102 protein-coding genes, 1 tRNA gene, 1 pseudogene and 1 riboswitch (2 of these 105 running past the window's edge) are annotated in these 115,343 nt (G+C 31.4%); of the genes and pseudogenes, 48 read left to right on the top strand and 56 right to left on the bottom strand.

Going from position 1 to position 115,343, the window contains the following annotated elements:
- From ACY2IJ_RS07060 to ACY2IJ_RS07080, 5 genes are all read right to left on the bottom strand, one after another.
- Positions 1-540 carry the 5' portion of a DUF3800 domain-containing protein gene (locus ACY2IJ_RS07060; RefSeq protein WP_476726447.1) on the bottom strand. It extends 135 nt beyond the left edge of the window, so only the first 540 of its 675 coding nucleotides appear in the window; its start codon is at positions 538-540; its stop codon lies beyond the left edge, outside the window.
- A 12-nt stretch (positions 541-552) separates the two neighbouring features.
- On the bottom strand, positions 553-1,797 hold the full coding sequence (locus ACY2IJ_RS07065) for a restriction endonuclease subunit S (protein ID WP_476726448.1): 1,245 nt from the start codon (positions 1,795-1,797) through the stop codon (positions 553-555).
- A gap of 1 nt (position 1,798) precedes the next feature.
- Positions 1,799-3,361 carry a type I restriction-modification system subunit M gene (locus ACY2IJ_RS07070; RefSeq protein ID WP_476726449.1) on the bottom strand — a complete coding sequence of 521 codons (1,563 nt, stop codon included), beginning with the start codon at positions 3,359-3,361 and terminating at the stop codon, positions 1,799-1,801.
- A 268-nt stretch (positions 3,362-3,629) separates the two neighbouring features.
- Positions 3,630-3,703, bottom strand: a tRNA-Ile gene (locus tag ACY2IJ_RS07075).
- 61 nt (positions 3,704-3,764) lie between these two features.
- Complete coding sequence (locus tag ACY2IJ_RS07080) at positions 3,765-4,736, bottom strand: polyprenyl synthetase family protein (protein WP_476726450.1); 972 nt, start codon at positions 4,734-4,736, stop codon at positions 3,765-3,767.
- 137 nt (positions 4,737-4,873) lie between these two features.
- Between ACY2IJ_RS07080 and ACY2IJ_RS07085 the strand changes: the two genes are divergently transcribed.
- The 6 genes from ACY2IJ_RS07085 (at position 4,874) to ACY2IJ_RS07110 (ending at position 12,822) form a co-directional block, all read left to right on the top strand.
- Complete coding sequence (locus tag ACY2IJ_RS07085; RefSeq protein WP_476726451.1) at positions 4,874-5,473, top strand: TetR/AcrR family transcriptional regulator; 600 nt, start codon at positions 4,874-4,876, stop codon at positions 5,471-5,473.
- Between the two features lie 32 nt (positions 5,474-5,505).
- A complete protein-coding gene (locus ACY2IJ_RS07090) occupies positions 5,506-6,819 on the top strand; it encodes a TolC family protein (protein WP_476726452.1) in 1,314 nt (437 codons plus the stop codon).
- An 18-nt stretch (positions 6,820-6,837) separates the two neighbouring features.
- Positions 6,838-7,971 (top strand): efflux RND transporter periplasmic adaptor subunit, encoded by a 1,134-nt coding sequence (locus tag ACY2IJ_RS07095; protein WP_476726453.1) that lies wholly within the window; start codon positions 6,838-6,840, stop codon positions 7,969-7,971.
- Positions 7,972-7,975: 4 nt separating this feature from the next.
- Positions 7,976-11,428: an efflux RND transporter permease subunit gene (locus ACY2IJ_RS07100; protein WP_476726454.1), complete on the top strand. Its 3,453-nt coding sequence runs from the start codon at positions 7,976-7,978 to the stop codon at positions 11,426-11,428.
- A 109-nt stretch (positions 11,429-11,537) separates the two neighbouring features.
- Positions 11,538-12,116 carry an outer membrane beta-barrel protein gene (locus ACY2IJ_RS07105; protein WP_476726455.1) on the top strand — a complete coding sequence of 193 codons (579 nt, stop codon included), beginning with the start codon at positions 11,538-11,540 and terminating at the stop codon, positions 12,114-12,116.
- Positions 12,117-12,336: 220 nt separating this feature from the next.
- Positions 12,337-12,822, top strand: coding sequence for a regulatory protein RecX (locus tag ACY2IJ_RS07110; RefSeq protein ID WP_476726456.1), 486 nt, complete (start codon positions 12,337-12,339; stop codon positions 12,820-12,822).
- Between the two features lie 3 nt (positions 12,823-12,825).
- Here the strand turns inward: ACY2IJ_RS07110 and ACY2IJ_RS07115 are convergent, their stop codons facing one another.
- Positions 12,826-13,380 carry a hypothetical protein gene (locus ACY2IJ_RS07115; protein WP_476726457.1) on the bottom strand — a complete coding sequence of 185 codons (555 nt, stop codon included), beginning with the start codon at positions 13,378-13,380 and terminating at the stop codon, positions 12,826-12,828.
- A gap of 81 nt (positions 13,381-13,461) precedes the next feature.
- On the opposite strand from ACY2IJ_RS07115, the gene ACY2IJ_RS07120 reads away from it, so the two are divergent.
- Both ACY2IJ_RS07120 and ACY2IJ_RS07125 read left to right on the top strand, forming a co-directional pair.
- Positions 13,462-14,085, top strand: a complete 624-nt coding sequence (locus ACY2IJ_RS07120; protein ID WP_476726458.1) for a thioredoxin family protein — start codon at positions 13,462-13,464, stop codon at positions 14,083-14,085.
- Positions 14,086-14,152: 67 nt separating this feature from the next.
- Positions 14,153-14,629 carry an ABC transporter ATPase gene (locus ACY2IJ_RS07125; RefSeq protein WP_476726459.1) on the top strand — a complete coding sequence of 159 codons (477 nt, stop codon included), beginning with the start codon at positions 14,153-14,155 and terminating at the stop codon, positions 14,627-14,629.
- Between the two features lie 14 nt (positions 14,630-14,643).
- Here ACY2IJ_RS07125 and ACY2IJ_RS07130 read toward each other — a convergent pair whose 3' ends face one another.
- Positions 14,644-15,684, bottom strand: coding sequence for a GMP reductase (locus tag ACY2IJ_RS07130; protein WP_476726460.1), 1,041 nt, complete (start codon positions 15,682-15,684; stop codon positions 14,644-14,646).
- A gap of 169 nt (positions 15,685-15,853) precedes the next feature.
- On the bottom strand, positions 15,854-18,337 hold the full coding sequence (locus tag ACY2IJ_RS07135) for a hypothetical protein (protein ID WP_476726461.1): 2,484 nt from the start codon (positions 18,335-18,337) through the stop codon (positions 15,854-15,856).
- A gap of 284 nt (positions 18,338-18,621) precedes the next feature.
- Here ACY2IJ_RS07135 and ACY2IJ_RS07140 point away from each other — a divergent pair, with 284 nt between their 5' ends.
- Positions 18,622-19,209 carry a uracil-DNA glycosylase family protein gene (locus ACY2IJ_RS07140; protein WP_476726462.1) on the top strand — a complete coding sequence of 196 codons (588 nt, stop codon included), beginning with the start codon at positions 18,622-18,624 and terminating at the stop codon, positions 19,207-19,209.
- A gap of 24 nt (positions 19,210-19,233) precedes the next feature.
- Positions 19,234-19,644 (top strand): DoxX family protein, encoded by a 411-nt coding sequence (locus ACY2IJ_RS07145; RefSeq protein WP_476726463.1) that lies wholly within the window; start codon positions 19,234-19,236, stop codon positions 19,642-19,644.
- A gap of 31 nt (positions 19,645-19,675) precedes the next feature.
- On the opposite strand, the gene ACY2IJ_RS07150 is transcribed toward ACY2IJ_RS07145, so the two are convergent.
- Positions 19,676-20,632, bottom strand: a complete 957-nt coding sequence (locus ACY2IJ_RS07150) for an acetyl-CoA carboxylase carboxyltransferase subunit alpha (RefSeq protein WP_476726464.1) — start codon at positions 20,630-20,632, stop codon at positions 19,676-19,678.
- Positions 20,633-20,781: 149 nt separating this feature from the next.
- Here ACY2IJ_RS07150 and ACY2IJ_RS07155 point away from each other — a divergent pair, with 149 nt between their 5' ends.
- The gene (locus ACY2IJ_RS07155) at positions 20,782-21,522 is read left to right on the top strand and encodes a tyrosine-protein phosphatase (protein WP_476726465.1); all 741 of its coding nucleotides are present in this window, start codon (positions 20,782-20,784) and stop codon (positions 21,520-21,522) included.
- Between the two features lie 39 nt (positions 21,523-21,561).
- On the opposite strand, the gene ACY2IJ_RS07160 is transcribed toward ACY2IJ_RS07155, so the two are convergent.
- Genes ACY2IJ_RS07160 through ACY2IJ_RS07175 form a run of 4 tightly spaced genes read right to left on the bottom strand, consistent with a single transcriptional unit; the run spans position 21,562 to position 25,540 of the window.
- Complete coding sequence (locus ACY2IJ_RS07160) at positions 21,562-22,512, bottom strand: pseudouridine synthase (protein WP_476726466.1); 951 nt, start codon at positions 22,510-22,512, stop codon at positions 21,562-21,564.
- Positions 22,513-22,560: 48 nt separating this feature from the next.
- Positions 22,561-23,475 carry a geranylgeranylglycerol-phosphate geranylgeranyltransferase gene (locus tag ACY2IJ_RS07165; RefSeq protein WP_476726467.1) on the bottom strand — a complete coding sequence of 305 codons (915 nt, stop codon included), beginning with the start codon at positions 23,473-23,475 and terminating at the stop codon, positions 22,561-22,563.
- A gap of 14 nt (positions 23,476-23,489) precedes the next feature.
- Positions 23,490-24,416, bottom strand: a complete 927-nt coding sequence (locus tag ACY2IJ_RS07170; RefSeq protein ID WP_476726468.1) for a mevalonate kinase family protein — start codon at positions 24,414-24,416, stop codon at positions 23,490-23,492.
- A gap of 41 nt (positions 24,417-24,457) precedes the next feature.
- On the bottom strand, positions 24,458-25,540 hold the full coding sequence (locus ACY2IJ_RS07175) for a diphosphomevalonate decarboxylase (RefSeq protein WP_476726469.1): 1,083 nt from the start codon (positions 25,538-25,540) through the stop codon (positions 24,458-24,460).
- A gap of 105 nt (positions 25,541-25,645) precedes the next feature.
- Here ACY2IJ_RS07175 and ACY2IJ_RS07180 point away from each other — a divergent pair, with 105 nt between their 5' ends.
- Positions 25,646-25,876 carry a hypothetical protein gene (locus tag ACY2IJ_RS07180; RefSeq protein WP_476726470.1) on the top strand — a complete coding sequence of 77 codons (231 nt, stop codon included), beginning with the start codon at positions 25,646-25,648 and terminating at the stop codon, positions 25,874-25,876.
- A 17-nt stretch (positions 25,877-25,893) separates the two neighbouring features.
- Here the strand turns inward: ACY2IJ_RS07180 and ACY2IJ_RS07185 are convergent, their stop codons facing one another.
- The 5 genes from ACY2IJ_RS07185 to ACY2IJ_RS07205 are packed head-to-tail and all read right to left on the bottom strand — an operon-like array spanning position 25,894 to position 30,146.
- Positions 25,894-26,463, bottom strand: a complete 570-nt coding sequence (locus ACY2IJ_RS07185; protein ID WP_476726471.1) for a pentapeptide repeat-containing protein — start codon at positions 26,461-26,463, stop codon at positions 25,894-25,896.
- A gap of 4 nt (positions 26,464-26,467) precedes the next feature.
- On the bottom strand, positions 26,468-27,694 hold the full coding sequence (locus tag ACY2IJ_RS07190) for a BaiN/RdsA family NAD(P)/FAD-dependent oxidoreductase (RefSeq protein WP_476726472.1): 1,227 nt from the start codon (positions 27,692-27,694) through the stop codon (positions 26,468-26,470).
- A gap of 7 nt (positions 27,695-27,701) precedes the next feature.
- Positions 27,702-28,364, bottom strand: coding sequence for an HAD family hydrolase (locus ACY2IJ_RS07195; RefSeq protein ID WP_476726473.1), 663 nt, complete (start codon positions 28,362-28,364; stop codon positions 27,702-27,704).
- Between the two features lie 48 nt (positions 28,365-28,412).
- Positions 28,413-29,726 carry a D-arabinono-1,4-lactone oxidase gene (locus tag ACY2IJ_RS07200; protein WP_476726474.1) on the bottom strand — a complete coding sequence of 438 codons (1,314 nt, stop codon included), beginning with the start codon at positions 29,724-29,726 and terminating at the stop codon, positions 28,413-28,415.
- Positions 29,727-29,759: 33 nt separating this feature from the next.
- Positions 29,760-30,146 (bottom strand): pyrophosphohydrolase domain-containing protein, encoded by a 387-nt coding sequence (locus ACY2IJ_RS07205; protein ID WP_476726475.1) that lies wholly within the window; start codon positions 30,144-30,146, stop codon positions 29,760-29,762.
- A 31-nt stretch (positions 30,147-30,177) separates the two neighbouring features.
- On the opposite strand from ACY2IJ_RS07205, the gene ACY2IJ_RS07210 reads away from it, so the two are divergent.
- A complete protein-coding gene (locus ACY2IJ_RS07210) occupies positions 30,178-30,366 on the top strand; it encodes a hypothetical protein (protein WP_476726476.1) in 189 nt (62 codons plus the stop codon).
- Here the strand turns inward: ACY2IJ_RS07210 and ACY2IJ_RS07215 are convergent, their stop codons facing one another.
- The 5 genes from ACY2IJ_RS07215 to ACY2IJ_RS07235 form a co-directional block, all read right to left on the bottom strand.
- Positions 30,367-31,281, bottom strand: coding sequence for an ion channel (locus tag ACY2IJ_RS07215; protein ID WP_476726477.1), 915 nt, complete (start codon positions 31,279-31,281; stop codon positions 30,367-30,369).
- 65 nt (positions 31,282-31,346) lie between these two features.
- The gene (locus ACY2IJ_RS07220; protein ID WP_476726478.1) at positions 31,347-32,699 is read right to left on the bottom strand and encodes a peptidylprolyl isomerase; all 1,353 of its coding nucleotides are present in this window, start codon (positions 32,697-32,699) and stop codon (positions 31,347-31,349) included.
- Positions 32,686-33,528 (bottom strand): hypothetical protein, encoded by an 843-nt coding sequence (locus tag ACY2IJ_RS07225; protein WP_476726479.1) that lies wholly within the window; start codon positions 33,526-33,528, stop codon positions 32,686-32,688. Before ACY2IJ_RS07225 ends, ACY2IJ_RS07220 begins: the two co-directional genes overlap by 14 nt.
- Positions 33,521-35,119 (bottom strand): peptidylprolyl isomerase, encoded by a 1,599-nt coding sequence (locus ACY2IJ_RS07230; protein ID WP_476726480.1) that lies wholly within the window; start codon positions 35,117-35,119, stop codon positions 33,521-33,523. Before ACY2IJ_RS07230 ends, ACY2IJ_RS07225 begins: the two co-directional genes overlap by 8 nt.
- A gap of 10 nt (positions 35,120-35,129) precedes the next feature.
- The gene (locus ACY2IJ_RS07235) at positions 35,130-35,411 is read right to left on the bottom strand and encodes a DUF493 family protein (RefSeq protein ID WP_476726481.1); all 282 of its coding nucleotides are present in this window, start codon (positions 35,409-35,411) and stop codon (positions 35,130-35,132) included.
- Positions 35,412-35,496: 85 nt separating this feature from the next.
- Here ACY2IJ_RS07235 and ACY2IJ_RS07240 point away from each other — a divergent pair, with 85 nt between their 5' ends.
- From ACY2IJ_RS07240 to ACY2IJ_RS07260, 5 genes are all read left to right on the top strand, one after another.
- Positions 35,497-36,033, top strand: a complete 537-nt coding sequence (locus ACY2IJ_RS07240; protein WP_476726482.1) for an AAA family ATPase — start codon at positions 35,497-35,499, stop codon at positions 36,031-36,033.
- A complete protein-coding gene (locus tag ACY2IJ_RS07245; protein ID WP_476726483.1) occupies positions 36,026-37,918 on the top strand; it encodes a RecQ family ATP-dependent DNA helicase in 1,893 nt (630 codons plus the stop codon). The genes ACY2IJ_RS07240 and ACY2IJ_RS07245 overlap by 8 nt, the downstream gene beginning before the upstream one ends.
- On the top strand, positions 37,915-38,859 hold the full coding sequence (fmt, locus tag ACY2IJ_RS07250) for a methionyl-tRNA formyltransferase (protein WP_476726484.1): 945 nt from the start codon (positions 37,915-37,917) through the stop codon (positions 38,857-38,859). Before ACY2IJ_RS07245 ends, fmt begins: the two co-directional genes overlap by 4 nt.
- 163 nt (positions 38,860-39,022) lie before the next feature.
- A complete protein-coding gene (locus tag ACY2IJ_RS07255; RefSeq protein WP_476726485.1) occupies positions 39,023-39,295 on the top strand; it encodes an HU family DNA-binding protein in 273 nt (90 codons plus the stop codon).
- A 94-nt stretch (positions 39,296-39,389) separates the two neighbouring features.
- Complete coding sequence (locus ACY2IJ_RS07260) at positions 39,390-39,947, top strand: YqgE/AlgH family protein (protein ID WP_476726486.1); 558 nt, start codon at positions 39,390-39,392, stop codon at positions 39,945-39,947.
- Here the strand turns inward: ACY2IJ_RS07260 and ACY2IJ_RS07265 are convergent.
- The 3 genes from ACY2IJ_RS07265 to ACY2IJ_RS07275 form a co-directional block, all read right to left on the bottom strand.
- A complete protein-coding gene (locus ACY2IJ_RS07265) occupies positions 39,934-40,752 on the bottom strand; it encodes an aminotransferase class IV (protein WP_476726544.1) in 819 nt (272 codons plus the stop codon). The genes ACY2IJ_RS07260 and ACY2IJ_RS07265 overlap by 14 nt on opposite strands.
- A gap of 86 nt (positions 40,753-40,838) precedes the next feature.
- Entirely contained in the window at positions 40,839-41,219 is a 381-nt protein-coding gene (locus ACY2IJ_RS07270) for an START-like domain-containing protein (protein ID WP_476726487.1), read from the bottom strand.
- A gap of 71 nt (positions 41,220-41,290) precedes the next feature.
- Positions 41,291-41,977 carry a DUF4294 domain-containing protein gene (locus ACY2IJ_RS07275; protein ID WP_476726488.1) on the bottom strand — a complete coding sequence of 229 codons (687 nt, stop codon included), beginning with the start codon at positions 41,975-41,977 and terminating at the stop codon, positions 41,291-41,293.
- 102 nt (positions 41,978-42,079) lie between these two features.
- Here ACY2IJ_RS07275 and ACY2IJ_RS07280 point away from each other — a divergent pair, with 102 nt between their 5' ends.
- Positions 42,080-43,189, top strand: a complete 1,110-nt coding sequence (locus ACY2IJ_RS07280) for a M42 family metallopeptidase (protein ID WP_476726489.1) — start codon at positions 42,080-42,082, stop codon at positions 43,187-43,189.
- A gap of 170 nt (positions 43,190-43,359) precedes the next feature.
- A complete protein-coding gene (fbp, locus tag ACY2IJ_RS07285; protein ID WP_476726490.1) occupies positions 43,360-44,367 on the top strand; it encodes a class 1 fructose-bisphosphatase in 1,008 nt (335 codons plus the stop codon).
- 86 nt (positions 44,368-44,453) lie between these two features.
- Here fbp and ACY2IJ_RS07290 read toward each other — a convergent pair whose 3' ends face one another.
- The 15 genes from ACY2IJ_RS07290 to ACY2IJ_RS07360 all read right to left on the bottom strand — a co-directional run bounded on the left by ACY2IJ_RS07290 (position 44,454) and on the right by ACY2IJ_RS07360 (position 65,201).
- A complete protein-coding gene (locus ACY2IJ_RS07290) occupies positions 44,454-45,206 on the bottom strand; it encodes an SDR family NAD(P)-dependent oxidoreductase (RefSeq protein WP_476726491.1) in 753 nt (250 codons plus the stop codon).
- A gap of 14 nt (positions 45,207-45,220) precedes the next feature.
- The gene (locus tag ACY2IJ_RS07295) at positions 45,221-45,982 is read right to left on the bottom strand and encodes an SDR family NAD(P)-dependent oxidoreductase (protein WP_476726492.1); all 762 of its coding nucleotides are present in this window, start codon (positions 45,980-45,982) and stop codon (positions 45,221-45,223) included.
- A 27-nt stretch (positions 45,983-46,009) separates the two neighbouring features.
- Positions 46,010-47,284 (bottom strand): MFS transporter, encoded by a 1,275-nt coding sequence (locus tag ACY2IJ_RS07300; RefSeq protein WP_476726493.1) that lies wholly within the window; start codon positions 47,282-47,284, stop codon positions 46,010-46,012.
- 207 nt (positions 47,285-47,491) lie between these two features.
- Positions 47,492-48,196 carry a FadR/GntR family transcriptional regulator gene (locus tag ACY2IJ_RS07305; protein WP_476726494.1) on the bottom strand — a complete coding sequence of 235 codons (705 nt, stop codon included), beginning with the start codon at positions 48,194-48,196 and terminating at the stop codon, positions 47,492-47,494.
- A 76-nt stretch (positions 48,197-48,272) separates the two neighbouring features.
- On the bottom strand, positions 48,273-49,187 hold the full coding sequence (locus tag ACY2IJ_RS07310) for a polysaccharide lyase family 7 protein (RefSeq protein WP_476726495.1): 915 nt from the start codon (positions 49,185-49,187) through the stop codon (positions 48,273-48,275).
- An 11-nt stretch (positions 49,188-49,198) separates the two neighbouring features.
- Positions 49,199-50,101: a polysaccharide lyase family 7 protein gene (locus ACY2IJ_RS07315; RefSeq protein ID WP_476726496.1), complete on the bottom strand. Its 903-nt coding sequence runs from the start codon at positions 50,099-50,101 to the stop codon at positions 49,199-49,201.
- 23 nt (positions 50,102-50,124) lie between these two features.
- A complete protein-coding gene (locus ACY2IJ_RS07320) occupies positions 50,125-51,006 on the bottom strand; it encodes a PKD domain-containing protein (RefSeq protein WP_476726497.1) in 882 nt (293 codons plus the stop codon).
- A gap of 63 nt (positions 51,007-51,069) precedes the next feature.
- On the bottom strand, positions 51,070-52,500 hold the full coding sequence (locus ACY2IJ_RS07325) for a RagB/SusD family nutrient uptake outer membrane protein (protein WP_476726498.1): 1,431 nt from the start codon (positions 52,498-52,500) through the stop codon (positions 51,070-51,072).
- Positions 52,501-52,519: 19 nt separating this feature from the next.
- Positions 52,520-55,690, bottom strand: a complete 3,171-nt coding sequence (locus ACY2IJ_RS07330) for a SusC/RagA family TonB-linked outer membrane protein (protein ID WP_476726499.1) — start codon at positions 55,688-55,690, stop codon at positions 52,520-52,522.
- Positions 55,691-56,203: 513 nt separating this feature from the next.
- On the bottom strand, positions 56,204-56,581 hold the full coding sequence (locus ACY2IJ_RS07335) for a cupin domain-containing protein (RefSeq protein ID WP_476726500.1): 378 nt from the start codon (positions 56,579-56,581) through the stop codon (positions 56,204-56,206).
- Positions 56,582-56,589: 8 nt separating this feature from the next.
- Positions 56,590-58,839 carry a heparinase II/III domain-containing protein gene (locus ACY2IJ_RS07340; RefSeq protein WP_476726501.1) on the bottom strand — a complete coding sequence of 750 codons (2,250 nt, stop codon included), beginning with the start codon at positions 58,837-58,839 and terminating at the stop codon, positions 56,590-56,592.
- Between the two features lie 21 nt (positions 58,840-58,860).
- The gene (locus ACY2IJ_RS07345; protein ID WP_476726502.1) at positions 58,861-61,185 is read right to left on the bottom strand and encodes a chondroitinase-B domain-containing protein; all 2,325 of its coding nucleotides are present in this window, start codon (positions 61,183-61,185) and stop codon (positions 58,861-58,863) included.
- 182 nt (positions 61,186-61,367) lie between these two features.
- The gene (locus ACY2IJ_RS07350) at positions 61,368-62,792 is read right to left on the bottom strand and encodes a CCA tRNA nucleotidyltransferase (RefSeq protein WP_476726503.1); all 1,425 of its coding nucleotides are present in this window, start codon (positions 62,790-62,792) and stop codon (positions 61,368-61,370) included.
- On the bottom strand, positions 62,792-63,325 hold the full coding sequence (locus ACY2IJ_RS07355; RefSeq protein ID WP_476726504.1) for an L-threonylcarbamoyladenylate synthase: 534 nt from the start codon (positions 63,323-63,325) through the stop codon (positions 62,792-62,794). Before ACY2IJ_RS07355 ends, ACY2IJ_RS07350 begins: the two co-directional genes overlap by 1 nt.
- A 37-nt stretch (positions 63,326-63,362) precedes the next feature.
- Positions 63,363-65,201 carry an ABC transporter ATP-binding protein gene (locus tag ACY2IJ_RS07360; RefSeq protein ID WP_476726505.1) on the bottom strand — a complete coding sequence of 613 codons (1,839 nt, stop codon included), beginning with the start codon at positions 65,199-65,201 and terminating at the stop codon, positions 63,363-63,365.
- A gap of 208 nt (positions 65,202-65,409) precedes the next feature.
- Here ACY2IJ_RS07360 and ACY2IJ_RS07365 point away from each other — a divergent pair, with 208 nt between their 5' ends.
- Positions 65,410-66,564, top strand: a complete 1,155-nt coding sequence (locus ACY2IJ_RS07365) for a hypothetical protein (protein WP_476726506.1) — start codon at positions 65,410-65,412, stop codon at positions 66,562-66,564.
- An 11-nt stretch (positions 66,565-66,575) separates the two neighbouring features.
- Here ACY2IJ_RS07365 and ACY2IJ_RS07370 read toward each other — a convergent pair whose 3' ends face one another.
- Positions 66,576-67,730 carry a glycosyltransferase gene (locus tag ACY2IJ_RS07370; RefSeq protein ID WP_476726507.1) on the bottom strand — a complete coding sequence of 385 codons (1,155 nt, stop codon included), beginning with the start codon at positions 67,728-67,730 and terminating at the stop codon, positions 66,576-66,578.
- Positions 67,731-67,830: 100 nt separating this feature from the next.
- Positions 67,831-68,922 (bottom strand): glycosyltransferase family 4 protein, encoded by a 1,092-nt coding sequence (locus ACY2IJ_RS07375; protein ID WP_476726508.1) that lies wholly within the window; start codon positions 68,920-68,922, stop codon positions 67,831-67,833.
- A 470-nt stretch (positions 68,923-69,392) separates the two neighbouring features.
- Between ACY2IJ_RS07375 and ACY2IJ_RS07380 the strand changes: the two are divergent.
- A pseudogene (locus ACY2IJ_RS07380) lies at positions 69,393-69,977 on the top strand (glycosyltransferase domain-containing protein); the annotation flags it as partial.
- On the opposite strand, the gene ACY2IJ_RS07385 reads toward ACY2IJ_RS07380, so the two are convergent.
- The 3 genes from ACY2IJ_RS07385 to ACY2IJ_RS07395 form a co-directional block, all read right to left on the bottom strand.
- Positions 69,974-71,050 (bottom strand): glycosyltransferase, encoded by a 1,077-nt coding sequence (locus ACY2IJ_RS07385; protein ID WP_476726509.1) that lies wholly within the window; start codon positions 71,048-71,050, stop codon positions 69,974-69,976. The pseudogene ACY2IJ_RS07380 and the gene ACY2IJ_RS07385 overlap by 4 nt on opposite strands.
- 1 nt (position 71,051) lies before the next feature.
- Positions 71,052-72,161 (bottom strand): glycosyltransferase family 4 protein, encoded by a 1,110-nt coding sequence (locus ACY2IJ_RS07390; protein WP_476726510.1) that lies wholly within the window; start codon positions 72,159-72,161, stop codon positions 71,052-71,054.
- Between the two features lie 174 nt (positions 72,162-72,335).
- Positions 72,336-73,367, bottom strand: coding sequence for a hypothetical protein (locus ACY2IJ_RS07395; RefSeq protein ID WP_476726511.1), 1,032 nt, complete (start codon positions 73,365-73,367; stop codon positions 72,336-72,338).
- A 225-nt stretch (positions 73,368-73,592) separates the two neighbouring features.
- Here ACY2IJ_RS07395 and ruvX point away from each other — a divergent pair, with 225 nt between their 5' ends.
- The 9 genes from ruvX to mazG all read left to right on the top strand — a co-directional run bounded on the left by ruvX (position 73,593) and on the right by mazG (position 80,503).
- Positions 73,593-74,000: a Holliday junction resolvase RuvX gene (ruvX, locus tag ACY2IJ_RS07400; protein ID WP_476726512.1), complete on the top strand. Its 408-nt coding sequence runs from the start codon at positions 73,593-73,595 to the stop codon at positions 73,998-74,000.
- 4 nt (positions 74,001-74,004) lie between these two features.
- Complete coding sequence (locus ACY2IJ_RS07405; RefSeq protein WP_476726513.1) at positions 74,005-75,099, top strand: glycosyltransferase family 4 protein; 1,095 nt, start codon at positions 74,005-74,007, stop codon at positions 75,097-75,099.
- A 12-nt stretch (positions 75,100-75,111) separates the two neighbouring features.
- Complete coding sequence (gene rfbA / locus ACY2IJ_RS07410) at positions 75,112-75,987, top strand: glucose-1-phosphate thymidylyltransferase RfbA (protein WP_476726514.1); 876 nt, start codon at positions 75,112-75,114, stop codon at positions 75,985-75,987.
- 1 nt (position 75,988) lies between these two features.
- The gene (gene rfbC / locus ACY2IJ_RS07415) at positions 75,989-76,561 is read left to right on the top strand and encodes a dTDP-4-dehydrorhamnose 3,5-epimerase (protein ID WP_476726515.1); all 573 of its coding nucleotides are present in this window, start codon (positions 75,989-75,991) and stop codon (positions 76,559-76,561) included.
- Positions 76,554-77,411 carry a dTDP-4-dehydrorhamnose reductase gene (gene rfbD / locus ACY2IJ_RS07420; protein WP_476726516.1) on the top strand — a complete coding sequence of 286 codons (858 nt, stop codon included), beginning with the start codon at positions 76,554-76,556 and terminating at the stop codon, positions 77,409-77,411. The genes rfbC and rfbD overlap by 8 nt, the downstream gene beginning before the upstream one ends.
- Positions 77,412-78,425: a dTDP-glucose 4,6-dehydratase gene (gene rfbB / locus ACY2IJ_RS07425; protein ID WP_476726517.1), complete on the top strand. Its 1,014-nt coding sequence runs from the start codon at positions 77,412-77,414 to the stop codon at positions 78,423-78,425.
- 107 nt (positions 78,426-78,532) lie between these two features.
- Positions 78,533-79,120 (top strand): peptide deformylase, encoded by a 588-nt coding sequence (gene def / locus ACY2IJ_RS07430; protein ID WP_476726518.1) that lies wholly within the window; start codon positions 78,533-78,535, stop codon positions 79,118-79,120.
- Between the two features lie 17 nt (positions 79,121-79,137).
- Complete coding sequence (locus tag ACY2IJ_RS07435) at positions 79,138-79,572, top strand: DUF5606 family protein (RefSeq protein ID WP_476726519.1); 435 nt, start codon at positions 79,138-79,140, stop codon at positions 79,570-79,572.
- Positions 79,573-79,720: 148 nt separating this feature from the next.
- Positions 79,721-80,503, top strand: a complete 783-nt coding sequence (mazG, locus tag ACY2IJ_RS07440) for a nucleoside triphosphate pyrophosphohydrolase (RefSeq protein ID WP_476726520.1) — start codon at positions 79,721-79,723, stop codon at positions 80,501-80,503.
- 51 nt (positions 80,504-80,554) lie between these two features.
- Here mazG and ACY2IJ_RS07445 read toward each other — a convergent pair whose 3' ends face one another.
- The 4 genes from ACY2IJ_RS07445 to ACY2IJ_RS07460 all read right to left on the bottom strand — a co-directional run bounded on the left by ACY2IJ_RS07445 (position 80,555) and on the right by ACY2IJ_RS07460 (position 86,492).
- Entirely contained in the window at positions 80,555-81,271 is a 717-nt protein-coding gene (locus ACY2IJ_RS07445; protein WP_476726521.1) for a 3-ketoacyl-ACP reductase, read from the bottom strand.
- Positions 81,272-81,558: 287 nt separating this feature from the next.
- A complete protein-coding gene (locus tag ACY2IJ_RS07450; RefSeq protein WP_476726522.1) occupies positions 81,559-82,731 on the bottom strand; it encodes a trans-sulfuration enzyme family protein in 1,173 nt (390 codons plus the stop codon).
- A gap of 162 nt (positions 82,732-82,893) precedes the next feature.
- Positions 82,894-85,320 carry a bifunctional aspartate kinase/homoserine dehydrogenase I gene (thrA, locus tag ACY2IJ_RS07455; protein WP_476726523.1) on the bottom strand — a complete coding sequence of 809 codons (2,427 nt, stop codon included), beginning with the start codon at positions 85,318-85,320 and terminating at the stop codon, positions 82,894-82,896.
- Positions 85,321-85,517: 197 nt separating this feature from the next.
- On the bottom strand, positions 85,518-86,492 hold the full coding sequence (locus tag ACY2IJ_RS07460) for an alpha/beta fold hydrolase (RefSeq protein WP_476726524.1): 975 nt from the start codon (positions 86,490-86,492) through the stop codon (positions 85,518-85,520).
- 109 nt (positions 86,493-86,601) lie between these two features.
- Positions 86,602-86,724, bottom strand: a riboswitch (SAM riboswitch).
- A gap of 151 nt (positions 86,725-86,875) precedes the next feature.
- On the opposite strand from ACY2IJ_RS07460, the gene ACY2IJ_RS07465 reads away from it, so the two are divergent.
- Positions 86,876-87,664 (top strand): DUF6503 family protein, encoded by a 789-nt coding sequence (locus ACY2IJ_RS07465; protein WP_476726525.1) that lies wholly within the window; start codon positions 86,876-86,878, stop codon positions 87,662-87,664.
- Positions 87,665-87,722: 58 nt separating this feature from the next.
- Here ACY2IJ_RS07465 and ACY2IJ_RS07470 read toward each other — a convergent pair whose 3' ends face one another.
- On the bottom strand, positions 87,723-88,997 hold the full coding sequence (locus ACY2IJ_RS07470) for an O-acetylhomoserine aminocarboxypropyltransferase/cysteine synthase family protein (protein WP_476723738.1): 1,275 nt from the start codon (positions 88,995-88,997) through the stop codon (positions 87,723-87,725).
- A 312-nt stretch (positions 88,998-89,309) separates the two neighbouring features.
- Between ACY2IJ_RS07470 and metK the strand changes: the two genes are divergently transcribed.
- From metK to ACY2IJ_RS07485, 3 genes are all read left to right on the top strand, one after another.
- Positions 89,310-90,563 (top strand): methionine adenosyltransferase, encoded by a 1,254-nt coding sequence (gene metK / locus ACY2IJ_RS07475; protein WP_476723739.1) that lies wholly within the window; start codon positions 89,310-89,312, stop codon positions 90,561-90,563.
- Positions 90,564-90,716: 153 nt separating this feature from the next.
- Positions 90,717-94,046 carry a proline dehydrogenase family protein gene (locus ACY2IJ_RS07480; protein ID WP_476723740.1) on the top strand — a complete coding sequence of 1,110 codons (3,330 nt, stop codon included), beginning with the start codon at positions 90,717-90,719 and terminating at the stop codon, positions 94,044-94,046.
- A gap of 70 nt (positions 94,047-94,116) precedes the next feature.
- Complete coding sequence (locus tag ACY2IJ_RS07485) at positions 94,117-94,767, top strand: hypothetical protein (RefSeq protein WP_476723741.1); 651 nt, start codon at positions 94,117-94,119, stop codon at positions 94,765-94,767.
- Positions 94,768-94,775: 8 nt separating this feature from the next.
- Here ACY2IJ_RS07485 and ACY2IJ_RS07490 read toward each other — a convergent pair whose 3' ends face one another.
- Positions 94,776-96,269, bottom strand: a complete 1,494-nt coding sequence (locus ACY2IJ_RS07490) for a hypothetical protein (RefSeq protein ID WP_476723742.1) — start codon at positions 96,267-96,269, stop codon at positions 94,776-94,778.
- Between the two features lie 166 nt (positions 96,270-96,435).
- On the opposite strand from ACY2IJ_RS07490, the gene ACY2IJ_RS07495 reads away from it, so the two are divergent.
- On the top strand, positions 96,436-97,050 hold the full coding sequence (locus ACY2IJ_RS07495) for a deoxynucleoside kinase (RefSeq protein ID WP_476723743.1): 615 nt from the start codon (positions 96,436-96,438) through the stop codon (positions 97,048-97,050).
- Positions 97,051-97,116: 66 nt separating this feature from the next.
- Here ACY2IJ_RS07495 and ACY2IJ_RS07500 read toward each other — a convergent pair whose 3' ends face one another.
- The 3 genes from ACY2IJ_RS07500 to ACY2IJ_RS07510 all read right to left on the bottom strand — a co-directional run bounded on the left by ACY2IJ_RS07500 (position 97,117) and on the right by ACY2IJ_RS07510 (position 101,664).
- Positions 97,117-98,031: a manganese-dependent inorganic pyrophosphatase gene (locus ACY2IJ_RS07500; protein WP_476723744.1), complete on the bottom strand. Its 915-nt coding sequence runs from the start codon at positions 98,029-98,031 to the stop codon at positions 97,117-97,119.
- A 63-nt stretch (positions 98,032-98,094) separates the two neighbouring features.
- Positions 98,095-100,614, bottom strand: a complete 2,520-nt coding sequence (locus ACY2IJ_RS07505; protein ID WP_476723745.1) for a DUF5686 family protein — start codon at positions 100,612-100,614, stop codon at positions 98,095-98,097.
- 69 nt (positions 100,615-100,683) lie between these two features.
- Complete coding sequence (locus tag ACY2IJ_RS07510) at positions 100,684-101,664, bottom strand: pyruvate dehydrogenase complex E1 component subunit beta (protein ID WP_476723746.1); 981 nt, start codon at positions 101,662-101,664, stop codon at positions 100,684-100,686.
- A 142-nt stretch (positions 101,665-101,806) separates the two neighbouring features.
- Here ACY2IJ_RS07510 and ACY2IJ_RS07515 point away from each other — a divergent pair, with 142 nt between their 5' ends.
- The 11 genes from ACY2IJ_RS07515 (at position 101,807) to ACY2IJ_RS07565 (ending at position 114,821) form a co-directional block, all read left to right on the top strand.
- Positions 101,807-102,553 carry an electron transfer flavoprotein subunit beta/FixA family protein gene (locus ACY2IJ_RS07515; RefSeq protein ID WP_476723747.1) on the top strand — a complete coding sequence of 249 codons (747 nt, stop codon included), beginning with the start codon at positions 101,807-101,809 and terminating at the stop codon, positions 102,551-102,553.
- Between the two features lie 46 nt (positions 102,554-102,599).
- Complete coding sequence (locus tag ACY2IJ_RS07520; RefSeq protein ID WP_476723748.1) at positions 102,600-103,562, top strand: electron transfer flavoprotein subunit alpha/FixB family protein; 963 nt, start codon at positions 102,600-102,602, stop codon at positions 103,560-103,562.
- Positions 103,563-103,579: 17 nt separating this feature from the next.
- Entirely contained in the window at positions 103,580-104,212 is a 633-nt protein-coding gene (locus tag ACY2IJ_RS07525) for a bifunctional nuclease family protein (protein WP_476723749.1), read from the top strand.
- Positions 104,213-104,298: 86 nt separating this feature from the next.
- Positions 104,299-105,123 carry a thymidylate synthase gene (locus ACY2IJ_RS07530; RefSeq protein WP_476723750.1) on the top strand — a complete coding sequence of 275 codons (825 nt, stop codon included), beginning with the start codon at positions 104,299-104,301 and terminating at the stop codon, positions 105,121-105,123.
- A gap of 72 nt (positions 105,124-105,195) precedes the next feature.
- On the top strand, positions 105,196-106,167 hold the full coding sequence (locus tag ACY2IJ_RS07535; RefSeq protein ID WP_476723751.1) for a hypothetical protein: 972 nt from the start codon (positions 105,196-105,198) through the stop codon (positions 106,165-106,167).
- Between the two features lie 60 nt (positions 106,168-106,227).
- A complete protein-coding gene (locus ACY2IJ_RS07540; protein ID WP_476723752.1) occupies positions 106,228-106,722 on the top strand; it encodes a dihydrofolate reductase in 495 nt (164 codons plus the stop codon).
- 20 nt (positions 106,723-106,742) lie between these two features.
- Positions 106,743-109,127, top strand: coding sequence for a TonB-dependent receptor (locus ACY2IJ_RS07545; protein WP_476723753.1), 2,385 nt, complete (start codon positions 106,743-106,745; stop codon positions 109,125-109,127).
- A gap of 154 nt (positions 109,128-109,281) precedes the next feature.
- Complete coding sequence (gene htpG / locus ACY2IJ_RS07550; RefSeq protein ID WP_476723754.1) at positions 109,282-111,192, top strand: molecular chaperone HtpG; 1,911 nt, start codon at positions 109,282-109,284, stop codon at positions 111,190-111,192.
- Between the two features lie 223 nt (positions 111,193-111,415).
- Positions 111,416-112,225 (top strand): HAD family hydrolase, encoded by an 810-nt coding sequence (locus ACY2IJ_RS07555; RefSeq protein ID WP_476723755.1) that lies wholly within the window; start codon positions 111,416-111,418, stop codon positions 112,223-112,225.
- Positions 112,226-112,381: 156 nt separating this feature from the next.
- On the top strand, positions 112,382-114,067 hold the full coding sequence (locus tag ACY2IJ_RS07560) for a solute:sodium symporter family transporter (protein ID WP_476723756.1): 1,686 nt from the start codon (positions 112,382-112,384) through the stop codon (positions 114,065-114,067).
- 76 nt (positions 114,068-114,143) lie between these two features.
- A complete protein-coding gene (locus ACY2IJ_RS07565) occupies positions 114,144-114,821 on the top strand; it encodes a DUF4369 domain-containing protein (RefSeq protein ID WP_476723757.1) in 678 nt (225 codons plus the stop codon).
- Here ACY2IJ_RS07565 and ACY2IJ_RS07570 read toward each other — a convergent pair.
- A complete protein-coding gene (locus ACY2IJ_RS07570; RefSeq protein ID WP_476723758.1) occupies positions 114,814-115,278 on the bottom strand; it encodes a DUF4442 domain-containing protein in 465 nt (154 codons plus the stop codon). The genes ACY2IJ_RS07565 and ACY2IJ_RS07570 overlap by 8 nt on opposite strands.
- Positions 115,279-115,332: 54 nt before the next feature.
- Here ACY2IJ_RS07570 and ACY2IJ_RS07575 point away from each other — a divergent pair, with 54 nt between their 5' ends.
- Positions 115,333-115,343, top strand: the 5' end (the start) of a protein-coding gene (locus ACY2IJ_RS07575) for a DUF4870 domain-containing protein (protein WP_476723759.1). 343 nt of this gene lie beyond the right edge of the window; the window shows 11 of its 354 coding nt (coding positions 1-11); its start codon is at positions 115,333-115,335; its stop codon lies beyond the right edge, outside the window.

The following is a 115,343-nucleotide window of genomic DNA, read 5'->3' on the forward strand; positions in this document are numbered from 1 at the left end:
TAATTCATAAGCAATTGCTCCCATTATAAAATCTGCCAGTTGCATTAATACACTTTCGTGTGAGCGTATATTTTGTACATTTCTAAACACTCCATATTGAATATTTAAAATTTTTTTTAATTGATTTACTTTATAAGCACTTAAAGTATCTTTTATATCTAAATATACGTTGTATGAATTTTCACTACTAATTTTATGATTTAATAGTTGATAGTACATTTTGTAATAAAAATCATCAAAACTTTGACTAAACTCTTGATTGTTAATTTTTGATTTTTCTACCACTATAGCTCTAAAACACAAGTCTGTATCAAAAAAATATTCAATTAACTCTTTATAAAACAAATGTTTTGATGCAGAAACATTAGACCATTTTATTTCTCCATAATAATGGTGCTTTTTCTTTAAATCATTTATTCTTTCTGTATGACGTTTAAGTTGATTATAAGCAGAACTTACATAACCTAATATCATGTATTTTTTATGATCATTTTCTAAATGACAACTTTCATCACAGTAAATATTAAACGTTTTTTTCATACTCTTATTTTTTTACACAAATAGTTGCTGCAACAACCCTTTTTTAAACTCCTGTGTTTTTTTGAGTTGATTGGCACAAGCTTCTATTTTAACATCTATGGCACTTAAAAAACTTGCTGTTTTTTGTTGTTCTTCTAGGCAGGGAAAAGGAATTTTTATTTCTGAAAAATATTTGTAGCTAATCATTTTACCATCTCTAATTCCTTCTAAATTCTTCTGTAATTGTTTGATATAAAATGATGTTTTTAAATAAAACTTATAAAATTCTCTATCTACTCCTTTTGATTTAGGTCTTAGAATTATATAAGCTGGACTACAGATTCCATGATAATCTGAATACTCAATACCTCCTTGAAAGGTTCTTAAACTGATTACAAAATCACCAACTTGTACAACTTTGTAGCTAGCAACACTTTTCTCTGTAACAGTCATCTTATAATCAATCATGTCTCTTGGAATTGCTCCTTTATCTTGAGTTATGGCTAATATTGGTAAATCTGAATTGTGATTTTTATCTGAAATATTTTCGAAAATTTTATTTCCACCAACCCATTCCCAATCTGGATAATTTTTTCCGTTTGAGTCTTTAAAGCGTAGTTGTTGTGCAAACAATTGTTGCATAACTCCTTTTTTGTACAACTCCAAAGCCTTCTTTTTTTGTTGCAACAAGGCTATTTTTTTGTCTACCGAACCTAAAAAACTCGCTATTTTTTCTTGTTCTGGAAGGGTTGGAAAAGCTATCTTAAATTTATTTATTTCTTTTACAGTTAGTTGAGGTTGAGCACTTCCAAAAGATACAATTGAAATACGATTTAACAAATAAGATGTTTTACAATATGTATAAATATATTTAGTATTAACTAACTTGCTTTCATTTCTAATAATAACCATTCCAGAATTAATACGTAGATTATCAAATGGAATATGAAAGTCATAAAAAGCAAAGTGACCTACAGAACCACGTGTAGTTAGTATTATGTCTCCTATTTTTAATTTACCTTTCCTTAATTCATTATCTTTTTCTTTTGAAATATAAATAACATCCTTAAATACAAATCCATTTTTTGACACATTTTTTGCATTTAAAAACACACAATGGCCGTTTTGAACAAAATCAGAACCATTTGGGTAATTTTTCCCTCTATCACCATCAATAACCTTTAAGCCTAATTTTAAAAAAAACTCTTTACTCCATTCCTCATAAAATTCTTTAAACCTTAGTTTGGGAACTAATTGTTTTTTTGTTATTGCTTCCATATTAAAAAGGAGTTTTAATACCTAGTTCTGCACAAAAAGAGGCTATTTGTTGGTCGGTGCTTTCAATTTCTTTTGCCACTTGTTGTAGTTCTGTACAAACAGTTGCTAAATCTACAGGTTCTTCTTCTTCAAACGTATCTACATAACGTGGTATGTTTAGGTTGTAGTCGTTTTCTGCAATTTCTGTTAACGTAGCTATGTGGCTGTATTTTTCTTCTTCGGTTCTGTTTCTGTAGGTATCAACAATATGCTGTATGTGGATTTCTGAGAGTACATTTTGCGTTTTTACTTTGTCAAACTCGTTACTGGCATCTATAAACAATACATTTTCTGGGTTAGTTCGGCATTTGCTCAACACCAAAATACAAGTAGGAATGCTGGTTCCGTAAAATATGTTGGCTGGCAAACCTATAACGGCATCTAAACAGTTGAGTTCTTTTATTAAATATTCTCTAATGCTTCCTTCGGCACTCCCTCTAAACAACACTCCATGTGGCAACACTACCGCCATGGTTCCATTTTCTGCCAACTGATACAACATGTGTTGCACAAAAGCAAAATCTGCTTTACTCGTGGGTGCTAATTTTCCGTACTGTGCAAAACGTTCATCGGTTTCGTTTAGCGGATTGTCTTTTCCTTTCCATTTGGCAGAAAAGGGCGGATTGGCCACAATGGCTTCAAAACGTTGGTCTAAATGCTGAGGATCTACTAGCGTATCTTCTTGTTTAATGTCAAAATTACGGTAGTGTACATCGTGTAAAATCATGTTCATACGTGCTAAGTTGTAGGTAGTACGGTTTAGTTCTTGTCCGTAAAACTCATCTACCTTTACTTCTTTAGCTACACGTAACAATAAAGAACCAGACCCACAAGTTGGGTCGTACACAGATTTTAATTTGCTTTTGTTGGTCGTAACCAATTTGGCCAATATTTTAGACACTTGTTGTGGTGTATAAAACTCTCCCGCTTTTTTACCCGCACCAGAAGCAAACTGCCCAATTAAATATTCGTAAGCATCACCTAATACATCCGATTCTAAATTTTTTAAATCAAAATCTATTTTATCTAGGTGTTGTAAAATTTTGGCAATTAAGGTATTTCTATCTTCTACTTTTCTACCTAGTTTGGTAGAGTTTAGGTCTAAATCTTCAAACAATTTGTTAAAATCATCTTCAGATTCGTTCCCCATGGTACTTTGCTCTATACCGTTTAAAATTGCTGTAAGATCTTCTAAAATAAAATCACTTTGGTTTTCTGTGTTGGCATTTCCTTTTTTAGCTACGGCACTAAACAATTGTTCTGGGGCTAAGTAATACCCTAATTTTAAAATAGATTCCTCTTGTATAGCTTCTAAGGTTTCAACATCTGTCACTAACGTATATTCTTTAACATCTTCTGTTTCTAACAACTCGTTAGCATACAAATGTTGTTTTTCTGATAAGTATTTGTAAAAAATGAATCCTAAAATATAATCACGGAATTCATCAGCATCCATTTTCCCTCTTAATTCATTGGCTATAGCCCACAGTTGGGTTTCTAACACTTTCTTCTGGTCTTCTGACATGAACTTTTCTTATTTTTTTTATAAATATAGAATACTTTTACACTTTTTGCCAAAGGTAGCTCTAAGTATATTTTAGACAAACCTACCACAGCATTGTGCAATGGAACTGCATTTTTTTTTGAATGGTTGTTTTTAAATGTATTGTTCTGCTGTTTTTTTACTTTGGGCTGTGTGCTTGTACACAAAATATTTGCAGATTTTAGAACACCTTTAAAAACGACAAAGCCTTACAAACATAGTGTTTATAAGGCTTTTTTGCTTTAAGTAGTGGTCCCACATGGGCTCGAACCATGGACCCCCTGATTATGAGTCAGGTGCTCTAACCAGCTGAGCTATGAGACCTAAAGCGGTGGCAAAAATAGTATATTTTTACAATCCTACAAATATTTTTTAGAGTTTATCTTTAAGCTTTTCTGCCCATTAAATAATTTCCAAAAGCAATTAACTGATTTTTAGCATTTTCTGAGATTGCTACGGTATCTAAAACTTTAAAGGCTTTGTGTGTGTAGGCTTCAATTTCTTGTTGAATGGCAGTAACAGCTCCACTTTTTTGGAACAACAGTTTTACTTGTGTTACTTTTTCATCAATATTGCTAACTTTTTGAGTGTAGTAGTTTTGGAATTGTTCCAAATCTGCTCCTTTTAAATTTTCTTGAGCTTTTAATACCAAAAACGTTTTTTTGTTTTCTATAATATCTCCCCCAATTTGTTTCCCAAAAGTTTCTGGATTTCCAAACGCATCTAAATAATCATCTTGCAGTTGAAATGCCAAACCTAAGTTTAATCCGTATTGGTACATGGCATCGGCATCGGCATCAGAAGCCTTGGCAATAATGGCACCCATTTTTAAAGCTGCAGCTACCAAAACCGATGTTTTTAAACGAATCATTTCTATGTATTCTGGAATAGATACATCGTTTCTGTTTTCAAAATCCATGTCGTATTGTTGCCCCTCGCAAACCTCTAAGGCTGTTTGCTGAAACAATTGCATCAACTTTTTATAAGTGGTTCCCTCATACACCTCTAAATACTGATTGGCTAAAATCATCATGGCATCACCAGACAAAATTGCCGTGTTTACATCCCACTTTTCATGTACGGTTTGCTGTCCTCTTCGCAACGGAGCAGCATCCATAATATCATCGTGCAGCAATGTAAAATTATGAAATACTTCTATGGCCAATGCAGCGTGCAATCCTTGTTGATAGTCTTTTTCAAAAGCATCAATACTCATCAATACCAACAAAGGTCTTACTCGTTTTCCTCCTAATTGTAAAATATAGGTAATGGGCTCGTATAAATTTTGGGGCTGCTTTACATTAACCTCCTTTTCTAAAAAGGTTAAAAACAATGATCTAAAGTTTGATAAATCCAAGTGTTGTTTTTTTGAGTAAAAATAGTACAATAGTAGACTTTACAAAAACCTAACTTAAATTTTATGTTAAACTATGGAAACTTTATTTGTTTCTAAAGTTTCCTTCTGTATATTTGTGGCCTAAAATAAACCACTGTATGAAATGTAAAATACTTGAAAAAGCATCTGAAATGTTTTTATCCCTAGGGTTTAAAAGCGTTACTATGGATGATATTTCTACCGAATTGGCCATTTCTAAAAAAACATTGTACACTCATTTTTCTACCAAAAAAAAGTTGGTAGAATCTGTAGCCCTGTATATGTTTGAAATTATAAACAATGGAATTGAAGCCATTTGCGAAAAAAATCAAAATGCCATAGAAGAACTTTTTGACATTAAACAATTTGTAAACAATGTTCTAAAAAAAGAAGATGCTTCTCCGCAATATCAACTTCAAAAATTTTACCCAGACATTTGTGAAAACTTAAACCAAAAGCAATTTAGTAGCATGCTGGTTTGTGTTACAAAAAACTTAGAAAGAGGTATAAACGATGGATTGTACAGAAGTGATTTGAATGTAGATTTTATAGCCCGTATTTATTTTACAGGAATGATAGGTACTAAAAACGAAGATACATTTCCTGCCGACAAATACACCAAAAAAGAGTTGATGGATCAATATTTAGAATACCACATTAGAGCCATTTCAACCCCAAAAGGATTAAAAACTTTAGAACAATTAATAAACACCAAATAAAACAAACTATGAAAAAACCCTTGATTATTATAATGTGCTTCCTCGCATATTTGGTAATTCCTTTGCAGGCAAATTCTCAAGAAAAGAATGCTGTACAAAAAACAGACTTTAGCCTACAAGATGCCATTGAATATGCTTTAAAGCACAACAGACAAATTAAAAACGCTAATTTAGATATTGAGAAAGCCAAATGGAAAAAATGGGAAACAACCGCTACTGGACTTCCTCAGTTTAACGGTAAAGTAGAATATTCTAACAATGTATTGCTACCAGACGTTTTTAGCGATGGTGGAAACAGCAACCCTTTGCGATTTTTATTTCCTAAACAACAATTGTCCCCATCAATCACCTATTCTCAATTGTTATTTGATGGTACATATTTGGTTGGATTGCAATCGGCAAAAGTATTCTTAGAAATATCTAAAAATGCCAAAACAAAAACAACCAAAGAAATTACAAAGGCTGTTACCGATGCTTATAGCAATAATTTATTGGTACAAGAAAGTGTAAAAATTACCGATAAAAACATTAAAGATTTACAAGAAAATATTTTCGAGACAAAATCTATGTTAGAAAACGGTTTGATAGAAGAAGAAACACTAGAACAATTAGAAATTACATTAAATGATTTAGAAAACAATGCTACTAGATTAAAAAGAATTCAAGAAGTGTCTTTATCTCTTTTAAAACTTTTAATGGGAATAGATGAAACGGCTACTCTTAACACAACAGATTCTTTAGATCTTTTGTCTGACAGCAGCAACAATAGCATTTCTTTTTTTAACAACAACATTTCTGTAAACGAAAACATTGATTATAAAATAGCACTTAACAATGTTGAGTCTAAAAGACTTTTATATCAATATGAAAGAGCACGTATGTTGCCATCTCTTTCTGGTTTTGCCAATTTAAACTCACTAGGGTTTGGAGATTCTTTTACAGATATTATGAACAACGAATGGTTTACCATTGGTACGGTTGGTTTAACCTTAGACATTCCTATTTTTTCTTCTTTTAGAGACAAAGCCAAAAAGAAACAAGCAAAATTAGATTGGGAATCTTCTCAAAACTCATTAGAAGAAACCAAAATACAAACACAAATTAACATTAAAAACGCTTCTATAGAATTGGAACTAGCTTTAAACACCTTACAAAACAAAAAGAAAAATTTAAATCTGGCCGAAAGAATAGAACGAAAAAACAACACCAAATACACAGAAGGTATTGCGAGTAGTTTTGACTTAAGACAAGCACAATTGCAACTATACAGTAGTCAACAAGAATATTTACAAGCTATGGTAAATGTTATTAACAAAAGAGCAGAACTAAACGCATTAAAAAACTAAACGCTACAACATAAAATCATGAAAAAAATTATATATACCATTTTAGCAATTACAGCAGTTGCGTGTGGAACTAAAGAAAAAAGTATCAACGATATTATTGCAGAAAAAGATATCAAACAAATTAAAGAAAAAAGAAGCGTTGTTGTTGCCAATTTAAAATTGTTAGATGATGCCTTGGTGGAATTAGATACGGTAAAAAAACTAGCATTGGTTTCTACCCACAAACCTGTGCCTACGTTATTTAATCACTTTGTAGAAATACAAGGAAATGTAGAAACCAAACAAAACTTAATTATCTATCCAGAAACTGGAGGACAATTAAAAAGTATTTTGGTAAAAGAAGGACAAAGAGTTGCCAAAGGTCAAGTTATTGCTGTTATAGATGATTCTGGTTTAAAAGAACAGTTAGCCCAAGCAGAAACCAATGCAGAGTTGGCAAAAACTACATACGAAAGACAAGACCGTTTATGGGCTCAAAAAATTGGTTCAGAAATACAGTACTTACAAGCAAAAACATCATACCAAGCACAAGCAAAAGCAGTAGAACAATTAAAAATTCAATTGAGTAAAACTCAAGTTACCGCACCTTTTGCTGGGGTTATTGATGATGTTATTACAGAGGCAGGTTCTTTTGTAGCTCCTGGTCAAACACCTATTACACGTTTAATCAACTTAAACAACATGACCATTAGTGCAGAAATTCCAGAAACATTTATTCGTTTTGTAAACCCTGGAAAAAAAGTAAAAGCATTTTTTCCTGTGTTAGATACACAAACAGAAACGGTAATTACTCAGGCAGGAAACTTTATCAACCCAAACAACAGAAAGTTTAAAATTGAAATGGAAGTTCCTAAAGAAGTAAATGCAAAACCTAACATGACGGTTCGTTTGTTGGTAAACGATTATACTAACGAAAAAGCCATTTTAATTCCTCAAAGCATTATTTCTGAAAACGAAAACAACGAAGAATACGTATACGTTGCTAAAAAAGAAGGAAACAAATACGTTGCCCACAAAAACCTAATTAAAACAGGACAAACAAGCCAAAATGATATTGAAGTTTTAGAAGGTTTGTCTTCTGATTCTTTGGTAATTATTGAAGGAGCAAGAACCGTTAGAGAAGGACAACAAGTTAAGATCTTAAACAAATAAGACAATGGCTAAAATAAAACAAACTATAAAAGAATTTGCACTATCATCGTGGGCTATTAACAACAAAACCACCATGTATGTATTGTGTGCATTAATTCTAATATTAGGATTCTCTGCATACAACAGTATGCCTAGAGAAAGTTTTCCAGAAATTAAGGAAACCAAAATATACATTAATGCTGTGTACCCAGGGAACACCGCAGAAGATATTGAACGACTAATTGTAGATCCGCTAGAAGACAAACTAAAAGATATTAGCAATGTAACCAAAGTAACCTCTACGTCTCAAGAAGACTACGGAATTATTATTATAGAGTTTGATGAAAACATTAGCGTAAGTCAAGCCAAACAAAAAACCAAAGACGAAGTTGATGGTGTAAAAGCAAGTGAAGATTGGCCTACTTTTAATGGTGCTAAGGTAGATCCGGCTGTGTTTGATTTAAACATATCGGAAGAAACTCCTATTCTAAACATTAACATTTCTGGAGACTATCCTGTAGACAAACTAAAATTGTACGGAGAAATTATTCAAGATGAAATTGAAGAACTTGAAGAAATTAAGTATGTAGACATTAGAGGAGCTCAAGAACTAGAAGTAGAAATTGCAGTAGACGTTTATAAAATGATGGCTGCGCAAGTTAGTTTTGATGACATTATTAATGCCATTAAACAAGAAAACGTAACCATGTCTGCAGGAAACTTAATTACTAGCGGACAACGTAGAACCATTCGAATTTTAGGAGAAGTTACACAACCTAGAGAACTAAACGATTTTGTTGTTAAAAGACAAGGAGGAGTTGTTTACCTAAAAGATGTGGCTAAAGTTTACTTTAAAGAAAAAGAAAAAACAACTTTTGCACGTGAATGGGGACACAACGTAGTAATGTTGGATGTTAAAAAACGTGCAGGAAAAAACATGGTAGAAGCTGCTGAAAAAATTTCTGCTATTTTAAACACCATACAAGAAGACAATACGGTTCCTAAAGATTTAACCATTACAACAAGTAACGACCAATCTTCTAAAACCCTAAATCAAGTAGACGACTTGGTAAACAACATTATTTTTGGAATTATATTGGTTGTTGTTGTTTTAATGTTCTTCTTAGGTTTTAGAAATGCTCTATTTGTTGGTTTTGCCATCCCAATGTCTATGTTTATGTCTTTTATGATTATAGACGGATTAGGATACACCATGAATACCATGATTCTTTTTGGATTGATTATGGGACTTGGAATGTTGGTAGACAACGGTATTGTAGTGGTAGAAAACGTATACCGTTTAATGGATGAAGAAGGAATGAGCAGAATAGAAGCTGCCAAAAAAGGAATTGGAGAAATTGCCTATCCTATTATTATTTCTACAGCCACTACAGTAGCTGCTTTTATTCCTTTAGGTATGTGGCCAGGAGTAATGGGAGAGTTTATGGTCTATTTCCCTATTACACTTTCTATTGTATTAGGATCTTCTTTATTTGTAGCCATCTTTTTTAACTCGGTATTGGTTTCTCAATTTATGAGTATAGACCAAAAAATATTAACCAAAAAACAATTAATTCGTTTAAGCTTTATTTTATGTGGTTTTGGAATTCCAATTTTACTTTTTGGAGGAGCCATGAAAGGATTAGGTAGTGTAATGATTGTTACGTGTATTTTCTTTTGGGCATACCGTTACTTTATTAAAGGAGCTGCCGTTTATTTTCAAGAAAAAATACTTACTGCTTTTGAAAACGCATACGAAAAAGCCCTACGCTTTTCTTTAAGTGGTTGGAAACCCTATGTTTTACTAGGAGGAACCTTCTTATTATTAATTGCTTCTTTTATGGTTTTTGGAATGTCTGTAGGTTCTGGTAGAACGCAAGTAGAATTTTTCCCAGACAACAAACCCAACCAAATTATTGTTTATTTAGAATACCCACAAGGAACAGATATTCAAAAAACAAACAAGGTTACCAAACAAGTAGAAGAACGTGTATACAAGGTCTTAAACGACCCTATGTATTTAGACGGAGATTACAACTTTTTGGTAGAGTCTGCAGTATCGCAAGTAGGTATGGGAGCAGGAAACCCACAAACCGAAGTCGGAAATGCAGAAATGCCACACAGAGCTAAAATTACAGCTTCTATGCGTGAATATAAATTCCGTAGAGGTATGGATTCTGAAGAATTGCGTATCAAGGTTTTAGATGATTTAAAAAACAAATTTCCTGGATTGTTAATTTCTGTAGAAAAAGACCCTGTAGGTCCTCCTGCCGGATATCCTATAAACATAGAAATTCAAGGAAAAGATTACGATGAGCTAATTCAAATAGCACAAGGAATGCAATCTTTTATTGCTAGCAAAAACATTCCAGGTATTGAAGAATTAAAAATTGATGTAAACAAATCTAAACCAGCCATGCAAGTAACCGTAGACAGACAAAAAGCAGGAGCTTTAGGTGTACCTATTGTTATGGTTGCTCAACAATTAAGACGTTCTATTTTTGGAGAAAAAGCAAGCGTTTACAAAGAAAATGGTGAAGATTACGATATGTATGTTCGTTTTAAAGAAGAAGACAGAACCAATACCAGTCTACTATTTAATCAAAATGTAATTTTCCGTAGCCCAATAGACGGGCAATTAAAAGAAGTTCCTATTTCTGCGTTAACAACACGTAAAAACACATCTTCTTTTAGTGCCATTAAACACAAAAATGGAATTAGAACTGTAACAGTATATTCTGCTTTAGCTCCTGGTTATAAAGATGCTGCTGCTGTGGTAAAACAAATTGAAGCAGAAATGGCAAGTTTTGATACACCTAAACACATTTCGTTTGATTTTACAGGACAAATTGAGGAACAAAACAAGCAAATGTCTTTCTTAATGGGGGCTTTATTAACCGGATTAGGTTTGATTGCTTTTATTCTTGTTTTCCAGTTTGATTCTATTACAAAACCAACCATTATTATGTTTGCTATTTTCTTAAGTTTTACAGGAGTATTCTTTGGGATTATTGGTGCCAACATGAGTTTTGTAATTATGATGACCATGATGGGAATTATATCGCTAGCCGGAATTGTAGTAAACAACGGTGTTGTATTGTTAGATTATACCCAATTGTTATTTGATAGAAAAGCCGAAGAACTAAACATTCCTGAAGGGCAAGTTATTGGAATTAAAGATGCGTATGAAGCCATTGTAAAAGGTGGAAAAGCACGTTTAAGACCTGTAATTTTAACTGCAATTACTACCGTTATTGGTTTAATTCCATTGGCTCGTGGTATTAATATAGATTTCTTTGCTTTATTTAACACAGGAAATGCAAATATATATGTTGGAGGTGATAATGTAATTTTCTGGGGACCTTTAGCTTGGACAGTAATCTTTGGATTGACCTTTGCTACCTTCTTAACGTTAATTATTGTACCTGTAATGTTTTACTTACTACACAAAATAAAAATTAGAGTAAAAAATAAATAATTGAACTTTTATTTCTTAATAGCAAACAAAAAAGCCTGTGTAAATACACAGGCTTTTTTGTTTTCCATACCTCGGCAATTTAATCATCATAGAATTATTTTTGTGCCCTATGAAAAAAACAATACTTATTGCAATTCTAGTACTAGGTACAACAATTGCAAATGCTCAAGAGAGTACAACAAGCTTAATCGCAGGCTATACTGATGTCAAAATGAATATCAAGGCAAAAGCCTTTGGAGAAGTTGAGAAAGATGACATAAGTGGTCAAGGATTTTTTGTTGGTTTAACCAGAGAAATTCCAATAAATCAAACGGTTTTATTTAATCCTGGAATTATTTATACAAGTACTGAATTTGATACAGCAGATGAAAAAAGTAATTTTTTACAAATTCCTTTATTATTAAAATATTATACCAACGAAAAGATAGCTTTGTTAGCAGGTCCAAAACTAGAATACACTTTTGACACAGAAGAAGAGTTAGATGAATATTTTAATGATTTAGCATTAAGTCTTGCGTTAGGGCTTGAAATTGATTTAAGTGACAAACTAGCGTTTATTGCTAATTATTCATTTCAATTAACTAATTCTCTAACGGATGAAGGTGAAGAAAACTTCTTAGGAGGTACAGATGGTAGTATCTCTATAAAAACTAACTTTTTAAACTTAGGATTAGGTTATAAATTTTAACACTAAAAAACTTTTAAAAAAGAAGCCTATTTATAAAAATAGGCTTCTTTTTTATTTGGACGTTACCCTAAAATTATTTTAGGGTCAGGCTTTCGTTACTCGCTTTTTAAACAAATTTCGTTTTCACTCATTTCTCTAAAAGAGCTCAAACAAACCACTCAATCCTTAACGCAACATTAAAGTGTTCATTTATTAAATAATAATCTTAAATTTATTGTTTATGAGTCTCCCCAACAAAAAGCAAAAAACATATACTGTAGAACAAGCTAAAAATGCCTTAGAAAGCTATTGTGCCTATCAAGATAGATGTCATAAAGAAGTAGAAGAAAAACTAGCTAAAATGGGTATGATTCCACAAGCTTGTGAAATTATTATTCTTCACTTGATGGAATATGATTTTTTAAACGAAGAACGATTTTCTAAAAGTTTTGCCAGAGGTAAATTCCGAATTAAAAAATATGGAAAAGTTAGAATTACACAAGAACTAAAATTTAGAAATATTTCTGAATACAATATTAGAACAGCCTTAAAAGAAATAGATTCTTTGGAATATTTAGAAACTCTAAATAATTTAGTTCTTCAAAAATGGAACAACACGCTAGAAAGTAATTTTTATAAAAAGAAAAAAAAAGTAGCTGATTTTGTTCTTAGAAAAGGTTACGAATCTAACTTGGTGTATGAAACTTTGAATCAATTTAACTCTTAACTTTTATTGAATAGAATCTATTTTAGAAAATATAAAATCATCTTCTACCAAATCTCTTTCAAAATTTCTTTGCTCATAAATAGCATTAATTTTAGCATTAATCATTCTAAAAATAGAGAACAACCCTTGTGTTTGTTTTGCTATTTCTGGCACTGTAATGGCAGGAATACTTTTCATTTCTTGCAATCGTAAAGATTGGTTGTACAAAGCATTTATTCTAGCATTCATACCCTTTTCTTTTAGCTCAGGAACGGTAATAGAATCTCGCATTGTTACTACATCCTTTACCAAACCTTCTGCACTACTAAGCACTTCGTTTGGAGATGTTTTTTTTATTTTATTTAAATTTTCTTGTACTCTAAAATACCCTTTCCAACTTGCAATAGAATCTTTATAAATTACCGCCACAGTAGCAACGCTATCAAAAACCATAATTTCATCTTTTGCATTAAAATACTTATCATCAGTTACGGTAACCGTTTCTGTTTTTTGTGTTTTATGTTTACATGCTACTAATAAAACAGCTCCTATAAATGCTATTAAAACTCTGTATTTCATAAACACAAATATATAAGAACTATATCAATTAGTTGTAAGCAGCTCTTATAATAACGTCTAAGTTTTTATAAAAAAAAGAATATGAGTACCAAAGCCGAAGCAATTGAAAAAGCACTACAAACATCGTTTAACTATTCTACTTTTTTAAGTAAAATGGAAAACTTGGTGCATTCAAACAAAAGTTCAGGAACCACACAATCTGATGAACTGTCTAATTACACCAAATTAAATCAGGCCAGATTAAAACGTTTGACAAAAACTCAAAAAGTAACCGAACCTATTTTAACAACGCTAACCAAATTAAACACCCCACTTACTTTTTTAGTTTTAACAGAAAGTTGGTGTGGAGATGCAGCACAAACCGTTCCTGTAATCTACAAAGTGGCAGAACAATCTAAAAACATACAGCTTAAAATAGCTTATCGTGATGAAAATTCTGCTTTGATGAATTATTTTTTAACGAACGGAAACCAAGCCATTCCAAAACTAATTGTGCTAGATGAACATAAAAATGTAGTAGCCGATTGGGGACCAAGACCTAGCACAGCTACCAAAATGGTAAACGACTATAAAAAAGAACACGGAGGATTGTCTGCTAAATTTAAACAAGATTTACAAGTTTGGTACAATAAAAACAAAGGTTTAGACACTTTAAACGATTTAAACAACTTGTTTACAAACCTTCTAAAACAACAAACCGTATAACTTCTTAAAAAAATAGCCAGTTATTTGATTGATAGCTAATATATTTGTGGAAACTAAATTCCACTTCATGTTAGTAGATTTTAATGAACTTAAAAACAACGCTAAAGTTTTTTTATATCCTAGCAACCAAAAGTTTTACCCAGATCTTTTGGAGGAAATACAAACTAAAGTAAACAGCTTTATTAGTGAATGGTCTTTAAAACACAGTATTGAAGCCGGTTTTAAAATAGAATATCAGCGTTTTATTATTATAGCCATTAATCAAGAAAAACCTATTACCACACAAATTATTGATGAGCTTGTTAGTTTTATTTTTAAACTGCAATTAGAACACAATATTGAATTGTTAGACAAGTTAAATGTTTGTTTTAAACAGGGAGAGTATGTGCAATACAAAGACGTTAAAGAGTTTAAAAAATTAATCAAAAACAAAAGCGTGAATGCCAACACCGTTGTTTTTGACAATTTAATCAATACCAAAGAAGAATTAGAATCTGACTGGGAACTACCTGCCAAAGACACTTGGTACAATAGAATGTTTTAAAACAATTCTATTTTTTACTTTGTATATACTCTATTCTCTTGTTCTGCTACTCTAATAAAAGTAGTTCTTTTGGTTAGTTCCTTTAATCTTTGAGCTCCAACATAAGTACAGGTACTTCTAATTCCACCTAAAATATCTTGTACTGTTTGGGCTACTTTTCCTCTATAAGGTACTTCTACCGTTTTACCCTCGCTAGCTCTATATTCTGCGACACCACCTACGTGTTTTTCCATAGCTGTTGCAGAACTCATACCGTAAAACTGCTTAAATTTTTCGCCATTTTTTTCAATAAGTTCTCCTCCACTTTCATCATGCCCTGCTAACATTCCACCAAGCATTACAAAATCTGCACCAGCACCAAACGCTTTGGCAACATCACCCGGAATAGAACATCCTCCATCACTAATAATTTGTCCGCCCAAACCATGAGCAGCATCTGCACATTCTATTATTGCCGATAATTGTGGGTAGCCCACTCCTGTTTTTACTCTAGTGGTACACACAGAACCTGGTCCTATTCCTACTTTAACAATATCTGCTCCAGATAATAAAAGCTCTTCTACCATTTCGCCTGTAACTACATTTCCTGCAATTATTACCTTATCCGGGTATAAATTTCTGGTGTTTTGCACGTAGTTTACAAAATGTTCAGAATAACCATTAGCAACATCAATACAAATAAATTTTAGGGTTGGATTCTCCTGTAAAATTTGAGCTAATTTTTCTGCATCTTTTTCTCCAGTACCTGTACTAATTGCAATATAATCTGATATATTTTTAGGTGCTTTGGTTAAAAACTGATGCCATTCTTGTGGTGTATAATGTTTGTGAATAGCCGTAAAAATATGATATTCGGACAAAGCCAAAGCCATTTCAAACGTACCTACTGTATCCATATTTGCAGCCATAATTGGCACACCTTTCCATGTAGCTTTGCTGTTTAAAAACTTAAATTCTCTGTCTAAATCTACTTGAGCTCTACTTTTTAAGGTAGATCTTTTAGGTCTAATCATTACATCTTTAAACCCTAGTTTGATATCGTATTCAATACGCATAAGCTTTTATTTTATATTGATACCTAAATGTAAGATTTCTTTAAGTAATTCAGCTTTACATAGCTATAATAAAATCTTAAATTATCAACATTTTGTGCTTATAAAACAAAATAGCTAAATAATGAAAAAACATTATTTAGCTATTTTACCTATTGTTCTAAGTTGTATATTATTGAACGATTAATTTCTCTACAATTTTCCCATCAAAAATGACCAAATACAAACCTGGAACAAAACCTGATGTTTGTACAGTATTAGTGGTTCCTGTTTTCATCAGTTGACCAGCTATATTTTTTATTTCCCATTTTTGAAAAGATCCAGAAAAATGCACATGTCCTCTTGTTGGATTAGGTGAAATTACAATGTTATTGTTTTCTACATCAAAATCACTACTTAGTAAATGTTCAGACTCTAGAACCGTACTTGTTGTGGTTGGTTTGTTAATTTCAACTGTTACAATATCATCAAAGCTTTTTAAATGCTTTAGCGTAACTGTAAATTTCTTTTTGGTGGCGTTCCAAACAGGAGTTCCAACCAAGGCTTGAGCAGGAACAACCGTTATATTTGGTTTATTATTTGCAAAAATAGACACCACTGTATTTTCAACAGCTAGATCAACAGTTTTTCTGTTTTTTGAAATAATGTATTGATCATATCTATGAGAATTTACAAAAAACCTAAGTTTATTCCCACCTTCTAAAAGTCTGGCTCCTACGTATGTTGATATATTTACCTCTCCATTAAATTTTTTGATAAAGTTTGTGCTACCAAAATCTATTTTAAAATTTTGCTTGTTTGTAATTAAATTGCCTGAATCATCTTTTCTTAAATCTGTTTCTAATGAGTTTAAAACAATATACTTATCATCTGTTTTACTTACCCAAGCATTCCCTGAATGAGGTGCTGTGTTAGTAAATATTGCATTTACTTCTACGGCAGTATCTACACTATTTATAAGGTATCTTGTTACACCTGTCCATGTTGTTCCTGTTGTGTTTTTTGAGGTTATGGGAAACATTCCATAACGACCACCATTATCAGGAATTAAATCTGAAACCATTTTCTCATTGTTAAAGTTTTTTACACCAAATAATCGATCGTACAAAGCTTCGTATTTTTGATAAAAAGTTGCATCATTATCAGTATCTCTTCCTCCATTATTATTAATGGTTACAAATTCAACAGATTTATCGTTTTTAGCTCTGATTTTATTTTTACTTGGAATCATGTCTTCGTCTATTATTTTTTCAAACAACTTAAATAAATGATCTCTAAGTGCAGACCTTGTTCCATCTACATCTGTTGAGTTATCGTTATCTCTTATCACAAACACAGTACCTCCGTTTGCAGCACCGTACAACATTTCTTTTGCCATTTGAGTTACCGGAGTATATGTATCAGAATCTGAATCATTAATTTTTTTCCATAAAGACGGATATTTACCTGACAAAGACCTGTTGTAGTAATTCTCCATCCATATACACATATTCCCTATTTTATTGTCTAACCACAAACCTAAATGATACGAATCTAAAATGTGTTTTGCCTTAGCGCTGTTATTTTTTGTTCCTAATATAAGTCTGCTCCCCTCATTTTCTAACAAATTATTTACCGTAGTAGAATGAAAATACGGTTCGTGATCTTTAGCAATTAATGCATTGTTTGCATAATGTGTGGCATTCATAAAATAACCTCCATGAATTCTGGCAAGCTGTAATGATTTTTTTAAATAAAGAAACGTTTCGTCATTAAACCCATCATTTCCATCGTTTTGATACCTTCTTACCAAATCTTCTGTTTCACCAGTAAATGTACCTATGCAGTTTTCATAATTTTGATATATCCAATCTTGTTCAGCAAGAGAATACTGATGAAAAACCATTGTTTTATATCCCCAATTTTTAATTTTATCTAAATTGTTTTTTATGGCGTTTATTGAGTAATTTGTAGCATTTTCAAATCTATCTTCCGTTTTAGTTCTATCATCAACTATAACAGCAACATGTTTTCTTTTTCCACTTGAAAAATCATTTTTTGAAAAAGCATTTTTTCCAAAATCACTAAATAAATTTGTGTCGTTACTAACAATTCTATTTGGATCTGCATCTGCAATAACAAAAAGAGGATTTTTATTGGTTATATTATATCGTTGATTCGAACTTACAGAAGTATCTACTAAAATTACTTTTCTTTTTGCCGACCAGGGTCCTTTGTTTACCGTTCCGTTGTCTAACGTTTCACAACGCATTCTCCAATAATAGGTTCCTGCTGCTAAGCTTACATTTGGTATATGTTGCGTAGTACCATGTTGTCTAGACCATAATTTTATATGTTTATTATAAACTTTATTGGTGCCTCCAAAATTTGTGCTTTTAGAAATTTGCACTCTATACACAGCTTTTTGTTTATTGTGTGTTAATAAATTCACACTGCTTCCTGACTTATTTACACTAAAATTATTTTTAAGGGTGTCTAAAAATTTTTGATTATTGGGTGCTACAAACCTAAAAGACAATGCTTCTTTGGTTACGTTCCAATCTTCTTCAGGTGTAATTAAAATTGGAGCTTTTGGATAAAAATTTTGAGCATATATAGAAATACTCATTAAGAATAAACTACAAAAGAGTAGTTTAATTTTGAAAACATTTTTCATAATTGTTTGGTTTTGGTTTTGTTATTAATAATAGTTTTAGTCCTAAAGCCTCCCTAATTATCATATTCATTACAAAAACAAATATTTAACACGAAATAGACACTTTAATGCTTTACAAATTATTCAACACAACACTAAATAATTGTTTTTTTAGATTTTTAATAGAACATATATGATTTTCTAATGTCATTAAAACCAAACAAAAAGAACTTATTTTTCTATAAAACACATATGTGCTCTACCCGAGCATTTATTAACCATATTATTTTAATAGTTTTATAAGTATGAAAAAACTTTTAGAAAACATAAAACAATGCAATACTTGTTCTGCTTATTTAAACCACGGAATAAATCCTGTGTTAACAGCTCATCCTAAAAGTAAAATTGCCATTATAGGGCAAGCTCCTGGAATTGTTGTGCACAACACAAGCATTCCTTGGAACGATAAAAGTGGGGAACGCTTAAGAAATTGGTTAAATGTAGACAAAGCTACTTTTTACAACAAAGAATTATTTGCCATTATTCCTATGGGATTTTGTTATCCTGGAAAAGGAAAAACAGGAGATTTACCTCCTAGAAAAGAATGTGCTCCGCAGTGGCATCCGCTTTTGTTTAAGGAACTAAAAGAATTAGAGTTGGTTATTTTAATTGGAAGTTATGCTCAAAATTACTATTTAAAAAACCCTAAAAAAACTTTAACAGAAACTGTTAAAAATTATCATGAATACTTACCTAAGTTCTTGGTACTGCCTCACCCATCACCTAGAAACAACATTTGGCTAAAGAAAAACCAGTGGTTTGAAAAAGAGATAGTACCTTTTTTACAAAATTTTATACAACAACAATTAAAAGGAATACATATTGATGACTAAGTTTTATATTATTTAAACACAATTATGAAAACAAACACACCTAAACAAACTGCCTACGCTTTGTTACGCATTACTATGGGAATTAATTTTTTTGCACATGGTTTGGTAAGAATTCCTAAGCTAAGTGGTTTCAGAAACTGGATGATGACCACTTTTGAAAACAGTATTTTACCTAGCTGGTCTGTATATGCATGGGGAAGCGTACTTCCTTTTGTAGAATTAGCTATTGGAATTTTGTTACTTATAGGTTACAAAACATACCAAACTTCTATTGCTGGAGCCTTGGTTATCATAATTTTAATTTTTGGTTCTTGCTTAATAGAAAACTGGGCAGGTGTAGCAACACAAATGATTTATGCTCTCTTCTTTTATTTTTTAATAAGTGGTGTAGCACAAAATTCTTTGGCTATAGATCAAAAAAAAATCCGAGTTTAAACTCGGATTTTTTTTGAATTGTATTTTCTGTTTAGTTTTCTTCGTAAACTCCCATGTTTGCATATTTTTCAATACGCTCATTTACCATCATTCCTACTTCTTTTGCTTGTAATTCTTTTAACATTTTTTCAATAGTTTCTTTTACAGTAGCAAAAGTTGTTTGTCTATCAGAGTGTGCTCCTCCTAATGGTTCTGGAATTACTCCATCTACCAATTTTAAAGCACTCATGTCTTTAGAAGTTAATTTTAAAGCTGCAGCAGCTTTTTCTTTATACTCCCAAGATCTCCACAAAATAGAAGAACAATTTTCTGGTGATATTACAGAATACCATGAGTTTTCCATCATCAATACTCTATCTCCAACACCAATTCCTAAAGCTCCTCCAGAAGCTCCTTCTCCAATTATAATCGTAATAATTGGTGTTTTTAACACACACATTTCAAAAATGTTACGTGCAATTGCTTCTCCTTGTCCTCTTTCTTCAGCTTCTAAACCAGGGTAAGCACCCGGAGTATCTACAAAAGTAACTACAGGAATTCCAAATTTTTCTGCCATACGCATTAAACGTAAAGCTTTACGGTATCCTTCAGGATTGGCCATTCCAAAATTTCTATATTGTCGCATTTTGGTGTTGATTCCTTTTTGCTGTCCAATAAACATAAAACTTTGATCTCCAATTTTTCCTAAACCACCTACAATCGCTTTGTCATCTTTTACAGTTCTATCTCCATGTAATTCCATAAAGGTATCTCCTGCTAAAGCTTTAATATAATCTAGCGTATAAGGTCTATTTGGATGTCTTGACAATTGTACTCGTTGCCAAGGTGTTAAATTCTCGTAAATGTCTTTTTTAAGATTAATGATTTTTTCTTCAATCTCTTTACAGGTATTGGTTACATCAACCTCGCTTTCTTCACCAATAGTAGCGCATTTCTGTAACTGCTCTTCTAATTCCTTAATAGGTAATTCAAAGTCTAAATATTCCATCATTATAAATTTTGGCTAGGGACAAATATACTAAGTTCAAACAATTATGCTTCCCTTTTATTTAATTTTTAATTAACATTAACATAGGTCAAAACTTTACATGTCTTAAAAAACATTTACTTTTGTTTTGATATAGAATTTATAGAAATATGGGATTATTTAATAAGAAAATAAACATCAATCAATTATATCCTAGTAATTATGTAGATATTCATTCGCATTTATTACCTGGAATTGATGATGGGGCTAAAGATTTAAACGATTCTATTGAGCTAATTGAACGATTACATGCTTTTGGAATTAAACAATTTAGAACAACTCCTCATGTATTAGGTGATGTTTGGGAAAATAGCTCTGCCACTATTAAAGAAAAAGAAGCTTTGGTTCAGGCTGAATTAACCAAAAGAGGATATCACGATATTAAAATTAGTGCCTCTGCTGAATATATGATGGACAATAACTTTAGTAAGCTGTTAGAAAATGATGATATTTTAACCATTAAAGGAACCTATATATTGATAGAAATGTCTTTTTTTAATCCTCCTATTCATTTAGATGATATTCTATTTCAGATTAAATACAAAGGTTATACTCCTGTGTTAGCACATCCTGAACGTTATAATTTTTACCACAAAGATTTTGATCAGTACCAAAAATTAATAGACTATGGTTGTTTGTTTCAATTAAACATTTTGTCTTTAACAAGCCAGTACGGTAAAGAAGTTACCAAAACGGCACAAAAGCTATTAAAAAAAGGTATGTATACTTTTGTGGGTTCAGATACACATCATAAAAGACATATAAAACTTATGGAGAGTTTAGCCACAGAAAAAAACAAAAAACTACTAACTCCTTTGTTTGAAAACAATATTAAAGAATTTTCTTTTTAACAAAAAACCCAGCTATTTATTAGCTGGGTTTCATATTTTTTAAAGACCATTCTTAAGATTGATCACCTCTTGCGGAGTTAAATGTCTGTAATGTCCTCTTGGCAAATCTTTTTTGGTCAGCCCTGCAAAAATAACTCTATCTAGCTTTACAACTGTATATCCAAAATGCGCAAATATTTTACGAACAATTCTATTTCTACCTGAGTGAATTTCTATTCCAACTTCATTTTTAGATTGTCCTTGTACATAAGCAACATCATCTACCCAAACCTTTTTACCATCAATTTCTGGTCCTTCTGCAATGGCTTGCAAATGCTTTAAAGACACTTTATGGTCTAAAGTTGCATGGTACAATTTGCGTTTGTTATGCTTAGGGTGTGTTAAGGTTTTTGCCAATTCACCATCATTGGTAAATAACAACAGCCCTGTAGTGTCTCTATCCAATCTTCCTACCGGATAAATACGTTCTTTACACGCTTTGTCTACAATTTCCATCACTGTTTTTCTACCACGCTCATCTTCCATGGTAGTAATATAGTTCTTAGGCTTGTTTAATAAAACGTATCTTTTAGTTTCTGGATTGATTAAAACATTGTCAAAACGTACTTCATCTGTAGGTTGAACTCTGTATCCCATTTCTGTAATCACCTTACCATTTACCGTAGCACTTCCTGTTTCTATATACAAATCTGCATCTCTACGAGAACAAATACCTGCATTAGAAATGTATTTGTTCAAACGGATTCCTGTTTGATTAGAAGGTACCGTTACCACTCTTTTTTTAGGTTCTTCTGTAGCTCCTCCTTTTTTAAAGGACTTGCTTTTAGAATAGGGTTTTGCTGCATGTTTGGTTGGTTCTCCTCCCTCATTAGTAGCTGCTGCAGGTCTTTTTGTAAAACGTTTACTGTTTGTTTTAAAATTTCCAGAAGGCTTTCCTTTTCCTCCTTGACCTTGTTGTCGTCTTCCCGACGAGTTTTTATTCGTATTCATTTTATATAATTTGGACGACAAAAATACGAAAGAATCTACAATATATAACTATATTTTTACTTGATTTAAAATCCTGATTAACAACACAGAAGTATCTATAAAAGCCAAACTAAAAACTCCAACCACCAACACTACTTTTAACATGTTGTGTAACATTAAATAGTGTTTAAAGCTTTTTGCTTTTATCAATAAAAATAAAAAAAAAGGAATCCATAAAATAACTCCATAAAAATAATATTGCATCATTCCTATTTCTGGAAAATTAAGTATGTAATAAGCTGGTATTGCAATGGCTACTAAAACCACGTAAACATATTTTTTGACAATATGCTTTCCATATTTGGTGACCAAGGTTTCTCTATCTATTAATAATGCCCCTTTGGTTCTTTCAAAATCTTTAATTATTTCTTTAACCAAAATCAATCCGTATAAAAAAACACCGTGCATTAAAATTATTTTAGACACATGGTTGTAGTACACAAACATGACAAAAAATGGTAAAATATCTAATATTGATACAGAGACAACTCTAACAATAGGATAGTTTTGTAGCTTGTGGGAGTACAACCAAATTAAAAAGATATAAATACCAAAAAAAGCAGCGGCTCTCCAAGAAATGATAAAACCAAGTACAAAAGCAATAAAATTAAATAAAAAATAAACCTGTAGTTTGGTGTTTTTACTAACCCAGTTTCCTATTTGTGTTTTTATAGGTTTGTTAATCGCATCTAATGGAGCATCATAAAAATCGTTGATAATGTAACCCGCTGAAACTACAAAAACAGTGGCTAGTACCACAATATGCAAATGTATATCTAACAAAACCTCTCGTAATGTTTTGTCTACAGCAAATACAAAAATGGCAGCCAAGTATTGAGCCAACATTAACATGGCTACATTGTAACCACGTATGACCGAAAACAACCCTAAAAATTTATGTTTTTTTGTTGTTTCTTTTTCCATGTAAGGTTTGTTTTTTAGAATCTGTATACCAATTCTAAATCGTGACCGGTTAACGATGCTTTTGCTTTTTCAAAATCGGGAGCAAAACCTAAAATATATCCTCCACCACCAGATCCGCAAAGTTTTAAATAATAATCGTTAGAATCAATTCCTTTTTTCCACAAAGCGTGAAATTTGCTAGGAATCATGGGTTTAAAGTTATCAAGAACTACCTTAGATAATTTTTTTACATTCCCAAATAAAGATTTTACATCGCCGTGTAAAAAGTTATCTACACAAGCATCTGTATAAGTAACAAACTCATCGCTTAACATTTTACGGAAACCTTCGTTTTTCATTTTTTCCATAAATATGTTTACCATAGGTTCTGTTTCTCCAATCATTTTTGAATCTAGTAAGAAAACAGCTCCTTTTCCGCTTTGCTGATAAGGAATTCCTACAGACTCTACATCATTTTTTGATTGAATTAAAATAGGTAAGCTTAAATAACTATTTAATGGATCTAAACCAGAACTGGTTCCATGAAAATAAGATTCCATCAACCCAAAAATTGCTTTTAACTTTAACAACTTTTCTTTGGTTAAATTTTCTAGTACAGTAATTTTATCTTGTGCATATTTTTCATAGATAGCTGCTACAATAGCTCCAGAACTCCCCACTCCATATCCCTGAGGTATGCTAGAGTCAAAATACATTCCATTGTCTATATCTTGTTTTAATTGTTCTAAATCAAACTGAACTACATCGGTTTTTAAAGAAGCTAAATACTGGTAATAAGACAACAAACATGTGTTTGATTTTAATGCTTTTCCTTCTAAAACATCTGCTTTTTTAAAAGCTCCGTTGTAGGAATTATAGGGAATTGCCAAACCTTTAGAGTCTTTAATAATTCCGTATTCTCCAAACAATAAAATTTTTGCGTAAAATAAAGGTCCTTTCATAACTACCTAATTATAGGGCAAATATAGAGATTAAAATTGTTCTATGTTAATTTATTTGCTCCCATTCCCACCATATCATGGATATACTCACCATTTTTACAAAATTTGGCCAACTGAGTAGAAATAAACTCCTGAACTTTTGTTTTTTCTTGTTCTGGATATAACAAATGTACATTGGCACCTGCATCTAAAGTAAAACACAATTTGCTACCTGTATCATTTCTATATGCCCATATTTTATGAATTACCTCTAAGGTATTTGGTTTCATTAAAATAAAATAAGGATTGCTTGTCATCATCATAGCATGTAATGTTAAAGCTTCACTTTCTACCAAAGCAATAAAATCATCAATAGCTCCTTTGGCTAAAATATTTTTAAGTTGGGTTATGTTTTCTTGAGCTTGTGCAAAACGTTGTTGTGCAAAAGGATGCCCGTGCATTAAACCATGTCCTACAGTACTACTTACTTGTTTTTCTCCTTTATCAATTAGCAAAATTGTGTCTTGATAATTTTTAAAAACAGGAGCTACCTCATCGGTAAATTCAACTCCGTATAAATTAGAACTTCCATTAATTTCTTTGTGTGCTCCCCAAACAACCAACGCTCCTTTAATACTTCTACATGCACTTCCCGATCCTAAACGAGCCAAAAAAGAAGCTTTTTTATAAAACTCTTCTTCTGTTAAAGTAGGATTCATTTCTTTTTCTACACTCATTAAACACAAAGCAATAGCACTCATACCACTTGCCGAAGATGCAATTCCACTACTATGTGGAAAAGAATTAGAAGATTCAATGGTAAATTTATACGTTTTTAAAAAAGGCAAATATGCTTCTACTCTTTTAAAAAAAGTTTCAATTTTAGGTTTAAAAGCTTCGTTTATTTTCCCTTCAAAAATTACTTCAAAATCAAAAACATCATCAGTTTGTTCTTTTTGAATATAACTTAGCGTAGTTGTTGTATGACAATTGGACAACGTGAAACTAAGAGATGTGTTTTCTGGCAACTGAGGATCTCTTTTTCCCCAATACTTAACCAAGGCAATATTACTTGGAGTTTGCCAAGTTACGGTTCCAGATTTTTTTACGGTTCCTACTGTTTTGGGAATAAAAATTTGCTCCATAATGCTGTTCTAAATTTTGAGCAAATATAGTTTTAAGTTACTTAGCTTAAAAATTTAAAGATGTCCTATTCCTATTTTAAATGATGATAAACTATCTTTGCTCGCATGAGAAAAATAAAACTGATTTGGGATTTTAGAGGAATGTCTGGTTTGGGAACAGCCAAACATCATTGCATTCATTTAAAAGAATTTGCTGAGGCAGAAAAACTTAATTTTCATGAAATCAATCATACAGAAGTAAACGAAATGTGGGCTACCGCTTTTATTGTTGTTGATGAAGCTGATATGAAAACCTACAGAGATGCTTTAAAACCTCATAGAGGTGAAGTTGCATAATATTTTTCTGCATTTAATTATTCTATAATAATTTTATAGTTAGCTAACAAACCTGCTACGGAGCTTAATGAAAACTTTGCTCCTTTGATGTTGTTTTTTTCTGGGTTGATAGTATAATGTACAGACGTTCTAAAATCTGCATTTATCAACAATGTTTGTTCAAACGTAGCGTTTAACAAATCGCACTGACTAAGGATTGCATTTGTTAAATCGGCTTTTGAAAAATCAACACTTAACAACTTTGAATTGATAAACTTGGTTCCTTTTAGCTCTACTTGATAAAAAGAAGAATCGTTTAATTGGCAATTTTCAAAACTTACTGAGAAACCAAAAGAATTGCATTCGTTAAAATGCATGCCCAACATTTTACAATTGCTAAAATTTGCGTTTATAAAAGTTACATCTCTTAATTGGGCATTGCTAAAATTGCAATCCACAAAATCACAATCTATAAAAGTACACTTTGTTAAATTAGCATTTAAAAAATCTACGTTCTGAAACGTACATTGCTCATATTCCCCTTTAGGAAATTTTTTATCAGAAAAATCTTTATGGGTAAAAACCACTTCATCAAAATAATCTTCCATCTGTTTAAGAATTGTAAGCGATGGCTTCAGAAACCACCCATCCGCCTGTCCAAGCATTCTGAAAATTAAAACCTCCAGTAACTGCATCTATATTTAAAATTTCTCCGGCAAAAAACAAATTAGCGTGAATTTTACTTTCGAACCTTTTAAAGTTTATTTCTTTTAATTTAATTCCTCCTGCGGTTACAAATTCATCTTTAAAAGTACTTTTTCCTTGAGCATGAAATAAAGTTGCTGTTAGTTTATCTGCCAGCAACTCTAAACTTTTATTAGAAACATCTGCCCATTTGGTTTGTCCATCAATTTTACAGACTTCTAAAAAACGAGACCACAAACGCTTGCTAATGGTTTCAAACGGACTGCGTTTTTCTAAAATTGATTTTACATCGGTCTTTTTGGCTTTTAACAAAACCTCTAAAGCTTGTTGTCGATTACAACTTAACCAATTGACTTTTACTTGGTATTGATAGTCTTTTTCTGCTAATAAAATTGCTCCAAAAGCAGAGAGTTTTAAAACCGCTGGTCCGCTAGTTCCCCAATGGGTAATTAACAAAGGACCTGTGCTAGTTAACTTGGTATCTTTTATAGAAACCTCTACATTTTGAACCGCAACTCCTGGTAAATCGGTTAGTAAAGGATCTTTGATATTGAACGTAAACAAAGATGGAACCGGAGCTACAACCGTATGTTCCAAATCGGTTAATAATTTCCAAACGGGCTTGCTACTTCCAGCTGTAATTACCAAATAATTGCAGATGTACTCTGTAGTATGGGTGCTTATTTTCCACTGATTTGTAGCCTCTATTTTTTGAATAGATTTTACACCTTCCGATGTTTTAATTTCTATTCCTAAATTGGTTGTTGCATTTAAAAAACAATCAATAATACTTTGTGAGGAGTTAGATTCTGGAAAAATTCTATTATCTGCCTCTATTTTTAAAGGCACACCATGGTTTTCGAACCATTCCATAGTATCTCCTGTCATAAACTGATGAAAAGGCCCTAACAATTCGCGTTTACCTCTAGGATAAAATTCCGTTAATTCTTTAGGATCAAAGCAAGCATGTGTAACATTACAACGTCCTCCTCCAGAAATTTTTACTTTTTGTAAAACTTCTTTTCCTTTTTCTACAATACAAACAGACAAATTTTGATTTTTCTCTTTTGTGTTTATGGCTGTAAAAAAACCTGCAGCTCCACCTCCTACAACAAGTACATCGTATTTTTTCATTTATTTTTTATGCTGTTAATTCTTGATAAGCTTCTAATAAAGTAGGAAAAACTTTTACAGCTCCGTTGTCTAATAATTCTTTTTCTGAATATTGAGTTGTTAAACCAATAGCCACCATACCTGTAGCAGCCGCAGCTCTTATTCCTGTTAAACTATCTTCAAAAATAAGCGTTTGCGTATAATCTTCTTTTTTGATGTTTAATTTTTCTGCCAAAGTTAAATATGGAACTGGGCTTGGTTTGGGTTCCGAAAACAAATCAACTCCCATACAAATAGGAAAAGTAAGTCCTGCGTGTTTTAACGAATTTTCTACAAAAGAAGTATACGCATTACTAGCAATTCCGTAAGGAATGTGATTGGTGTCTAAAAAAGTTTTTATTTGATGTACTCCTGGCAACAAATCAGGCGGAACGGCAGTAGTTACAACATGTTGTTGTTTTAAAGCATTTAACTCGCTCCCTTTGGTTTTATCACCTCCATACTCTGCAAAATACTCAGCTATAATATAAGGAGCTTTCCCTGCATGTGTGGTTTCTGGAAACGGACAAATATCTTGATCAAACAATTCTTTAAAAGCACTTGTCCACGCAGCATAATGACTTTTAAAACTATCTACTATTACGCCATCAAAATCAAACAATACAGCTTTTGGAAAAGGAATTTTATTCATGATGTTATTTTTATACAAAAGTACCTTGAAACAAACTTAAGGCCTCTTTTATTTGGTGAAAATTTTTGTTAAATATGGATTTAAAAATTTATTAGTTGGATCCATTTTTTGACGTAATTGCTTAAATTCCTCCCATTTTGGATACAATCTAGACAATCCGTTATGTGTTACTTTAAACCTTTTTGCCCAATGTGGTCTTCCTCCATATTTTAGAAAAATTTCTTCTATTTTTTCAAAGGCCTCATAATCATTTGCAGCTAAAGAATCTCTACACACACAACCAACAGTCACTACATCTTCATCAGATGCATAACTTAACCAAGCATTGTCCTTTTTTAGAAAACGTATGTCCATAGGCACATGTACATATGCTTTGTTAGATTTGTCTTCTAACACGTTTTTTAACTCTGTAAACAACTCTTTAAATTTGGTATAAGCCACACTCCATTCTGCCAACTCCATAGTAGCTCCTCTAGATTTGGTAACTGTAGCATCGTACAAACTACCTGCGTGTTCTTTTTTGGCTGTAAAAAAAAGTTTGTACAAAATTTTGTTAGCCGTTGCTGTAAACTTTGGATATTTATGTGTGTATTGATATAAAAACTTAGACGTTTTTCTACGGTGTTTTACATAGGCAGGTGTGTCTTTGCGAGTAAATTCAAAATCTTTATTCACCTTGGTTCCTAAAATTACGTATCCATGATCTGTATGTGGCAACCATAAAATTCTTACAAAATCATACATTCCTAAATAATCATCTAACTGTCCTAGCCATGCAGAATCTCTTAAAGGTTCTTCTTTTAAATGCAATATGTAATTGTCTTCGCATTTAAATGTTATTTCAGAAAAAACACCTAACAAACCTAAAGAAACACGAATAGCATCTATTTCTAAATCTTTGTCTGTGTATTCTTTAATGCAACCATCAGCTAGAATTACACGAAATTTAGATACGTATTTAGACAAAATATATCCATTAGTTCCGTGTGTACCTGTAGCCAATGCCCCACCAATAGTAACTTTATCTATATCGGGCAAGCAAGGTATGCACCAACCACATGCTTGTATTACGTTAATAACACTTTCTAGACTAGCTCCTGCTTGTACTGTAACCTCTTTGGTTGGTCTATGAACACTTACAATTTTATTATAAGCACTAACATCTATTAGTGTTTGTGTACCTGCACTAATATCTGCCGAAGAAAATCTATTTCCAAAAACCCTTATAGAATTATTTTCTTTAACAGCTTTTTGCAATTCTTGTTCGTTACCAACTTGAATCATATTGGAATAGGTATGCTTTACATTCTCATTCCAACTAACCCATTGATTTTGATTTGTTTTTTTGGCGGATTTTCCCAAAATAATGTTTTTTGTTGATTTACTTGTTGCCTGCTAACTATTCAATATTTTTTCGATATTGGGTTTAAAATAATTGGGCCCTTTTAACACCTTTCCATCTTCTCTGTAAATAGGTTCTCCATCTTCACCCAACTTGCTCATATTGCTACGCTGAATTTCATTAAAAACCTCTTCTATTTTATCTTGCATTCCATGTTCTATAATGGTTCCGCATAAAATGTATAACATATCTCCAAGAGCATCGGCCACTTCTACCAAATCTCCTTGTTCTGCTGCTTCTAAATATTCTTTATTTTCTTCGTCCATTAAATTGAACCTCAACTTAATTTTATCTTTTCCAATATTAGCAATAGGTTGGTTTTGATATCCTAATTTATAGGCAGTATGAAATTCTTGTACAGCTTTGATTTTATTCTTCATTTGTTTAGTAATTTTGATGAAAATTATTTTTATGTTTTCTACAGGACAATATTATTTTGCTGGGTTCTTTATTATAGCTTTTACAACTGCCATGATTTGGAGTTATAGAAAAGATATAAAACGTCATAAAATTCATTATAAAAATACAGCAATCAAAGTTTTTTTGGGTGGTATTTTAGTCACAATTGCTTTTATATTGATAAGAATTGCGCTAAAGTAATTAAGTTTTTATAATGTGGTTTAATTGATTGTGATCTACCACCGTAAATCCTTCCTCATCAAAAGAATAAGAAGGACCAAATTTATAGTTTATCTTTAATTGACTAAAATCATACGAATGTAATTGATACAATTGTTGATTAAAGGCTTCTTCGTGGTACTTAAACAATATATATATTTCTACTTCTAAGTTTTTTAATTGCTTGTTGGTGTAATTATATAACGGACTGTCTTTGTTTATTTTATGCACTAAAGTCCACATGGTAGGCAAATACATAATATTGTTTCTTTCCAACTTTAATTCATAGAACTGTCTTTTAAACTCTTGATTGTTATTGTTTTCTGTAATATTAATAACCGCATTTAATTTAGGTTCTATCATTAAATTAGTTCTTCTACTCATTACTCTAAACATTAGCGTTTTTTCGTTTTCAAATTCTCTAAGAATAATGTGTTTAGAAAATACAATTTTGGCTTTGGGTTTAGAAAAACGTCCGTACAACAGCCCTGTAATAAATGAGAAAGAAAGCAAACCTACCAAGGCTTCAAAAGAAGACAACAAGCCTGCAATTAAACCTCTTGGTGCAATTGCTCCATACCCCACTGTGGTAATGGTTTGAGCACTAAAAAAGAACAATCTAGTAAAGTCTTCCCATATGTTTCCTGATGAGTTTCTAAATTGTTCTATTCCTATACTGTAATAAATAAAGGCAAACAAAGTGTTGATTAGTATGTAGCCCAACACTACATAGCCAAAAAATAAAGGCCAAGATATGGTAGTTAAGTAAGTATATAAATCGTCTATTGTTTTAGGTCTGTTTGCATGTTTTACATTGGACTGACCGTTTACAATTACTCTTTGTGCATTTCTGTTTGATTTGTAACCTACACCTGGATCTTTTAATATTTTAGCCATAGGAATTGTGCTGTAAAAAAACAGCCTTGATTATTGTATCAAGGCTGTTTTTGTTTGTGTAATTTTTAATGCAACCACTTGTATTTAAAGTTGCATTTTTTTTGATCTTCACTTAATTTTACATAAGTGTCTTTTATTCTAGAAACATACCATTTATCTAGTGTTTCTTGTTCCTTTTTTTGCAAAGCTAGTTGTTGAATTTTTACATAATCTTTAGCAAAGTCAGCTTCATGAGCTTCTACTCTATTGGTTACTTTAATAATTTTATACATTTTTTCTCCTTCTCTAGTTTCTTCGTAAAAAGGAGCTGTAATGTCGTTTTCTTTGAGTTTATCTACTTGAGCAAATAATTTTGGATCCATTTTGTTCAATTCAAACTTGGCATCGTTTGTATAAGGGTTTACCAATTTTCCTTTGTTTAAACGAGTGGCTTTATCATCAGAATATTTTACTACTGCTTCTTCAAAAGTAATGTCACCTGCTAAAATTTCTGCTCTAACAGCTTCTAACTTTTCTTTGGCTGCTGTTAATTTTGCTTCTTCTATTTTAGGCTGAATTAACAAGTGTCTTACATCTCTTTGTTGCCCTTTTATTTTTTCTACTTGTAAAATATGGTATCCGAATTGCGATTTAAATGGTTCTGAAACTTCTCCTTCTTCTAAACTAAAAGCTGCTTCTTTAAATTCTTTTACAAATTGGCTTTCTCTAGTAATGGTGTACAACCCTCCGTTTTGAGCAACTCCAGGATCTTCTGAATACAAAATGGCTTTTAAACGCATGCTGTAACCATTTTCTATGTCTTCTTTTATTTGATTTAATTTGGTAATTACCTCATTAACGGCTTCTTCTGTTGGTTCTGCATTAATGGTTATTTGTGACAATTCTACTTCTATTCCAAAACTAGGCAAATCTCCTTTGGCTTTTAAATCGTTGTAAAAAAAACGAATTTCTTCTGGGGTTACTACTACTTCACTTACTACACTTTGTCTTTCTCTTTGTATTAACAAATTTTCTTTTTCTATTCTTGTCAATTCACTAGTTAAGTCTTCTAAATCATCAAATCCGTATAAAGAAACAACTTTGTCCATACTTCCCATTTGAGATTTAAAGTGTGCTAAAGTTCTTTGTACTCCTGCATCAACTTCTGCATCAGAAACCAAAACACTATCTATTACCGCTTGGTGTGCTAGTAGTTTTTGGGTCATAATATCTTCCATCACCTCGCAGTTGTCAAAAGTTACATCTCCCTCAGATCTGGCTTCTATTTCTTGTTTGTATTTTACAACATCAGAATCTAAAATAATTTTATCACCCACCACGGCAGCTACACCATCTACTTTAATTTTTTGCTGTGCATTCGTAAATCCAACACACAAAAGTAGCATCATCAGCACATGGCTTTTTTTAATAAACTTCATATTTTTTTTGTTTTACAGCATCATCAATCAAAATTTGTTCCATTTGATCAAAGAACTTAATCTTATTTTTATGTAATAATATATTTTTAATTGTAGGTTTTACATATGCTAAAGGAGCAATATCTCCTTTGCTTACAATTTCTTTTATGTAAATATAGTACAAACTTTTGTCTACTCCTGTTTTCTCTATAACTCTATTGGTTCTTACCAAATCTAACGTACTTAAAAGTGGAAAATCTGGTTTGCGCACATACACATCTTGTAATGATACCCAAGTAGAATCGTTAAAATAAAAATCGTCATAACCATCGTAGTCGGTTAAAATTTCTTGTTTATCGTCTACATCATCAGATTCAAACAACTTTTTAATTTTATATCTTTTTCTGTTATTTTCATCTATGTGTATGTATTTAAACTTGATTAAATCTTCGTTTAATTTAAAGCTCCTGTGATTTTTAACATAAAAACTATCAATCTCTTTTTCAAAAACCAAAGTATCTAACTTTTTGTTTACCAGTGCATTTTTATAGTGAGACACATACAATTCTTCTTTGTATTTTTTGACTAAATTGTCTAGCTCTTTTGTATTGTCTAGGTTAACAATGGCATTTCTATATAATAATTTTTGTCTAGACCAACGTTGTATATAATCTTGTGTTGCTTTTAAACTATCTACAATAGAGGTTGTTTTAGGAATATTGGCTTTTAATTCTTCTTTGGTTAACACATAGTTGTACACTTTAGCAACCACATTAGATGGAGTACTATTTTTTTGTTTACATGCAATAAACGTTGCTACTATGGTAAAGGTTAGAATTAATTTATTCATTTTGATAAGCTTTCTTTAGCTTTTTTACTTGTCTTTTGTAAAATTTAATTTTGTTGTTAGCTCTTAGTTCTGCCAACCATTCTTGTTGTATTTTGTCTTGATAATCGCTTTCTACATATCCTTTTACGTCTTCAAAATTTTGTCCTTTTTCTTTATATTTGGCCATGTTTGCCTTATAAAAAGCTTCTACTTTTTGAGGTTCTTTAAGAGGTACATCCCAAATATGTTTCTTCATCAATTCAAAAATAACCAATCCGTTTCTGTAGGTGTTTATTGTTTCTTTAAACTCTTTGTTATCTTCTTCTAAATGTTCTATAATATACTCTTTTGTCTTTTCGGTTTTAAATCTGTCAAAGTATACTGATGGATTGCTATTTCTTCTATGTTTTATGTAATTGGCAAATTGACTTTGTTTTATGTCTTGATTTTTAATTGTAATTAATACTTCTTGCAAACTATCTGCGGGTATTTGATAAACTTTGTCGTTTTCAAAAACCTTTAAAGCCGGTTTATGGACAACAATATTGTATTTTTCTTTTAGTTTGTTAAACGCAACTTCTTTAGGTTTGGTTCCTCTATCATCGTTTAAAATTTTCTTTTTTAACGTTTCTTTTACTTCGCTAAAACTTGGCATAGGTTCTTTTCCTATGTATTTAACAATATGCCATCCGTAGGGTGTTGCAAAAGGTTGTGAATATTTTTTCTGATCAGATAAAGAAAAGGCTACTTTTTCAAAAGATGGAGGCAAACTTCCTTTGGTAAAAGGTTTTAACTCTCCTCCGTTGTTTGATGATCTTTTATCATCGGAATATCTTTTGGTTAAATCTTCAAATTTTTCTCCGTCTTTTAACAATTGATAAATGCTATCTATTTTTTTCTTTTTAGCATTTTCTAATCCAGCAACCATTAAATGAGCGACTTTCAGTTTTCCATCAATTTTAGATTTGTCGTAAATTTTTAAGAGATGGTATCCGAAACGAGTTTTAACTATTTTAGAAACCTGACCTACTGGAGTATTGTAGGCTGCATTTTCAAATGGATATACCATTCTAAACACACTAAAATACCCTAAGTCCCCTTGGTTCTTTTCTACACTTTTATCTTCGGAATGTTGTACCGCTAATTGTTCAAAATCAGCTCCTTTTGCTAATTGTTTTTGTATAGATGTTATTTTTTTATGAGCTTCTATCGTGTCATTGGGTTCTGACATGATTAAAATATGACTTGCTTTTATTTGATACAAACTTCTTTCATATGCTTCGTTTAATAAATCTTCCAATGTTTTATCATCAGTAAAGAATGGAGCTGCCAAATCTGCTTTGTATTTCTTTAACTCTCTTTGTAAAGATGCAATTGTATCAATTCCTTCTACATTTGCTTGTTTCAATTTTAGCTTATACTCTACCATTAGCTGTAAATTTTTCTCAAAATCATTAGCTTCAATAGATGAATTTTGGTTTGTAAATAGTTTTTTAAACTCAGACACATACGTAGGAACGTCGTTAATCTTAAATAATACTTTGTCTTTTTTTTGAGCTAGTGTAGCAAATTGACTTCCTAGTATTAAAAAACCTAAAATATACTTTTTCATATTTTTTTAGTTATAATGATATTAAACCTTCTACTCCTTCTACTAAGTGATAATTGGCAATTACCTCATCTGCGCTTTTAACTTTTAATAAAATAGATACGCTTATATATTTTCCTGTTTTTGATTCTTTTTTAGAAATTCTTGCTTTCTTATTTACAAAAAAACCTTCAACTTCTTTTACCTGGTTTTTGGTGGTAGGCACAATAAATTTATACAGATAATCTGTAGGAAATTTAGTATTATCTTCTAATTTCTCCTTTAAATCTTTATAAAACTTTTCTTTTTTATCCATATTATCATTCTACTTTGTATATCAGGCTACAAAACTATAATTATTTCTTATTTTTACTTCTTCGTACGAATATTTATTTTAATATATGCCACAAAAAATAGTACTTACCGGAGCACCGGGTACTGGAAAATCTACCGTAATTAATTTACTAAGAAGCAAAGGGTATTTTTGTTTGGAAGAAATTTCGAGAGAAATTATAAAAGAAGCTGAACGAATGGGATCTAAAAAATTATTCTTATCGCAGCCTATTTTATTTAGTAAAGTTGTTTTAGGAAAACGTATTATTCAACACCAACAAGCCCTTAACAGCAACAAGTCTCACTGTTTTTTTGACAGAGGAATACCAGATATTACTGCTTATTTAAACAAAAACAGAATTGCTTACGAAGAAACCTTTAAACAAGCTACCAAAAAACACACCTATGACACCGTGTTTGTTTTTCCACCATGGGAACAAATATACACAACCGATAGTGAACGTTTTGAAACCTTTGAAGAAGCCAAAGAACTTCACTTTGCCATTGTAGAAGAGTACAAAAAAACACATGAAAACATTATAGTAGTACCTTTTGGAAGTCCAGAAGAAAGAGTAAATTTTATTTTAAAAAAATGTCATGCCTAACCCTGTAAAACTTAAGGAACTTCTCCAAAAACACTGGAACCATACTTCCTTTAGACCTTTACAGCAAGCTATTATTTCGGACATTATTCAAAAAAACGATACGTTTGCTATTTTACCAACTGGCGGTGGAAAATCTATTTGCTACCAACTACCAGCTTTGTACATGGATGGTACTTGTGTCGTTATTTCTCCACTTATTGCTTTAATTAACGATCAAATTCACCAATTAAAACAAAAGGGAATAGAAGCCATTTCTATTCCTAGCAACAGTTCTACCGATGACATTGTAAGATTGTTTGACAATATTAGAATTAAGCAAATTAAACTTTTGTATCTATCTCCAGAAAGGCTATCGCAAACCTTTTTACAAGAAAAACTACAACAATTAAATATTTCTTTTTTTGCTATTGATGAAGCTCATTGTATATCACAATGGGGACATGATTTTAGACCTTCCTATTTAAAAATAGGAAACATTAGGCAAACCATGCCCAACATTCCTTTTTTAGCGGTAACAGCTACTGCTACTCAAAAAACACAAGAACAAATTGTAAACCTATTACAACTAAAAAATACTAAAATACATATAGGCTCTTTTTCTAGGGAAAATTTAGCTTATCAACTTTTTGAAACACCCCAAAAATTTGATTTATTAACTAAAATATTAACCAAAAGAAAAGTAACAGCCATTATCTATTTACAAAACAGATTGGCAGTTCAAGAATTATGTAATAGACTAAATACAATTAACCTAAAAGCTACTTATTATCACGCAGGTTTATCTGCTACAGAAAAAGATAGAAATTTTGAAGCTTGGAACACAGAGGAAAAACCCATTATGGTAGCTACCAATGCATTTGGAATGGGAATAGACAAAAGCAATGTTCGTTTGGTAATTCATTTAGAAATTCCATCTACTTTAGAAAATTATTTACAAGAAGCAGGTAGAGCGGGTAGAGATGGACTAAAATCTTTTTCTTGTGTAATTTTATCAGAAAACGACTTTAAAAAATTTGAACATCAAACACAAGTTGATATTAATTTTAAAAGTGTAATTGATGTTTATTTAAAATTAAATCAACATTTTCAAATTGCTTATGGCGATCATGTTTTAGATGAATTGGATTTTGATTTGCAAAAATTTTGTCAAAAATACCAGTTAAACGTTAGCACTACAGAAAAAATACTAAGACGTTTGGATAGCTATAAAATTATTACCTATAAAGAACACACAGGAAACGATACGCATTTAAAAATTATTTGTAGCCATTACCAATTAATGCAATTTTGTCAAGAACACAATAGCTATAAAGAACTTATAGATACTATTTTAAGAAATTACTCTGGTTTATTTGAAGTTTCTAAAAAACTTAACCTACCTAGACTAGCTTCTAAAACAGGAATGTCTTTAGATTTAATTCACAAAAAACTTACCTATTTACAAAAAGTAAATTTTATAGATTTTAAATTAAAACAAAACAACCATACCATTACTTTTTTAGTACCTAGAGAAGATAAAAAAACACTAAATCCTATTGAAAAAGACATTACTGCTTTAAACACCATTGAACAAACAAAACACCAAAGCAGTATTAACTATTTTAGAAATACCAAAACGTGTAGAAACAATATTATTTTAGAATACTTTAACCAACCCTATGTTAAAGATTGTGGCATTTGCGATATTTGCATACAAAACAACAGCAAATTATCTTTAAATGAACTAGGTACTTTGATAGTAACCTTGTTAGAAAAACAAAACCATACATTTAACGATTTGCTTATTGCCACAAAAGTAAACTCGCAAACATTAAAACACACTTTGTTATTTTTAGCAAACGAAAATAAAATTATACAAAACCAACAATTTTATCAGAAAACATGAGCAAATTAAGAATTGTATTTATGGGAACTCCAGACTTTGCAGTAACCATTTTAGATAAAATAATTCAAAACAACTACTCAGTTGTGGGAGTAATTACAGCTCCAGACAAACAAGCTGGTAGAGGACGAAAAATACAACAATCTGCCGTAAAAAAATACGCTGTAGAAAAAGGATTAACCGTATTACAGCCCACTAATTTAAAATCGCCAGAATTTCAAGCAGAATTAGAAGCCCTAAATCCTAACCTACAAATAGTAGTTGCTTTTAGAATGCTACCTGCAACCGTTTGGAGTTTGCCAGAACACGGAACTTTTAATCTACACGCTTCTTTGTTACCAGACTATAGAGGTGCAGCCCCTATTAATTGGGCTATTATTAACGGAGAAACAGAAACTGGAACCACCACATTTTTCTTAGATGATAAAATAGACACTGGAGAAATTATTCTGCAAAACAAAACAACCATTAAAGCTAATGAAACTGTAGGAGAATTACACGACAAACTAATGCACTTAGGGAGTGATTTGGTGATTGATACTTTAGAACTAATAGAAAACAACAAAGTTACCACACAAAAACAAGCAGCACATAGTACTAAATTAGCTTACAAAATACACACAGATACGTGTAAAATAAACTGGAACCAACCAAGCCAAACCATATACAACCACATTAGAGGGCTAAACCCATACCCAGCTGCATGGACTACCTTGTTAAATAATGGTGAAGAAATTACAGCTAAAATTTATGATGTAGAAATTATAAAAGAACCACACAATTATTTACCAGGAACAGTCCTAACCGATAAAAAGACCCTTAAAACTGCAACTCAAGACGGATTTATTAAAATAAACAAAATTAAACTAGCAGGAAAAAAATTAATGGATAGTGCCAGCCTATTGAACGGATACTCAATAGCAAACAACTCAAACATGCAGTAAATACTAAGAGAGTTAAAAAACAATCTTTTTTAAGCTCGTTTGTTAACAAATTGTAAAAGTTATCAACATTTCAGTGTTTTTAAGGGTTCACGACTTGCATAAGCCAAGATTCCTTATATATTTGTTTTCAAATAAACTTATTTAATTTAATAAAATAACCGTTATGAACAAATCAGATTTAATCGATGCAATTGCTGCTGATGCAGGTATTTCTAAAACAGCTGCTAAAGCTGCATTAGAGTCAGTTACTAACAACGTAACTTCTACATTAAAAAGCGGAGGAAAAGTTTCTCTAATCGGATGGGGAACTTGGTCAGTTTCTAAAAGACCTGCTAGAGAAGGTAGAAACCCTCAAACTGGAGCTACAATCCAAATTGCAGAGAAAAATATTGTTAAGTTTAAGCCAGGAGCTGGTTTATCTGATGCAGTAAACTAATCACAAAAATTATTTTTTGTCAAAAACCCCTTTATTCTAAAGGGGTTTTTTTTATGCTTTTTTTTTCTTAGATTTATTAAAAATGCTAGTCAACATGAATTGCTTAAAACCATCAAAAGGAAGATTATTGATTGCAGAACCTTCTATATTGGGTGATGTATCTTTTAATCGATCTATTATTTTACTCACAGAGCATTCTAACGATAGCTCTATAGGATTTATTATAAACAAGCCTTTAGGCTATTCTTTAAAAGACTTAATTCCTGAAATTAATTGCGACTTTAAAGTATATCAGGGGGGGCCTGTAGAACAAGACAACTTGTATTTTATTCATAAAATTCCAAACCTATTGCCCAACAGTATAGAAGTTACTAATGGAATATATTGGGGCGGAGATTTTAATCAACTATCTACTTTATTAAACCAAGGACTTGTAAAGAGTGATGACATTCGTTTCTTTTTAGGATATTCTGGCTGGGGAGAAGGACAATTAAACTACGAATGGGAAAGTGAATCTTGGCTTGTTACAGAAAACAAACATAAAAACATATTTAACACAGCTCCCAAAAATCTTTGGAAGCACCACATTATGAAATTAGGTGGTAAATATAAAATATGGATAAATGCACCTATAAACCCTAGCTTAAATTAGCTACTAGATTCTTAATTTTTGATATCAGCACAGTTGTAAATGTTTTTTTTCTGTACTGTGTTACAGGTTGTATTCCTACAATTACATTGGTTAAAAATACCTCATCTGCTTTTTGAATGGCAAACGGAGAAATAGAAGCTTCTTCTACTTGAAACTCCGATTCTTTTGACAATACATCTAACACATTTTTACGCATTACTCCTTTTACACAACCATCGGACAAAGGTGGAGTTGTAATAGTGTTTCCTTTTACTAGAAAAATATTTCCGTTGGTAAATTCTACTACATTTTTATTGGCATTTAACAACACACAATTATCTAAGTTATTTTCTTTTGCATAAATACCTGCCAATACATTGGTTATTTTATTGTTGGTTTTAACTGTAGATAATAGGTTGGGCTGAATCATAAAATCTTTATACAAATCTACCTGATAATTGTCTTTAGGAGCTGTAGCTACTTTTGCGACTTCTACCACATAAGATATGTTGTTGTTTTCTGGAGCATACAATCCATCTGCATCTCTAAAAACAGTAAATCTTACTCTGTTTTCTGTTCCTACATTGGCATTAATGGTTTTTAAAATTTCTGCTTCAAAAAACTCTAAGGTAAATTTCATAGGAATTTCCATGCGCAACATACGCATAGAGGCCATTAATCTAAAATAATGATCTTCACAAAAAACAACTGCTTCATTTTCTATTTTTAAGGTTTCAAAAAGTGCATCGCCATATTTAAAACCTCTATTGTTATAATTAATTTGATTGTCGTTTTCCGATACAATATGTCCGTTGTAGTTAATCATCATTTAAAAAAATTTGCCCCAAATTTACAACAAAAAAGCCTTGATTTTCATCAAAGCTTTTTAAAGTATTTTTGGTTTCTTAGTTACTAAGCTCCAATTATGTGTTTTAATTCTGCTATTTGATTTTCCCATAACATTTTTGCTTCATCAATTTCATCCTCTTCAGCAAAGTCTGTAATAATTAAAGAAACATCTTTTGTTAAGGCATCTACCTGAATTTTAAATTCAAAATAAGCATCATCATCTTCATCTTCTAACCAATGAAATTTAGCACGATCGTCTGTTTTAGAAGCTAACAATTTTGCTTGTTCCTCGCTATCATCCCAAATAAAAGTAAATAATTCTCCTCTAGAGTTTACATTATCAGCAAACCACTCTCCTAAACCAGAAGGTGTGGCAAAATATTGGTACAACATTGATGGTGATGCGTGTATAGGAAACTCTAACTGAAATTTTTCTTTAGTCATGATCGTCTTCATTTTTGATGGGTGGCAAAGTAGCATTTTTTTAGTTATTAAAAAAAAAATGAGGTTTAAACTTATTTCTTTTTTTCAATCTCTATTACTCTACTAGGATACACCATATTAGCACTTTTTAAAACCGACGGTTCTTCTTGCAAATCTCCCTTTAAAAAAGCTTGTTGCAAAATAGATTCTATCATATAATCTTCCATAATTTCCTCTGGATGATACTCTGCATCTAAATCTATTTTAAAAAAACTAGCCGAAAAACGATACCAAAAAGCTTTAAAATTTCCTCGTTTATCTTGCACATGCTCATTTACCGTTAGCCCTGTCAATCTATGAATTAATTTTATTAATATTCTACCTTCTGTTTTGGTTAACTTTTTGACACTTTCTGCAAACTGTTTTTCAAAAAAATCTTGCTTCTCTTTTATGTATCTTTTTCGTTTTCTTTTTGATTTTATTTTCTGAATTGTATCGTTTAAAACCGTTATTTTTTCTTTCGCTAAAACAGCATAAGGATAAGCATTATATGTTTTCTTTTTAAACCACATATAATATCTTTTATCGTAATATGTTTTAAATTTTGGTGGAGGAAACAATACAATTGTATCCAATTCAATTTCTTGATTGGGTTCTGTAAGTAAATAATAATCATCATACTGTTCTTTTAGCTTTTCCCAATCTTTTTGCTGGGCATTTCCTTTAAAAAGGATGAAGATAAAAACAACAAGTAGACTTGCCTCTTTTCTAAAATTCATAGTTTCAAAAATACATAAATAACTTACTTAAAAACAACTATTCACATGCATTCCATCTAAAATCAAAATAGTATTTTTGAGTTTATTATAAAATGAAAAATGATGAGTGAACATACAATTTTAAACCAAAAGTCTTTAGACTTTTTAGAGGAATACTTAAACAATGCATCGCCAACAGGATACGAAAGTAAAGGTCAGGAAATATGGATGGATTATTTAAAACCATATGTAGACGAATTTATTACAGATGCATATGGAACTGCCGTAGGTGTTATCAATCCAAAAGCCGAATATAAAGTTGTAATAGAAGGACATTCTGATGAAATTTCTTGGTACGTTAACTACATTACAGACAATGGTTTAATTCATGTAATTAGAAACGGAGGAAGCGATCATATTATTGCCCCATCTAAACGTGTAAATATTCACACCAAAAAAGGAATTGTAAAAGGGGTTTTTGGATGGCCTGCCATACACACTCGTTTAAAAGGTAAAGAAGAAGATACTCCTAAAATAGAAAACATTACTATTGATGTTGGGTGCGAAACTAAAGAAGAAGTACTAGCACTTGGAGTACACGTTGGTTGTGTAATTACCTACCCAGATACTTTTGAAATTTTAAACGGAAACAAATTTGTTTGTAGAGCGTTAGACAACAGAATGGGTGGTTTTATGATTGCCGAAGTTGCTCGTTTACTTAAAGAAAACAACATAGAACTTCCTTTTGGTTTGTACATTACCAATTCTGTACAAGAAGAAATAGGTTTACGTGGTGCCGAAATGATTACCCAAACCATTAAACCCAACGTAGCCATTATTACCGATGTTTGTCATGATACTACAACTCCAATGATTAAAAAAGCAGAAGAAGGAGATAGTAAAATTGGTAACGGACCTGTAATTTCTTACGCTCCTGCTATTCAACACAATGTACGTGAGTTGATTATTGACACTGCGGAAAAAAACAATATTCCTTTCCAAAGACACGCATCTTCTAGAGCAACAGGTACAGATACCGATGCCTTTGCTTATAGCAACGGAGGAGTACCATCTGCATTAATTTCATTACCATTGCGCTACATGCACACTACCGTAGAAATGGTACACAGAAACGATGTTGAAAATGTAATTAAATTAATTTTTGAAACCGTAAAACAAATTAAAAACGGAGACAAGTTTAGTTACTTTGACAAAAACAGTTATAGCATCTAAAAAATACGATTCATTTTTAGTAGCAAAGGCCTGAAATATAATTTTCAGGCCTTTTTTTGTTTTTTGTTAAATTCTTATAAAAAGCGCTAAAAACAAAGAAAAAACAGTTACGAAATCGTTGTAGTAAGTTAAAAAATAACGATATTTATAGTATCTAACTAACCTATACAATGTCAAATAAAAATCAAACATTAGGAGAATTTATTATTGAAAACCAACATTCATTTAAATACTCTAGCGGAGAATTATCAAATCTATTAAACTCAATTAGATTAGCAGCAAAAGTTGTAAACCACGAAGTAAACAAAGCAGGACTTGTAGATATTATTGGTGCTGCCGGAGACACAAATATTCAAGGTGAAGATCAACAAAAACTAGATGTTTATGCCAACGATGTTTTTATTCAATCACTTATTAACAGAAATATAGTTTGTGGTATTGCCAGTGAAGAAGAAGATGATTTTGTTTCTATTAACAGTATTAACAACGACCACCAAAACAAATATGTAGTCTTAATAGATCCTTTAGATGGATCTTCTAATATTGATGTAAACGTATCTGTAGGAACCATATTTTCTATTTACAGAAGAATTACCCCATTAGGAACCCCAGTTACTATAGATGATTTTTTACAAGAAGGAAAACACCAAGTAGCTGCAGGATATATTATTTACGGAACTTCAACTATGTTGGTATACACTACCGGACACGGAGTTAACGGTTTTACACTAAACCCAGCCATTGGTTCATTTTACTTATCTCATCCTAACATGGAGTTTCCTGTAGATGGAAATATTTACTCCGTAAACGAAGGAAATTATCTTGAATTTCCTGATGGAATTAAAAAATACATTAAATATTGTCAGCAAATAGAAGAGGACAGACCTTACACAAGTAGATACATTGGTTCTTTAGCTTCAGATTTTCATAGAAATATGATTAAAGGTGGAGTATACATGTATCCTAAAAGCACTAAAAATCCTAATGGTAAATTGCGTTTGTTATATGAGTGCAACCCTATGGCCATGTTGGCCGAACAAGCCAACGGAAAAGCCAGCGATGGTTTTACTAGAATTTTAGACATAAAACCTACAGAACTACACCAAAGAGTTCCTTTTATTTGTGGTAGTACCAACATGGTAAACAAAGTAGAAGAGTTTATGAAAGAATACTCTTAAACAAACCTTATATTCCTAAAATAAATAGCCTAAGAAATAAATCTTAGGCTATTTAAATTTTAAAACAACTTAACTAAATACTTTTATTAACTAAAAACAAGTCCTCCGTTAATATCAATATTATTTCCTGACATAAAAGATGCTTGTTCCGAAACCAAATAGGCAACCAAACCTGCAACCTCTTCTGCTTTTCCTTCTCTTTTTAAAGGGGTTTGTGTAGCTACTTTTTCACGAATCTCGCTTTTTGTAAAAGTATCATGAAATTTAGTAGCAATCATTCCAGGTGTTACCGCATTTACCCTAATTCCTTGCGGTCCTAATTCCTTGGCCATAGAACGTGTAAAAGTAGTTACTGCCTCTTTTGATGCTGCGTAAATAGAAGCTCCATTCCCTCCTCCATCTCTACTAGCTTGTGATGAAAAATAAACAATAGATCCTCCATTTGCCATATAAGGTTTAAAGGTCTGAGTCAGAAAAACACATGATTTGAAATTTACATCCATAACCAAATTGTAATAATTTTCATCAATATCTTCTATAAACTTTCTTTCAAAAAGTCCGCCAGCTACATTTACTAAAATATCTACTTTATGTCCAAAGGCTGTTACTGTTTTATCTGCTAAATTTTTAACGTCTTCTAATTTTGTTACATCTCCTTGAACAATAATTACCTCCCCATTAATTTTATGAATTCTTTTTGCTGTCACCACTGCATCTTCATAATTGTTGCAATAATTAACAACCACTTTAGCTCCTTCTTTTGCTAGTTTTAAAGACACTGCCCTACCAATATCTCTTGAACCGCCAGTTACCACAGCAACTTTACCTTTTAATTTCATTTTTAAATTTCTGTTTAAATACCTAAAGCTTGTCCTCCTCCAATTTGAATGGTTTCGGCAGTAATAAAAGAAGCATCATCACTAGCTAAAAAAGAAACCACAGAAGCTACTTCTTCTGGCTGTCCTAACCTTCCTAACATGATGTTGTTTTTCCATGAAGCAAAAACTTCTGGTTTAGTTGATTTTATTTGAGCATGAAAAGGTGTGTCAATAGTTCCTGGAGAAACTGCATTAACTCTAATTCCATATTCTGCTAAATCTTTTGCTAAAGCTCTGGTAATTGCATGTACTCCTGCTTTTGAAGTTCCATAAATTCCTGCTCCTGGTCCTCCGGCATTCCAACCTGCATTTGAGGTGTAATTAATGATGGAAGCATTGGTTCCTTTTTTTAAATACGGAATTGCTGCTCTTGAAGCAAAAAATGTAGAGTCAAGATTTAAAGCCATTACAAATCTGTAAAACTCTGTGGTCATTTCTTCAAATCTAGACCTTCCTCCTAAACCACCAGCATTGTTTACTAGCAAATCTATTTTTCCGTATTTGTCCCCAATTTTACAAATATTCTCTGTTACTTGTTTTTCATCAGTAACATCAAAACCATAATATTCTGCAGAAATTCCTGCATTGGTTAATTCTTGTAATCTTTGGGCTCCTGCTTTATCATCTATACCGTTTAACACTACAGTATACCCATCTTTACCTAATCTTTTTGCTACTTCAAATCCTATTCCACCTGTAGCTCCGGTGATTACCGCTATTTTCCCTTTTAATTCCATTTTGTTTAAATTTTGTGCATTTATTAATTAATTTACTTTTACGGGTTCTATTTTTTTGATTAATACATAGATGGATCCTATTGCTAGAGGAGCCAATATTGCAATTACAATAAAAGCTGGAGTGTAAGACACAGAAGCAATTAAAGGAATTAATGTATTCATAATAATTACAGATATGGCTGCAACAGTTCCTGCTAAACCGGCTAAAGTTCCTACAGATTTTCCACTAAATAAATCGCTAGAAATGGTTTGTATATTTCCTATTGCGAATTGGAAACCAAACAAAACAACAGCAACTATGTAAATAAAAGTCATTGGGTTGTTTTCGTTTACTAAAAAGATAATCCCTAACAATCCTAAAAAGATTAAAGCTCCTCCTATAGATATGGTCGTTTTTCTGGCAACATCTACAGATTTTGTTTCCATTAGTTTTCCTGAATACCAACCACCAACAATACTACCTGCCATTCCTCCTAAATAAGAAATCCAAATAGTGGCTCCTATTTCCTCTATACTAAAACCAAATTCTGAATTTAAATACAAAGGCATCCACCCTACAAACAACCACCAAATAGGCTCTATAAATAATCTTGCAGCTAATACCCCCCAAGATTCTTTATGACTTAAGATTTGAACTACAGACAGTCCTTTTTCTTTTTTACCTGGTTCTTCTACCGTTACAATTCTATCTTTTAAAATTAAAGCTCTTTCCTCATCTGTAATCCAAGGATGCACTTCTGGGTTTGATTTGTTAACAAACAACCAAGGAATTACCCACAACAAACCAATAGCTCCAATAATAATAAAGGTGGTTCGCCAACCAAAATGGCTATACAAATAAGCAATTAATACGGGAGCAATTACGCTTCCTAAAGAAGCCCCTGCGTTAAAAATTCCTTGTGCAATGGCTCTTTGTTTTACAGGAAACCATTCTCCGTTACTTTTTACTGCACCTGGCCAATTTCCTGCTTCTCCTAATCCTAAAAAGGCTCTAAAAGCCGTTAAGCTTACCAATCCGCCTGCAAAGGCATGCAATACTGATGATAATGACCATACTACAATAGAAACTACAAATCCTAAACGTGTTCCAATTTCATCATACAATTTTCCTGATAAAAATTTTCCCAATGCATAGGTTACCATAAAAATGTTTAGCATTACTGCATAATCAGATTCATCTAACCCTAAATCTTTTCCCATTTCGGGCCACATAACCCCAAATGCTGTTCTGTCTATATAATTGATAACTGTTGCCAAACAAATTAGCATTATTACCCACCATCTTAATCCTTTAACCTTCATAACTGTATGATTATTAGTATTCTATTTGTATTATTTATTTTTATTTTTTGACAAAAGAATCCCACTCAATAAAAATGTGTTGATTTTTACTGATTTAAAACTGACTTAAAAAATTACAACGTTATTTGTGTATTACAGCTTTAAAAATGATTCTATATAATTTCCCTTTTTATTTAGATACGACCGTGCAATCGTATTATGTGTTTTTTATTTGGTGTTATAACAGTATTGATACAAGGCTCCAAAATGAATTTTCATTTTTTCTTTAGCCAACTGCGTATCTTGTTCCTTAATTGCTTCAAAAATTTCTTGATGTTCTAAAATTCCTTTCTTGGCTTGTCCTTTATCACAAACATGGTATTTTTCAAAATTTGTAATAATTTTTGGAGTAATCATTAGCATAAAAGTATTCATTGTAGTGTTTTTACTAGCTCTAGCAATAGCTAAGTGAAACAACAAATCTTCTTGTACAGCATTTTCACAATTCAACACCTTTTCTTTGTAAGCTTGCAAGGCTTTTTCAATACTATCTAAATCTTCTTGCGTTCTTCTTTGGGCAGCCAAACGAACTGTTTTTAGCTCGAACAAAATTCTAGTTTCAACAAGCGATCTAAAATCTGGATCTCCCAAAGCTAAAATATCATCAATCATCCCATTCATTGCTATTTGTCCTATATCTGCCACAAATGTTCCACTTTGTGGTTTGGACTTTAACAATCCATAAAATTCTAATAATTGTATAGCTTCTCTTACATTACTTCTGCTTACTTCAAACTTTTCAGACAACATTCTTTCGGAAGGCAATTTGTCTCCTGGTTCTAAATTTTTAAGATTAATTAAGTCTCTTAACTTACTTATAATCTGATTTTGAGTTGTTTGGTGATCTCCCTTTAACAATACTTCTAGCTTCATAGATTCACAGTTTTTATAAATTGGTTAACCAATCTGGTCAGTATAAATATATGAAATATTTATATATCTAACCTAATTAATGTTGCACAATTAATTGATAATATTCCACTTTTGCACTTGCCCAACTATCTAATGTAGTTAAGTAGTTACCTGCCTTAAAGTAGTTCTCAAAAACACCCCATTTTTCTATGTGAATATTATTGTAAACTTTAGACGTTCCGTTCATGACAACTTCCATTTTTCCTTCAGAAACTTTTACTTCTAGCTTAAATTTTTTAAACCCTACATATTCAGGAAAATTATATCCCTCATCATCTCCCCATGCATCCGTTTCTAAAATTTCTGTATTTGATGCATTTAAATCTTTTAATATTTTTGTTTTTACTCTTACATATCCTTTATGCCAGTAAATTTTTAATATAGGAGGTGCATTGTTGTCTTTTTGCCCAATCAAATCACGCTGTTCATTGGTTAATCTTCCGTGAATTTGCATGATAATGGTTCTATGATAATCTCCTTTATCATCTTTTGTAATATTTGTAACCGCCAATTCTCCTTTTAATACTCCTCCTTGTTTAAATGTCCAATTGTTAGTATTACTTCCTGGTGTCATTTGCTCTCTTAACTCTGTTCTAGAGTAAGATGTATTTGCTGTGGTACTACCAGGATAGGTATAAAAAACTAAACTTCCATTAATAGAATCGTTGTACATAAATGGTTGTAAAGTTGGGTTGGTTGCATACTCTAAAATTTCTGGCGGATTTACCTCTGTTGGTTTTCCAATAGGCAACGTAACTTTCCAATGACTTAAATCTATATTGGGTATTTTGTAATCTGTTGGAATTTCCTCTTCTTCATTTTCGTTCTTTTCTTTCTCTATATTAGGTTCTTCTTTTACAATAGGTAAATCTACTTCTGATTCTGAATTACAATTTGTAAAACTGAATAGAAAACTTATGAAAATCCATTGGTAAAGAATTTTAATATTCATTGTTAATTGTTTTAGTGGCTTACTTTTAATTTGTAATATTTAACTTTTGCGTAAGCTCCTTCATCTCTTGATTGAAAGTAGTTTCCTGCTTTGAAATAGTTTTCAAAAACTCCCCATTTTTCCATGTGAATGTTTTCATAAACTTTGTAATTGTATCCGTTTAAAATGATTACCATTTTACCTTCGGACACTTGAACTTCAAGTGTAAATTTTTTAAAACCTACCTCATCTTCAAAACTATAACCTTCATCATCTCCCCATGCATCTTCGTGTAAAAGCTCTTCACCCGTTGCTTCTATATTTTTAAGTTCTTTTGTTTTTACTCTAATTTTTCCCTTGTGCCAATATATTTTTAAAATTGGAGGAGCGTTGTTGTCTTTTTGTCCTATCATATCACGTTGTTCGTTGGTTAAACGACCGTGAATTTGCATGATGATTACTTTGTGATATTTTCCTTCTGAATCTTTAGAAATTTCATCAATTTTTAAAGTTCCTTTCATTTTACCACCTTGCTTAAAAGTCCAGTTGGTATTGTTATCTCCAGGAACCATTTGCTCTCTAAGTTCTGATCTAGAATATTTTGTGTTTGCCGTAGTGGCATTGCTTGGATATGCGTAAAAAACCAAACCTCCTTTAATTGAATCGTTGTACATATATGGAATTAACCTTTTATCTGTAGCATATGCTAAAATTTCTGGCGGTTCTACATTTGTTGCTTTTCCTTTATGATTTAATTCTGGGGTAGTTACACTCCAATGACTCAAATCTATTTTTGACAATTTGTGTTTTTTGCGTTTCTTTTTTTTTACCGTTTTTTTAGTTTCTGTAACACTACTTGCCTTTGTTTGACAAGTAGCGTTTACAGAAAAGAATATAAATACTAAAACTGTACTAATTTCTTTTAAATACTTCATTTCCTTTTAAGTTCTTTATTAGTTTATTCGGCTGGATAAACTTTTACATTATCAATATATGCATTATCGATATTTACAGCATACATCATTAAAGCTATTTCAGCAGAAGCATTTGATGTAAATGTTCCTGTTTTAACAGTAAAATTCTTTGATCCATTAGCTGTAGTACCCTCAAATTCAGCTAATGGTGTACTTATAAAAGCAACAGCCCCATCAGAAAAATGGCCATCTAAAATTTTCACAACCACTTTATCTCCATCAGCCTTTAGTGCGTGACTAAATTCTATTGTATATACTGTATTTGGAGAAACCGCTAATGGTTGATAAGCAACTCTTTTGCTCGTATTTTCAACAGTACCTATCTCACTATCTTCCCATTTTGCACATCTTGTAGAACCTCCAGTTTCTGTCTCTGTATAATCTTTAGAATCTCCCTCACCACTATCTCTAAAAGGAGTCGTTGTTCCACCTGTAAAACTATCAAACCTCCAATTATCATATTTAGACTCAATATTTCCATTTAACACTTCAGGATTGATTGCTGCTGGCGTTTCTGGCTCTACCACTTCTATAGTAGTAGAAAAAGTACTTTCTAATCCATTCTTATCGGTAGCTGTTAATGTAATTGTGTAAGTTCCTTCTGCCGAATAAGTATATTCACCATCTATATTTGTTGATGTATCTGTTTCTGTAGTTGGATCTCCAAAATCCCATAAATAATCCGTTGTACTTGTTGATGCATTTCCAAATGTATAGGTTAAGTAATCTTCTGTAACAGATGCCGAAAAGCTTGCTGAAGGAGGAGTTGTGTCTTCTTTAGAATTTGCTTCTGGTAAATCATACTCAAACGAATCGCAAGAAATAGCAGAAAATACTGTTATTATCATTACTCCGAATAGAGACATTGAAATACGGCTTTTAATTTTATTTATAGTGTCCATAATTTCTTTTTTTAATTGGTTAAACCTTTAATTAATTGGGTTTTGTTTCATTTTTCCATCGCTCAAGTTGATTTCTCTTTGAGGAATTGGCAACAATAAATCAGAAGAAGAAAACCCTAATCCGTTGGTTGCTGAAAATGTTGATAAAACAGATTCTGCTTTTCCTAATCTTATCAAATCAAAAAGTCTATGATTTTCAAAAGCCAATTCTACTCTTCTTTCTAACAACAATTCATCTTGTGTTATAGTTCCATCAGCATCATTTGCCAAACCAGCTCTGTTTCTTACTTGGTTAAAAGAGTTTACAGCATTTGTGTTTGAGGTTTCTGTACCTCCAGCCATAATTGCTTCTGTGTGTAACAATAATACATCTGCATAACGTAAAACAATCCAATCATTTCCTGCTAAAGTAGCATCTAAATCAAATGTTTTTCCATCGGCATTACCATCTTCTCCATTAGGTAAATATTTTGTTACCTGGTTTTGTGTTGTTTGACTTGGATCTATTCTGTAAGAATACTGAGTTCTATCTCCTCCAAAAGCATCTAATACCGTAACCGCATCTGTAGTTACATAATTTACACCAGAGGTTCTACCTACACCATTCATCCATTCACCCGAAAAGTTTTGACTATCGTCTGATGTTGTGTTGTATCCAATTGCAAAAATAATTTCGGCATTTTGTTCTTGGTAAAAAACATCGTTAAAATTAGGCATTAATGAAAATCCGCTATCCATTACATCTTCTATTAAAAGCTGTGCTTGTGTGTAGTCTTTTTCATCTTGTGTTAAATATACTTTTGCCAATAGTGTTTGAGCAGCAGCTTTAGAAGCTCTAGTTTTGGAACTGTTATCTAATCCTGCTACTGCAGTTGTTAAATCGCTTACAATTAAATCATAAATTTGTGTGGTTGCTACTCTTGTAAATTGTTTTTCGGTTTCTAAAGGAGTAATTACTCTATCTATTAAAGGCAAATCTCCAAACAATCTTACCAAATTAAAGTAAGCATAAGCTCTTAAGAATTTAGCTTCTGCTTCAAAACTAGCTTTGGTAGTTTCATTGGTAACTACATCTAAGTTTTCTAAAACAATATTGGCTCTATAAATTACATTGTAAAAACTTGCGTAATAATCTTTAACAATACCGTTGGTAGCTTCTACATTATAAAATTCAAATTGTGATGCTTCACCTTCTTGACTTTTAGTTCTTGTATTATCACTACGCATTTCTGTTAAATAATACTCATACATAATTCCGTGATTGTCATCTGGATCTGTACTGTTTTTTCCTTGAATTGCATCATAAACACCTATAATACCTGATTCTACTTCAGAAGCATTCTTAAAATAAGAATCTACAGTAATACCTGATTTTGGTGTTATTTCTAAGTAATCGCTACTACAAGAAGCCATAAAGCCCCCCATTACAAGTAATAGCATTCTTTTTATATTTTTCATGATATATGTTTTTTAAGTTTTAGAAATCTAGATTTAAACCAAACGAAATTGTTCTGAAGATAGGTGATCCTGCACGTTGATATCCGTAGCTTGTTGGACTGGTTCTATCTATAGATTCTGGGTTAAATCCTGTATAATTATCTGCTGTTAGATATACTAAGTTCTGACCTGTTGCATATACTCTTAATCCTTCTATTTTATACTTTGATAAGAAATCTTTAGGAAAGTTGTATCCTATGTTTACATTACGCAAAGCCAAGTAAGAAGCATCTTGAATGATATCATCTGTAAAAATCTTTTGCTTGATAAACTCTTGATTTGGAGTAGATGCTATAAAATCTTGTGCACTGTTAAAGTGATTAAAAATATATTGATCTCCCATGTTTCTAATTTCAGCTCCGTGTGATCCTTGCACCATAAAACTTACATCTACTTGTCCTATTTTAAATTCGTTTGTAAAACTCCAAACCAAATCTGGATAAGGGTCTCCTAAAGCCGCTTTATCTTCATCATCAATAATTCCATCTCCGTTTAAATCTTTTACATATACATCTTGAGCCTCTGCTCCAATTGGATGAAATGGATTTGCCAAATATTCTGCAGGAATATCTTTATCTACTACCCATCCGTAGAATGTAGAGATAGGTTGTCCTTCTAAATTGATCCACTCTGAAGCTCTTTTAGAGTCTACACTAGATATTTGACCGTCTGAATCTGCAAAATCAACTAATGTGTTTTTATTGGTTGTTGCAATTAATGTAGAGTTCCAGCTAAATTTTTCTGATGCTATGTTTTTAGTTCTCAACTCAAACTCCCAACCTTCGTTTTTCACTTTTCCTAAGTTTACCAAAGCGCTTTCTAAACCTGTTGTAAAAGATATTGGGTTGTCTAGCAACAATTGGTCACTTGTTCTTTGGTACCAATCAATAGATCCAGAAATTCTGTTGTTTAACAATCCAAAATCAACTCCTGGGTTTACTTCTACCAAACGTTCCCATTTTAATTCAGGGTTTGCAATATTTAAAGGAGCAAAACCTGGAGTAATAGCCCCATCTACAACTGCTGTATTAGACTGTAATAAGGATAAAGAAGGGTAATAATCTACCAAAAGGTTTCCTGTAGACAAGTTGCTTGAACTACTACTTACATCTGGATCTACACTTCCTGTATTTAAACGGTCGTTACCTGTAACCCCGTAACTTGCTCTTAATTTTAATCTGTTAATTACGTTGTTGTCTTCCATAAAGTTTTCGTTAGAAACATTCCAACCAATAGAAGCAGCAGGGAAATTACCATATTTGTAATCTGATCCGAAAATAGAACTACCATCTCTTCTTAAACTAAGCGATGCTAAATACTTATTGTCATATGCATAGTTAAATCTAGACACGTATGATATTCCTCTTTTTTGCCACTCAAACGCATCTGCTCCACTAATAATAGAAGCATTGGTAATTTCTTTCACATCATCGTTGGTGTATCCTGTTCCTGAAATAGAAGAATAAGAATAATCTCTAGATTCTATAACCATACCTACAGTTGCGCTAACATCGTGTACTTTATTTATTGTTGTATTGTAATTCAAAAAGTTGTCAGAAATTACATACAATTCTCTTTGAGAAATTTCGTTCATTTGAGCTGCAGAAGCACCGTTTCTGTTAGACTCTGTACCTTGCCATCTTGAACGTTGCGTGTCTTGGTAAGATCCTGATAAGGTAGTTTTAAAGTTTAATCCTTTAAAAATATCGTAACTTCCGTAAACACTTCCATACATTTTAAACTTATCATCATAACGTTCACGCTCTAAAATTTTAGCAGCAGGGTTGGTGTTAGATGTGTTACTAATATCTACCAAGGTACTAGCATCTCCGTACAAATCATAATTATCAAAATGACGTTGGAATGCATAATCTCCAATTTGTACATTTGGATACACTCCTCTGTCTACATATTGAATGGTATTTTCATCGTGATACACTGGTAACCAATTGGTTTGTCTTAAAATATCGTGTGTAGAACCGTCAAAACGTCTTCTTTTGGTAAAAGATGGACTTAAGTTTACTCCTACCGAAACTTTATCGTTTAGTTTACTGTCTAACTTTAATCTTAATCCATATTTTTTAAAATTATCTGTTAACAAAACCCCTTCATCATCTGAGTAATTGATACTTGTTGCATATTTTGTTTTTTTGTTTCCTCCTCTAATAGATAATGAATGACTTTTAATGGTTCCTCCATCAAAAATTACATCTTGCCAAGAACGATCAATACCTACTAATTGCTTGTATTTTGTTCTATCTGATAAGTAGATTCCTCCATTTTCTGCTCTGTGTCCTAAGGCTGCAAAAGCTGCAGGATCATTTGCTTCTAAAGCTTGATAATATGCGGTTTCTGCTGCTGCTGTTTCTGCAATTGAAAATTCATATTTATCGCTTTTTCTGGCTTCTTTAAAACCAATATATGAGTTGTAACTAATTTTTGTTTTACCAACAACACCATCTTTCATGGTAATCATAATTACTCCATTAGCTCCTTTAGATCCGTATATAGACGAAGAAGCTGCATCTTTTAAAATTTCAAAAGAAGCTACATCATTCATGTTTAATGACCCTAAAAAATCTGAATCAACTATAATTCCATCAACCACAACTAAAGGAGTAGAATCTCCAGACATAGAACCTACACCACGAATGCTTATTGTTGGAGCAGCTCCTGCTTCTCCATCTGTAGCTTGAATGTTTACACCAGATACTTGACCTACTAAGGCATCATCTACCCTAGAGACAGCAATTTGGTCTAACTTTTCGTTTGATACTTTTGAAATAGCTCCTGTTAAGTGTGATTTTTTTTGAGTTCCATATCCTACGATTACAACCTCATCTAATTGAGATGAGCTCTCATCTAATTGTATTGTTATTTTTGTTTCGTCTCCTATCGAAATCGATTTCGTTTCGTAACCAATAAAAGAAATTTCTAAAACATCTCCCTTTTTAACGCTTAATTGATAATTACCGTCAAAATCTGAAATAGTTCCTTTAGAAGATCCTTTTATAACCACCGTAGCTCCGGGGATTGGCACACCATCTGTACTAGACAAAACAAGTCCTGTCAGATTAAACTGCTCTTGAGCAAAAACAGCTATGTTAAAAAACAATAGTGCTGTTAGTGTTAAAATTTTCTTTAGTTCCATTTGTGTTAGTATTAAGTTAATTAATCATAATTTTTGAGGATCTAGATGTTTTATTGAAAACAAATTTTCTTCCTCTTTTTTAACACACAGCACATAAATAAAAATGATTACTTTTGTGGATGTGTGTTTACTACCGTTTACATACTTTAGAATTTACTTCCTGTGAGAATGAAGTAATTTCCCTTTTAGAAGGATGGGCGTGCACCCATCCTTTTTTTATTTTGTTCGTTTATTTCATACTATAATTTAGTGATTTTTAAGATTATACGATTTATTAGCTTTATTGGTTTACCAGTTTGGTTTACCAAATATATATATTAAAAACATTATTAACAACTTTTATTGTGTTTTATTATGAAAAAATCAAAAAAAAACACATACTTATAAGTATGTGTTAGTTTAACTTGGTTTTAAATTTAAATTTCATAAGTAATTAACTTTCAATAGTTCTAGAACATAAAATTAATTACTATATGTTTCTGTGGTCATTTTTAACCTTACTTTTCAAAAGTACTAGGATTTTTTATCGCCAAAATAAGACACTCCATTTCCACTTAAAAAATCTTCTCTTACAGGACTAAACGTATCAATAAGAATTCCTTCTTCTAAACAAATGGCACTGTGCAGCAAATTAGGTTCTATATACACTCCATCTCCGGCTTCTACAATTTTCTTTTCACCATCAATTTCAAATTCAAATTTTCCTGATACACAATAAGTTGCTTGTGTATGAAAATGTTGATGTGGAGATCCTAAAGCTCCTTTTTCAAACTTTACTTTTACCATCATAATTTGATTATCATACCCTAGAAATTTTCTTGATACTCCTCCGCCAAGCTCTTCCCAATCCATTTCTTTGGTAATGACGTACTTTTCACTAAATCGTTTCATTTTTTAATTTATTTTGTTTGTTGATAATGATACACTCCTTTCCAATGGAACATTTTATCGTTAATTTTTAATGAATGCTGCTTTGTTTTATTTACCGTATTATTGGCTACAATTAAAGTGGCCATTACACCTTGTGTAGTTGTAAAACGTACTGCCGTATAATTGTTACTGTTATGTATTACTTCTAAATTTACAATATGACTTTTAGAATCTACCGAAAATTCTGACACATAACTATAAGATCCGTGAGGTTCTATAACAGATGCAAAAACGGTATTTGATTCATTATTTCTTCTAATCATAAAACCAGCATCTCTTCTTAAATTAAACTCAGAATCATTGGCTCCAATTCTGGTAAATAACAATTCATCATTTGCTTGCACAGTAGAAGTTAATGTGTAAAATTTATTTTTATTTAAAAACGTTACCTTGCTATTGTTTTCTTTAGGAGCTCCTTTTCCTTCTAACCATAAATGCTGATATCCGTTTTTTGTACCTAAAGGATTTAATACTTGGGGTAGGTTGTATTTAAAATTGGTACTAATAACTTGACCGTTAAAATAAACTGGCAAATCATATTGGTTGCGTTCTTTGGAATTTACATTCATAAGATCTAACACCAAAGGCTTAGTTAAATTGGGAATTTTAATAATTGCCATAGTTCTATGCAATACCGTGTTTGTATATGCATTGCTTTCTTTAGCACTAATTATTTGTATATTTTGATGGCTATCGTCATAAAAAACTAAATCGGAATGATGTTGACTCCCTATTTCATATTTACCTTTAAAGTGAGATTGTTGATTTTGTGTAATGGTGTTATGAGCAATGGTTTGTTTGGCCCATGTTTTGTTTTCTTTTAAATAATTACCACCTCCTTTTTGTTCTATGTTTACAAATCTTGCCAATCCATAATCTTGAATTACTTCATCTGCTTTTTCGTATAAAGAATACGAAAGTTTATCATAATGCCCATGACTAGATCCTTGTGCTGCATATTTAAATACCAAGGTTAAATCTTCATTTCCGTAACGCAACACACCTACTCCGCCTTGTTTTCCGTTAGGCCCATCTGATAAGTTGATGGATTTTTTTTGAAATGGTACTGCTTTGTGATGACGAATAGCTAATGCTACAGCCAAACCAGCATCGCTTAACAATACTTTTTGTTGCTTTTGAGCAATGCTTAATAATTGCGAATTTAGACCTCCATAAAAATATGCTACATCTACAGCTGTTACCAATTCTCTAGAATAATAAGACATTCCTTTTTGCCCATCATTTAATGGGAAAAAATTTCCATTCGCATCTGTTAAATTTAACAATGCATTTACTGATTTTAACAGCACTCCTTTTTTAAATTCAAATATTTTTAGTTCTGGTTTTACATTTTCTAAAGCTTCTGCAAACACCAAAAAAGGATACATTGCATAACGTTGATAGTAAGGACCTTCTGTGTAATATCCGTCTGGAGAAAATGGTTCATCTATATTGGCTAAAAAACCCGCCTTTTGACCTTCTGTTTTTATAAAACCTCCATCATTGTCTTTGGCTCCAACTTGCAATCCATCATCTTTTATTCCGTACAAAGCTCTTTCTATTAGTTCTTCATCATTCATTACCAAACCAATCATACCAACAGCTGCATTTCCCCATGTACTATGATTGTGCACTCTGTTAAAAAATTGTGGATTGTCTACAGAAATGTAATCTGCAAAAGGTCTGAATAAATTGTTTTCTAGTTTTTTTCGTTCCTTTTTAGACAACCAATCATACACACAATCATAAGCCTGACTTACATATACCAACCAATTAGAATCGTTTAAGCATTGCCAGAACAATTTTCCTCTAGCATAAGATCTTGTTTGTGGATGAACTGGTAAATCTTTGTACATTTTTTCATATTGAAACAACATATCTTTTACGTAAACAGCATACTTTTCGTCTTGTAAAATCTGAAACAATACTCCAGCTTTTTGTAACATTAAAAAATTTCTTTTATGTCTCTCGTGCGTATATCCTCCAGAATAATCTTTAGGGATTGGAGTCTCTATTCCTAACTCAATTTCTGCATCTACCTCTGCTTTTACCAAAGCCAAACTTTTATCAAAAAGAGGTACATTCCCTAGTTCTTGTCTAATTTTTTGAACTCCTGATTTTGTTAAAATTAAACTAGGATGTTCTTGAGCTTTTAAAGATTGAACTCCTAAAAAGCTGATAAAAACTAGTATTATAACTATTGAGTACTTCAATTTCATACTGCTGAATTTTGGCTGTTATTATTGTTGAATTCCTAAATCTTGCTGATTTGTTCCTTTATTTTTTAATGGTGACAAAGCAGATAACATATAATCATTGGTTAATTTAGGATCTAATTCCCAAACATTTTGTACATCGTATTTTTGATCTCCTGTAATGTTCAAATCTCCCGATTTGTAAAAATTATTATTGTAAACTTCTACTACAGGCTCTCCAACTACCAAATGCATGTTTACACCTTTGCTATTTTTAAAAATATTGTTTTTAATTTCTACTTTTTGAACTCCGTATAATGTAATGGCAGATTTTGCTTTGTTTCTTTTATTATTCCCCACATTGTCAAAAACTGAGTTTTCTAACTCTAAGAAAGGTCCATAAGTACTTTCGTCTGTTCCTCCTCTGTATAGATTAAGAACTGTACCTCCTACATTTTTATAAATGTTGTTCTTTAAAATTACATATTCTGCGTTGTAAATTCCAATATCATCTGTTTCTTTATCTAAAGCCATAATAGACCCTGTAACATCGCTAAACTTAGAATTGGTAATGCAAATGGTATCTGCAAATGTATTTTTATAAACCTTGATTGCATCAAAAGCATAGTTGATATCTAAATTTACGAAATCACATTTATCTACAAACAATTTGTAATTGGTATTCATAGAATATTTACTGGTAGAGATTACAGAGTTTCCCGTATCGTCTGGTGAATTTTTACCATCAATTTGTAGATTATATAATTGTAGTGCTCCGTTGTTTTGAATTTGGAACAATACCTTTTTTTCGAAAAGAATTAATGGCTTTTTAGCTCCAGAAGATTTTACAGTTAATGGATGTTTTACCGATATTGTTTTATTTACAATATAAGTATCTGTTTCATTTAACTCTAACACATCTCCTGCTTGGCTATTTTCTGCAGCTTTTATTAAAGTATTTAACCCTCCCTTTACTTTAATTGTTTTTCCTGATGAAAATGCAACATCTTTATCTTTTTTTGGATACCAAGAAACTCCTGTTTCTGCTTTAGAAACCATTTCTTTGATTGTGGCACCTGCAGTTAACGTGGTGTCTTTTGGAACTAACAAGCCTAATTTATTTTTTACCAACTCCAACTCTTCTTTTTTAAATCCGTTTTGAGTTAAGGGTTTTATGTTGGGACTAATAATGTTATTTGCAAAAGAAATTCCACTAATATCATCATATGCTTTAAAAACATTGTTTTTGGTTACATGGTAAAAGATATTGCTTTGCACAATAGAACTTTCTGGAATGGCACTTCTTTCTGCATCGCTACCAGCACACAATTGCACATTGTCACAATTTATAAATGTATTGTTTACAACTCTAGCATCTTTTACCTGATGGTAACGATTAATTTTTGAATTGGGCACACCGTTCATAATTACAAATGCACCTCTAAATCTATTTCCTGTTAAACCAATTGCGTAATTATTTACAACTGTTTGCTGCCCGTTAATAACTCTTATTCCACCTGTACAGGCTTTTCCATTCCCTATAAACACATTCCCTTCTACCCAGGTTTCGTTTCCATGTCTCATGGTCAACGTCCCTCTACACTCATAAAAAACATTGTTTCTGTAAACGTTTTGACATGATTTGTTTGAAATATTTTCATGCTCACCATTACATCTATCAAAATAATTATTTTCTACAATGGTTTTAGAGTTTGTTAAAGAATAGTGACTTGTACCTATACGTAAAGTTTCTCCTCCATTTGCTCCCAACACGGCTCTTGGTCCAAAATAATTATGATCTATTCTATGATTGTTTTCTTGACTTTCTTTGCTGTTTAAGCGAACAATCATGGTTACTCCTTTTGTGTTTTTACCTTGTAAATGGTTATGATCTACACGATTATTTTTTCCGTACAATGCCAACCAAGTTTCAGTATCGTGTCTTTCTGGATTGTTATACGCATCTATTACACACTCTGTTATCCTACAGTTATTTGCCAATGTTTTGCTATCTTTTCTAAAAGAAATTACTTCTGTAGTTGGTGTAAATCCGTTTTTAAAAACCAATCCTTTAATCACTAAATGACTACCTGCAATTCTTAAATCAGAATTTCCTTCTAAAGTTACTTTTCCACTTTCTTCTGCTCTTAATACAATTGGATTTTCTGACGTTCCATTTGCTTCAAACAACAATTCTGCATTTTTCCATACTCCGTTTGCCAATACAATTTCATCACCAGGTTTGGCATTTGCTACTTTTTGATGAAATTCTTCTATTGTTTTTACAATTGCAAAATTGTTAGATTTTTTGGATACACATGACAATAGCATTACACTTGCTACAACTAAGAAATATTTTATTTTACACATAACTTTTATATTGGTTCACCAAATTGGTTTACCAAATGTATTTAATTTGTTCCATAAAAAAAAATATTACCCCACATTTTATAATAAAACGACAACTAAACATGTATTTTATTGCTATTATATCAACAAAAAAAGCCAAAGAGTATCTCTTTGACTTTTTGTAATAATATATAATGTTGTTGTTATTTAACTTTTAATCCGAGTTTCTCTCCTCTTTTGATCATTAGTTGATAAGCTTCTTGGTAGTCGTTGGCAATAACACCATCTAAAATAGCTTCTTTAATATAATCTTTAATCAAACCTATTTCTTTACACGGTTTTAAATCAAATGTTTTCATTATGGTTTCTCCAGAAACAGGAGGTTCAAAATTTCGTACTCTATCTCTTTCTTCTACCTCTTTAATTTTATTTCTAACCAATTTAAAATTGTTGTGGTAACGTTTAAATTTGGTAGGATTTTTAGTGGTAATATCAGCTTCGCACAAGGTCATTAAACTATCAATATCGTCACCTGCATCAAACACTAATCTACGAATGGCAGAATCTGTAACTTCAGAAGCCAACACAATAGGTCTAGAACTTAACAACACCATTTTTTGAACAAATTTCATTTTATTATTTAATGGCAACTTTAATCTTTTAAAAAGTTTATACACCATTTTTGATCCCACAAATTCGTGGTTATGAAACGTCCATCCTACTTTTTTAGAAAATCGTTTGGTAGGTGCCTTTCCTATATCGTGCAACAAAGCAGCCCAACGCAACCAAACATCATCGGTATTTTTAGAAATGTTATCTACCACCTCTAACGTGTGATAAAAATTGTCTTTATGTTTTTGTCCTTCTACTTCTTGTACTCCTTTCAAGTCGGTTAATTCTGGGAGAATTTGTTGCAACAAACTAGTTTTTTCTAAATGTAAAAAACCTATGGAAGGTACGGGTGCTTCTAGTATTTTATTAATCTCTACCATGACTCTTTCACGAGTAATGATTTTTAATCTTTTTGCATTTTTTTGAATGGCTTGTAGAGATTTTTTTTCTATTTGAAAATTTAATTGTGTGGCAAAACGAATGGCTCTCATCATTCTTAAAGGATCATCAGAATAAGTAATATCTGGATCTAGAGGAGTTCTAATTATTTTTGCTTGCAAATCCTCAATTCCTTTAAAAGGATCTAATAAGGCTCCTAATGAATTGTGATTTAGAGAAATTGCCATTGCGTTTATGGTGAAATCTCTTCTATTTTGATCGTCTTTTAAAGAACCTTCTTCTACTTGTGGATTTCTACTGTCTTCTGAATAAGATTCTTTTCTAGCTCCTACAAACTCAATTTCTATGTCTTGATATCTTAACATAGCCGTTCCATAAGTTTTAAAAACTTGTACTTTGGGTTTATTGGGTAGTAAGTCTGCTACTTTTAAAGCCAAATCTATTCCGCTCCCAATAGCAACTACATCAATATCTTTAGCAGTTCCGCGTTCCAAAATAAAATCGCGCACAAAACCACCAATTACGTATGCATCTACCTGTAAATCTTTTGCGGCCTTTGTAATGTATTCAAAAACGGGATGTTGAATTGCTGTGTTGTAGTTCTCTAAAATTCGCATTAAGGTCTTATTACGGTTACCTGATTTTGATTTGTGACCTTGATGATTGTCGAGGATTTTTCACAAATTTTATCGTGGTGCAAATCTACTACATAATCTACTGCATTCAAAATAGCTGGGTTTATTTCGGAAAACTGTTTAGGTGTAGGATCTCCACTGATATTTGCAGATGTAGATACGATAGGTTTACCATAATTTTGAATCATTTTTTTACAAAAATCATCCGATGCAATTCTAATAGCTATTGTATTGTCCTTACCAATGGCATTTTTGGCAATTCCAATTGGGTGATCGTAAACTATGGTGGTAGGATTGGTTGCGTTTTTTAAAATTTCCAAAGCTTTATTAGGAACTTTAACTACATATTTTTTTAACATTTCTAAAGAATCAACAAGTATTACTAAGCTTTTTGTTTCTTCTCTTTGTTTTATTTTATAAATTTTAGCTACTAAAAATTCATTTGTAGCATCACAACCAATCCCCCAAACAGTATCAGTTGGATACAAAAATGTTTTATTTTTATCAAACAACATTCTCTTAATTAATTACTAAGCATTATTACTTAATGATTTAGTTTAAAATATCTAAAGATTGTAAACTTACTAATTTAGAATACATTCCACCTTGAGCTATTAAATCTTTGTGTGTTCCTTGCTCTACAATTCTACCTTTTTTCATGACTACAATTAAGTCGGCATTTTTAACAGTAGATAATCTGTGAGCTATTACTATTGATGTTTTATTTACCATCATATTTTCTAAAGCATCTTGAACTACTTTTTCTGATTCCGTATCTAAAGCAGAAGTTGCTTCGTCTAAAATCATGATAGGAGGGTTTTTTAAAACCGCTCTAGCAATGGCAACTCTTTGTCGTTGCCCTCCTGATAAGGAATTTCCACCATCACCAACATTACTTTGATATCCATTTTCAAATTCTGTAATAAAATTATGTGCATTAGCTATTTTAGCAGCATGTATAATATCTTCTTCGGATGCGTTATCAACACCTAGAGAAATATTATTAGCAATTGTATCATTAAACAAAATAGAGTCTTGAGCTACAATTCCCATTTGACTTCTTAAGGATTTTGTAGTTACATCTTTAATATCTATACCATCAAATGTAATACGACCTTCATTCACATCGTAAAACCTAGTCACTAAATTTGCTAAGGTAGATTTTCCACTTCCAGATTCTCCTACTAAAGCGATTGTTTTTCCTTTAGGAACAGTTAAATTAAAATCTTTTAATACGTATTCGTTATCATATTTAAAAGATACATTTTCAAATTTAATTTCTTTATTAAATCCACTAATCACTCTAGACCCTTCTTTATCTTTTAAAGGATTTATAGCATCTAAAATAAAACGTACTCTTTCTGATGCTGCATTTCCTCCTTGAATTGCGTGACTTGCCTTGGCCATTGCTTTTGCCGGAGTTAAAATTTGATAAGCCAATCCCATGTAGGTAATAAAGGCTCCACCTGTTAAACTTTCCTCTATTAGAACTAAAGTTCCTCCGTAAACAAATAAAATTGAAATTGTAAAGACTCCTAAAAATTCACTTAGTGGACCTGCCATAGCCATTCTAGCACCAATTACATTGTTCATATAATTAATTTCTTCTGACTGAGATTTAAATTTGTTCTTAAAAAAAGATTCTGCTGTAAAGTTTTTGATAATTTTTATTCCTCCTAAAGTTTCTTCTATTTTAGAAAGTAAATTTCCTTCCATTGCAAAAATATCTCCTGAAATACTTTTAATCGTTCTACCTAATCTTGAAATTAAAAAACCAGCTATGGGTAAAAAAACCAAAACAAAAATGGTTAGCTTCCAACTAATCCATAACATTGCTCCTAGTGTAAACAATAACGTTAAGGGTTCTCTTCCAATCATCATTATCGCATTCATAAACGATGATTTTATTGTTGTAATATCAGCAGTCATTCTAGATATTAAGTCACCTTTTTTTTCTCCTGAAAAGAAAGAAACATTTAAAGAGGTAACTTTATTATAAACATCGTTTCTTAAATCTTTTAACACCCCATTGTTTAAATAGGTCATATACACCATAGATAAATAAGCAAACAAATTCTTTAAAAAGAATGCTACAATCATAAAGATCATCATCCATATTAGAGTACTAAAAGCACCTTTTTCTTGTGTATTTGTGGTTATAAAGTAATTAAGAAAATCTTCTAAACTATTTTTATTCAAACTTCCAAAACCTTTAAAGACAGGTTTTTCATAAACTTTTTCCGTTTCTTTAAATAATACATTCATTACAGGCATTAATGATAACATAGACAATGCCGAAAAAAAAGAATATAAAAAATTAAAAAAAATACTTGAAAAAAAATTAAACTTATATGGAGCTAGATATTTAAAAAAATGTCTTAGGTTTTTCATTCATAAATTATTTATCGTGCAAATTTATATATTTTATTGTTGTAACTAGGATTTATAACTCCCTAATCGAGTTAAAATCTGAATTACTCATACAATTTTAAGATTAATTTAATTTCTAAATATTTTTATTTCTTTATTAACCAAGTATCGCCTTATATTTAAATTTTGCATATTGCAGTCTTTTAATTGCTTTTTAAATATTTTAGATATGAACATTTTATTTTTAACAGATATATTTAAACATCCTGTAAATCATTTGCCCACAAACCATGATTGGTTAGCTGATTTATGGTTTTCCAGTAGAAGTAATACTGTTACAAAAATAAATGATATTTTAAATCCTAATACTTCAAGTATTAAAGAATATTTACCTAAAAAAGCGTATTCTACGGCTCTTAAAAAAGAATGCATTGATAAAATATCTGGATATTTAAAAGATAATATTACTTCTTTTGATTGTATTATAGCATTTGAATGTACAATGGAAACTCGGCAAATATTAAACTCAATTCATCCTAAAATACTTTTCATTTACTTTAGTCCTTTAAGATACTCTAATAGGCAAACGTTTTGTTTAAGTTCTAATAATAATGAACTACAAATAAAAATAAATAATTGCTACAATAAAGCTTATAATTATTACAAACAACAAGCTAATTATGTAAAACACCTTGTAAAAAACAAAGCTCCAATTCTTAATATAAAGCCTAAAAGTATACTTTTAGTAGGTCAAGTAGAATCCGACTTATCCGTATGGAATGGAAAGCAATTTACAAATTTAGATGATTATTTTGATGAAATAATCAAAATAGCCTCTGATTATGAAAATATATATTACAAACCCCACCCTTTTTCAAAAAAAAATAACGAAAAAATTTCAACTGCTATAAATATTATTAACACTGATATGGAAATCTATAAACTCCTTAGTTCTGATGCTATAGAACATGTTGTTACCGTATCTTCAAGCGTTGCTAAAGAAGCATGTTTTTTTGACAAAAAAGTTACTCAATTTTCTAATTTATATATTTCTGAAGATTCTAAAAGTATTCCCTATACAATGGATGACAACTTTTGGAATTACTTATTTTATAATGATAACCAGAATTTAATAGAACATTTAGTCGTTGATACAATTGATATTAGACCTATAAGAAATACGTATTGGGGATTTAAATATATTTTAGACTTAGAATCTACAATACCTTGGCAAGAACATGAAGCACTATTAAGCAACCTTAACTCATCTATTGATCAACTACAGAAACAATTAATAAGTTTAGAAGATAAATATAAAACATTGACAACCTCTAAAAAAAAGATATTCAAAATTTTATATAAGAGCTTCTTTAAAAAACAATAAAGATTAGGTATTTATTGTTTTTTAAAATTTGTAAACATACATCTTAAATTTTGAAACAATTTTCTTCTTACAGGAATTTTAGCATTTAACAATCTTTTTTTCATTCTAGTACCTATAGCTATATATGACAAATTCTCTGAAATTGTTTTGTGTCCACTTACAACAATTTGCTTAACGTTTAGACTGTTTTCAAAAACTATTTTCATTTTAACAGAAGCATCTTCTATATTAGCATCTGCTGCAATAAACCCTTTTTTTAACATCCCATGACTTCCTTCTAAAGGTTTTAAAACATATGTTACTGGAAAACTGTTTGTAGTGTTCATAAAAACCATATTTCCAGAATAACCTGTAGCAATTACTGGTTTTTTAAAATACATTGCTTCTGCCATTGTTAAGCCAAATCCTTCGGATCTATGAAGTGATACTAGAGAATCACTATTTTCTATCAATCCTGTTAGCTCTTTTCTTGTAACTCTTTCATTTATAACTTTTATATTAGAACAACTTTTTAAATAGGATTCTAATTTTTCTTTGTCTGTAGGAAAATCATCCAAACCTATACTTTTTATTAAAAGTATAGCTTCTTTACTTTCTTTACCAAAAGCTTTATGAAACGCTTCTATAACTGCAAAAGGATTTTTTCTTAGTATAGCACTGTGGGAATCAAAAATTGTTAAAAAAGTAAATTTATTTTTTTCTAAACCAAAATATTCTCTATTGAGCCCAGAAGGTTCTATTTGAATAGGATGTGGAATATTAATTACGGGACAATTTGCTTTTTGGGAAAAAATTTCTACACAAAAATCACTAGCAGTCCATATTTCATCAAATAAATCCATGTAAGGAATTATATCTTCTGGTATTTCTTTAAATTCCCAAACCCAAAAAGCAATATTATATCTATTCTTAAATTGCTTTTTTCCGACTTTCTTAACAAACTGTTTTATAGTTCCCAAGTTTACATGAAATATGTTTATTCCATATTTTTTGGCATCTTCCTTCTTTTGATCTTGGTAAACATCTCTCTTATGATTAAAAAGATAACTAACTACATTTACATCAACACCAACACTTTCTAATGCTTTTACATTAGATATTGAAGCTTCTGTTAATCCACAAGGTTCATTAAAATAACCAATATAATTGACACCAAAACTTTTCATAAGAAAATAAAGATTTTTTAAGATTCAAAACTACTCATAATTAATTAAAATCTATATTTAATAAATACAGAATCCTTATTAAAAACTTAAACAATATTAATTAAATAGATTTGTATACTTCTAAATAGCAGTTAGCCATTACTTTGTAATCAAACTCTTTTGACCTAAGGATTAATTGCTTACTAATTTCTTTAGAATTAGATTTAAAATACTCCATTCCTCCTTTATAAGCAGCTACCATACTGTCTGTTTCAAAACAATCAAAATAGAATGCTACATCTCCACCTATTTCAGGCAAACTTGTTAAAGTGCTTAAAAAGACTGGTTTTCCAAAACTCATTGCTTCAATAGGAGGAATTCCAAAACCTTCTGCTGTTGATGGATGACACATTGCGTAACAATTTTGAATCAGTCCCCATTTTTGTACATCGGTTACGTGATAACAAAAATGCACTCTATGAGCTACCTTTAATTTGAAAATTTCTGTTTGAATTTCTTTGGTATAAAATTGATTTTCACCTGATACTACTAACACTAAATCTTCTTCAATAAATGGAAGCATTTTAATCAAAGCCAATTGATTTTTTTTAGCAAACAAAACTCCAATATTTAAAATATATTTTTTCTTTTTTAAAAATGATAAGTCTCCTAAATCATAACTACAATGTATATCCGGAAATGCAATTCCATTATAAATTACTTTTACTTGAGGCTCAACATCAAAAGAAAACATATTTTTATTTGCTAAAAAATCTTGTTTTACAAAATCAGATATACAAACAATTACATCAGCATTCTTTAAGTTTTTTCTTACTTTATTTAGTTCTTTCTTATATTTCTTTTCCGAAATGTTTTCATGTAAAAAATTTAAATCATGTAAAGTCACTATTTTTTTTTGACAAAATCTTTTAAAATGAAAATATGAAGAAAGTTGATGACTTGTATGTAATACATCATAGCTAAAACTATAAAAAGGCAAAAATTTGTGAAAAGATTCTCTTTTTACTATAGGAAAATTTGTATTTAATTTTTCTATTGAAACTTGAGGACCATATAAACTTATTTCTGTTTTGTTGTTAACATTTATTTCAGACAACCCTGTAGCTAGATATTTAAAAACATTGGCAATCCCAGAATTACCATATCTTAACCTTTCTAAATCTACTAAAACTTTTTTTCTTTTCTTTTTCATTCAATCTTTACTCCTAAATAGTTTTCTTGAATACATTTATTGCTCTAAAAAACAGCTTTTTATTAACAATAAATTAACACTATGTAAAATTGTAAGACTGCAAATATAACACTTGTCTAACTCTAAACAAAGCATATAATTATTTCAGTCCTTAAAACATAATCTATCAAAATAAGTTTATTTAATTTATTCTATAGATGGATAATTTGATAAAAAGTTGCGTTAAATTCACCCTAAATATTACATCAATAACGTTTAACCAACTATATTATTTGTTTCTTTCCACAATTAGTTTACTTTTTAAATTAAACATATGAGTATAGTTATATATACAGCCATTTTTGGAAAAAAAAATTGGATTATTTAAACAACCTTCTTTTCAAAATGTAATATATACATGCTAAACCTATCAAGATATCATCTCTAAACATTGGGAAGTTAGAAAAGTAGAGCCCTGATATAATGATGCTACTAGAAATAATAGATATGTTAAAATTTTACCACATCTGTTTTTTAAAGAATATGATCTTAGTATTTATATTGATGCCAATTATTTAATTATTGGAGACATCCCAGCACTACTAAAAAACACATATCAAAACAATCTCTTTATGTGTTTTGATCATAATAAAATTACTGGAGATGCTAGAGATTGTATTTATAAGGAATTAGACCATATTCTTTATTTAGGAGAACTACGTGGCGAGTATAAAGATGATCCTAAAATTATGAAAGCCCAACTAGATCAATACAAGTCCGAAGGATACCCTAAAAACAATGGTTTGATTAGAGGTTCTGTACTTATAAGAAATCACAACAACACTAAGGTGATTGAGTTTATGAACGAGTGGTGGCAACAATTAACTTCTGGAAGTCGTAGAGATCAACTTAGCTGTAATTATGCAGCCTGGAAAACTAATTTTACAATTAACTATTTACCCGGAAATGATGTAAAAGGAAATGATTGGTTTTTAAACCTAGGGTCTAACCGAACAAATTTTAGTCGTAAACTATTTAAAGTAAAACTAAAAAAGTTACTAAGAGGAAGTTATTAAAGTAATTCCAAAAGATAATCTTCTACTTTTTGTTGATTAACTTTTGCATCAAAGTTTTCTTTTACAAAAGTGTTTCCGGCAGCACCCATTTTTGCTATTAACTCTCTATTTTCTTTTAGGTTGATAACATGCTCAGCTATTTGCTCAATATTATCTTTCTCAACCAAATAACCTGTTTTTTTATGTAAAACTACTTCCGGATTACTACTTACATCATAAGCAATTACTGGCTTTTTAAAGTAAGATGCCTCTGCCACTACATAACCAAAACCTTCCCAGTGAGATGTTAACACAAAAACATCTATTTGAGACATAAATTCACTCACCTTGTTCACATATCCTGTAAACCGAACAACATCTGTAACCTGTAATTCTATTGCTTTTTGTTTCAATTCTTCTAACAATCTTCCGTTTCCTCCTATAACAATTTCAAAATCAGTTATTTTTTGCTTTAACACTACAGCCAAATCCAACAAGGCTGTTTGATTTTTTTGATATTCTAACCTTCCTAAATTCCCTATGGTAAAAATATCTTTAGCTTCTTTTTCTCTAAACTTATAATGATTTAAACGCAATCCATTGTATATTACCTTTATTTTTTCCTCAGGAAACATATTAGGATTTTTCTGATTGATTGTTTTTTTAGTTTCGTAAGAATTGGCCAATATTTGAGAAATTATATTCTTAAAATACCATCTATTTAAAAAATTATCTTTTATCGGAATTGCACTTCCTCTTCTGTAAATAATTGTTTTTACACCTGCCCATTTTGCGGCCAACGCACCTACTTTAATATCTTTAGAGATATTGTATATAACAGCATTAGGTTTGTCTTTTAAGAACAAAAACATTAATTGTAAAATTTTAAAAAGATTTAAAAAGCTTAAGTTGCCAATAGATATTAATCTTACTTCTACGTTTTCTTTTTCTAATTTTTTACGCAATGCCCCGTTTTTGTGGCAGTACACAATAACTCTATAATTTTTATTATGTAGGTAGGCCGATGTTTCCAAGTGCCATTTCTCTCCACCTCCCCATGCTAGTTCTGAATTAAATAAACAAATTGTTTTCATATTACAGCCCCTTATACACATCCATTATAGCATTGGCAATTACCGTATCGTTAAATTGCTGAGCATATTTCCATCCTTGTTCTTTCATTTTATTTTGCAATAACGTATCCTTTTCTATTCTATTTATTTCTTCTAGCATTGCCAAATCATCATGCGGTTTTATGTATATAGAATCTGGACCACCAGCTTCAGAAAAACAACTTCCTACAGATGATATAACAGGTGTTTTAGAATATAATGCTTCTACTATTGGAATTCCAAATCCTTCAAAAATACTTGGATAGATAAAAATGGTAGCCATTTGGTATATAATAGCCAATTCTTCCATAGAAACACCTTTTAAAAAACAAACACGATTGTGCATATTATTTTCCTTTATATATTCCTTAACTTTTTCTGCGTAACTAGTTTCTTTTCCCACCACTACCAAATAATGATTGGTGTTTTTAATTGCCTTTACAATCGTCAATAAATTTTTACGTTCTTGTATGGTTCCTACATTTAACAAATAGTTACTAGGCAATTCATATTTTTTAGCAACTTGTTCTTTTTCTTTATCACTATAATTTTGTTTAAAAGCTGCATGACATCCTTGATACACTACTTCTATTTTATCTGGTGAAATTTTTAAAAACTCAACAATATCGCTTTTAGTTTGTTCACTAATTACAATAACTTTATTTGCTACTTGAGCAGCTCTTTTAAATTTTTTGAAATGTATTTTACCATCAATATAAGAGTACAATTCTGGATAACGAACAAAAATTAAATCGTGAATCGTAACTACGGTTTTAATCGTTGTGTTTTCAATTCCAACCGGCAACTCATTAGACAGTCCGTGATAAACTTCTACTTTGTCTGCCACTAAATCTTTTACAATTGCTTTTTGTCTCCACAAGGAATTTAATTTTTGCCAAACTTTACTTTTAGGCAAACAAACCTTTATATTCTTATTTAGTTCTAACCTATTTACCTTTCCTGGTTTTGGGTTGTACAAAAAATAAGAATTATCAGAAAAACAACTAGCTAAAACTCTAACCGTATCTCTACTGTAATTCCCTAAACCTGTGGTATTATGAAAAATTCGTTTTGCATCAAAACCTACTCTCATTAATATTTCCTTTAAAAATTCAACTTATAAATTACCGCTAAATTATAGCACACAAGAAAGCTTCCAATATATTGAATCTTTTTTACTTAAATAAACTTTAAGAACTAAGTATTCATCCAAATAAATTAAGCCTAGTAAAAAGCTTTACAACATGAATTGTCTAAAAATGTTTATTTATTTGTTACACGTTAAAAGGTTAACAAATTTATTTTGTTGAAATTCAAAACTCCATTTTTCATTATTAAACTTACAAGTTGGTTTTTCTAGTTTATTTAAAACAGCTATTAAATTATCTTCTTTTTTATAAAATAATGCTGTTGTTTTAAAATCTTCAAATTGATTAAAAAACGAGTCTAATATCATAGGTATATGATAAGAAAATGCTAGGTTAAAAGATCCTGAAATTTTATATTGATATGCGTTAGACAAAATATGTTTATTGTGTATTATAGGTAAAATATAATCGCTTTTTTGTAAATATGAATGAAAAATATTGTTGTCTATAAAACCGTCCCAAAACATACAATTATTATTCAAATCATATTTTTTAAATTCTTTAGAAAGATTTGGATCACTTTTTCCTAGAAAAATAAGTTTAATGTTTTTATTTAAATTTCCTGCTTTAAAAAACTCAAATAACTGTACATAGTTTCTACGTTTTAACTCCATCTTACCTGGTATCGTTACCCATATTTCATCTTTCCCTTTCTTCAGTTTAACTTCATTACATTCTTTAAAAAAAATAGGGTAAAAAGATTCAAACTTTGCTTTTAATAAGTTATTGGTTTTAGTGTTTTCTAACAAATAATCATTTAATAAATAAAAACCGTTAATTGTTTTATAGGTATGTAAGTACTTAGTATTCTTAAGATCTTTTAAATTATGTAAAACACCATAATATTCTCTCTTTTTTTTAGAACAAACCTTAAGTAAATTATGAGCCGATTTATTAGGAACCGTATTAAAAATAACTTTATCAATTTTGTTTTTATTTAAAAACTGCAAAACTTTTAAATGTCCAATCCCCCACTGATTACTTCTCACAAATAAAGTTTCATTAAATTCATCTAAATAAGCTATTCTATCTTTTAATCTATAGTTAGATATTAAATACAACTTTACATTAGGTAAGGTCTTTAAAAATGCTACTTGAGAAAAAATACACTCATCATGATGAGTATTAAATTCAACTAGAACAATATTCATTTTACAACTTTTTTTAAAAATAAGTAAATATAAAACAAAAATAAACCTTTGTATATTTGAACAATATTAATTTTAAATTATATTAAAATATTATAAGCTAAACTAAAGGTCAATCTTGTTTTTAACTTTAAAAGAAACAAAAGAAAATTATTATATAATATCTTTACTAACTTAAGTTTATAAAACAGAATTCTAGTAACCTAAAACTTATATTTAATAAAACATATGCCTAAAATACTTGCTTTTGATTACGGAACTGTAAGAACCGGATTGGCTGAAACCGATGATTTAAAAATGATGGCTTTTGGTTTGGATACCATTCCTACTAAAGAAATTTTTAGCTATCTAAATCAATACCTAAAAAACAATACTGTAGATTTATTTGTAGTTGGGGAACCTAAACAGATGAATGGTACTCATAGTGAAAGTGAGGTTTATATAAAAGAATTTATCAAAAAACTAGAAAGTACTTATCACATTCCCATCAAAAGATTTGATGAGCGTTTTACCTCTAAAATAGCTTTTGACACTATGATTGCTAGTGGTATTGGTAAAAAGAAAAGACAAAACAAAGGATTGGTAGACAAAATTAGTGCAACTATTATTTTGCAAGAATTTTTAAATAAAATATAATACCATGAAAGTTATTATTGAAGCATCTACACTATTTACAAAAGGTTATACAGGTATCCCTCATTATATTTTATGTTTAGAAAAAGCCTACAAAAAAAAATCTTTTATAGATTTTGCTTTAGGCTTTAATTTAAAAAGACTTAGAAAAAAGAAAAAATTACCTAACTCCATTTTAGAAAAAAAATATTATTGGTATATAGAAAGATTTCTGTTTTCAAGAAAATTTAATCCTGAAATTTCTCACAGTTTACATAGTCCTTTTTTAAAAATAAAGGGGACAAAAAAAATAGCAACTATTCACGATTTAGCAGTTCATTTACCCGAACATGAACATTTAGATTTTACTACTGAATATTTTAAAAAAAAAAGAATGAAACTTTTTAGCGACTTTGCTAAAAATGCTGATGCAATTATTTCTGTTAGTGAAAAGACAAAACAAGATTTTCTCAAATTTTTTAACTACCCTGCTAATAAAATCCATGTAATACATTTAGCTCCAGTTTTTCAACCCTCTAACATTGATTATTCATTTGAGCAAAAAATATTAAACAAATATAAATTAATTTCTAAAAATTATTACTTAACTGTTGGAGGAGTCTCAATTAGAAAAAACTCTATAAACTTATTAAAAGGATTTGCTAACTCTCAAGCAAGTAAACATCACCAACTTGTTTATGCAGGAAAAACAGCTACTAATACAAAAAATAAATTTCTTCAAACTATTTCAGAATTAAATTTTAATAATAAAATTATAAATACTGGTTATATTACAGACAATGAGTTAAGTATTTTGTATAAAAATGCAAAAGGTTTTTTATTTCCTACTTATTATGAAGGATTTGGGATTCCAATTATAGAAGCAATGAGCTATGAATTACCAATATTAACCAGTACAACCGGAGCTGCCCCAGAAGTTGCTAATGGACATGCCATCCTGGTCAACCCTAATAATATTGAGGAAATTACTAAAGGGATTGACAAACTAAGCTTAGTAGACACTAAACAACTAAAATTAGCTAAAGAATATGCCAGTACTTTTAATTGGGATATCGTAGCCCAAAAAACTATAGAAATATACAAATCTGTTTTACAGAACTAATTAAAATAAACTATGAAAGGAATCATACTAGCAGGAGGATCAGGAACAAGGTTGTACCCTTTAACAAAAGCTACCTCTAAACAGCTTTTAGCTATTTATGACAAACCTATGATTTACTATCCTTTGTCTGTCTTACTATTAGCAGGTATTAAAGATATCTTAATAATCACTACTCCAGAAGACCAGGAACGTTTTGTAAACTTATTAGGAGATGGTAGCCAGTTAGGAATAAAACTTTCATACGAAGTTCAACCTAATCCAGAAGGTTTGGCTCAAGCATTTATTATTGGTAAAGAATTTATTGGTAATGATGATGTTGTCTTAATTTTAGGAGATAACATTTTCTACGGACAAGGATTTCCTACTTTACTAACCAATGCCATTAAAAGCTGTAAAGAAGATAAAAAAGCAACTATATTTGGTTATTACGTTAGTGATCCTGAGCGTTATGGGGTTGTAGAATTTGATGAAAACAAAAATGCTTTAAGTATAGAAGAAAAACCCAAACACCCTAAAAGTGATTATGCGGTTTCTGGATTGTATTTTTACCCCAACAACGTAATTGATATTGCACAAAACGTAAAACCAAGCGAAAGGGGAGAACTAGAAATCACCTCTGTAAATCAAGCTTATTTAAAAAATAAAGAACTAAATGTGCAGTTAATGGGACGTGGCTATGCATGGCTAGACACTGGAACCCATGAATCTATGTTAGAAGCTTCTAACTTTATACATACTATAGAAAAAAGACAAGGGTTAAAGGTAGCTTGTATAGAAGAAATTGCTTATGAAAAAGGCTATATTAACAAAAAGCAATTACTAGCTTTGGGGCACGAAATGAAAAAGAACGAATACGGACAATACTTAATTAGAAGAGCCAAAAAATAAGATGAAATATACACGTACAGAAATACCAGATATAATTGTTTGTGAACCCAAAGTTTTTGGAGATCATAGAGGTTATTTTATGGAGTCTTTTAAAGCAGATATGCTTGCAGAATTTTTAGGATATACAATCAACTTTTGTCAAGACAATGAATCTAGTTCTAGCAAAGGGGTATTAAGAGGTTTACATTACCAAATAAATGGTTTTGAACAAACCAAATTGGTAAGAGTTATTCAAGGAAGTGTAATAGATGTTGCTGTAGATATCCGTAAAGGATCTCCTACTTTTGGACAACATGTAGCTGTTGAATTATCCGCAGAAAACAAAAAACAACTATTAGTTCCTAAAGGATTTGCTCATGGATTTATTGTGTTAAGCGAAACCGCTATTTTTAGCTACAAAGTAGATGCTCCTTATAGTTTTGAAAATGAAAGAGGACTTGCTTTTGATGACCCTACTTTACAAATTGATTGGAAATTAAATCCTAGTGAATTTGTTTTGTCAGAAAAAGACACACAAAATCCTGCTTTAAGCAAAGCTGAATTACTAGACTACAATACCAACTACTATGAGTAATATATTAGTAACAGGAGCTAATGGTCAGTTAGGTTCCGAAATTCAATCTTTGGCAAATAACTACAGTCAGTACAATTTCTTTTTTACAGATGTTACTAATTTAGATATTACCGATTTAAAAAAGGTAGAAGAATTTTGTAGCACAAACAAGATCAACATTATTTTAAACTGTGCTGCTTATACAGCTGTAGACAAAGCCGAAGAACAAACAGATTTGTGTAATGCTGTAAACAACACCGCTACTTTTAATTTGGCTACCGTTGCCAAAGCTCAAAACATCCAATTAGTACACACTTCTACTGATTATGTTTTTAACGGAATCAATCATACTGGTTTTAAAGAAAACGATACTCCAAACCCCATAAATGTTTACGGAAAAACAAAATGGTTGGGAGAAGAAGCCATGAAAAAAATAAACCCAGAAAATTCTATAATTATTAGAACCTCTTGGGTGTATTCTACTTTTGGAAACAATTTTGTAAAAACCATGTTAAAATTGGCAGAAACTAGAGAGTTGTTAACCATTATAGCAGATCAAATAGGAACTCCTACCTATGCTTATGACTTGGCTAAAACAATCTTAGATATTTTACCTAAAATTAAAAACAGTAACGTAGAAACTTATCATTATTCTAACGAAGGAGTTTGTAGTTGGTACGATTTTGCTTTCGAAATTTTTAGTCAAACAAACACCAATTGTAAAGTTTTACCTATAGAAACCAAAGATTATCCTACAGCAGCAGAAAGACCTTTGTTTAGCTTAATGAACAAATCAAAAATTAAAAACACGTTTCAAATAGAAATTCCTCACTGGAAAACATCTTTATCAAACTGTTTAAAAAAACTATAAATGAAAACAATATTAGTCACAGGCACAGCAGGGTTTATTGGTTCTAACTTTATCTATCATTTTATTGAATCTTATCCAGATTATAAATTAATCAGCTTAGATAAATTAACCTATGCAGGAAGTTTAGAAAACTTAAATAAAGTTGAAAATCACGAAAGACACACATTTATAAAAGGTGATATTTGTGATAGACCGCTAATTGAGAAAATATTTACAGAAAATGATGTACATGGAGTAATTCATTTTGCAGCAGAATCTCATGTAGATAATTCTATTAGCAATCCTGGAGTTTTCATAGAAACCAATGTAAATGGTACTTTTACCTTAATTGATATTGCTTACAAACACTGGATGGAAAAACCATTTACTTTTAAAAACGGATATCAAGATTGTAAATTTTTACACGTTTCTACAGACGAAGTGTATGGAACTTTAGGAGAAACAGGTTTGTTTACAGAAACCACCTCTTATGCTCCTAACTCACCTTACAGTGCTTCCAAAGCAAGTAGCGATATGTTGGTACGTAGTTACCATCACACCTATGGAATGAACACCATTATTACCAACTGTTCTAACAATTACGGACCCCAACAACACGATGAAAAATTGATTCCAACTGTAATTAGAAAAGCCTTAAACGAAGAAATTATCCCTATTTATGGTGATGGAAAAAACATTCGTGATTGGTTGTATGTCTTAGATCATTGCAAAGGAATAGATTTAGCTTACCACAAAGGAACTTTTGGAGAAGTTTACAATATTGGAGGTCGTAACGAAAGAAACAACAATTACATTGCTGATAAAATCTGTGAAATTTTAGATCAGCTACAACCTAAAAAATCGGGGAGCTACAAAGATTTAATCAATTATGTAGAAGATAGAGCAGGTCACGATAGACGTTATGCCATTGATGCCACAAAAATTGAAACTAATTTAGGCTGGAAAGCCGATGAAAATTTTGAATCTGGAATTTTAAAAACCATCCAATGGTATCTAGATAAATACTCATCTTAACAAAAAAATCAAAAGCCAAAGTTCATCACTTTGGCTTTTTTACTATTGTAATGCAAAAGTATCAATCAATTCTTTGTACTTTTGCAATCAAATTTTAGCAAAATATTATGATTTTACCAATTGTAGCCTACGGAGACCCCGTTTTAAGAAAAGTAGGTAAAGAAATAAACAAAGATTATCCAGAACTTTCTACCTTAATTGCCAACATGTGGGAAACCATGGAAAACGCAAATGGTGTAGGTTTGGCAGCTCCTCAAATTGGTAAATCTATCAGATTATTTGTAATTGATGCGACTCCTTTTGCCGATGATGAAGAAGCTACTCCTGAAGAAAAAGAGCAATTGGCATCTTTTAGAAAAGTATTTATCAATGCTAAAATAGAAAGTGAAGAAGGTGATGAATGGGCTTTTGAAGAAGGATGTTTAAGTATTCCTGAAATTAAAGAAGATGTATGGAGAAATGAAACCATAAACGTAACCTACCAAGACGAAAACTTTAACACACACAAAGCTACTTTTAGTGGTTTGGCTGCAAGAGTTTTTCAACACGAATATGACCATATAGAAGGAGTTTTATTTACAGACAAATTATCTTCCTTAAAAAAGAGATTGCTAAAAAAGAAATTAGAAAATATTTCTAAAGGAAAAATTGGAGCAGATTATAGAATGCGATACTTTAACGCAAAAAGAAAATAAATTAAACATAATTAGAAATGAGTTTAACAAAAGTAATTGCAATTGCTGGTAAACCAGGATTGTATGAAATTTTAGGACAAACAAAAGGTGGGTTTATTACAACTTCTTTAATAGATGGAAAAAAAGCACCTGTTAAAAACACACAAAACGTAAGTGTTTTAAGCGATATAGGAATTTATACATACGACACAGAAGCTCCTTTAGGAGAAGTATTTTTAGCTTTACATAAAAAATACGAAGGAAAAGAAGCAATTAGCCACAAAGCTCCTAATAACGAATTAACATCTTTATTTAGCGAAGTTTTACCAGAATATGATGAAGAACGTGTTTATGTTTCTAACATTAAAAAAGTAGTACAATGGTACAACCTTTTAGTTACTTCTGGTTTTGATTTTGAAACTATTAAAGAAGACTTTAAAAAACTAGAAGAAGCCCAAAACGCTGCTGAATAATTTTAAAAAACATTTTTTTCAAAAAAGCTGTTAACTATTTTACACCAAATATAGTTAACAGCTTTTTTTATTTTTACTTTATCCTCTTAACCTTTTATGCTTCACCTATAACTTTGTAATTTGTACTCCATACTTTTTTACCAATAAAATGAATACCAGAAAAGAACAACTAGCCGCTATAGACCGTTTGTTAACCATAATGGACGAATTAAGAGACCAATGCCCTTGGGACAAAAAACAAACCTTAGAGAGTTTACGTCACTTAACCATTGAAGAAACTTATGAATTGGCAGATGCCATTCTTGCTAACGACCTAGAAGAAATTAAAAAAGAATTAGGAGATTTGCTATTGCACATTGCTTTTTATGCAAAAATAGGAAGCGAGTCTAAATCTTTTGATATTGGTGATGTTGCAACTAGTATTTCAGAAAAATTAATTCACAGACATCCACACATTTATGGAGACGTAAATGTAAAAGACGAAGAAGAAGTAAAACAAAACTGGGAACAACTAAAACTAAAAGAAAAAGGAAACAAATCACTTTTACAAGGAGTACCCAACTCTTTACCTGCACTTGTAAAAGCCAATAGAATTCAAGAAAAAGTTTCTGCTGTTGGTTTTGACTGGGAACACCCAGAGCAAGTTTGGGAAAAAGTACAAGAAGAATTACAAGAATTCAATCAAGAAATAAAAAACGGAACTTCTAAAAACATAGAAGCAGAATTTGGAGATCTTTTATTTTCTATGGTAAACTACGCACGTTTTATTGGTGTAAACCCAGAAAATGCATTAGAAAAAACCAATAAAAAATTCAAAAACCGTTTTGAATACTTAGAACAAAAAACACTAAAAAAAGGCATTCAACTTACTAGTCTAACTTTAGAAGAAATGGATGTGTATTGGGAAGAAGCCAAAAAATTAGAATCCTAAAAAAACCCATTCATTCTGAATGGGTTTTACATTGTAAACTCTTTATTTTTTTTAAGGATTTGTAGACCAAATTCCAGCATTTTTTACAAACACACGTCTGTTTAATTTTAATTGCGCTACAATTAATTCAGCAATATCTACCGGCTGCATTACAGTTTCAGGATTTCCATCCGTTAAGTTCATATCAATTGCCATGTCTGTAGCTGTTGTACTTGGAGTTAATGCAGTTACTCTAATATTGTGTTTTCTTACCTCTTGCATTAAAGATTCTGTCAACCCTAATACGGCAAATTTAGATGCACTATAAGCACTTGTTACTGCTGCACCTCTTAAACCTGCTGTAGAAGATATGTTTATAATATCTCCTGTATTTCTTTCTATCATTTGTGGTAAAAAAGCTCTGGTCACATAATACGTTCCCATTAAATTTACCTGAATAATATGCTCCCAATCTTTAACCTCCATTTCTAAAAACTTGGCAAAACCACCAACACCTGCATTGTTTATCAAAATATCAATGCTATCAAACTGGTTAAAAACAACTCCAGATGCCTTGTTAACAGACTCTAAAGAAGCCACATCTGTAACCACAGTTACTACCTTTACTCCAAAAGCCTTTACTTCTTTAACCACAGTTAACAAATCGCTTTCTGTTCTAGCCAACAAAGCTACATTTACACCTTCTGCAGCCAATGCCAATGTAATCGCTTTACCAATTCCTTTTCCTGCACCAGTTATCAATGCATTTTTACCTTTTAAACTAATCATATTTCTTGTTTTTTTATGTCAAATTTAACAAGCATTTTATCAACCTACAATGCTTACCTCTTTTTTTTCATCTGTTTTTACACCATTTTACAGTCTATCTTTTTGGGTATTCCCTACATATATTTTTCCATTTTATTACAAAATATACGTAGGTCGGGCTTTCACTACTCGCTTTTTAAATCCTGAAACAAGTTCAGCATTTAAAAGAGCTCAAACAAATAGCTCAATCCCTAATACTAAACAACACATAAAAAAACCGAGTTTATACAAACTCGGTTTTCATTTTTTTAAGCCTCTAAAGCTTGTTTTATATCAGCTATAATATCATCAATATGTTCTAACCCTAAAGAACAGCGTACCATTCCATCGGTAATATTTACTGCTTGTTTTACCTCTGCCTCTACTTTAGCATGTGTAGTACTTGCAGGATGCGTTACAATAGTTCTAGTATCTCCTAAATTGGCAGACAAAGAACACATTTTTATATGATCAAAAAAGTTACGTCCTCCTTCTACTCCACCCTCTACTTCAAAAGCCACAATAGTTCCTCCTAACTTCATTTGCTTAATTGCAATTTCGTATTGTGGGTGCGATTTTAAAAACGGATACTTTACCCACTTTACCTTAGGATGGCTTTCTAAAAATTCAGCCAATTTTAAAGCGTTGTCACATTGTCTATCGGCTCTCACCGCCAATGTTTCTAAAGATTTAGACAATACCCAAGCATTAAATGCACTTAAAGCCGGACCTGTTAAACGAGAGAATAAATAAATTTCGCGAATCAATTCTTTTTTTCCTACCGTAATTCCTCCTAACACTCTTCCTTGTCCATCTATTAATTTAGTAGCCGAATGAATTACCAAATCGGCACCAAACTTAATAGGTTGTTGCAAATAAGGTGTCGCAAAACAGTTGTCTATAATTAACAACAAACCATGCTTTTTACAAATGGCAGATAGGTACTCCAAATCCAACACATCAACTCCAGGATTGGTTGGAGTTTCTGCATAAATAAATTTGGTGTTGGGCTGAATTAATTTTTCTATATTTTCAACATCATTTACATCAAAATAAGAACACTCAATATTCCATTTTGGAAAATACTTGGTAAACAAACCATGAGTAGCACCAAATACAGAACGACAAGAAACCACATGGTCACCTGCATTTAGCAAAGTAGCAAACGTAGAAAAAATTGCTGCCATTCCGCTTGCAAAAGCAAATCCGGCTTCTGCTCCTTCCATTAAACAAATTTTATCTACAAACTCATTTACATTGGGGTTGCTATATCTACTATATAAATCGCGTTGTTTTTCTTCGGCAAAAGAAGCTCTCATTTCTTCTGCATCTTCAAATACAAATCCTGATGTTAAATACAACGGAACCGAATGTTCAGAAAACTGTGTTGTTTCTGTTTGGGTTCTTACCGCTAGGGTTTCAAAATTCTTTTTTTCGCTCATTTTATTCGCTTTAGTAATGAGTACAAAGTATTAAGTACTGAGACTTATTAACTTTGCGTGTATAATTTTAGTAACGAGTAGGCGATATAAAGTACCGTACCAACTCTTTATATTTTTTTTAAAACTTAATACTGACTACTCAGTACTTTGTACTAATTGGGGCTATAGCTCCAATTCTGTCAATCGCATAATATCTCCAAAAACTCCACGTGCAGTTACATCGGCTCCGGCTCCGGCTCCTTGAATTACAAGAGGTTGTTCTCCGTATGATTCTGTGTAAATTTCAAAAATAGAATCGGCTCCTTTTACTTGTCCTAAAGCAGAATCATTAGGAACAGAAACTAATTTTACTTCTAAAACTCCTTTGTCTGATGCCAAATCTCCATGTAAATCTCCAATATAACGCAATACGTGATTTGGTTTTTGATTGTCTTTAATTACCTGATAAATAGGATCTAAATCTTCTAATTTATTTAAGAAAGATTGTGTATCTCCATCTCTTAAGTTTTCGGGAATTAAATTGTGAATTTGCACATCGCTAAACTCATTTTCTAAGTCTAGTTCACGAGCTAAAATTAACAATTTACGACCTACATCATTCCCATTTAAATCTTCTCTAGGATCTGGTTCTGTAAACCCTTGGTCTGCTGCTTCTTTTAACACTTCGCTAAACTTTACATCTTTAGCAGAAAAATTATTAAACAAATAACTTAATGTTCCAGAAAACACCCCTTTAATTCTTGTGATATTTTCACCCGATGCATGCATCAACTTAATGGTGTCTATTAAAGGCAAACCAGCACCTACGTTGGTTTCGTATAAATATTGTTTTCTGTTTTGTAGCAACGCCAAACGCAACTCATTATAAAAGTCTAACGATTTTGTATTTCCTATTTTATTAGAAGACACTAAATTAAATCCGTTTTCTATTAACGGAATGTAATTTTCTGTCATTCCTGCACTGGCAGAATTGTCTACAGCAATTAAATTTCCTAAATGATGTTCTTTGGCATATTTAACAACAGCATCTATTCCTTTATAAGGTATTCCGTTTTCTTTTAAACCTTGCTTCCAAGTAGTTTGAATTCCTTCTGCATTAAAATAAACTTTTTTAGAGTTTGCAACGGCAAATACATTTAAGTCTATTCCTTTACGCTTTAAAATATTCTTTTTGCTTTCTAATATTTGTTTGATTAAGGTTCCACCTACCAAACCAACTCCAAAAACAGCTACATTAATTTTTTTGGCAATTCCAAAAATTTCACCATGCATTACGTTTACTGCTTTTCTTAATTCTTTATTATCTATCACTAAACAAACGTTATTACCTGTTACCGTGTTGTTAATTAACAACGGTTTTATGTTATTATTCACCAATGCTGTGTAGCTAGTTTTAAAAGAACTTAATGAATTCCCTAAAATAGATACGACTGCTACTCCTCTTGTAATGGTTATTTTATTAATATCATTACTTAAAAAGTCTAAATTAAATTCGTTCCCTAAAGCATCTTTGGCTTTGTGGGCATCGGTTCCATTTACAACAAAACTAATTCCACGTTCCGAAGAACCTTGAGAAATAATTCCCACACTTACATTTTCTTTTTGCAAAGCGGTAAACAAACGTGCATCAATCCCAACTTTCCCTAACAAACCTCTACCTTCTAAACTTACCAAAGCCATGTTTTCTTGTACAGAAATGGCTCTAATTCCGTTTTTAGAAGTTTGTTCTGCGTTGATTAAAGTTCCTGGACTTTCTGGCTCAAATGTATTTAGTATACGTAAAGAGATGTTCTTTTTAACCAAAGGAATAATCGCTTTGGCATCTAATACATTGTCTCCCAAATTGGCCAATTCATTTGCTTCGTTAAAAGACAAGTGATTTATTTTTTGGGCATTGGAAACCAACATTGGGTTGGCCGTATAAATACCACTTACAATGGTATAATTTTCCAATTCTTCTGCATTTAAATAACCTGCAATTAAAGAAGCTGAATAATTACTACCGTTTAAACCAATGGTTGTGGTTTCTCCATCTAAGCTTGCTCCTACAAATCCTGTAACTACAGGCACCGTAGTAGACAAATCTATAGCAGAAAAATATTTTTTAGCATTTTCCTCTGTTATCTCTTCTAACAAAGTAGCAGCTCCATAAATATTATCCGTTTTAAATAAACTTCTAGAATCTGTGTATTGAGCATTTATATTTTGCTTTGCCAACAAAGCGGTTACCATTTTACCAGACAACAACTCTCCATAAGCTGTCACCAAATCTTTTATTTTTGGGCTGTAATCTTCTAACAAATGAACACCTTCAAATATTTTTTCTAAAAAAGTAAACTCTTCAGAAAAATCTATAGTTGGCAATGGCTCCATTTGATAATTTTTAAAAATATCAAAAGCAACCTGGTAATCTTCTCCCTTTTTTGCACTCTCTAACAATTCTAACAAATCATCTGTAGCAGTTCCTCTTGCCGAAACAACAATTACAACTTCTTCTTTGTTTTGTATTTTATTTAAAAGAATAGAAATAACACTTTGTATTCCTTTTCCGTTAGCTAGTGATTTTCCTCCAAACTTTAATACTTTCATTTCTTGAGGTTTATTTGTTTATGGGTTGAAGTGTACAATTTGCTTAAACAATTCAACTTTTTATAAATCTGTTCTCTCTCTTTTTTTAGTACGTTACTACATTAAAAAAATTCAAACAGACCTCTACTAATTTACTTCTCGACTACGCTTGAAGCCCTATATTCTAATATTCTTTTAACTACTTCACTTCTGAATTGTTAAAACACGTCTTTTAACAATTCTTTTAACTGATCGTCTTCTACCAAAAATCCATCGTGACCATGAATAGAGGTAATTTCTTTATACACTGATGATACTCCTGACTCTATTAACAGCTGATGTGTTTCTCTATTTTCTTCTGGCACAAAAAAGAAATCTGAATCTATTCCTATCTGAATAATGTTAGCCTTTATGGTTTTGGCAACTTCTATAAAACTTCCTCTTCCTTCGGTAATATCCAACGTGCTTAATAAATGATTCACCATTTTATAAGCCTTTAATTCAAACCTTTGTTCTAATTTATATCCATGATGCAACAACCAACTTTCTACATTGGCAATTCCCAAAGCTTCATTTTGAGTTCTGTTAAATTTCTCTTTAAAAGAAGCAGCTGTTCTATAAAACAACATAGCCATCATACGGGCATCGTGAACTGGTTTTTTAGAATTGGTTAGTATTTGCTCCTGTACTTTGTTGTGAGCTAAAATCCAATCTGTTGCTTTCCAATCCGATGCTATTGGAATAACATATTTTGCTAAATCTGGAAATAATACTGCCATTTCCCAAGCAATTCCTCCTCCTAAAGACCCTGCCAAAATAGCGTGTAATTTGTTGATTTCTAAATCTTCCAACAACAAACCAAACAGTTTAGCAATGTCTCTAGCGGTAAAACTTTTTACATCATCAATTAAATTTTCTGGTTTGTGGTCATAGCCATTTCCTGGAATATTAATAGATATAATGGTGTACTTATCTGTATCTACTAAATTTCCTTTAGATACAATTCCTTTCCACCAACCTGTGTGTTCACCAGCTACATCGGAATTACCTGTTAACGCATGGTTTACCAACACTATAGGAGCTGTGTGTAATGGCTGTCCAAAAACTTCGTAAGAAAGTTCTAAACTAGCATAATATACTCCTACTAATGTAGTGTAATCTTTTAAGGTTCTATGTTGTAAACTTTTATTCAATGTCTTAAAATCATTTAAAGCCCCATACCCCTTTTATTCTAAACTAAAAACTTTAGTTAGGGTTGCGCGTAGTTTGTAAGTTATCTTGATTTTGTAAGAGAATTGCTCTTGGTTATCTATCCAACTTTTGTTGGTAGAACGTAGCACCTTCTTTTTTATGAATTTTAGAAATTCTAGAAAAGGGTTGCTAAGGCTTCAACGGGTCTATTCCCTCTACCTTTCATGATAACATACTATAAATACTTAATGAGCTGGCAGCAAAGTTATAAATTATATTATAGATAACCAATTTAATTTATAGACGATTACATCGAGTAATTACAAAATAATCTAGCATCATTTTTGTGTAGTACTTTTTAACCGAGTTATTAAAACAAATCATCATGAAATATATTACCGCTCTTCTTTTATCCTTACCCCTTTTGCTTAGTTATTCTTGCAAAACCAAAGAAGCCAAACCACTACAAGTTCAAAATTACCAAGAAAACATATCAACCGCAGAAAAAAACATTAACAATGCCATTGCTGCACACGGAGGTAACTTATACGATAATGCTTCTTACGCTTTTACTTTTAGAGGTGATGAATACACTTTTACCAACAACAATGGTGCGTATAAATATACAGTTACTAAAAACAATGATGCTACACAAACTGTAGATGTTTTAGAAAACGGAAAATTTACTCGCTACCAACAAAACAAAAAAGTAAACTTATCTGCTGCAGAAATTAAAAAACATACAGGTGCTTTAAATTCTGTTATTTATTTTACGCTACTGCCTTACAAATTAAATGATGCCTCTGTAAACAAAGCAGACAAAGGGTTCACAACCATTAAAAATAAAGAATACAATGTTACTCAGGTAACGTTTGACCAAGAAGGAGGCGGAGAAGATTATCAAGACATGTTCTATTATTGGACCAATACACAAACCAATACTGTTGATTATATTGCTTATAAATATGATGTAAATGGTGGTGGAATACGTTTTAGAAGTGCCTACAACCAAAGAAATGTTGAGGGAATTTTATTTCAGGACTATATGAATTACAAAGCTCCTAAGGAACTTAAATTATCCGAAATCCCTAAATTATACGAACAAAATAAACTTGAAGAAGTTTCTAGAATAGAATTAGAAAACATTGTTCATTTACCCCATAATGAAAACTAAAAAAAACTCGTTTTTGATTTTATCAAAAACGAGTTTTTTACATTCTATAAATTGCTAATTACAATGCTGCAAACGCATTGGCAATATCTGCTTTTAAATCTTCTACGTTTTCTAAACCTACAGACAAACGAATTAAATCTTGAGTTACCCCTGCTCCTGCTTGCTCTTCTACCGTTAATTGTTGGTGCGTAGTACTTGCTGGGTGAATAATTAAAGATTTGGTATCTCCAATATTTGCCAGTAAAGAAAATATTTGAGTAGCATCTGTAAACTTTTTAGCTGCTTCGTAACCACCTTTTAAACCAAAAGTTAACAAACCGCTTTGTCCGTTTGGCAAGTATTTTTTAGCCAAATCGTAGTATTTACTAGATTCCAATCCTGGATAATTTACCCATGCCACTTCTTCTCTTTCTTCTAACCAAGTAGCTAATTCCAAAGCATTTGCACTGTGTTGCTTAATTCTTACTGGTAAAGTTTCTAAACCTTGAATAATGTTAAAAGCATTTGTAGGACTTAAAGCTCCTCCAAAATCACGCAATCCTTCTAAAATTAATTTAAAAGTAAATGCTGCTGCTCCTAAAGCTTCGTGATACACCAATCCGTGGTATCCTGCTGATGGCTCTGTAAACTCAGGAAACTTTCCATTAGCCCAGTTAAAAGTACCTGCATCAATAATAGCTCCTCCTAAAGAATTTCCTTGACCCCCAATATATTTTGTTAATGAGTGAATTACCAAATTAGCTCCGTGCTTAATAGGGTTTAACAATGCTGGTGATGCCACTGTGTTGTCTACAATAAAAGGTACTTCAGCTGCTTTTGCTTGTTCAGCAATTACTTCTAAATCCAACACATCTAATTTTGGATTTCCTAAAGACTCTACAAAAAAGGCTCTAGTGTTTTCTTGTACTGCTGCCTTAAACTCTTCTGGGTTAGATGCATCTACAAATGTTGTTGTAATCCCTAATCTTGGCAACGTAACATTTAACAATGTAAACGTTCCTCCATACAAACTACTTGAAGCTACAATATGATCTCCTGCTCTTAACAAGGTCATCAATCCGGTAGCAATTGCAGAGGTTCCAGAAGCAAAAACAACCGCTCCAATTCCTCCTTCTACAGCCGCCAAACGATCTTGTAAAACTTGATTGGTTGGATTGTTTAATCTTGTGTAAATAAATCCTAATTCTTTTAATCCAAATAAATTGGCTGCGTGTTCTGTGTTGTTAAACACATAAGAAGAACTTTGATAAATAGGAACTGCTCTTGTTCCTTGTGTGTTTGTTACATCGTGACCTGCATGTAATGCAGAAGTTTCTAACCTTTGATTATCCATTTTTATTTTTTTAATAATTTCTAGCCGTCTAATAAACAAATATATAAAACCTACCTCCCGTTTGCCACATTGTTTTATCAAAAAAAAGAATCCCAAATTTATCTCTCTGTATTCCATTCTTTTTTATAATTTTGTGCCATACAAGAGGAAAGATTTGAACTGATTGCCACCTCTTTTACAATAAAAGATGTATTGTTTTTAATACACACCTAAAAAATTGTATAAAAAAAAGTGCTAAAGCAGTAAACTTCTACTCCTTTAGCCGACTATGGCAATCAGCGTATTAAATTTTAATTAAAACAAAAAATAGATATGTCATATTTATTTACATCGGAGTCTGTTTCAGAAGGACATCCAGATAAAATTGCAGATCAAATTTCTGATGCTTTAATAGATCATTTTTTGGCCTATGATGCAGATTCTAAAGTAGCTTGTGAAACTTTAGTAACCACAGGACAAGTAGTATTGGCAGGAGAAGTAAAATCTAAAGCTTATTTAGATGTTCAACAAATTGCTCGTGATACCATTAACAAAATTGGATACACCAAAGGAGAGTATCAATTTGATGGAAATTCTTGTGGAGTATTGTCTGCTATTCACGAACAATCTCAAGACATTAATCAAGGAGTAGATAGAGCTAGTAAAGAAGAACAAGGAGCAGGTGACCAAGGAATGATGTTTGGTTACGCAACTAACGAAACAGAAAACTATATGCCTTTGGCTTTAGAAATTTCTCATCGTTTGTTAAAAGAATTGGCTGTTTTGCGTAGAGAAATGAAGGACATTACTTATTTACGTCCAGATGCAAAGGCACAAGTAACTTTACAATATTCTGACGACAACCAACCTGAACGTATTGATGCCATTGTAGTTTCTACACAACATGATGATTTTGATGAAGATGAAGCCATGTTAGCTAAAATAAAATCAGACATTATTAATATTTTAATCCCTAGAGTTAAAGCTAGTTTTGATGCTGACACACAGGCCTTGTTTGGTAATGATATCAAATTCCACATTAACCCTACTGGTAAATTTGTAATTGGGGGTCCTCATGGGGATGCTGGTTTAACAGGTCGTAAAATTATTGTAGACACTTACGGAGGTAAAGGTGCACACGGTGGTGGTGCTTTTTCTGGTAAAGATCCTAGTAAAGTAGACCGTTCTGCAGCTTATGCAACTCGCCATATTGCTAAGAACTTAGTAGCAGCAGGAATTGCTGATGAAATTTTAGTACAAGTTTCTTACGCAATAGGTGTGGTAGAACCTATGGGGATTTTTGTAAACACTTACGGAACGAGCAAAGTTGATTTAACAGATGGACAAATTGCAGAAATAGTAGCTTCTATTTTTGACATGAGACCTTTTGCTATTGAAACTAGACTAAAACTAAGAAATCCTATTTATACAGAAACTGCTGCATACGGACACATGGGACGTACACCAGAAGTAAAAACAGTTGTTTTTGAATCTCCTTACGAAGGAAAAAAAGAAATAGAAGTAGAAACCTTTACTTGGGAAAAGTTAGACTACGTAGAAAAAGTAAAACAAGCTTTTAAACTGTAGTTTACCTTTTAAAAACACATCAAAGCCTGCTATATAATAGCAGGCTTTTTATTTTGCCATATTTTACGCTGTAACAGCCAAAGTTGATTAAAATTTTTCTTAAGTTGTTTTCTATCAACAAATAAAAATTCAATAATTGGTAATATGCAGCCTATGAAAACACACACATCAGAGATATTACAATTAGCAGAAAAATTAGAAACTAAAAATTCTAATAAAGCTCAAGAAAGCAATCCTTTTGCGGATCGATTAAAAACCATTATTGAAATTCCTGAGTCCAAACATTTTTTAATACAAATGATGGATGTTGCTTTTAGGTCTAAAAACTACAAAAAAGTAGCAGATTATGTAATTCATTTGTTAAAGACTCATAAAAATTACCACCCCCTTTTTACCACCACAGAAAATCTACTTCTTAAAAGTTTTATGTTTGTAGGGAAAGTAATTCCATCTATTAGTGTAGCCATTATGCTTAAAAAAATTCAGGCTACCTCTAGTGATGTTGTTTTTTTCATCAATAGTAGTAAGTTTAACAAACACATCTTAAAAAGAAAAGAACAAAACATTACCCTTAATGTAAATTTAATTGGTGAAGCCTTAATTGGAGAAGACGAAGCTCAAAAAAGGATTTTAGGATATTTAACCTTACTAAACCGTAAGGATGTTAACTATATTTCCATTAAAATTTCCACCATTTTTTCTCAAATTTCATCTCTTGCTCATGAAGATACTGTGGATAAATTATCGACAAGATTGGCCATGTTTTATGATGAAATTTTAAAAATTGAAAAAGAAACAGGGGTTCAAAAATTTGTGAACTTAGACATGGAGGAATACAAAGATTTAGAAATTACTTTTGATGTCTTTATCAAAACTTTGTCTTTACCCGAATACAAAAACATTAGAGCCGGAATTGTATTACAGGCTTACATTCCAGAAATGATTCACTACTACAGAAGATTGTACAAGTGGGCTAATGAACGTGTAAACAACGGAGGGTCTTCTGTAAAAGTAAGATTGGTGAAAGGTGCTAATATGGAAATGGAAATGACCGAATCTTCTATAGAAGACTGGCCTTTGGCAACCTATAGCACCAAACCAGAAACAGATGCCAATTACAAAAAAATATTATCAGAAATGTTAACTCCACAATCTGCCAGAGTTGTAAATGTAGGAGTAGCATCTCACAATATTTTTGACATTTCTTATGCACTTCAATTGGTCAAAGAAAATCAATTAGAAGATTGTGTAGATTTTGAAATGCTAGAGGGTATGGCTAACCAAACTGTTTCTAATTTATTGGCAGAAAAAGTTCATTTGTTATTATACACTCCAACTGTAAAAGAAAATCAATACAACGCTGCCATTGCTTATTTGGTAAGACGACTGGATGAAGGTACACAGCCTGGGAATTTTTTAAAAGAAGGATACGATCTAAAGGTAGGATCTAAAAAATGGGAAATGTTAAAGAATGAGTTTTTAACCTCCATTTCTTTAATGGACTCCTTAGAAAACAAACCTAACAGACAACAAGACAGAAACCAACCCGTCCCAGAAATCATAATGCAAGGATTTCATAACGTACCAAATACCGATTGGAATTTACCACAAAACATTGCATGGGCTCAACAAATTAAACAGGACTGGAAAACCCCAGAAAATATAATTGGAACCACCATTCCTGTAGTAGGAGTTTTAGATACTAATGATAGATATACCGTAAAAGTTAACAACTGGTCGGGTACTCCACCTTGGGATTATGAAATGGCCGTGAAAGAAGATTATCAGAAAGCGATTGATACTCCCTCTGAATGGCAAAATTACTCTGTAGAAGAAAGAGCCAATTTGCTTAAAAAAGCAGCTATAGAAATTGAAAAAAGTAGAGCGGAACTAATTGGTGTTGCCGTAGCAGAATTAGGAAAAACAATTAAAGAAGTAGATGTAGAAGTTTCTGAAGCAATTGACTTTGCAAACTTTTACGCACATAGTAGTTTAGAAATTGCCAAAGAATTTACGAGCGATGATGAAGGAATCAACCTAGTGTTATCTCCTTGGAATTTTCCTATTGCCATTCCTATTGGAGGTGCATTGGCATCTTTAGCTGCAGGTAAAAAAGTTATTTTAAAACCATCTACAAACGCATCTGCTTGTGCTTATTTGGTTTCTAAATGTTTATGGAAAGCTGGTGTTCCTAAAGATGCCTTGTATTTTTTGCCTTGTGAAGAATCTATCTTAGACGATTTTTTAAGTACAGGTAATATTTTTGATGCTGTAATTTTAACTGGTGGAACAGAAACTGCTCACTTTTTATTAGAAAGAAATCCGCAATTGAATTTGTACGCAGAAACAGGGGGTAAAAACAGTACCATTGTTACAAGCTTGGCCGATAAAGAACAAGCATGCATTAACATTGTACAATCTGCTTTTGGAAATGCAGGTCAAAAATGTTCTGCTACATCACTATTAATTTTAACGGAAGATGTTTTTAATGACAAAGAGTTTAAAGCCTTGTTAAAAGATGCTGCTACCAGTAAAGTATTTGGAAATCCTTGGGAGTTTGCTACAGAAATTGGCCCTTTAGCCACACCTATTTCCGAAAAACTAAAACATGTGATTCAAAATATTCCAGATCATCAGTGGTTGGTAAAACCCCGATTGAATGGAAACCATATGTTATCGCCAGGTATTGTTTGGGATGTTACTACAGATGATTACTCTTATCAAAATGAGTTGTTTGGACCTATTGTATCGGTATTAAAAGCCAGCAACTTAAAAGAGGCTGTAGAAATTGCTAACAATGTAGATTATGGATTGACTGCTGGGATTGAATCTTTGGATGATAATGAAGTGAATTATTGGAATGAGCATATAGAAGCCGGAAACAAATACGTAAACAGATCTACCACAGGAGCAATTGTACAAAGACAACCTTTTGGGGGAATTAAAGCTTCTTGTTTTGGTTTTGGAATGAAAGCAGGTGGAATTAATTATGTGTTGCAGTTTACCAACATTAGATCTAAAGCTACCGACTGGAAAGAGGATTACAAAAAATGGCATAATGAATTGTTTAGTAAAAAAATAGATTATGTAAACCTACGTGGTCAATACAATATTTGTAGCTATACTCCTTATAAAGAAATTTTATTACTCTATGATGTACATACCCCACAAAAACACATTGATAAAGTAGAATACATTGCTGAATTTTTAAACATTCCGTTAATTAAAGACACTTGTGGAAATGCTTTAAAACATCATCCTAAAGATTTTACTTGCGTAAGAGCTTTAGGAACTTTATCAGATCACTTTTTAATTAGATGTCATCAAAATGCAATACACGTTTACAAAGATGAACCTAGAAATAGCGGTCGTATAGAACTGTTAAATTACTTAATAGAGCAAAGTTACTCTCACAATTACCACAGATACGGAAACTTAATGGGAATTGAATATAATCCTAACGAGAAACCTAAAATTTATTAAGTTATATTTGAATATGAAATGTTGGATTTTTGTATTCTGTTGTTCTTTAAATTGCTTTTGTCAAAATGCATTGGTAAAAAACGTAGATGATTTTATAGGTGTAGATATTTATGAAAACTACTATTATTTACAAAATGATGTACTTCACAAAAGCAGTTTAAAAAACAATTATATAAACATTAAATACGGTACTCCTGATGTAATTGACATTAGCAATCCGTTACAAGTTTTACTTTTTTACAAGCTTTTTAACAAAGTAATCTCTTTAGACAATCAATTAAATTTTATTGCAGCCTACAATGTACCTATAGGAACTACTTTAATAGCAAGTGCTGCCGAGAATAAAGTTTGGATCTACAATAACATTGATAAATTACTAAGTCTTTACAATCTAAAAATTCAAAAAACAGAAGTTAGTTCCATTCCTATTACTTCAAAAATCATTCAACTTAAAGGAGATTTAAATAGAGCTATTACCGTAAACACAAACCATCAATTAGAGGTTTATAATTATGTGGCACAAAAGATTAATTTTTCTTCTTTAAAAAACATGTTACCTTCCATCTCTATGCTTAATAAATACAACATTTATAACCAAGTACTGTATAACAATAAATCTAAAATTGCAAACGTTCCTGATGACATTATTGCTTTTGAGGTACAAAACAATACATTGTATTATTTAAAAAATCAAACGATTTTTAAACAAGCATTAGATTAATCCATTATTTAAGAAACTACATCTAAGATTCCTGTTCTTAAACTTATCCATAAAAAGTTAAACAAAGATTTTGTCATCACTCTTTCCTCTTCAATAGCTCCTTTTCTAAATTGTTGCGGTTCTTTGTTAGAGCTGTTTTTTAAGACTAAATTCCCCAACGCGTGTACGGTTTTTTTAAGAATATTGTACTTGTTTACACGTAGTTTTAAATTATCATATTTCATTTTAACATCACCTGTAGCATGCGTATTATTCCCGCTAATGATAAAATACAATTCATCAATTTCACCTTTTAACTCCGTATTTAACACTCTGTATAAAAAGGGATTTATACTCTCTGTTTTAAAATCTTTTAAAACCCCTTTGCTAGTAAAATTATCATGATAAATATCTGTAAAATTTATGGTTAACGTAAAAGGAGATTTTTCCATAAACATGGAGCTAGCTTCTAATTTTAATTTTTCTTTCCCTTTCTGACTAGACACATTTAAAACACCATCAACTTTATCAAAAACCAAAGCACCTATTTCATCGCCATCATCCATCAGCATTTCATAAATCACCAGTCCATTTTTAATTTCAATAACAGGAAAATCTAAAATAGTTTTTAATTTTAGAATAGATGTACTGTACAATGGTTTTACAATTGTATTATCAGCTACGCGTTTGTCTCTAAAAAACTTAAGTTCCGGACTAAGTAACTGAACGTTACTAGCACTTATTTTTTGTTGTTGATTAAATTCTGCAACAGTAAAACCGTCTAATTTTACTTGTTTAAAAAACAAATCTAAATGTTCTTTTTCCTCTTTAAGTTTTTTAGACAATTCAACCTTAGAATATTTGGATTTTATATACAATTCATCAACAATCACACTTCCATCAATTCCGCTTAACTCTTTAAACTTCAACAATTCCAAATCAGATAAATCTGTGTAAAAATTGGTGATATTATAAGTTGATTTGTTAAACTCAAACGGAATTTTATTCTTCAAGGTTTCTTTATTCAGCGTAAAATCTTTTACAACTAAATTCAACACACCCGATGTTGTTTTTTGCTGATTTTTAAAACATAAATTCCCCTTCTCTATCCTAATTTTAGCTATAAAAACAGGCAACAACTTATTTATATTAATCCCTTTTTTTGATGTTTTATTGTCTGTATCCTTAACAAAATTAACTTTAGGATTTTTTAATAATAATTGAGAAAAAGAAAGTTCTTTCTTAATAACAAAATCAAACAAAGAAAACCCATCCAAAGCAATTAAAGCAGCACTAACATGATACTTATTTTTTTTTTGGCTACTCACCTTAACATCCTGAACTGTAAACTCGTTAAAAAACAAGTTGTAATTTAACTCACTATAAGCAATGGTCTTATTTTTTTGTTGCTTAACAAGCTCTTTAACTTTAGTATTTAACCAATAATTTGCACCTATTTGCGCTCCATACAACAAGATAAAAACACCTGCCAACACCCCTAAAATTCTTTTCGTTTTTTTCATACACTAAACCTACTGTTACAAACTAAAGTAGCTAATTAATTTAAGAACTAAATTGCTCTACGTCAATCAAAAAACAGAAAAGAAACATGTTTTTTATGAAGTTCGTTTTATATGCAATTGGTATTCACGAAAATTAACTATTTTTAGAGTTCAAATTTTTAATCCTATGCACATAGCTATTGCCGGTAATATTGGAGCTGGAAAAACCACATTAACAGAACTTTTAGCCAAACATTATAAGTGGGATGCACACTTTGAAAGCGTAGATGAAAATCCTTATTTAGATGATTTTTACAACGAAATGGAACGCTGGTCTTTTAACTTACAGGTGTATTTTTTAAACAGTCGTTTTGAACAAATATTAAAAATTCAACAAAGTGGTAAAAATATAATTCAAGACAGAACTATTTATGAGGATGCTAAAATATTTGCTCCTAACCTACACGCAATGGGTTTACTAACCAACAGAGATTTTCAGAACTACAGCAAACTGTTTGAGTTGATGGAGAATTTAGTAACTCCACCAGATTTGCTAGTGTATTTAAGAGCCGATATTAAAACGTTGGTAGGACAAATTCACAAACGTGGTCGTGAATACGAAAGCTCTATTAACATTGATTATTTAAGCAGATTAAACGAACGTTACGAAGCTTGGATTAGTACCTACAACAAAGGAAAAAAACTAATTATTAATATTGATGATTTGGATTATGTAAGCAATCCAGAAGATTTAGGTAGTATTATAGACAAAATTGATGCACAAGTACATGGGTTATTTTAACCTATTAAAACAAAAAACTCAGCCACTTGGCTGAGTTTTTTTATACTTATAAGTTAAAATTATACTTTACAATACAGGTATAATTTGTTTTTTACGAGATACTACACCTGGTAACACAACTAAATCTCCAGTAACAGTTGCGTTAAATTTAGTTTCTGCAATTGTTTTTACTGTACTGTTAGGAACAAACAACGTTGCCTCTTCCTTTAAAATATCAACTACAAACAACAAAACATCATCTAAACCTTCTGCAGTTTTTATTTGTTCCATGGCAGTTAAAATAGTTGTTTTTCTATCTAAAACTATATTTGGAGCAGTGGTTTCTAATACCGAAACACGATATTTACTCCCATTTGCTTCATATTTTTTACTATCCATTTTGATTAATTCCTCATCAGAAAAAGCAGATATATCTGATTTTGCTTCAAACATTTTTGTTGCATACTCATTAATATCTATTTCTAACTTATGTGCCAAATGCTGAGCCATTGCCTTATCATCTTCTGTAGTTGTTGGGCTACGGAACTCTAAGGTATCAGAAATAATACAAGAAAGCATCAATCCTGCAATTTCGTTTGGCAAATCAGAAACCTCATCAACTCCCATCATTAAATACATGACCGATGCTGTAGATGCTAATGGTTTTATTGTAATATCTATAGGACCTGCAGTTTGAATACCTCCTACCAACTTATGATGATCTATAATTTGAACCACTCCTGTTTCATTAATGTTTTCAAACAACTCTTCTGGATTGTTTGTATCTACAATAACAACTTCATCTTCTGCCGACACAGATGTTAGTATTTCTGGTACCTCAAAACCCCAGTGTTTTAAAACAAAAAGTGCTTCGGTATTGGGAGTTCCTAACACATAAGGTGTTGCTTCAATTCCTTGTTGGCTTAAATACCATGCCCAAACAATTGCCGATGCTGTTGCGTCTGTATCTGGAGATCTGTGTCCAAAAATTTTTAATGCCATGATTCTATTTTTATAGTTTTCTAAGAAAGTTTTTATTTTTTGTGGGTAAAAATACAAATAAAGTTAAAAAGTAAATCCAAAAGAACCTTTAACTCCAAATTTATTCGCTCCTGGTCGGTCTAAATAACTACCTCTCCAAAAGAAATCTACTCTAAATAATTTAAAAATATTAGCAATAGCAGCATTGTATTCATAATACACCTCACTAGGTGCTACCGTTTGGGTATTGATATTAATTCCTTGCAAAGAAGGTAAAGAGTTTAATGCCGGAGCATTCATGGTTACATTGTCTTGAGATATACTTCCATATATTCCTTTAATCCCAATAACCTCTCTTAAATTTAATTTTCTTAAAAATGGAATTTTACCAAAAATTCTTCCATTAAAATTATGCTCAAAATGCATAGAAGCATAGGTATCTGTTACAAACTCATAATAATTTAACAATCCAAAAGTATTTTGGATGTTAAAAAAAGATTGGTTTCCTGGCACCACATTTAACAAACCTAAAGAAGCTTTTCCAAACGTTTTACCCACCTCTACTGTAGTTACAGTTCTACCAAACATTCCTAAATAAAATGGTTGCTTATAGTACATTTGAAGTTTGTGATAATCAAAATCACTACCTAAGAACCCTCCCAAACCGTTGGCATAACTTAGATAAAATACAGGATAATTATCGTTTACTTCTTTACGCTCTACCCCATTCCCAAATAATTTTCTTTTAGGAGTATATTTTATAGCAAAGCCAACTTCGGTCTCATTGGTTTTGTTTTTTATATTTCCAGAATCATCTACATAAGCCATGCTAAAAGCTGTAGAAGCAGATTTTAAATGTCTGTTTACAAAACTTAGTTCAAAGTTGATATTATCTACAGGTTCTGCGCTAAAAAACACATTAGACAATTGAATATCGGTTAACAAGTTAGAAGCTCCGCTAGAGAACAATCCTGATGTTGCAAAACTCCTTCCTAAAACATCATTACTCACCGTTAATCCTGCTCCTGTTTGCTCAACATCATCTCTTCTACCTGCTCCAAAAATCAGTCTTTTTTTCTTATCAAACATATATTTGTAAGAAACCCCATACTTAAATCTATTATCACCAAAACCATAGGCAGTATACCCTTGCAGCCTCCACATATCATTAATTCCAAAATAGGTTCTTCCTCCTACTCTAACTCTAACCCCTTCAACATCATTAAAATCAAACGTTGAAAACACAGGCCCATAGTCAAAATTATCAAATTCTATATACCCCGTAGCCAAAATAACTCCCAAATTGTAAATCCGTTTAAATTTAGGAACGGTTTTTAGCGTGTCTAACATGCTATAAACCCCTTGTTCGTTTTTATCTAATTTTTCTAATCTATTGTCTTTCCAATATTCATCAGAAGCATTGTAAATACTATCTTCAAAAATATCTGTTTTTACTTTGTAAAAGTCATCCTTTTTGGTGTTGTTAAACGTATAAGCATCATAATAAGTCGTTCTTTTACCAAAAACTCCCATAGATGTTTTCTTTTTACGCAAACTAAAATCTGCCAACATGTAATCTCTTTCTGGCAAAATGGTAGAATCATTTAAAACTTTAAAATCTTGTTCCAAATAAACTTCTTTTACCCAGTTTAAATTGGCACTTCTAGACACCTGCATATTAATGTCTTTAACGGCAAAAGTGGTATCTGCAATCCACATGTCTCCTTTAAACGTTAATTCATTTTTACGAATAGGATAATACACAATATTGTAACACCATTTCCCTCCAATAGTGGCACTGTCTGACAATACATAGTTATAGGTATTTACTCCTGCTTTCCCAACAGGACTTGCGAAACTTTTCCCAAACAAACGAATGTAATCATCATACACATTATAATCTACATACAAATCTTTTATGTAAGTAGTAACTCCTGCACCTGCTCCAATTCCTGAATTTTTATTAGCTACTAAATCTTCTCTTAGCAACTCATCTCTTCCTTTATTCTTTCCGTATACATTGTAAACTGACTCATTAATATATACAGGTAAAAAGTTTTTTCCAGAAACTCTAGAGGTATCCATTTCTTTAAAAATAAACTCCATTCCTTTAAACACTTTCTGTTGTGTAAAAGTGGAATCTATATTATTTAAATCAAACTGTATTTTCTCATATTTCTTATAATTATATGATTCAAACATTTTAAAACCGTTGCTACGTTTTTTTGCCCATACTTTTTCTAACAATGCAATAGCAGGGTTTCCTTTCTTTTTTACACGTCCTGTGTAAATAACAACTGTTTGTAACTCGCTAGCACTTTCTTTTAATACAATTTTAAAAGTTTGATTTGTTTTTTCAATGGGTAAAGTCACCTTATCAAACCCAACAAAACTGGCTTGTAATTCTTTATATGTTTTAGGGGATGACAAATAAAAATCTCCATCTTCATCGGTAATGGTTCCTTCTGTAGAGTTCTTAAAAACTACACTTGCAAAAGGCAAAGGATCTCCATTAGAATCTACTACAACACCTTTTATTTTGGTTTGTCCCAAAACAATAGTTGTTATAAATAAGGTTAGAAATAAAAATGTTTGTTTTAGCATGTTTAAAATAAAAAATTCCTTTCTGTAACAAAGAAAGGAATTTTTAAAGTTTTATAATGTTAACAATAGTTACTTAACATATAATGTTGCTTTTACAGCATCAATTACATCTTGAGCATTTGGCAACCATTCTTCCATTAATACTGGAGAATAAGCTGCTGGTGTATCTGCTGTGTTTATTCTTTGGATTGGTGCATCTAAATGATCAAAAGCTTGTTCTTGAACTCTATAAGCAATTTCAGTAGCTACAGAACCAAATGGCCAAGCTTCTTCTAAAATTACCAAACGATTTGTTTTTTTAACAGAGTCTAAAATAGCTTTGGTATCCATAGGACGAACAGTACGCAAATCTATAATTTCAATAGAAATTCCTTCTTTTTCTAAAACCTCAGCTGCTTTGTAAGCTTCTTTAATAATTTTACCAAAAGAAACTACTGTTACATCTGTACCCTTTCTTTTAATATCGGCAACACCTAAAGGAATAATGTACTCTCCTTCTGGTACTTCACCTTTGTCTCCATACATTTGCTCAGACTCCATAAAAATAACCGGATCATCATCTCTAATAGCCGCTTTTAACAATCCTTTTGCATCATATGGGTTAGAAGGCACTACTACTTTTAATCCTGGCGTGTTTGCAAACCAGTTTTCAAAAGCCTGTGAGTGTGTAGCTCCTAATTGTCCTGCAGAAGCAGTAGGTCCTCTAAATACAATAGGACATTTAAATTGCCCACCAGACATTTGTCTAATTTTAGCTGCATTGTTAATAATCTGATCAATTCCAACTAATGCAAAATTAAAAGTCATATACTCTACAATTGGTCTGTTACCTGTCATGGTAGATCCAACGGCAATACCACCAAAACCTAACTCAGCAATAGGTGCATCAATTACACGTTTTTCACCAAACTCATCTAACATTCCTTTAGAAGCTTTATAAGCTCCATTATATTCAGCAACTTCTTCTCCAATTAAGTAAATGCTCTCATCAGAACGCATTTCCTCACTCATAGCTTCGCAAATTGCCTCTCTAAATTGTATAGTTTTCATGTATTCTATTTTATTTAAACGTTCACAAAAATAACAAAAACGCTCCCATATTTTCTAATATTATAACAAAATATTTACAAAAAATAAATTACATTAGCTTCTACTTATTTAGAAATATATATAAATAGATAAACTTCTCAATATGAAAATATTAGTTTGTATAAGTCACGTACCTGATACTACTTCTAAAATCAATTTCTCAAGTGATTTGACAGAATTTGATACAAATGGAGTACAATTTGTTATAAATCCTTACGATGAGTTTGCTTTGACAAGAGCAATTTGGTTTCAAGAAAAACAAGGAGCAAAAGTAACCGTAGTTAATGTAGGTGATGCCACTACAGAACCTACACTAAGAAAAGCATTGGCTATTGGAGCAGATGATGCCATTAGAATTGATGCTAAACCAACCGATGGTTTTTTTGTAGCACAACAATTGGCTGAACTGTGTAAAAAAGAAAATTACGATTTAATTTTAACAGGAAAGGAATCTATAGATTACAACGGGGCTATGGTACCTGGTTTGCTTGCCTCTTTTTTAGATATTGATTATATTAATGCTTGTATTCAATTAGAAGTAAATGACAATACGGTTCTAGCTTCTAGAGAAATAGACGGAGGTATTGAAAAATTATCGGCTACCTTACCTATTGTTGTTGCAGGTCAAAAAGGATTGGTAGAAGAAAAAGATCTTAAAATACCTAATATGAGAGGTATTATGATGGCTCGTAAAAAACCATTAACAGTGATTCCTGCTGTAGAAGCTACAGCAACTACACAAGTAAGTAGTTTTGAAAAACCTGCAGAAAAAGGAGCTTGTAAAATGATAGATGCTAGTAATGTTGATGAATTGATTAACTTACTACATAACGAAGCAAAAGTAATCTAATTTAAAAATCTCACGCTCTGTAAAAGAGCCACTAAAAACATACATTATGTCTGTATTAGTATTCGCCGAAGCAAGTGAAGGAAAATATAAGAAAACAGCTTTTGAAGCTGTTTCATATGCCAAAGCAATTGCTGAACAATTAAACACTGAGTTAATTGCTCTAACCATTAACGCAAACAATCCCGAAGAAATTAATTCATACGGAGCTCATAAAATTTTAACCGTAAAAAACGAGGCTTTCAACTCATTTAACGCTAAAATATATGCTAGTGTTATTGCACAAGCCACACAACAAAACAACAGTACTGTAGTAGTTCTAAGCAACAATGCTAACGGAACATATTTAGCACCTATTGTTGCAGCACAATTAAAAGCAGGATACGCTTCTAACGTTGTTGCTACTCCAAGTAATACTGCTCCTTTTACCGTAAAAAGAAAAACATTTTCTAGCAAAGCATTTGGAAATACAGTATTAACAGCTGACGTAAAAGTGATAGGATTGGCTAAAAATTCTTTTGGCGTGGTAGCAAACGACACTCAAGGTATTATTGAAGAATTTACACCTACACTAGCGACCTCAACCCTTTCAACCGTTTCTGTCGAAAAAGCTTCTGGTAAAATTGCCATTGCAGATGCCGACATTGTAGTTTCAGGAGGTAGAGGATTAAAAGAAGCAGCCAACTTTAAATTAATTGAAGACTTGGCCGATGTTTTAGGTGCTGCAACAGCTTGTTCTAAGCCTGTATCTGACATGGGATGGAGACCTCATGCAGAACACGTTGGGCAAACAGGTAAACCCGTAGCTGCAAACCTATACATTGCCATTGCAATTTCTGGAGCCATCCAACATTTGGCAGGAGTTAATGCCTCTAAAACCAAAGTAGTCATCAACACAGACCCAGAAGCTCCTTTCTTTAAAGCTGCTGATTATGGTATTGTTGGAGATGCTTTTGAAGTTGTTCCTGAATTGATTGAAAAATTAAAAGCATTTAAAGCAGCAAATGCTTAAACCCGTAAAATGACAGAATGAGTTTAGTACAATTAGACATACGCGGTATATCCTATAGTCAAACACAAACAGGAGCCTATGCCCTGGTGTTAAACGAAATAGAAGGAGAAAGAACACTCCCTATAGTTATTGGTGCCTTTGAAGCACAATCTATTGCTATTGCATTAGAAAGTGAAATTACACCACCAAGACCGCTAACTCATGATTTATTTAAAAACTTTGCTGAATCTTACGGTATTATTGTAAAACAAATCATTATTCATAAATTGGTAGATGGAGTCTTTTTTTCTAAAATGATTTGCATACAAGAAGGAGAAGAAAAAACATTTGATGCAAGAACATCAGATGCTATTGCTCTAGCCATTCGTTTTAATGCTCCTATTTATACTTATCAAGAAATTTTAGACAAAGCAGGAATTATATTAAAACAAGAAGATTTTACAGAAGACGAAAAAGAAACAGATGATGATCTTTTTGAAAATCCAGAAGATGAACTTACTGAATTAATGAACAATTCTGAAAGTACAACCAAAGATATTGACTACTCTTCTTATTCTGTTCAAGACTTAGAAAAAAAGCTTCAAATAGCTATTTCTAAAGAAGACTACGAAACGGCTGCCAACATTAGAGACGAACTAAACAAAAGATAGTTACTCCTAACAGCTAATAAAATATAAAAGTCGATACAGTGTATCGACTTTTTTTTAAATTTACAGCATCGCTACATTCCCCAGACATGAAACAATATTTAGATTTTATAAAACACATTAAAGAAAACGGAGTTCAAAAAGGAGACAGAACAGGTACAGGAACTAAAAGTGTTTTTGGTTACCAAATGCGCTTTGATTTATCTGAAGGTTTTCCGATGGTAACTACCAAAAAACTACATTTAAAATCTATTATTCACGAATTGCTTTGGTTCTTAAAAGGAGATACTAATATTGACTACTTAAAAGAAAATGGTGTAAAAATATGGGATGCTTGGGCCGATGAAAATGGAAACTTAGGTCCTGTGTACGGACACCAATGGAGAAATTGGAACAGCGAAGAAATTGATCAAATTTCTGAGGTTATAGAAACCATCAAAACAAATCCTAACAGCCGACGTATGTTAATTTCTGCATGGAATCCTAGCGTATTGCCAGACACCTCTGTTTCATTTTCAGAAAACGTAGCCAACAATAAAGCAGCCCTACCTCCTTGTCATGCTTTTTTCCAATTTTATGTAGCAAACGGAAAATTATCTTGTCAATTGTACCAACGTAGTGCCGATGCTTTTTTAGGTGTTCCTTTTAACATTGCTTCTTACGCTTTGTTAGTATTAATGATTGCACAAGTAACAGGTTTAGAACCTGGAGATTTTGTACACACATTTGGAGATGCTCATATTTACAACAATCATTTTGAGCAAATAGATTTGCAATTAACCAGAGAACCCAAATCATTACCTAAAATGATTTTAAATCCAGAAATTAAAAATATTTTTGATTTTACCTATGAAGACTTTACTTTGGTAAACTACGAACCTCATCCTACAATTAAAGGAAAAGTATCTGTTTAAAGTTTTATATTCTTACATAGCTCAATTTTTATCTACTAATTTTTAAGTACTTTTGCCTTTAAATTTTAAAAAATGCAAAAATATGGGCTCATTACTTTATTTTTTCTGATTATTTTTTCATCATGTAAAAATAGTCAGCCTGCTGCTATTCAGGAATTAAGCACTAAAGAAATACTCCCAATACAACAGAATGACAGCATTGAACTTTACAAAAAGTATGAGGCTAAAATTATTCAAAAAGTAGAAGCTATATCTAGCCATCAAAACCCTATTACTACACATTTTAAAAAACACATTTCTAAAAGCGCTTTAAAAAAAGTTGAATTTAAAGAATGGAGAAAAAATATTTATGTTGAATTTACGCTGGACAAATACAAAAGACTAACAAGTATTGCCACCAATACCTCTTCTTTAAAATTAGACAAACAACTAAAAAAAGCCTTTAGAAAATTAAGTTTTGAAGCTTTAAAAATTGAAAACTTCGATCCTAAATACAAATACTCTTTAATTGTAATTCAAAATTTAGGTGGAATTCCAACAATTAAATCAAACACCAAAGCAATAGGTTACATTCCTCCTATTTTTGAACAATGCACTAAGGAAAGTAATTATCAAAGTTTAAATAAATGTAACTATATGTACATTACAAACTACCTATACAACCATGTAGACTTAAGTTTTGTTACCAATTTAGACATAGACAACAATCACGAAATACTACCTAAATTCATTATAGACAAAACAGGGACTATTGTTGCTGCAAAGGTAGAATCGCAAAACAAAGATTTGTTAGAATCTTATTACAAAGCCATAATGAGTTTGCCCAAAGCCATAGCACCCGCAAAATTAAATGGTAAAGATGATTATTACGGTTACAACTTTCCTACAAGCATCAAAAATATTATCAGAAATAATAATGATTTTAAAAAATTCTATTATCAGAGAAGATATGATTTAACTGATATAAATGAAGTAATGAAAGAATTTGTAGCTATTGAATATCAAAAAAAGCAACATAAATTAATTTATAAAGTAGGATTCTAAAGTTTGACCAACTTTGCTATTGAAAAAGAAAAAAAAATAGAATCTGATTAATATACAAATATGACAACACTTATTGCAGCAATAGGAAAAAACAACGAACTGGGTAAAAACAACGATTTAATATGGCATTTACCTGCCGATTTAAAAAGATTTAAAAAAGTTACTACGGGTCACCATATTATTATGGGGAGAAATACTTTTGAATCTATAGGAAAACCGTTACCTAACAGAACTACAATTATTATTACTAGAAATAAAGAGTATACAGCCAAAGGTTGTTTAGTTACAGACTCTCTAGAAAACGCTATACAATTGGCAGCAAAAGACAGCAATGCATATATTATTGGAGGAGCGCAAATTTACAACCAAGCCATAAATTTAGTAGATGTTCTAGATATTTGCGAAGTACATCAATCTTTTGATGCCGATGTTTACTTTCCTAAAATTGACACAGCTATTTGGAAAGAAGCAAAAAGAGAACATTTTTCGTCAGACTTAAAAAACAAATACGACTATAGCTTTGTAAAATACATTCGAAGAAATAAATCTTTATAGCACCAAAACAAACCATTATTATGAGGAATATAATTCTTTTTATATCCGTTTTTATTATACAGACTACTCACGCTCAACAAACAAGTAAACAACTAACAGGAAAAGTAATTAACAAAACAACCAAAGAAGAAATTCCTTTTGTAACTATTTTTATAAAAAATCCAAAAGAAAACAAAACCAGTTTAGCCGATGAAGAAGGTGGTTTTTTAGCCAAAAACTTAACTCAAAACAACTATGCTATTGTAGTTCAAGCTATTGGTTACAAACCCTATCAGAAAACAATTAGTTTTAAAAATCAAAACTCTTTACACATTGGTAATATTCTTTTAGAAGAAGATATTAACACACTACAAGCTGTAGAATTGCGAGCAGAAACTACAAGTGTTCAGCAAAAAATAGACAGATTGGTTATTAAAGTTGGGAAAGATTTAACTAGTGTAGGTACCGATGCTGCTAGTGTGTTAGACAATGTACAATCGGTAGCTGTAGACCAACAAACAGGAGAATTATCTTTAAGAGGTAATAGCAACGTAGTTGTACTAATAGACGGAAAACCAACCAACATTCCTACAGATCAATTGATCAAACAATTACCTGCCAATGCCATTAAAAACATTGAATTAATTACCAACCCATCGGCCAAATACAGCCCCGAAGGAAACAGCGGTATCATCAACATAGAATTGGTAAAAGATACTCGCAGTGGATTTAACGGAAGCATTAACGCATCTGGAACTTACGGACGTAATTTTAGAGGAAATGCCGGAGGAAACTTTAATTACAAAATTAAAAATGTAAACTTTTTTGCCAACTACAACTTTAGAGGCGGACAAGATGATATTAAAGGAAATATAACACGTAACAGCAGCAAACAAAACACTTATGGTTTAAATAATAGAAACAATCATTTTGTAAAATTTGGATCAGACATAGACTTGGATAAGAAAACAAGTATTTCTTTATTTACCGTACAATCGTTTAACAAATTAGATTACAGAAACACCACTAAAATTTACAACACCTCTGGAAACTTAACCAACAATAGTGTGTTTGACTTAGATAGAAAACCTAGATCTCAGAATTACGATGCTAGTTTTCACAAAAAATTTAACGATAAAAAACACACCTTAGATTTTGGAATATCTTACAACACTCGAGAAGCTCCTGAAAATAGCGATTGGTTAGACTATTTAAAACCTGCACAGGAAAGACAATACAACTACTCAGAAGTTATTGATTCGGAATCTAAAAGATGGATTGTAAATTTAGATTATGCGCAACCTTTTGGAGATGATATTGCTATTGAAATGGGAGTAGATTTTAGGTATTGGATGAATGAAAAATCAAATCAATCTACACAGTTAATTAACAATTCACAAAACGAATTAACCACAAAAGGACTAAATGCTTTTGATTTTGACAGAAAAATATATGCTGCTTATTTTAACTACCGTCACCAAATAAACAAATTAGGAATACAAGCGGGAGTTAGAACCGAATTTTATGATTTACACGCAACCTTTCATGCCGATGTAGACAATCAAAACAATGTAGTAACAGATAAAGTTCCCTCTATATATCCTAGCTTTTTTGCAACTTATGAAGTTACTAAAAAAGATCAGTTACAATTTAGTTATAGCCGTCGTGTAGACAGGCCTTCTATTAAGCAACTAAACCCAATTAGAACTTGGGGAACTCCCTTGTTAATATCACAAGGAAATTCAAATTTACAACAACAATTTACCAATTCTTTTGAATTTAGATACAACAGAAAAGTAAAAGGAGGAAATGTTTCTGCAACTGCTTTTTACAGAAGAGTCAACGATTTTATAAGCAGAAGCTTAAGTAAAGACACACAAGTAGAAGATCGAATTTTGTTGTCTTATGATAATTTTGACACCTCTGATAATTTTGGTGTAGAGCTAGCCACTTATTTAAAATTAACCTCTTGGTGGAACTTTAACGGAAGCACCGATGTATACTACCAACAACAACAAGGAATTGTAAACAACCTATTGACCACAGCAGACAATGTATTGTTTAATTTTAGATTGAACAACAAATTTACCATTGGTAAAAAGTGGAGTTTACAAATGATGCAAATGTTTAGAGGACGTGATGAAAACATTCAACGTGAACGCGAACCAATGTTTTTAATGAATTTAGGTGCCAGTAGAAAAATATTAAATAACAAAGGAGTATTAACCCTAGGAGCATCAGACATTTTTAACGTATTTAGAGCACGTTTTAACATTATAAACCCTGTTGAGCAAAAAGGTGAGTTTAACTGGGAAAGTCAAAATATTACCTTAGGTTTTACTTACAATATTGGAAATCAATTCAAACCAAAAAGAAGAAATCGTCCAGGAGAAGATCAAGATGCAGGAGGTGGAGATGTATTTTAAAAATCTTTGTTAATGGATTACTATAAATAATTTTACACTTAACACAACACACCAAGCCAGAAAACTGCCAACCTGTCACAATACTATGTTTGGTATTCTATTTGTCTATTATATTTCATCAAAAAAATTAAACAAATAACCAAAACATATTATTATGGCTAAAGGAAATATTAATGTATCGGTAGAAAATATCTTTCCATTAATTAAAAAGTTCTTATACTCTGATCACGAAATATTTTTACGTGAGTTAATTTCTAACGGAACAGATGCTACCTTAAAAATGCAACACTTAATTACCATTGGTGAAGCTGCTGGGGTTGAATTAGGTGATGCCAAGTTGGAAGTAAAAATTGACAAAGAAGGTAAAAAACTTCACATTATTGACCAAGGGATTGGAATGACAGAAGAGGAAGTTGAAAAATACATCAACCAAATTGCCTTTTCTGGAGCCGAAGAATTTATTGAAAAATACAAAGACAAAGTAGAGGATTCAGGAATTATTGGTCATTTTGGATTAGGATTCTATTCTGCTTTTATGGTAGCAAGCAAAGTAGAATTAATTACCAAATCTTTTAAAGATGCTCCTGCTGTAAAATGGACTTGTGATGGTTCTCCAAACTACGAAATAGAACAAGTTGAAAAAACAGAAAGAGGTACTGAAATTATTTTACACATTGCCGAAGACTCTGAAGAATTTTTAGAAGATTCTAAAATTTCTGGATTACTTACTAAATACAACCGTTTTAACCAAGTACCTATAAAATTTGGAACTAAAAAAGTAAACGATCCTGACTTTGAACCAAAGACAATTAAAAAAGACGATGGAACAGAGGAAAAAGAACCTCACAAACAAATTGATGTAGACAACATTATTAACAACACCACCCCTGCTTGGACTAAAAAACCATCAGATTTAGAGGCTGATGATTACAAAAACTTCTATCGTGAATTGTATCCAATGCAATTTGAGGAACCGTTATTTAACATCCACTTAAATGTAGATTATCCGTTTAACTTAACTGGTATTTTGTACTTCCCAAAATTGTCTAAAAACTTAGACATGCAAAAGGATCGTATCCAATTGTACCAAAATCAAGTATTTGTTACAGATAACGTAGAAGGAATTGTACCAGATTTCTTACAAATGTTAAAAGGTGTTATTGATTCTCCAGACATTCCGTTAAACGTATCTCGTTCTTACTTACAAGCAGATGGGGCTGTAAAAAAGATTTCTGGATACATTACCAAAAAAATTGCTGATAAATTAAGTTCTATCTACAAAAAAGACCGTCAAGCTTTTGAAGGATATTGGGACGACATTAAAGTAATTATTGAATACGGAATGTTATCTGACGAGAAGTTCTTTGAAAAGGCAAACAAATTTGCTTTGTACCCTACTACCGAAGGAACTTACTTAACCATTGACGAAATTAAAGAGCAATTTAAAGATGCTCAAACAGACAAAGATGGAAAACTAGTTGTTTTATATGCAGCTAACAAAGAAGCACAACACGGATTTATTCAGTCTGCAAACGACAAAGGATACAAAGTATTATTGTTAGACTCTCCTATTGTAGCTCACTTAATTCAAAAATTAGAGCAAACAAACGAGAATGTTACTTTTGTACGTGTAGATGCAGACCATATTGATAATTTAATTAAGAAAGACGACAATGTAATTTCTAAATTATCGGATGAAGAAAAAGAAAAATTAAAGCCAATTATTGAAGGGGCTGTACCAAAAGAAAACTATACCGTTCAATTAGAAGCGATGGATTCTTCAGCTTCTCCATTTATAATTACCGTACCCGAATTTATGCGTAGAATGAAAGAAATGAGCGCTACAGGCGGTGGTGGAATGTTTGGAATGGAAAACATGCCAGAAATGTACAATTTGGTTGTAAACACCAACAATAATTTGGTTTCAGAAATATTAAATGCTGATGAAGACAAACAAAAAGCATTAATTTCTCAAGCTTTTGATTTGGCTAAGTTATCTCAAAACCTATTACATGGTGAAGAATTAACCAACTTTATCAAACGTAGTTACGAGTTGATTAAGTAAAAGAACATTCTGTTATCAAAAAAGGTCTCTAATTAAATTAGAGACCTTTTTTTTATTTCTTATAAAGCTATTCCAACTCTAAACAACAATGTTTTTACACAACATAAAAACACAAATCAATAAAGAATAGAAAAATTCATACAATCAGCACAAATAAATCATTAATTAATTGTAATTATACCTTATCAACCTGTATTTTTGTTTCAACTCAACTTCTTTATATATGGATATCAAAATCGCCTTTACAGACATCGATGGAACTTTATTAAATTCAGAACGAGAAGTATCTGAAATGCTAAAAGAACAAGTAGCTCGTATTAGTCAACAAGAAATTCCATTTATTTTAATTTCTTCTAGAATGCCTAATGCCATGACACATTTGCAAAAAGACTTAGATATAGAGGGGTTACCTATGATTTGCTATAACGGAGGCTTAGTGTTAGTAGACGAGGAAGTTGTTGACGATATTTCTATTGCACCGACCATATTAGAAGACATTGCAGAATTAAACAAAGAAGACAAATTTCATATTAGTCTTTACAACCACAACGATTGGTATGTACCCGCTATGGACTTTTGGGCATTACGAGAAGAAAACAACACCAAAGTAACTCCTATTGTAAAACCGACTAGAGAAGTAATTAAACTTTGGACAAAAGAAGGAAAAGGAGCACACAAAGTAATGTGCATGGGAGAGAAAGAACACATGGATTACTTATATTCAGAATTAGGAAAATTACACGGAGACAAATTGCATTTATATAGATCTAAAGATACTTATATAGAAATTGCAAATAAAAATATATCTAAACTAACTGGTATAGAAGAATTATTAGCTTGTAAATACCCAAAATTAACTCTAGAAAACTGTATTGCTTTTGGAGATAACTACAATGATATTGAAATGTTAAAAGCCGTAAAATTAGGAGTAGCAGTAGCTAATGCAAAAGAGGAAGTACTACTCATTGCAGATGCTGTTTCTGATACAAATAAGAAGGATGGAGTTGCCAAAGCAATTCAAAAATTTGTGTAAACGCAGCCTAAATTGTCTTTATAAGTATTAAAAAAGTTTTTTGCAGTTTATTATTTAATCAAAACCATAAAAAACTAAATTAATCACATTAAAATAATCCTAAAATTACTAATTTGTCGCTCGTTAAAAATTAACTTAAATTAAATACTTAAATATATGATTTTATCAGTAGCTTCATTTCTTGGTTTTACCCTTTTGGTAGCCTTGATCGCTTGGCTAGCAACTAGAAAAAACGTAAACTCTTCAGATGGATATTTCTTAGGAGGAAGAAGTTTAACAGGACCCGTAATTGCCGGATCTTTATTATTAACAAACCTTTCTACAGAACAAATTGTTGGACTTAATGGTGCTGCTTTTGAAGAAGGTGTTGTGGTAATGGCATGGGAAACTCTAGCAGCTATTGCAATGGTACTAACAGCCATGTTTTTACTGCCTAGATATTTAAAAGGAGGAATTACAACAGTACCTCAATTTTTAGAAACACGATATGATAAAATGACCAAAACTTGGGTATCGGCATTGTTTCTTTCTGGATATGTATTTATCTTATTGCCAATCGTATTGTACTCAGGAGCTTTAGCAGTAAACACAATGTTTGATGTACCTCAAGCTTTAGGATTGGTAATTCCAGCAGATGTTGCCAATACTTTAAACCCAGCAGAATTGGCGAACCTACAAAGAGAATATGACTTTATGGCGTTATGGCCAACCGTATTTGCTATTGGATTTATTGGAGTTATTTATGCTGTTTTTGGAGGACTAAAAGCCGTAGCAGTATCCGATTCTATCAATGCAATTGGTTTGTTAATTGGTGGTTTGGCAATTCCTGTATTTGGATTATTGGCTATTGGAGATGGTTCTATAGGAACTGGTGTTTCTAACTTATTCACGGAATTTCCTGATAAGTTTAATGCCATCGGTAAACCCGATGCATCTGTACCTTTTGCAACTATCTTTACAGGTTTAATGTTGGTACAAATGTTCTATTGGGGAACTAACCAAGCAATTATTCAAAGAGCTTTAGGAGCTAAAAACTTAGCAGAAGGGCAAAAAGGTTTATTAATAGCCTCTTTCTTAAAAATATTAGGTCCTTTAATGTTGGTATTACCCGGAATTATTGCTTTCTACATGTCTCAACATCCAGAATCTTTTGAATACTTTGCAGGAGGTAATGGAATCTTAAAAGATCAAGCATATCCATTATTAGTAAAGCAAGTTTTACCAGCAAGTATGGTTGGATTTTTTGCAGCTGTATTGTTTGGAGCTATTTTAAGTTCATTTAACGGTGCTTTAAACTCATCTGTAACAATTTTTGGATTAGATATTTACAAAGCACACATTAACACCGAAGCTTCTGAAGCAAAAGTGGTAAAAATGGGACAAGCTTTTGGTATCTTCTTAGCCATAGGTGGTGCATGTATTGCTCCTTTCTTAATTTATGCTAAAGGAGGTTTATTTAACTACCTACAAGAAATTAACGGATGTTATTCTATTCCAATTTTTACTATTATTATTGTTGGATATACAACTAAGAGAGTACCTGCTATTGCAGCAAAAATAGGATTGGTTTCGGGTGTAGTTTTATATGCTATTAGCCAATTTATAATTAAGCCAATGGTAATTAGTGACGGAGGTACATACCCACACTTTTTACACGTAGTTGCTATATTGTTTGTATTAAATGCTGTAATTATGTTAGTTATAGGTAAATTAAAACCTAGAGAAACAGATTTCGTACAACAATACACAGAACAAGTAGACATTACTCCTTGGAAATACCTAAAACCAGTAAGTATTATTGTAACAATAGTAGTTGTTGGAACATATATCTACTTTAGTTAATAAATATTAGAGTTAAAAATATATATTTGTAAACCCACTGCCAAAAGTAGTGGGTTTACTTATTACAATTTTTAATATGAAAAAAACTATTTGGATTGCTCTAAGTGCTTTAGTAGTAAGCTGTAGCCCAAAATCTAAAGACAACTTTACCGTAAAATGTCAAATTTTAGGGCTTAAAAAAGGAACTGTTTATTTAGAAAAATTTGAAGATGAAAAAATTGTAGTTGTAGATTCTATTAAAATAGATGATGCTACAGAAGAATTTGCGTTTACAAACACTATTAAAGAACCCGAATTGTATATTGTTTCTTTAGACAAACTAAATACAAAACAATTGTCTTTTTTTGGTGAAGAAGGAACTATACATATAGAAACTACCTTAGACAAATTCTTTATCAAACGTAAAATATCTGGTTCTTCTTTAAATGATTTGTTAGAGAAACACGATGAATACGCAAAACAATTTAACGATCTTAACTTGGATTTGATTAAAGATAAGTTTGAAGCTTTAAAATATGGAGATACTAAAAGTGTTGAAGAAATTGAAACCAAAAGACTTAACAATTTAAAACGACTGTATTTGTTTTCAGCTAATTTTGCTATTGCCTATAGCGATAAAGCAATTGCTCCTTTTATAGCCTGCTATAGAATGGAACAAGCAGCACCAAAACTGAAACATAAAATTTATGATGCTTTAACTCCAGAAATACAAAAAAGCAAATACGGAAAACAACTAAAAGAATCTCTTAACTAAGAGATTTTTTTAGTTTTATACTCCAGCTAAAATCAAACACTGCAACTTCATCTCCTACATCATCAATACCAATACTGGTTAAAGTAAACACAACTCCTTCTTTTGTTTGAATGGCCTGTTCAATACATTTTTTTAATTGATGGGTATCTGTACAAGTAAAGGTAATTTTACCTATTGCTTTTTTAGAAAACTGAGCACTCATCCCAACTACTAAGGTTGAAAACTGATAAGATGTAATGTGTGTATTTTTTAAAACCAACGCCCCTGTAGACAATTCTGCTGCCATGGCTAAAACAGCAAAATAAATAGATTTAAAAGGATTCTGATTCATCCATTTAAACTTTACAGTGGTACTACAAGTAGTAGGCTCTAATTTAAAAACTCTAACTCCACACAAATAGGCAGAGGGCAGTTTAAATATTATAAATCGATTAAGTTGTTTTGCTGAAAGTTTCATTGTAAATTTAATAACATCATTAAGATACATAAATTAACCTTATCAAAAAACAATATGTATATAGA

It is taken from the genome of Wenyingzhuangia gracilariae (assembly GCF_056387575.1).

Excerpts from the sequence above, each read along its gene's own strand:
- ACY2IJ_RS07065 (WP_476726448.1), bottom strand. The coding sequence starts at position 1,797 with ATGGAAGCAATAACAAAAAAACAATTAGTTCCCAAACTAAGGTTTAAA.
- ACY2IJ_RS07070 (WP_476726449.1), bottom strand. The coding sequence starts at position 3,361 with ATGTCAGAAGACCAGAAGAAAGTGTTAGAAACCCAACTGTGGGCTATA.
- ACY2IJ_RS07085 (WP_476726451.1), top strand. The coding sequence starts at position 4,874 with ATGAAATGTAAAATACTTGAAAAAGCATCTGAAATGTTTTTATCCCTA.
- ACY2IJ_RS07090 (WP_476726452.1), top strand. The coding sequence starts at position 5,506 with ATGTGCTTCCTCGCATATTTGGTAATTCCTTTGCAGGCAAATTCTCAA.
- ACY2IJ_RS07095 (WP_476726453.1), top strand. The coding sequence starts at position 6,838 with ATGAAAAAAATTATATATACCATTTTAGCAATTACAGCAGTTGCGTGT.
- ACY2IJ_RS07100 (WP_476726454.1), top strand. The coding sequence starts at position 7,976 with ATGGCTAAAATAAAACAAACTATAAAAGAATTTGCACTATCATCGTGG.
- ACY2IJ_RS07105 (WP_476726455.1), top strand. The coding sequence starts at position 11,538 with ATGAAAAAAACAATACTTATTGCAATTCTAGTACTAGGTACAACAATT.
- ACY2IJ_RS07110 (WP_476726456.1), top strand. The coding sequence starts at position 12,337 with ATGAGTCTCCCCAACAAAAAGCAAAAAACATATACTGTAGAACAAGCT.
- ACY2IJ_RS07115 (WP_476726457.1), bottom strand. The coding sequence starts at position 13,380 with ATGAAATACAGAGTTTTAATAGCATTTATAGGAGCTGTTTTATTAGTA.
- ACY2IJ_RS07120 (WP_476726458.1), top strand. The coding sequence starts at position 13,462 with ATGAGTACCAAAGCCGAAGCAATTGAAAAAGCACTACAAACATCGTTT.
- ACY2IJ_RS07125 (WP_476726459.1), top strand. The coding sequence starts at position 14,153 with ATGTTAGTAGATTTTAATGAACTTAAAAACAACGCTAAAGTTTTTTTA.
- ACY2IJ_RS07130 (WP_476726460.1), bottom strand. The coding sequence starts at position 15,684 with ATGCGTATTGAATACGATATCAAACTAGGGTTTAAAGATGTAATGATT.
- ACY2IJ_RS07135 (WP_476726461.1), bottom strand. The coding sequence starts at position 18,337 with ATGAAAAATGTTTTCAAAATTAAACTACTCTTTTGTAGTTTATTCTTA.
- ACY2IJ_RS07140 (WP_476726462.1), top strand. The coding sequence starts at position 18,622 with ATGAAAAAACTTTTAGAAAACATAAAACAATGCAATACTTGTTCTGCT.
- ACY2IJ_RS07145 (WP_476726463.1), top strand. The coding sequence starts at position 19,234 with ATGAAAACAAACACACCTAAACAAACTGCCTACGCTTTGTTACGCATT.
- ACY2IJ_RS07150 (WP_476726464.1), bottom strand. The coding sequence starts at position 20,632 with ATGGAATATTTAGACTTTGAATTACCTATTAAGGAATTAGAAGAGCAG.
- ACY2IJ_RS07155 (WP_476726465.1), top strand. The coding sequence starts at position 20,782 with ATGGGATTATTTAATAAGAAAATAAACATCAATCAATTATATCCTAGT.
- ACY2IJ_RS07160 (WP_476726466.1), bottom strand. The coding sequence starts at position 22,512 with ATGAATACGAATAAAAACTCGTCGGGAAGACGACAACAAGGTCAAGGA.
- ACY2IJ_RS07165 (WP_476726467.1), bottom strand. The coding sequence starts at position 23,475 with ATGGAAAAAGAAACAACAAAAAAACATAAATTTTTAGGGTTGTTTTCG.
- ACY2IJ_RS07170 (WP_476726468.1), bottom strand. The coding sequence starts at position 24,416 with ATGAAAGGACCTTTATTTTACGCAAAAATTTTATTGTTTGGAGAATAC.
- ACY2IJ_RS07175 (WP_476726469.1), bottom strand. The coding sequence starts at position 25,540 with ATGGAGCAAATTTTTATTCCCAAAACAGTAGGAACCGTAAAAAAATCT.
- ACY2IJ_RS07180 (WP_476726470.1), top strand. The coding sequence starts at position 25,646 with ATGAGAAAAATAAAACTGATTTGGGATTTTAGAGGAATGTCTGGTTTG.
- ACY2IJ_RS07185 (WP_476726471.1), bottom strand. The coding sequence starts at position 26,463 with ATGGAAGATTATTTTGATGAAGTGGTTTTTACCCATAAAGATTTTTCT.
- ACY2IJ_RS07190 (WP_476726472.1), bottom strand. The coding sequence starts at position 27,694 with ATGAAAAAATACGATGTACTTGTTGTAGGAGGTGGAGCTGCAGGTTTT.
- ACY2IJ_RS07195 (WP_476726473.1), bottom strand. The coding sequence starts at position 28,364 with ATGAATAAAATTCCTTTTCCAAAAGCTGTATTGTTTGATTTTGATGGC.
- ACY2IJ_RS07205 (WP_476726475.1), bottom strand. The coding sequence starts at position 30,146 with ATGAAGAATAAAATCAAAGCTGTACAAGAATTTCATACTGCCTATAAA.
- ACY2IJ_RS07210 (WP_476726476.1), top strand. The coding sequence starts at position 30,178 with ATGTTTTCTACAGGACAATATTATTTTGCTGGGTTCTTTATTATAGCT.
- ACY2IJ_RS07215 (WP_476726477.1), bottom strand. The coding sequence starts at position 31,281 with ATGGCTAAAATATTAAAAGATCCAGGTGTAGGTTACAAATCAAACAGA.
- ACY2IJ_RS07220 (WP_476726478.1), bottom strand. The coding sequence starts at position 32,699 with ATGAAGTTTATTAAAAAAAGCCATGTGCTGATGATGCTACTTTTGTGT.
- ACY2IJ_RS07225 (WP_476726479.1), bottom strand. The coding sequence starts at position 33,528 with ATGAATAAATTAATTCTAACCTTTACCATAGTAGCAACGTTTATTGCA.
- ACY2IJ_RS07230 (WP_476726480.1), bottom strand. The coding sequence starts at position 35,119 with ATGAAAAAGTATATTTTAGGTTTTTTAATACTAGGAAGTCAATTTGCT.
- ACY2IJ_RS07235 (WP_476726481.1), bottom strand. The coding sequence starts at position 35,411 with ATGGATAAAAAAGAAAAGTTTTATAAAGATTTAAAGGAGAAATTAGAA.
- ACY2IJ_RS07240 (WP_476726482.1), top strand. The coding sequence starts at position 35,497 with ATGCCACAAAAAATAGTACTTACCGGAGCACCGGGTACTGGAAAATCT.
- ACY2IJ_RS07245 (WP_476726483.1), top strand. The coding sequence starts at position 36,026 with ATGCCTAACCCTGTAAAACTTAAGGAACTTCTCCAAAAACACTGGAAC.
- fmt (WP_476726484.1), top strand. The coding sequence starts at position 37,915 with ATGAGCAAATTAAGAATTGTATTTATGGGAACTCCAGACTTTGCAGTA.
- ACY2IJ_RS07255 (WP_476726485.1), top strand. The coding sequence starts at position 39,023 with ATGAACAAATCAGATTTAATCGATGCAATTGCTGCTGATGCAGGTATT.
- ACY2IJ_RS07260 (WP_476726486.1), top strand. The coding sequence starts at position 39,390 with ATGAATTGCTTAAAACCATCAAAAGGAAGATTATTGATTGCAGAACCT.
- ACY2IJ_RS07265 (WP_476726544.1), bottom strand. The coding sequence starts at position 40,752 with ATGATTAACTACAACGGACATATTGTATCGGAAAACGACAATCAAATT.
- ACY2IJ_RS07270 (WP_476726487.1), bottom strand. The coding sequence starts at position 41,219 with ATGACTAAAGAAAAATTTCAGTTAGAGTTTCCTATACACGCATCACCA.
- ACY2IJ_RS07275 (WP_476726488.1), bottom strand. The coding sequence starts at position 41,977 with ATGAATTTTAGAAAAGAGGCAAGTCTACTTGTTGTTTTTATCTTCATC.
- ACY2IJ_RS07280 (WP_476726489.1), top strand. The coding sequence starts at position 42,080 with ATGAGTGAACATACAATTTTAAACCAAAAGTCTTTAGACTTTTTAGAG.
- fbp (WP_476726490.1), top strand. The coding sequence starts at position 43,360 with ATGTCAAATAAAAATCAAACATTAGGAGAATTTATTATTGAAAACCAA.
- ACY2IJ_RS07290 (WP_476726491.1), bottom strand. The coding sequence starts at position 45,206 with ATGAAATTAAAAGGTAAAGTTGCTGTGGTAACTGGCGGTTCAAGAGAT.
- ACY2IJ_RS07295 (WP_476726492.1), bottom strand. The coding sequence starts at position 45,982 with ATGGAATTAAAAGGGAAAATAGCGGTAATCACCGGAGCTACAGGTGGA.
- ACY2IJ_RS07300 (WP_476726493.1), bottom strand. The coding sequence starts at position 47,284 with ATGAAGGTTAAAGGATTAAGATGGTGGGTAATAATGCTAATTTGTTTG.
- ACY2IJ_RS07305 (WP_476726494.1), bottom strand. The coding sequence starts at position 48,196 with ATGAAGCTAGAAGTATTGTTAAAGGGAGATCACCAAACAACTCAAAAT.
- ACY2IJ_RS07310 (WP_476726495.1), bottom strand. The coding sequence starts at position 49,187 with ATGAATATTAAAATTCTTTACCAATGGATTTTCATAAGTTTTCTATTC.
- ACY2IJ_RS07315 (WP_476726496.1), bottom strand. The coding sequence starts at position 50,101 with ATGAAGTATTTAAAAGAAATTAGTACAGTTTTAGTATTTATATTCTTT.
- ACY2IJ_RS07320 (WP_476726497.1), bottom strand. The coding sequence starts at position 51,006 with ATGTCTCTATTCGGAGTAATGATAATAACAGTATTTTCTGCTATTTCT.
- ACY2IJ_RS07325 (WP_476726498.1), bottom strand. The coding sequence starts at position 52,500 with ATGAAAAATATAAAAAGAATGCTATTACTTGTAATGGGGGGCTTTATG.
- ACY2IJ_RS07330 (WP_476726499.1), bottom strand. The coding sequence starts at position 55,690 with ATGGAACTAAAGAAAATTTTAACACTAACAGCACTATTGTTTTTTAAC.
- ACY2IJ_RS07335 (WP_476726500.1), bottom strand. The coding sequence starts at position 56,581 with ATGAAACGATTTAGTGAAAAGTACGTCATTACCAAAGAAATGGATTGG.
- ACY2IJ_RS07340 (WP_476726501.1), bottom strand. The coding sequence starts at position 58,839 with ATGAAATTGAAGTACTCAATAGTTATAATACTAGTTTTTATCAGCTTT.
- ACY2IJ_RS07345 (WP_476726502.1), bottom strand. The coding sequence starts at position 61,185 with ATGTGTAAAATAAAATATTTCTTAGTTGTAGCAAGTGTAATGCTATTG.
- ACY2IJ_RS07350 (WP_476726503.1), bottom strand. The coding sequence starts at position 62,792 with ATGCGAATTTTAGAGAACTACAACACAGCAATTCAACATCCCGTTTTT.
- ACY2IJ_RS07355 (WP_476726504.1), bottom strand. The coding sequence starts at position 63,325 with ATGTTGTTTGATAAAAATAAAACATTTTTGTATCCAACTGATACTGTT.
- ACY2IJ_RS07360 (WP_476726505.1), bottom strand. The coding sequence starts at position 65,201 with ATGAAAAACCTAAGACATTTTTTTAAATATCTAGCTCCATATAAGTTT.
- ACY2IJ_RS07365 (WP_476726506.1), top strand. The coding sequence starts at position 65,410 with ATGAACATTTTATTTTTAACAGATATATTTAAACATCCTGTAAATCAT.
- ACY2IJ_RS07370 (WP_476726507.1), bottom strand. The coding sequence starts at position 67,730 with ATGAAAAGTTTTGGTGTCAATTATATTGGTTATTTTAATGAACCTTGT.
- ACY2IJ_RS07375 (WP_476726508.1), bottom strand. The coding sequence starts at position 68,922 with ATGAAAAAGAAAAGAAAAAAAGTTTTAGTAGATTTAGAAAGGTTAAGA.
- ACY2IJ_RS07385 (WP_476726509.1), bottom strand. The coding sequence starts at position 71,050 with ATGAAAACAATTTGTTTATTTAATTCAGAACTAGCATGGGGAGGTGGA.
- ACY2IJ_RS07390 (WP_476726510.1), bottom strand. The coding sequence starts at position 72,161 with ATGAGAGTAGGTTTTGATGCAAAACGAATTTTTCATAATACCACAGGT.
- ACY2IJ_RS07395 (WP_476726511.1), bottom strand. The coding sequence starts at position 73,367 with ATGAATATTGTTCTAGTTGAATTTAATACTCATCATGATGAGTGTATT.
- ruvX (WP_476726512.1), top strand. The coding sequence starts at position 73,593 with ATGCCTAAAATACTTGCTTTTGATTACGGAACTGTAAGAACCGGATTG.
- ACY2IJ_RS07405 (WP_476726513.1), top strand. The coding sequence starts at position 74,005 with ATGAAAGTTATTATTGAAGCATCTACACTATTTACAAAAGGTTATACA.
- rfbA (WP_476726514.1), top strand. The coding sequence starts at position 75,112 with ATGAAAGGAATCATACTAGCAGGAGGATCAGGAACAAGGTTGTACCCT.
- rfbC (WP_476726515.1), top strand. The coding sequence starts at position 75,989 with ATGAAATATACACGTACAGAAATACCAGATATAATTGTTTGTGAACCC.
- rfbD (WP_476726516.1), top strand. The coding sequence starts at position 76,554 with ATGAGTAATATATTAGTAACAGGAGCTAATGGTCAGTTAGGTTCCGAA.
- rfbB (WP_476726517.1), top strand. The coding sequence starts at position 77,412 with ATGAAAACAATATTAGTCACAGGCACAGCAGGGTTTATTGGTTCTAAC.
- def (WP_476726518.1), top strand. The coding sequence starts at position 78,533 with ATGATTTTACCAATTGTAGCCTACGGAGACCCCGTTTTAAGAAAAGTA.
- ACY2IJ_RS07435 (WP_476726519.1), top strand. The coding sequence starts at position 79,138 with ATGAGTTTAACAAAAGTAATTGCAATTGCTGGTAAACCAGGATTGTAT.
- mazG (WP_476726520.1), top strand. The coding sequence starts at position 79,721 with ATGAATACCAGAAAAGAACAACTAGCCGCTATAGACCGTTTGTTAACC.
- ACY2IJ_RS07445 (WP_476726521.1), bottom strand. The coding sequence starts at position 81,271 with ATGATTAGTTTAAAAGGTAAAAATGCATTGATAACTGGTGCAGGAAAA.
- ACY2IJ_RS07450 (WP_476726522.1), bottom strand. The coding sequence starts at position 82,731 with ATGAGCGAAAAAAAGAATTTTGAAACCCTAGCGGTAAGAACCCAAACA.
- thrA (WP_476726523.1), bottom strand. The coding sequence starts at position 85,320 with ATGAAAGTATTAAAGTTTGGAGGAAAATCACTAGCTAACGGAAAAGGA.
- ACY2IJ_RS07465 (WP_476726525.1), top strand. The coding sequence starts at position 86,876 with ATGAAATATATTACCGCTCTTCTTTTATCCTTACCCCTTTTGCTTAGT.
- ACY2IJ_RS07470 (WP_476723738.1), bottom strand. The coding sequence starts at position 88,997 with ATGGATAATCAAAGGTTAGAAACTTCTGCATTACATGCAGGTCACGAT.
- metK (WP_476723739.1), top strand. The coding sequence starts at position 89,310 with ATGTCATATTTATTTACATCGGAGTCTGTTTCAGAAGGACATCCAGAT.
- ACY2IJ_RS07480 (WP_476723740.1), top strand. The coding sequence starts at position 90,717 with ATGAAAACACACACATCAGAGATATTACAATTAGCAGAAAAATTAGAA.
- ACY2IJ_RS07490 (WP_476723742.1), bottom strand. The coding sequence starts at position 96,269 with ATGAAAAAAACGAAAAGAATTTTAGGGGTGTTGGCAGGTGTTTTTATC.
- ACY2IJ_RS07495 (WP_476723743.1), top strand. The coding sequence starts at position 96,436 with ATGCACATAGCTATTGCCGGTAATATTGGAGCTGGAAAAACCACATTA.
- ACY2IJ_RS07500 (WP_476723744.1), bottom strand. The coding sequence starts at position 98,031 with ATGGCATTAAAAATTTTTGGACACAGATCTCCAGATACAGACGCAACA.
- ACY2IJ_RS07505 (WP_476723745.1), bottom strand. The coding sequence starts at position 100,614 with ATGCTAAAACAAACATTTTTATTTCTAACCTTATTTATAACAACTATT.
- ACY2IJ_RS07510 (WP_476723746.1), bottom strand. The coding sequence starts at position 101,664 with ATGAAAACTATACAATTTAGAGAGGCAATTTGCGAAGCTATGAGTGAG.
- ACY2IJ_RS07515 (WP_476723747.1), top strand. The coding sequence starts at position 101,807 with ATGAAAATATTAGTTTGTATAAGTCACGTACCTGATACTACTTCTAAA.
- ACY2IJ_RS07520 (WP_476723748.1), top strand. The coding sequence starts at position 102,600 with ATGTCTGTATTAGTATTCGCCGAAGCAAGTGAAGGAAAATATAAGAAA.
- ACY2IJ_RS07525 (WP_476723749.1), top strand. The coding sequence starts at position 103,580 with ATGAGTTTAGTACAATTAGACATACGCGGTATATCCTATAGTCAAACA.
- ACY2IJ_RS07530 (WP_476723750.1), top strand. The coding sequence starts at position 104,299 with ATGAAACAATATTTAGATTTTATAAAACACATTAAAGAAAACGGAGTT.
- ACY2IJ_RS07535 (WP_476723751.1), top strand. The coding sequence starts at position 105,196 with ATGCAAAAATATGGGCTCATTACTTTATTTTTTCTGATTATTTTTTCA.
- ACY2IJ_RS07540 (WP_476723752.1), top strand. The coding sequence starts at position 106,228 with ATGACAACACTTATTGCAGCAATAGGAAAAAACAACGAACTGGGTAAA.
- ACY2IJ_RS07545 (WP_476723753.1), top strand. The coding sequence starts at position 106,743 with ATGAGGAATATAATTCTTTTTATATCCGTTTTTATTATACAGACTACT.
- htpG (WP_476723754.1), top strand. The coding sequence starts at position 109,282 with ATGGCTAAAGGAAATATTAATGTATCGGTAGAAAATATCTTTCCATTA.
- ACY2IJ_RS07555 (WP_476723755.1), top strand. The coding sequence starts at position 111,416 with ATGGATATCAAAATCGCCTTTACAGACATCGATGGAACTTTATTAAAT.
- ACY2IJ_RS07560 (WP_476723756.1), top strand. The coding sequence starts at position 112,382 with ATGATTTTATCAGTAGCTTCATTTCTTGGTTTTACCCTTTTGGTAGCC.
- ACY2IJ_RS07565 (WP_476723757.1), top strand. The coding sequence starts at position 114,144 with ATGAAAAAAACTATTTGGATTGCTCTAAGTGCTTTAGTAGTAAGCTGT.
- ACY2IJ_RS07570 (WP_476723758.1), bottom strand. The coding sequence starts at position 115,278 with ATGAAACTTTCAGCAAAACAACTTAATCGATTTATAATATTTAAACTG.